The sequence below is a fragment of the Rhizobium sp. AC27/96 genome (assembly GCF_001692325.1).
In the GTDB taxonomy this organism is placed as follows: domain Bacteria; phylum Pseudomonadota; class Alphaproteobacteria; order Rhizobiales; family Rhizobiaceae; genus Rhizobium.
In genome coordinates this window covers 1-81,464 of the sequence record NZ_LXKN01000022.1, presented here as the reverse complement: position 1 = coordinate 81,464, position 81,464 = coordinate 1, and the positions used below count along the sequence as shown (strand labels likewise).

Below are 81,464 nucleotides of genomic sequence, written 5' to 3'. Positions count from 1 at the left end.
CAAGAACTTGACCACACCAACAGAACCGAAACATACATAAAAGGCGGGTCAAATCTCGGTGGAAATACCGGGTCAGTTCCTACCGGAAATCAACATGCCAACTTCGTGGTGGCCTTCCCATATTCGTTTCTTGCAATGCTCGTATTGGGCATGCCGCTCTTTCTGATCGGCATTTGCCTAGATCTGGTCAGATGGTGGTCGGGTCTCGTCGCAGGGACCTTTGTCGGAATAGTGGCTGCGGTCTTGCTGCCATATCCAGGTGTGATCGATCTGAGTGGCCTCTTGTTCCTTGTGTCTGTCGGTGCTCTAGCGGGGTTAATCGCCTGGATCGTGTGGCATATATCGATGATACGCTCGTCATTGGCCAAGCGATAGGCGGCAGGGCATCCTTCATCTGCAATCCCCCGCAACAGAACTCCCGAATGGCGGCATGAGGAATGTTTGCGGATCGATAACAGAGCTGGCCTAAATCCAGAACAAGGTCGACTTCTGAACCAAAGCATTTCAAGTATCGATAGTGGTGGTTTTCAGGTAGCCAAAACTGGTTGTCGATGTTGCTTGATCTTTGGATTCGCCCGGAAATATGGGCTTCTGGGATGCTTTTAACCTTGATTCAGTGGACTCATCAGCCTGATTGAATGAGACGATGTTCGCCGAAGCGGTCAGGCCGGCGCCCGCACTTACCGTCTGTGCAGTCGGCTCATAATTGCATTGAATCACCGATCCGCCATGCTGAAGAGTGATTTCAGAGACGTTCGAACTCTATAGGCAAAGCTCCAAGTGTGCCAATAATTACAAATACAGCTTCTGAAAAACCCCGTCGTTTGGCTACTATATTGTAATTGCAATTATATTGTCCGCTCTTTGTGCCTGGGCGCAGGGTGCGGATACAAAAGTCGAGCCACCAGAGCAAATCGACCTTATGATCGCAGCGTTTATGATGAGCACGTTGGTAGGTACCTTTTGCATGAAGGTGCGCTCGCTGGATCTCTTGTCGGCTTCAAAATTGAGCAGATTCGCATCGGCTCAAGCCGAGATCTCCTCAACACGCATGTTGCAGGCATACATCTTCGCATAGCCACGGCGTGTTGGATCGATGCACAGAAGAAGTCAATCGCTTTCGGTTGGCTATATCGTGAACCCATATACCTTGCTAAACCGCGCCATGAGACGCTGTTCCAGATACAAGAACCAGCACCGCTGACAGAAACTGTCAGTAGGTCGCTGCTAGAAGATCGGATCTCCAACTATCAGGGTTCCGAGCACCGCCATGGATGTCGATTTCAGCAAAGTTCAGGCGTTTCCGAATGCCGCGGCCTTCGATGCCTGGCTGGTCGGCAACCACGCGCAATCATCCGAGGTCTGGGTGAGGCTTTTCAAGAAGGGTTCCGGGACGGCATCGATGTCCTGGTCGGAAGCCGTCGTCGCGGCACTGGCGTGGGGATGGATCGATGGGATCAAGAAGAGCCATGATGAGACATCGTGGCTTCAACGGTTCACACCGCGCCACGCCAAATCCGGTTGGTCGAAGATCAATTGTGCGCATGCCGAGAAACTCATCCTCGAAGGAAAGATGCGTGAGCCTGGGCTTCGAGCCGTCCTTGCCGCCAAGTCCGACGGCCGCTGGGATGCCGCCTATGCCAGTGGAGCAACCATGCAATTTCCCGAAGCATTCTTGTCCATGCTGGCTGAGAACGCCGCGGCGAAGAGCGTCTTCGACAAACTCGGCCGCGGCCGCCTCTTTTCGATCTACCATCGCATCCAGACTGCGAGACGGGAGGAGACCCGCCAGCGGATCATGACCGACTTCGTCCGGATGCTGGCGGAAGAAGAGCAATCAGGCTGAATCGGATCGTCAGGCCTGGGTTCCGCCCGGGAGGGCGGCCCGATAAAATCGGGCGCCTGCCCTTTCTTGCGGACATCCGCGAAGGATCACGACATCGCATGGGCCCGCATTGCTGGCGGCCTTTCGGTCACCACGGAAGAATGCCGCTCGGGCCGGTGAAGGTCCCGGTCGGGCTCTCAGTGTCGAGCGCGGCGCGGACGAGGTTGCGTGCCCCGACTTCCACCGTATCCGTGCCCTGAAAGTTGTTCAGCGCCGTGGCCGTGAAGCCCGGGCTTGCGGCATAGACCTTGATTCCCTCGGGCTCGAGATCAATGGCGAGGGAAAGCGTGATGGCGTTAAGAGCGGTCTTCGAGGCTGCATAGATGACACCGAACCCGGCCCGGTACTGGAAGCTCGGATCCGCATTCAGCGTCAGCGACCCCACGCCGCTCGAGACATTGAGGATGCGAGCCGACGGTGCCGCGCGAAGGAGCGGCAGCATTGCCTGAGTAAGGGCCAGAACCGCAAAGACATTCGTCTCCCAGACCGTCCGCATTTGGTCGATCGATGCGACGCTGGCCCGGCTCGCCGCCATATTCTCCTCAAGCGACCGGCCCGGTATTCCGGCATTGGAGATTGCGGCATTGTTGACGAGAAGGTCGAGATGGCCGAACTCGGACCGGATGCGGTCGACGGCGGCGGCAATGCTTGCGCCATCCGTCACGTCGAGTTGGATGGCATGAGCGTCAGCGCCGATGCTTTCGGCTGCTTCCCTGCCCTTTTCGAAATCACGCGAGCCGACGAGAACAATATAACCGTTGGCGACAAGCTCGCTGGCGATCTGCCGACCAAGACCCTGATTTGCTCCGGTAACCAGAGCGAGCATCTTTTCCTGCATGAAAAGCATCCTTTGTGATGAAGCAACTTGTTGGGTTGCACGGAACTAGGTAATGAATTAAACGGATCAACGATCCATATACAGCCATATACGGAACAATGATCCACTTATCAAGGGGCATGTGTACTTTCGATGGACTCGCGGGACGACAGGGAAAAGAGTGGCGGCACCAAGCGTCGCCTGCGGGCGGACGCCAGGCAGAACGAGGACATTCTTCTGCAGGCGGCCAAGGAGGTGTTCGTGAATTCGGGTGCGGATGCTCCGGTGCGGGAGATCGCGTCGAGGGCGGGCGTGGGGATTGCAACGCTCTACCGTCGTTTCCCGAAACGGTCCGACTTGATCTTGGCCGTCTTCCGTCGGGAAGTCGACGCCTGTACCGAACAGGCTGCCATCCTTGCGGCGGCGCATCCACCTGGCGAGGCTCTGGCACGCTGGTTGAAGCGATTTACAGGGTTCCTGGCCGCCAAGAAGGGGCTTGTCGCAGCCCTGCATTCCGGTGATCCCGCCTACGACGCTCTGCCTGCATATTTCCGCTCCAATTTCGAGCCCGCGCTTGCCTCCCTGTTGAAAGCGGCAGCTGCGCACGGAGATATTCGAGGGGATGTCGAGCCGGGCGACCTGCTGCGCACGATCGCTTACCTCTCCATGGCCGTGTCGGACCCAGCCGGCGAGGCGTATCTCGATAGAATGCTGAGCCTGCTTGTCGACGGACTGAAGTTCGGCGGCGCCTCGGCCGAGGGATGAGGCCCCTGATCTTTGGTCCGCTTGCCATGTCGGGCAGTGATCACGAAAGGATAGTCGGCTACGGCATGGCCTTCATACAATCTACTGCGATCATTCTGGGTTGCTGCTGTAAAGGCTGGGCGAGACATCTTCGTCGGCAAGCTCGGGAAAGAGCTTTCGTCGCATCCGCGCCAGGGCTTCAGCTTCCTGGCTGCTTCGCTGCAGCTGGATTGCAGTCACGTCCTCGAATGGCAACCCGTCCGCCTGTGCGATCCGAACCACTCCGCCATTGGCCAGGAAATCACAGAACGACCGCAACGATCTGAGACGCGTTGTCATTTCCACATAGCGATGGTCGTCTTCGGGCAATTCGACCTCCTTTTGCTACGGCAATTCCGAAGGTCAACGAATGTCGCCTGCAAGCTGTTGCAGCATAGCGACAAGTTTCGTGTCGTCCACCGGATCGAAAAAAGCCGCATCCGCAGTCTCGACGGCGACAATGGCACGCTGTGCCGAGGCCGCTCCGGCCTCGGTGATGCGAATGACCTTGGCGCGGGAATCCCTGGGATCGGCCTCGCGTGCGATCAGCCCCTTGGCCTGAAGCCGGGCAATCACATCCGAGGTCATCTTCACGTCAGTGCCTGCCTGGGCGGCAAGTTGCACCTGATTGGGAGGCTCGCCATGACGACCGAGCCACATCGCCGAGGCCAACAGCACGAACTGAACATGTGTCAGGTCAAGCGGGGCCAGCGCCGCCGTCATGGCGCGCTGCCAGCGCATGGTCGTTCGCCACAGCAACAGTCCAGGGCTGTGGGATGGTCCCTCTTTAAAACGCGTATTCAAATGCTCTCCATCAACCAAGATGCTCAAACTCCTTTGCCTTTTCGAACAGCCTGGCCATCGTGACGTCGAAATCCCCGCTGATCTGCGGTCCGAGTTCCGGTCCTACTTCGCCAGCCGAGGGGCCGGAGATCTCAAGGCGGTGGGTCACTTGCGTGCCACCTTCAACCGGCGTCAACGTATGCCGGAACAGCAATGTCGTATCGCCGAAGGACGTCTCGTCGGCATAGGTCACATTCTCTATGAGGTCGACAATGGTGGCTTCGAACGTGTCCTGCCCCATGGGAGTGACCGAGACCCGCGTGCCCTTGGCAAATGGCCCGTGCAACAAGAAGGTATCGGCGCCTTCATAGGTGAGACGGCCTTCGTGCACTGCCTTGAGGGCATTCCAGATAGCTCTTGCCGGGAGGGGGGAAATGGCGGTGTATTCATTGGTCCACATTGCCTTGGCTCCGTTCTTCCTGCTCGATGAGCGATTTAATCTATGCACAGATTATCTGTGCGCAGACTATATTGCAAGAAGAATCTTCGAGCCGCATTGGACACCCTTCCCGGCGCCCTTGCAGGTGCGGAGTCCGGCATTTCTTACCGTTGGCGGTAGCCATCACACCTCAATTGTCAAAAGGCGGCTCATAGGTCTGGCAATTGGAGAGACGGCAACTTCCATCTTTCGCCGGCACCCAATCGTCAGTCGCGACATCGCCGGAGTCGCAATAGTCACTGTCACGCACATAACGGTCATAGAGCGTGCCGGACTGCCGCGTTCCCGGATGCGTCACGATAACAGCTCCCTCGCGGCTGATCGTCTGACGCAGCGCCGCACAGGTTTGCGTGGTCGAACTGATGCGCGAAATCGCTGAAGCGGGATAGGCAGACGCGACGGTAACACCAAACAGCAGGATTGCGCTGGCGGCGTATGATAGTGAACTTGGCATGACGGTCCTCCCTTGAGTCCATTGGTAATATAACCAATTCCACAGGGACCGGTTCCAAACAGCGCACGGCTCGATATCAAAGATTTGTGACTATTCGGCCTGCATCGAGACGCCGATGGGGAGTGCCGATCTCATATGCGCGCCGGCATTGGCTCACACACGCAGCGACGAAGCGCGATCCGGTATCAGGCGCGCGGGATCGTGACGGTGACTTTCGTACCACCCCCGGTTCGCCGCTCGATCGCGGCCCGCCCGCCATGCGCTTCGGCTATGGCTTCGACGACGGAAAGTCCGAGACCCGATCCGCCGGTCTTTCGCGTGCGCGCATCGTCGGCCCGCCAGAAGCGCTCGAACGCATATTCACGCTCCACGCCCGTCATTCCCGGGCCATTGTCGGAAATCGATATCAGACATGCGTCGCCCGCCACTTTCACCACCGCCTCCAGCTTCGATCCGGGAGCATAGCGACCGACATTGTCGATGAGAGCTAGGACCGCCTGTCGGATGCGAGCCCGGTCTGCGCTCAGGATGACGCGCTCGAGACTGGTTTCGACCTCGATCCTGCAATCGGCAAGAGTTGGTGCCGCCGAGCTTATGACGTCGGCGACCTCGGCGGCCAGATCGAACCGCGTGCAATCGAGCTCCATCCGCCCGGCATTCATCAGCGACAGCGTCTTCAGATCATCAACAATCCGCGTCAGCGCGTCGATGTGTCCGATCAATCCGCGGAAGACGTCCTGGCTCGGCTCATAGACGCCATCCGCAAGACCCTGCATGCGACCGCGCAGGATGGTGAGAGGTGTCCGCAATTCGTGGGCGATGGCCGAATTCGAGTATTGCAGTTCCTTTTCGGCCTTTTGCAGCTTCTCCGCCATCTGGTTGAAATCCTCGATCAGGCGGTCCGCTTCACCGAAGGTTCCCTGCCCGGTCGCACGGCCGGTGAAGTCACCTTCGGCGATCGTGCGGGCGGCCTGCGTCACCGCGACGAGCGGTTTGACCAGCCGCCGGGCAAGCCGCCAGCCGACATAGGCACCCACAGCCTGGCCGATCGCGACATTGATGGCCAGGACCACAAAGTCGGTCGGCGCCCAATCTTCCGACGCGCTGGGGTCGGGAAAAAGCCAATCCCAGACCCAGCCATAGATCAGGAACCCGAAGAACATCACCGAAAGCGACACGAACGCGACGATCGTGGTCGACCAGACGATCTGCCGGTTGAGACTGTTCCTAACCAAACTCGCCAAGGCGGTAGCCTATCCCTCTGACACCGTTCAGAAGATTGCCGACGCCGGCCGCCTCCAGCTTTTTGCGCAGCTTGCTGATATGGCTGTCGACCGTGCGGTCCAATGCGTCTCCTTCGGGAAGACAGGCATCGACGATCTCGCCGCGCTCGAAAGCCCGGTTCGGGGAGCCCGCCATATATTCGAGAATGCGGAATTCGGTAAGGGTCAAGGGCAGCGCCGCGCGGCCGTCCTGAAGGTCGACATAGGCGACATGAGCCATCGGATCGACGGAAAGCCGGCCGACGCGCAAAACCTTGTTCGTAAGGCCGCTTCCCGTGGCACGCCTGAGGATGGCGCGCGCCCGCGCAACGACCTCGGCCGGGTTGAACGGCTTGACGACATAGTCGTCCGCGCCTGAGCGCAGGCCGTGAAGCTTGTCAAAATCTTCGGCCAGAGCCGTCACCATGATGACGGGCGTGTCTCCGCGCTGACGGATCGTCGCAAGGACGGCGTAACCATCGACTTTCGGCAATTTGACGTCGAGAACCACGAGATCCGGCCTCAGACGCTGATGATGAGCAAGACCGATCTCGCCATCGGAGGCCGTCAGAATCCGGAAGCCTTCGCGCGCGAAATAGCGCTCCAGAATATCGGAGATCTCCGGCTCGTCTTCGATGATCAAAATAAGCGCATTTTCCATTCGCATCCCCTTTCCATCAGGAAAGGCTGAGCCGGCCCGGCAGTCAATATTCAATCGTCCGCCTCCACACAACCTCCACATATAGCAAACAGAAGCGCAACAATCTGCAGGTCATATCGTATGCGGCAACAAGCATGGGCTGTATCCCGGCAAGCTCCGGCTGCGCCCATGCTTTTCCCTTCTTTTCGATCTCGCCATGACGGCGGGTAACCAGGACATGCATCCATGCGGACCACCCTTAGACCGACACGCCCGAGGGCCTATCTCCTCGCCTGGCTTCTTCTCGCCTCGACGGCCGGAATTGCCCATGCGCAGGAAAGCGCGGAAGTGCCAGCACCTGCGGTCGGTGTCATCAGGCTTGTCGCCCATCCAATTCCCGTCGCAAGCGAGCTTCCGGGCCGCATCGCCGCCACGCGCGTGTCCGAAGTCCGGGCCCGGGTCTCGGGAATCCTGCAGGAGCGGGTCTTCGAGCAGGGCAGCCTGGTGAAGCAGGGGGACGTTCTCTATCGCATCGATCCCCGCCTCTTCCGGGTCAGAGTTCAAAGCGCCGAGGCCTCCCTGCAGCGCGCAAAGGCAACGCAGGCGAACGCTCGTCAGCAGCTCGAACGGCAGCGTGCGCTTCGCAAGCAGAATGCCGCGACAGGCGTCGATTTCGATACGGCGAGCGTCAATCTGGCCCAGGCCGATGCGGACGTAGCACTGGCGGAGGCGACGCTCGAAGAAGCAAGGATCAATCTCGACTATACCGAGGTTCGTGCTCCGATAACCGGGGTTATCGGCGCCGCACTTGTGACTGAGGGGTCGCTGGTCACGGCGGACGGAACCTCCAATCTGGCACTGATCCAGCAGATCGATCCGGTCTACGCCGATTTTACCCAGTCGGCACAGGATCTCCTCGCACTGAAGAGAGCCGTTTCCGAAGGCAAACTGGAGAGCTCCGGCCGGAGCCAGGCACGGGTCGAACTGGTCTTCGACGGCGGCGACGTCTATCCGCTACCCGGCAAGCTTCTCTTCTCCAATGCCGGCGTCGATCCGAATACAGGCCAAGTCACCTTAAGGGCAGAATTTCCGAATGCCGGCGGTGACCTGCTGCCCGGAATGTATGTCCGCGTACGCATCGAGCAGGCGATCCGCAAAGACGGGATCACTATTCCGCAACGTGCCGTCACCCGGACGGCGGACGGCAGGCCGCAGGTCTTCGTCATCGGTGCAGACGGCAAAGCCGAAGCCCGCGATGTCGTCCTCGGCCAGGCGCTCGATGCCGAATGGAGCGTCGATTCCGGGCTGAAGAATGGCGAGACGGTCGTTGTGGACGGTGTCCACAAGATCCAGCCGGGCAGCAAGGTCGTGGCCGAACCATGGGTCGCCACACAAAAGGAACAAGGCCCCGAGCAGGCGGCAAACTAGGTATCCAATGGCACAGTTCTTCATCAGGCGCCCCGTCCTCGCATGGGTTTTCGCCCTATTCATCATGATCGCTGGCATCATCGCGATCCCGTTCCTGCCGGTCGCCCAATATCCGAACGTCGCGCCGCCGCAGATTTCGATCTCGACTTCATACCCTGGCGCCTCGCCGCAGGAGATCTATCAGGGCGTCACACGACAGATCGAGGAGGAGCTGAATGGCGTCGCCGGCCTGAAATATTTCGAGTCCACATCCGACAACTCGGGGTCGGTCAGCATCAGCGCTACCTTCGCGACGGGCACCGATATCGCCAAGGCGACCGTTGATGTGCAAAACGCCATCCGCCGGGTCGAGGCCCGCCTCCCCGCGACCGTCAGGACACAGGGTATCGATGTCGACGAGGCGGGCTCGGGCTTCCTCTTGATCGCCGCGCTGACCTCGACCGACGGCAAGATGGATGAGATCGCGCTTGGCGACTACATCAACCGCAACATCCTGGGTGAGCTTCGACGCTTGCCGGGCGTCGGCCGCGCGCAGCTCTTCGCCTCCCAGCGGGCGCTGCGCATCTGGATCGACCCCAACAAGATGGTCGGATTCAAGCTCACGACAGAGGATGTCAACGCCGCCATCACGGCACAAAACGCCCAGGTCGCGGCCGGGCAGATCGGTGCTTCGCCCAATCCCGTTTCCCAGGACATCACGGCCAGCGTCATCGTTCAGGGTCAGCTTTCCAGCCCCGAAGCCTTCGGCGACGTGATCCTGAGGGCCAATGCCGACGGCTCGACCGTGAGGCTTCGCGATATCGCCCGCATCGAAAACGGAGCCGAAGCCTATTCGTTCGCGACGCGCCTGAACGGGCAGCCGAGCGCCGGCCTTGCGATCCAGCTATCGACGACGGGCAACGCCGTGGCGGTGTCGAACGCCGTCAAGGCAAAGATGGACGAACTGGCCCGGTTCTTCCCCCAGGGGGTGAAGTATTCCATTCCCTACGACACGAGCCCCTTCGTCACCGCCTCCATCGAAAAGGTCGTTCACACCCTGATCGAGGCGATGGTGCTTGTCTTCATCGTCATGTTCGTCTTCCTGCAGAATTTCCGCTACACGGTCATACCGACCCTGGTCGTGCCGGTCGCGCTGCTCGGAACATGCGCGGTCATGTACGCCACCGGCTTCTCCATTAACGTGCTGACCATGTTTGCCATGGTGCTCGCGATCGGCATCCTCGTCGACGACGCCATCGTCGTGGTCGAGAACGTAGAGCGCATCATGGTGGAGGAAGGGTTGCCACCGAAGGCAGCCACCCAAAAGGCGATGGGCCAGATCACCGGCGCAATCCTCGGCATCACCCTCGTCCTGTCCTGCGTCTTCGTGCCCATGGCCTTCTTTCCCGGCGCCACCGGCGTGATCTATCGGCAGTTCAGCCTGACAATGGTGGTCTCGATCATCTTCTCGGCCTTCCTGGCCCTGTCGCTGACACCGGCACTTTGCGCCACCTTCCTCAGACCCGTCTCCGCGAACCATCACGAGAAGAAAGGCCCCGGCGGCTGGTTCAATCGCAAGTTCGAGCAACTGACATCAGCCTATTCGGCATCCATCGCGGGTGCTGCAAAGCGCTCGCTGCGGATGATGGTGATCTACCTCGCGCTGTTCGTCGGCGTCGGCTACCTGTTCGTCAACCTTCCGACAGCGTTCGTTCCGGATGAAGACCAGGGCACGCTGATTGCCGACGTGCAGGGGCCAGCCGAAGCCAGCGCCAACCGGACGGTCGCTTCGCTGAAGCAGGTCGAGACGATCTTCAGGCAGGAGCCGGCGGTCGAAAACATCTTCACGATCCAGGGATACAGCTTTTCCGGCAGCGGCCCTAATGCCGCCATCGCCTTCGTAACGCTCAAGGACTGGAGCGCACGCGGTGACGGCAACAGTGCCCAGGAAATCGCTGATCGGGTCAATCAGAAGCTGTTTGCGATGAAGGATGCGACAGCCTTTGCGCTCTCGCCACCGGCCATTGACGGTTTCGGAACGACCAACGGCTTCTCATTCCGTCTTCAGGACAGGGCCGGAAAGGGCCAGCAGGCGCTCAAGGCTGCGAGCGATCAACTGATGAGCAGCGCTGCTGCCAGCAGTGTGGTGACTAATGTCCGAACCGAGGGAATGGCCGAGGCAGCACAGGTCGTGCTGGTCATCGACCGCGACAAGGCCAATGCCTTCGGTGTCTCGTTCGCCGATATCAACAACGCAATCAGCGCCAATCTCGGATCGTCCTATATCAACGACTATCCGAATGCGGGCCGTATGCAGCGGGTGATCGTCCAGGCCGAGGGACGCAGCCGCATGCAGTCCGAAGACCTGATGAAGCTCAATGTCCGCAATTCAAGCGGCGGCATGGTGCCGCTGTCCTCCTTCGCTATTGCCCGCTGGCAGAAAGGCCCTCCGCAGATCGTCGCCTATAATGGCTATCCCGCCATGCGCATTACCGGCGAAGCCGCACATGGTCAGTCATCGGGTGCGGCCATCAAGGAGATGGAACGCTTGGCGGCGACGCTTCCGGAGGGATTCGGTTTCGAATGGTCCGGCCAGTCGCTTGAGGAGATCGCGTCGGGATCGCAGGCTCCGATCCTGTTCGGCCTTTCCATCCTCTTCGTCTTCCTGCTGCTGGCGGGTCTTTACGAAAGCTGGTCGATCCCCTTGTCGGTCATGCTGGTGGTGCCTCTTGGCATCGGCGGCTGCGTCCTTGCCATGTCCTTGCGCGGGCTTCCGAACGACATCTATTTCAAGGTCGGCCTGATTGCGATCATCGGCCTGTCGGCGAAGAACGCCATTCTGATCATCGAGTTTGCCAGGGATTACTATGCCCAGGGCAAGTCGCTGCTGGAATCGGCCGTCGAGGCCGCACGCGTCCGCTTCCGGCCGATCATCATGACCTCGCTTGCCTTCACGCTGGGCGTGGTGCCGCTGGCGATCGCGACCGGTCCCAGCGCGGCGAGCCAGAATGCCATCGGAACCGGCGTCCTCGGGGGAATGATCTCGGGAACGATCCTCGCGATCTTCTTCGTTCCAGCCTTCTTCGTCTTCGTGCTGAAGCTGATGAGGACGAAGCGACCGATCGCGGACCCCGGCGCAAGCGAAGCCGCCCAGTCCGTCTCAGAGGCCGCGCAGTGATGTCGTCGGCCCGTCCGTCAAACCTTCCAACAGGTGTCCAATGCGCTCCAATCCGTGGCTAGTGCTTTCATCCGTCATCCTGGCGTTCACGCCTGTCGTCGTCGACATGACGGTTCTCCACGTCGCCATTCCCACCCTCACCCTCGCTTTGGGCGCATCGGGGACCGAGGTGTTGTGGATCATCGACGTCTATCCGCTTGTCATGGCGGGCATGCTTGTCCCGATGGGCACGCTTGCCGACAGAATCGGTTATCGGCGCATGCTGCTGGTCGGGCTTGCAGTCTTTGGCGTCGCTTCCATCGTCGCGGCATTCTCGACCACCGCAGCCATGCTGATTGCCGCGCGGGCGGCACTCGGCATCGGCTCGTCGATGATCATGCCATGCATTCTTGCCGTCATCCGGCAGACATTCGAAGACGACGCTCAGCGCGCAAATGCGCTCGGCGTCTGGAGCGTGGTCGGCATGGCGGGTGCAGCGATCGGCCCCCTCGTCGGAGGCCTGCTGCTGGAGCATTTCTGGTGGGGCTCGGTCTTCCTCATCAACGTTCCCATCATGATGATCGTCATCCCCCTGGTCTGGCTTCTCGTTCCCGCCACACCGGGCAATAGCGAGGCCGTCTGGAGGCCCTGGCAGGCGGTGCTGCTCATCGCAGGACTTATCCTGACCGTCTACGGCGTGAAGTCCGGGTTCAAAATGATGCCGAGCATCTTCTGCCTCATCCCGCTTCTCGCGGGCCTGGGCTTCCTCACATGGTTCGCCAGCATACAGATGGCCTCCGACAACCCGATGCTGGATCTTTCGCTATTATCCAAGCCGGTGATCGGCATCGGCCTGCTGATGGCCTTCGTTGCAAGCGCCTCGCTTGCCGGGTTCGAACTCGTTCTGGCGCAGGAGCTTCAGTTCGTCCTTGGCAAGACACCGCTCGAGGCGGGCATCTTCATGCTGCCGCTGGTGATTGCCGCGGCCGTCGGCGGCCCCTTGGGAAGCAGGCTCGCCACGCGTTTCGGTTTGCGCATCGTCGCCTCGCTGTCGATGGCATCGGCGGCATTCTCTCTGCTGGCGATCGCGTTCTGCGACTTGGCGCAGGACACCTATATTGTCGCCGGCTTTCTGGCCATTCTCGGCCTCGCGCTCGGAATTGGTCTTTTGGCATCGTCCATCGCAATCATGGGCGGCGCGCCGAAGGAGAAGGCCGGAGCAGCGGGCGCGCTGGAGAGCAGCGGCTATGAGCTCGGCGGCGGCCTGGGTGTGACCCTGTTCGGCGTCCTGGTCAATTCGATCTACAGATCGTCGTTTTCGGATCCATCCATGGCCAAGGACGGGGCCTGGAATTCCATCGGCGAGGCGATGACCGTCGCGCGTGCGGTCGGCGGCGCTCGAGGCGTAGAGATCGCGGCTGCCGCACAGGCGGCCTTCGGCACGGCGCATGGATCAGTTCTGATGCTGGCTGGCATCATGATCGCCCTGCTCTCCGTCGCCATCTTCATCTCGCTTCGCGACACATCCCCGGAGCACGAACATCCATAAGGCGTGCGCTCGCAGGATTTATCGGCTGTTGAGAGGGAGCGTGGTTGGCCACGCGCAGGAACGTTCGTGAGCAAGTCTCACTCCCGACCATCGATCACCGACGATTTCTCCACGCGACCTCCACAGTCGTCTGCTTTGAAGTCGATCACCAATCTCGCAAGAGACCTGTCTTACCGGGCATGCGAACCACCGCGTTCGGGCTCCCAAGAAGCCGAGGCTTGGAAAGCAATGGAATCAATGATGCTCTTTCGTCTGCTGCCGGCAATCTGCTTCATCGCAATGCTTTGCGGCATCGTGCTGTCCATAGCCGTGGTGCGGATCGGCGATGTCCATATCCGAGCGGCTGTCCAATATTCCGGGGTAGACCCGATTAATGGACCGCCCGGCTTCATCCGCGTCCACGCAATGCGGCGCTGATATGGCCGGGCGGCCTTAGCAGATGATGCCGAGCAAACCGCCGCGGCGACCACAGCGGATGTTGGCTCTTGCGCTCTATTTGCTCTGAGCCGCCTTGCGTTCCGACAGGTCGATTGCGCTCAGGGATGCTGCGTAGAGGTTAAGGCGCGAATAGACGCCGAACGAAGAACCATCATCCAGAAAGCCGCCACCAGGGCCTTCGGTCTCGGTCAGGATCTGGTTGGCTTCATCGAGCGTCAGCGAGGGAAACGCCGCCGTCAGGAGATGGCCGGCTTCCGGTGCCAGCGTGTTGACGTCTTCCTTCACGCCGAAGTTCTTCGGGTAGACGACAGGCAGGCCATAGGTCTGCGTCGCATCATAGGCTGCCTGGTTCATGGCCGGGTTGCTGAGCCGGCCGATATCGTCCTGAGCGCAGGCCTTGATCTCCGCACCGCAGATCGTCTTCAAAGTCTCAGTCAGATCGGCTCGCGCGGCGGTTACGGCTGCCTGATAGTCCTTGATCACAGGCGCGCCCTTCAGGGTCTGCCCGACATAGGCGGGATCGTTGGCGAGCAGGTGCGCCAGATCGTAGGTCGCGAGGGTACGGCCACCGAGGACGTCCATCGCATAATGCGCGCCCATGAGAATGCGGTCGTTGCCATATTCCGACGCCCGCGTGATCATTTGCGGATATCGTTCAGGCACAAGCACCGCCAGCAAGATGGATCCCATAAAGCCGTAGGTCGTGTGCCCACTCGGGAAGGATGGGCTGTCGATCAGGTTCATGACCGGCCCGCGATTGTAGACCGTATTATTCGCTGGCACGCCGAAGTAATCGCGTCCGACAATGGGGAGGATCTGCGGTTCGGTCTGGAAGGGGCGCGAGTCGCCAAAAGCGTCTGCACCTGACGTGCCGGCAGGCCGGCCGTAATTGGCGCCGAACATATCCGTGGTGCCGCCAATCTGTTTCAGAATGTCGGCTGCCTCCGCCGAAACGGGTGTCTTGCCATCCGTGGTGCCGTTGGCAAAGAAGTACTTCCCGGCATTGGAGTCAGAACCCGTGGTCGAGTTGGTATAGGCGATCAGGTCGGCGACAGCCTGCGATATGCTCGTGAAATGCTCGCGATCCTGATAATGAGCCCGCGCGACATAGGCGCTTCCAAGCGTCGTCCCGAGACCGTCAGCCAATTCCGCCAGATTGCCGTCGGTGATATAGGCATCCCTGAGCGCTTGCTGCTGCTGCTCGGTAAAGGGCAGCAGGGTCGACTGACGGATATCGCCCGTCTGGATACCGCCGGTGACGGCGTAGTTCGAAGACAGGGCCGCCTTCCCGCTTTGCGTTTTGCCGAGCACCGTCAAAGGGCCCAACCCTTTGAGCACGGCGAGGTTGGCGACGGTCTGCGCCTCCCCGGGGGCAGCATAACTCAGGCTGAGACCAAGAGCGACCGCAGCACATTGCAAAATCCGCATCGTTTAACTCCATGGCAAGGCGATTGATGGCCGCAACAATTCCCCGCCATTTTCGGTTTGGCAACCCGTTTTTGCACCGCATCAATCAAGCCTCTCAGATCACTAGTCAATTTAATGATCGGCCCGGCAGAGAAGAGTGGTCTTGCATCCGATCACGATAATCGGCCGCCATCGCCAATCCCTTTCTGGTTGTCTGGAAGGCTTCCACACAGCGATGGCGCCGCGAGACCAAAGACAGATCCACCCTGATCTGCATGGCGATCGGCTTCATATGGCCCTGCTTACGGCAAACCCGTCATTGATCGTTCATTGCACCGGGCCCTGATTGCATGAGGCAAAGCGCGACCTTTTCAAGCATTTGAAGGGGGAGTTTTTGCGACTGATTTGCATATGCATTTGCAACTGCGAAATACTCTGCAAATATTTGGAAAATAATGATAATTTCGATGCTGTCGGCGCGACTTTTGGTTGACAGGAAACCTTCGATGAACTAGGTCCTGCGGCCATCGGGGAGTAGCCACCGCTGACCCAGCGGGAGCGTGTCAACACACTCGTGCGCATTGCACGTGGCACGTTCAGTCGATTGATCGGCTCGGCAAGACCGTGGCGAAGACCGCCTGGCTCGGACAAGGCGGAGGACGCCCGGTTTGCATGTCCGCGAGGCTTTCGAGATGTCATTCTTTGCAATCGTCGTACTGGCGTTCAGCATGTCCATGGACGCATTTGCCGTTTCTATCGGCCGGGGTGCAGCAATGAGCCGGCCCCGCTTTTCGGAAACCATTCGCACCGGCATCGTCTTTGGTGCCGTGGAGGCGATCACGCCTGTCATCGGCTGGGCAGCCGGCGTTGCGGCAGCAAGATATGTCAGCGCCGTCGATCACTGGATCGCGTTCGGATTGCTTGCTGCCGTTGGTGCGAACATGCTCTACGCAGCGATCCGAAACAGGGCGGATAGCGAAGCACGCCCGGCCATGTCCTTTGCGGTATTGATGGCGACCGCCATCGGCACCAGCCTCGACGCGATGGCCGTCGGCGTATCGCTGGCATTCCTTCAGGTCAACATCATCGTCATCGCCGCGGCCATCGGTGCTGCAACATTCCTGATGTCGTCGGGTGGCATGTTCGTTGGGCGCCTGATCGGCGAACGTTTCGGCAGGATTGCCGAAGGTATCGCAGGCGCGGCGCTGATCGGGCTTGGCAGCTCCATTCTGTACGAACATCTGCTCGCCTGACGGCGCGCGATAGCAGACTGTGGTTTTGACGATAGGCTTGCAGCGGCCTTTGCTTATAATGGGACCGATATGGAACGATCTCTGAAAATTGCCCTGGGAAGTTTCGGCGTCAGCCTCGTCGTCCTGGCAATCAAGTATGCAGCCTATTGGGTAACCGGGAGTGTCGCGCTCTTATCGGATGCGCTGGAAAGCATCATCAATGTCGTGTCCGCAGTGGCGGTTATCGTCTCGGTGAAGATCGCATCCCAGCCGCCGGACGAAGAGCACCCTTACGGGCACCACAAGGCGGAGTATCTTTCCGCCGTGCTCGTTGGCGCCCTGATCATCGCGGCTGCCGTTGCCATCATGCATGAAGCCTATAACGGCTTTCTTGCTCCCAAGCCGATCGATGCGGCTTGGACCGGCCTTGCCGTCAGCTCATTTGCGACGATGATAAATGTGGTATGGGCCAACCTGTTGATGAGACAGGGGCGTATTCAACGCTCGGCGTCCCTCGTCGCCGATGGCAAGCACCTGATGGCCGATGTCATTACCTCCCTCGGTGTCGTCGTCGGTGTCGCTCTTGTCGTCTGGACCGGGATCACCCAACTCGACGCGGCCATCGCAGCGCTTGTTGCAGTCCATGTTCTCTGGAGCGGCTGGGGCGTCCTGAAGGAAAGCGCAAGCGGCCTGCTCGACGAGGCAGCTCCGCCCGAAGAGCTGGCGCATATCCGGGAGATCATCTCCCTCAATGCCGATGATGCGCTCGAAGCGCATGCCTTGCGGACGCGCCACGCCGGCAAGGCCACCTTTATCGACTTTCATCTTGTCGTCTCGGCGACAATGACCGTCGGACAATCCCACGATATCTGCGATCGTATCGAGGACGCTCTGCGTGCAGCAATTTCAGGCGCCATCGTCACGATCCATGTGGAGCCCGAACACAAGGCCAAGCATAAGGGAATCGTGGTGGTGTGAAGGGGTGGCGTTTTTGCTCCCCGTACAGGAGACCTGTCTTTCAAATCACTTTATGCGCCTGCAGACCCGACTAGGTGCTCCGTGAGCCATTGGCCGCTCCCTGCAGCAACGGCTGATAGAACCGTGCCCCACAGGAGATCGGCGATGGTCAGGGTCGTCGACCAGTTCCTGAGGGTCGACTGGTTGGTCAGGTCATAGGTTGCATAGGCGGCAAAGCCGAAAACCGCCCCATAGAGCACGGCCGTGCCGAGCGAACCAGATGTCAATCCGGGCCGTACCGCCAGGAAGGTCAGGGCCGCGGCATAGATCAGATAGAAGGCAACGGCCGGCGCCAACTGGAAGCTGGGCGCCAACAGGTCTCCAAGCAAGGGGCGATAGAGCCGGTCCGCCATGCTACTCAACCAGATAAAATCAATCGCGACGAAGACGATCAATGTCGAGAGATAAGCGACGATATGGGTTTTCACCGGATGCTCCTTCGCGGGTGGCTGCCAGTCAGTGGATACGTGTCCAGTCAACGCCCTTGCATATCAGGCCCGCGATGACGCAGCCCCGTGTCGTCATTTGGTCGCCGTTCACCGTCACGGTGATCCTGTAAGTCAAATCCCGTTGCGGATCGAAAGCACTGCCGGAGTAGACCCCATCCGCACCCGGCTTTATCGTCATGACCAGCTTGTCGCCGGCCTTCTCCGTCGGCGTACCCGGTTTTATCCAGGTGTTTACGGCGCAGATGTTCTTGCCGCAGGGCGCAATCCTGACCTTGGCGTTGCCGTCGCCGCGCGCCCATTGCCCATCGATGGCAGCGGCATGCGCGCTTGTCGCGCAGGCAAGGACGAGGAATGCCGAAGCTCCGATTATCGATCTCATGCGCAGGCTTCCTTATGCTTCCAGCCCTCAGGCATGCTCGATCGTGTAGAGCCCGACATCTATGCTCCCCTCATCGAATCCGGCCTCGCAGTAGCAGAGGTAGTAGTGCCAGAGCCGCCGGAACCGCTCGTCGAAACCGAGCGCGGCGATCGCCGGCCAGCGGGCATGAAAACGGGCACGCCATTCGGCGAGTGTCCGGGCATAGGACTTGCCAAAGAGTTCCTTGTCCCTGAGCACGAAGCCTGCCTTTGAGACTGCAGCTTCGAGCGCGGAATCGGACGGCAGGAAACCGCCAGGAAAAATGTATTTCTGGATGAAATCGGTGTCGCGGCGATAGCTGTCGAACCGGCTCTCTTCGATCGAGATGATCTGCAGCACGACGCGGCCGCCCGGCTTGAGGCAGCGTTTCAGCGTCGCGAAATAGTTCGGCCAATAGGCTTCGCCGACCGCCTCGAACATCTCAATCGAGACGATCCGGTCGAACTGGCCGGTAAGGTCGCGGTAGTCCTGCAGGCGCAGATCGACTTGATGGGATTGTCCGGCCTTATCGACGGCATCCTTCGCCCAGGCGAGCTGCGAGGGTGACAATGTGACACCCGTCACCCTCGCTTTTGCCCGGTCCGCCAGGAATATGGCAAGTGCGCCCCAACCACAGCCGATCTCCAGCACGTTTTTGCGGTCATCGAGATCAAGCGTTTCCAGGATACGCTCAAGTTTCTTCTGCTGCGACGCTTCAAGCGTTTGACCCGATCGGTCAAAGATCCCCGAGGAGTAGAGCATCGAAGGGTCGAGCCATTCCTTGTAGAAATCATTGCCGAGATCGTAATGCGCCTCGATATTGCGTCGGCTGCCATGCTTGGTATTCGCATTCAGCAAATGTTTCGCGCGATTGATGAACCGCATGAGGGGGCTGCCGGTAACCGTCGGCGCGAGCGCCTCGGTGTTTCTGGCAGCAAACCGGATGACGGCAGTCAGATCCGGCGTCGTCCAATCCTCGTCGAGATAGGCTTCAGCGAAACCGATATCCCCCGCGACGAGAACGCGACGCAGCATGCGCCATCGGCGGATGACGATCATTGCCTCCGGCCCTGACTCACTGCCAATTTTCTCGATCAGGGCGCCGGACGGCAGCTCTATCCTGAGGCGCCCATGGCGAACGTTCCGCAACAGCCGCAGCAGCAAACGGCCAGCAAAGCCAAGCCCATCGGTATCCTTGGAGGCATCGAGCGACATGCGGGAAAAATCGTCAAACGGGCTCATGAACATCGACCTTTCGATGGGATGCCTTGCCGTCTGCGTATGATGGGCGGACGAATGAAACAGGCTCTTGTGGTGGAGTTGGATGCACGCGCAGGCGGATGCCCTTCAGCCAGATCTTCAGCGCTTCCCAATGGATGCCGCCAACGACCCGGAGCGTCAGGAAGGGGATCGCGAAGAATGCCTTGAGAAGGGCTGCGTCCGTGAGCGCGGTGCGGCGTGCCAAATGCCGGGCGGTCATCACAATCCCGTCGCGATCGAACGTCTCGATCCGGATCGAAAGCAGCTCGTCCGGTGGCGACACGCGGAATTTGTAGCGCAGATCCATGTCCATGAAGGGCGAGACATAGAAGGCCTTGTCGCAATGCTGGACAATTTCGGGCCCGGCGCCTGCTTCGACGGGGATCATGTAGCCATGGCGTTCGCCGAATGTGTTGTCGACTTCCCAGAGGATAGCTTTCAGCGATTCATCCCGCGCATGGCAGAAGAAGACGCTGAGCGGATTGAAGGCCCAGCCGAGCAGCCGCGGCATGGTAAGCAGCCGGATCGCCCCGCCATCCGGTTCGATGCCGGCTTCAAGCATGCGTTGCTCCACCTGCGTCTTGAGATCGGAGCCGGAGCGATCACCACGATCCTTGCGATAGAAGGAGAAAAGATTGAAGCGGTCGATCGACAGCAGGCGCAGCCGCCGATCGATTCCATCGAGCTCGTCCAGATCGATCAACAGGGAATAGATGCGATAGGAAAGCCTATGCTGTTTCGGCTTCAGCCTCGCATGTGTGACATGGCCGGGAAACAATGCCGAGCGAAGATCCACGCTCATGCGGTCACCTCCACTTCGACTGGCAGCTCGATCGGCTTCATGATCGGCTTGCGGACGATGCGGGCACTTTCCTGCGCGACCTGCCACGGCCGACGCAGACCGCCGAGATCTTCCGCAACCGCAAGCCCGGCCTGAATGCCGTCCTCGTGGAAGCCGGACCCGAAATGAGCGCCGCAGAACCAGGTGTTTCGCACACCCTGGAGCGACCAGATTTCTTTCTGCGCGCGATCCGTGCCGAGATCGAAGACCGGGTGTTCATAGACCTCGCGGCTGATCACGGTTTCTTCCCGTGGAGCACGGCGGGGATTGAGCGTCACGAAGGTCGGTGCTGCGGCTCCGAGCGGCTGCAGCCTGTTCATCCAGTAGGTGATTGCAGGCTGGCTCGGTTCGCCGTTCGTATCGGCGACATAGTTCCAGCTCGACCAGGCAGCCCGCCGTTTCGGCATCAGGCTGGTGTCGCCGTGCAGCACGGCTTCGTTGCGGGAATAGCGGAACGCGCCGAGAATACGCTTCTCCTCGGCGCTCGCATCGACGAGCATGCGAAGAGCCTGATCGGCATGCGTGGCGATGACGACGTCATCGAACACATGCCGGCCACCATGGGCATCGGCGAGTTCGACGCCATGCGAGTTGCGGCGCACGGCCGACACCGGCGTCGATAACAGGATGCGATCAGCGAAATGGCGGGTCATGCGCGCCACATATTCGCGGCTGCCGCCCTTGACCGTGCGCCAGACCGGCCGGTTCCACAATTCCAGCAGCCCGTGATTGCGGCAGAACCGCACAAAGCTTGCTGCCGGATAGGCACCGACCTGCATGGCGGGCGTCGACCAGATGGCCGCTGCCATGGGATAGAGATGATCGTCACGAAACGGACGCCCATAGCCATTGCGGGAAAGGTAATCATCGAGCGAAATACCGCCCATCACCGCGAGGTCGCGAGGCGCGTTGCGATAAAACCGCACGAGATCGCGCATCATCGACCAGAAGCGCGCACTGACGAGATTGGACTTTTGCGCCAGGAGACCGAAGCCTGTGCCGCCGGAATATTCATAGCCGCCATTGTCGAGCGAGACGGCAAAAGACATGTCGGAAGCCGTCGTGGGCACATCGAGCATGCGGAAAAGAGCCGTCAGATTGGGATAGGTGACTTCGTTATAGACGATGAAGCCGGTATCGACGGCGACCGGACCGGTGGCACCTTCGAATTCTACAGTGTTGCTGTGGCCGCCAACGCGATTACCCGCCTCGAAGACAGTCACGTCGTGCCGCTGCGACAAGAGCCAGGCGGCCGAGAGCCCAGAAATGCCGCTGCCGATAACAGCAATCTTCAGGCGCCGTCCGCCTCCGTTTCGATCGTAATCACCCGTCAAAACCCTGCTCTCCCAATGACCGTTTCCTGGTTCACAAGATAGATACGCAGGGGAAAGCAGTCTGGTTTCGCGCATCGCGAGATTTTTTTGCGCGGGCGCGAAACCGGTTCGGTGCGATCACCGTAAATCCAATAGCAGCGCGATGATGCGCATGAATGCGAGTGAATGAATGGATTGGTTTCTTCTCGTTGCTATAGCGATAGGCCTGTCGCTAGCCATGGCCGGGTCCTGGTTCGTGCAGCGCATAACCGGACTTAGCGGCTGGATCGATACCATATGGTCCCTGTCCGTCGGCCTCGGCGGCATTGTTGCAGCCCTTTTCGCCCACGGCGTTTTCGAACGCCGCATGACCGTCCTGATCATCATTGCGGCCTGGGCGCTACGCCTTGGCAGCCATATCGGAGCGCGCACCATGGGCAGCGGAGAAGATCCTCGCTACGCGAAAATCATCGAGGGCTGGGGCGATAGCGCCGCGTGGCGACTGTTCATCTTCCTGCAGGTTCAGGCACTGGCGGCTTTCATTCTCGTCCTTGCCGTCTATCTCGCGGCGGCAAATGGCGCCGGCTATCCTCGCGTGCTGGATTTTCTTGCCGTCCTCGTCGCGGTGGTCGCGCTTGCCGGGGAAAGCATTTCGGACGCACAGCTCTCGCGGTTCCGTAAGTCACCGCAGGCAAAGAGCGAGATCTGCGAGACAGGCCTGTGGCGATATTCCCGCCACCCCAACTATTTCTTCGAATGGCTGTTCTGGTGCTCCTGGCCGCTGTTCGCGGTTTCAAACTCATTCATGAGTTTCATGTCGCTGCTCGCACCCGCGCTGATGTACTGGCTGCTGGTGCACGTCTCCGGAATCCCGCCGCTGGAAGAACACATGCTGCGCTCGCGCGGCGATCAATTCCGTGCGCTGCAACGGCGCGTCAATGCCTTCTTTCCCGGACCTCGCAAACAAGAATCCCGCAATCACGGAGATCGAACATGAATATGCTGGCCTTTGCTATCAACGCTGCCGAGCGCGCGCCGCTCACCGATGGCATAACGCTTGCCGGCATCGATTTCCTCTGCGGACGCACGAAACGGCGATTGGCGGCAATACCGGACGATGCAGAACGGGCCTTCGTCGAAACGATGGGCAATTTTCCGGTAGCGATTCATACGGAGGAGGCAAATCGCCAACATTATGAGGTGCCCGCCGAATTCTTCGCATTGGTCCTCGGGCCGCAGCGTAAATATTCGTCCTGCCTCTATCCGAGCGCCGATACGACGCTGGCGGAAGCGGAAACCCTGGCTCTTGCCGAGACGGTCAGGCACGCGGATATCAGGGATGGCATGAGCATTCTCGAACTCGGCTGCGGCTGGGGCTCCCTGTCGCTTTACCTGGCGCAGCAATTTCCGCATTCTCGCATCACCTCCGTATCGAACTCGGCTTCGCAACGCGAATATATCGTCAATATTGCCGGTAAGCGTGGCCTGACCAATCTCACGGTCGTGACCGCCGACATGAATGATTTCGCCACTGACGAACGCCATGATCGTGTGATCTCGGTTGAGATGTTCGAGCACATGTCGAACTGGCGCACGCTGCTGGAACGGGTTCGCGGCTGGATGAAACCCGAGGGCAGACTTTTCCTGCACATCTTCACCCATAGATACCGCTCCTATCGCTTCGATCATGATGATCCCGCCGACTGGATCGCTCATCATTTCTTCACCGGCGGCATCATGCCGGCCCACGACCTGCCATGCCGGTTCGGCGACCTCTTCACGCTCGAACGCAAATGGCGATGGTCCGGCATGCATTACCGCCGCACGGCGCTCGACTGGCTTGCCAATTTCGATCGCGAAATCGGCCGTATCCAGCCGATCTTCGCTGAGGTCTACGGCAAGGATAGTGCACTCTGGCAAAGACGCTGGCGGCTCTTCTTCCTGGCGACCGCCGGTCTGTTCGGCCATGATAGTGGCGATGTCTGGGGCGTCGGCCATTATCTTCTGAAGCCTGCGGGATGAGCCGGCAAACGCTCGATCCGCTGACCCGGGCCACTGTGACGATCGCCTGGGTCATCATCGCCAACAAGCCCTTCTACCCGCTTTATGTGTGGTGGCTGGTCGGCCAGGGCGTCGGAATATCCGCGCTAACGCTTGTCTCCATTCCCTTCTTTCTTGCGATCCCGTTGGCAGCCGGACGATCCCCGTTTTTCGCTCGGCTGGCCCTACCACTCATCGGTACGCTCGATACCGTCTTCGAAACGGCCATTTTCGGAAAAGCGTCGGCGACGCTGCTGTTTCTCGCTCCCTGCATGGCGTTGGTGATGGTATCTTTTCACGCAGCTGAGAAGTGGTGGCAGCGTGGGCTTGCCTGTTTCATCTTCATCTGTTTTGCCACGTCGTGGTGGGCGATCAGGGATCCCGTTTTTCCCTGGAACAGCGATCAGCTCGCAACATTGTTGAGCATCAACGCCTTTGCGGTCGCAAGCCTGATGGCATTTATCGCCCTGCGCTATGCCGGCCTCAAGGCCGACACTTCCATCTAACGGCAGCCGTTGCAGCCATCTTCGCCGTCAGCCAGACGGCGGAGAACGTGGCCGCCTGCGGCAGTCCCCGCCTTCGCTATCCCGTCTCAAAACAAGTCTGGAATCGGAATTATGAAGCGAAACTGAAACGCATTAAGTTTTCGTTTGACATTCCTTTTGCTTCATTTATCGTCCTTCCAGTTTCGGTTTTCGCGTGAGGGGTAGAAATCGAAACGGGGGAGAAATCATTGTCCAAAGGTCATTTCGACAGCATAGACGTCCTTGATTGCGGTGTGAGGCACAGCTCCGCCAGCCGCTCTTATCGTATCCATTCAAAAGAGAAGCAGGCATCGGTCTCGTGCGGACCGAACCGTTTCCGCGATGGAGCATTTCCACGCGTTTGCTTTACATCCAATTTGACGCAATCCCCCTCCTCGCAAGGGTTCCGCAGGCCCGAGCCTGTGGGAAAGAAGCAGCATTGGGCACCGATGACCGCGGCGGCCTCGTCAATTGAAATTGCCAGATGAATTCAGAAGCGATCCCACCGGGAGATACTCTTCCGGACACTATTCAATAGGCAGCAAACGGCCCTTACGGCCAAAAATCCGTCGCAGCATCGCTATTGTGCGGTGCACAGAGGGGAGCAAATCGTGCTTGAACTGAGAAGCGTGTCAAAGTCGGTTAGCGGCGAGACGCATATTGCGGAAACGAACCTGACGTTGCAGCGCGGCACTTTGAATGTGCTGCTTGGGCCGACGCTTTCGGGAAAGACGTCGCTGATGCGGCTGATGGCTGGCCTCGATAAGCCGACCACGGGCACGATCCATGTCGATGGCACGGATGTCACGGGCGTCCCGGTACAGCGGCGCAATGTCGCCATGGTCTACCAGCAGTTCATCAACTATCCCGCCATGACCGTCTACGACAACATCGCCTCGCCGATGCGCCTGAGCGGCGCAAATGCTGAAACCATTGACCGGGAAGTGAAGAAGGCCGCCGACATCCTGCGGCTCGGCCCCTTCCTCGATCGCCTGCCGCTCAGCCTTTCCGGCGGCCAGCAGCAGCGCACCGCCCTTGCCCGCGCCATCGTCAAAAAGGCGGGTCTTGTGCTGCTCGATGAGCCGCTCGCCAATCTCGACTATAAGCTGCGCGAGGAGCTGCGCGCCGAACTGCCGAAGATCTTCGCCGAATCCGGCGCGATCTTCGTTTATGCCACCACCGAGCCATCCGAGGCGCTGCTTCTGGGTGGCAATACCGCAACGCTCTCGAAGGGCCGCATCACGCAATTCGGATCGACGATCGAGGTCTTCCGCAATCCGAAGGACCTGATCACCGCGACAACCTTCGCCGATCCACCGCTGAACACCATCATGCCAGACAAGCGCGGTAAAGAATTCGTGCTCGACGGCAATATCCGCCTGCCCGTGCCGCAAGGCTTCGAAGATCGGCCGGATGGCCGCTACACCATCGCCTTCCAGCCGCATCATCTGGCACTTGCGCCGCAAACCCCGGAAGCCGTCGCTGCACCGGCGAAAGTCACCGTCACCGAGATCACCGGCTCGGAAAGCTTCATCCATCTCGATTTTTCCGGCCGCCGCTGGGTGATGCTGACCCAGGGCGTCCAGCACCTCGATGTCGATGATGCGATCAATGTCTATATCGACCCCCGCCATATCATGGTCTTCGACACCGATGGCGCCGCCGTCGTGCCGGACCTGCAACACGCCGCCTGAGGAGAGACATCGCCAATGGCACGCATCGACCTCGACCACATCAGGCACGCCTATAACGACCATCCCAGATCGGATGCGGATTACGCGCTGAAGGAAGTCAACCATAGCTGGGAAGATGGCAGCGCCTATGCGCTGCTTGGCCCTTCCGGCTGCGGCAAGACCACGCTGCTCAACATCGTCTCTGGGCTGGTGCAGGCCTCCGAGGGGCGGATCCTGTTCGATGGCAAGGACGTCACCCGGCTGTCGACCCAGGAGCGCAATATCGCCCAGGTCTTCCAGTTTCCGGTCGTCTACGACACGATGACCGTCTACGACAACCTCGCCTTCCCGCTGCGCAACCGGCATGTTCCGGAAGCAGACGTGAAGCGCAAGGTCGATGAGATCATCGAAATGATCGGCCTTTCCGATAGCGCCCACCGCAAGGCGCGTGGCCTGACGGCCGATGCCAAGCAGAAGATCTCGCTCGGCCGGGGCCTCGTGCGCTCCGACGTCAACGCCATCCTGTTCGACGAGCCGCTGACGGTCATCGACCCGCATATGAAATGGGTGCTGCGCTCGCAGCTGAAACAGCTCCATCGCCGCTTCGGCTTCACCATGGTCTACGTCACCCATGACCAAACGGAGGCGCTGACCTTCGCCGATAAGGTGGTTGTCATGTACAATGGCGAGGTGGTGCAGATCGGCACGCCGAACGATCTGTTCGAACGCCCGCGCCACACTTTCGTCGGCTATTTTATCGGCTCGCCCGGCATGAACGTCATGCCGGTGGAAATCGAAGGCCGCAATGCGCATATCGGCAACCGCGCGATCGCGCTGCCCGGCACACCATTGGAAAAGCGCACCGGCCGCTCCGAACTCGGCATCCGTCCCGAATTTGTCCGCATCGGCCGCGAGGGCATTCCCGCCACCGTCACCAAGGTCGAAGACCTCGGCCGCCGCAAGGTGGTGCGCGCCAAGATCGATGGTCAGGATATCGTCGCCGTCATCGGCGAGGACCAGATCGTACCGGCCGAGCCGCATATCGCCTTCGATCCGGCTGGCATCAATATCTATGCCGACTCCTGGCGCATCGAGATGGGAGCCTGAGCATGGACAAGACCTGGAACAACAAAGCCTGGTTCATGCTCATCCCCGTGCTGCTGCTTGTCGGCTTTTCCGCCGTTATCCCGCTGATGACGGTGGTGAACTATTCCGTGCAGGATACTTTCGGCAACAACGTCTTCTTCTGGGCGGGGACGCAGTGGTTCGAGCAGATCCTGCAGTCCGGACGCTTCTGGGATGCGATGTTCCGCAACCTGATCTTCTCCTTCGTCATCCTGGCGATCGAAGTGCCGCTCGGCATCTTCATCGCGCTCAACATGCCGAAGAAGGGCGTCGGCGTACCGATATGCCTGGTGCTGATGGCACTCCCCTTGCTGATCCCGTGGAACGTCGTCGGCACGATCTGGCAGGTCTTCGGCCGCAGCGATATCGGATTGATGGGCTACGTCCTCGTCAATATCGGCATCGACTATAACTACGTGTCCGATCCGGCCGACGCATGGGCGACGATCATCATCATGGACGTCTGGCATTGGACCAGTCTCGTCGTGCTGCTCTGCTATGCCGGCCTTGCCTCCATCCCCGACGCCTTCTACCAGGCCGCCAAGATCGACGGCGCCTCCCGCTGGTCGGTCTTCCGCTACATCCAGCTGCCGAAGATGAACCGGGTGCTTTTGATCGCCGTGCTGCTGCGCTTCATGGATAGTTTCATGATCTATACCGAACCCTTCGTCGTCACCGGCGGCGGCCCCGGCAACTCGACGACCTTCCTGTCGATCGACCTTGTGAAGATGGCGCTCGGCCAGTTCGACCTTGGCCCGGCGGCAGCCATGTCGCTCGTCTACTTCCTGATCGTGCTGCTTCTGTCCTGGGTCTTCTATACCGTCATGACCAATTACGATGCGGGGGCGAGCCGATGAGCGGCAAATCGATGTCCACCACGGCCGGAGATGCCGCGATGCAGACAATGACGGCGCCCGGCACCTCAGCCGCGAATACAGCCGGTACCCAGGTTGCCCGCAGGCAAAGCGAAAAGGGGCGCTGGTCCTGGCTGGTGCCGGCGATCTACATCATCTTCCTGTTGCTGCCGATCTACTGGCTCATCAACATGAGCTTCAAGACGAACGAAGAGATCGTCAACGGGCTGACGCTTTATCCGCATGCGCCGACGCTGCGCAATTACGCGATCATCTTCACCGATCCGTCCTGGTACAAGGGCTATATCAACTCGATCACCTATGTCGTCATGAACATGGTGATCTCGGTTGCCTGCGCCCTTCCCGCGGCCTACGCCTTCTCGCGCTACCGCTTCCTCGGCGACAAGCATGTGTTCTTCTGGCTATTGACGAACCGCATGGCGCCGCCGGCAGTCTTCGCGCTCCCTTTCTTCCAGCTCTATTCCGCCTTCGGCCTGATCGACACCCATATCGCCGTGGCGCTGGCGCATTGCCTGTTCAACGTGCCGCTGGCGGTCTGGATCCTCGAAGGCTTTATGTCCGGCGTGCCGAAGGAGATCGACGAGACGGCCTATATCGACGGCTATTCGTTCCCGCGCTTCTTCATCAAGATCTTCATTCCGCTGATCGCCAGCGGCATCGGCGTCGCCGCCTTCTTCTGCTTCATGTTCTCCTGGGTCGAGCTGCTGATCGCCCGCACGCTGACGGTGACGGACGCCAAGCCGATCGCCGCCATCATGACGCGAACTGTCTCGGCCTCGGGCATGGACTGGGGCCTGCTTGCCGCCGCCGGCGTGTTGACCTTGGTTCCCGGCGCGCTCGTCATCTATTTCGTCCGCAACTACATCGCCAAGGGCTTCGCGCTCGGCCGCGTCTGAAGGGAGACCGCCATGAACACCGATTTCTCTTGGATGGCCTGGACGCTGCCGACGGCTCTCTTTTTCGCAACGATCCTGGTGCTTTTGATCGGCATGGCGGTCTGGGAATATGTTTCGCCCGGCGGCAATCCGCGCGTCGGCATCCTGCATTTCGAAACCACACGCGGCGACCGGCTGTTCATTTCACTGCTTGGTGCCGCTTTCATCCACATCGCCTGGCTGGGCCTGGGAGGCCCCAGCCTGTGGTGGGCTCTTGCTCTTTCCGTGGTCTACGCCGTCGGCGTCTTCCGTCTGGTCTGAAGCAAACTGGTACGGAGGCCGGGGGTCTGGCCGCCTGAATGATATTCGCAACCTGTAGGGAGGAATTTATGCGAAGACATCTCTTAACGACGACGGCTGTCGCTCTGCTGGCCTTGGCCGGCACGGCTCATGCCGGCATGAACGAGGCCAAGACATTCCTGGACAAGGAGATCGGCGATCTCTCGACGCTCTCGCGCGCCGACCAGGAAAAGGAAATGCAGTGGTTCGTCGACGCGGCCAAGCCTTTCCAGGGCATGGAAATCAAGGTCGTTTCGGAGACCCTGACGACCCACCAGTATGAATCTCAGGTTCTGGCACCGGCCTTCACCGCCATCACCGGCATCAAGGTCACCCACGACGTCATCCAGGAAGGCGACGTTGTCGAAAAGATCCAGACCCAGATGCAGACCGGCCAGAACCTCTATGACGGCTGGGTCAACGATTCCGACCTTATCGGCACCCATTGGCGCTACAAGCAGGTGCGCAACCTGACCGACTGGATGGCGGGTGAAGGCAAGGATGTTACCAATCCGGGCCTCGACATCGCCGACTACATCGGCACCAGCTTTACGACCGCGCCTGACAAGAAGCTCTACCAGCTTCCCGACCAGCAGTTCGCCAACCTCTACTGGTTCCGCTACGACTGGTTCAACGACGAGAAGAACAAGGCCGATTTCAAGGCCAAGTACGGCTATGAGCTCGGCGTGCCGGTCAACTGGTCGGCCTATGAGGATATCGCCGAATTCTTCACCGGCCGCGACGTCAACGGCAAGAAGGTCTACGGCCATATGGATTATGGCAAGAAGGACCCGTCGCTCGGCTGGCGCTTTACCGATGCCTGGCTCTCCATGGCCGGCAATGGCGACAAGGGCCTGCCGAACGGCCTCCCGGTCGACGAATGGGGCATCAAGGTCGATGCCAACTCCCGTCCGGTCGGCTCCTGCGTTGCCCGCGGCGGCGATACCAACGGCCCGGCTGCCGTCTATTCCATCCAGAAGTATCTCGACTGGTTGAAGGCCTATGCACCGCCGGAAGCCCAGGGCATGACCTTCTCTGAATCCGGTCCGGTTCCGGCACAGGGCAATGTCGCCCAGCAGATCTTCTGGTACACGGCCTTCACCGCCGACATGGTCAAGCCCGGCCTGCCGGTCATGAATGCCGACGGCAAGCCGAAATGGCGCATGGCACCCTCGCCGCACGGTGTCTACTGGAAGGAAGGCATGAAGCTCGGTTATCAGGACGTCGGGTCCTGGACGCTGATGAAATCGACGCCGGTCGACCGCGCCAAGGCCGCATGGCTCTACGCGCAGTTCGTGACCTCGAAGACGGTGGACGTGAAGAAGAGCCATGTCGGCCTCACCTTCATCCGCGAATCCACCATCCGCGACAAGAGCTTCACCAAGCGTGCGCCGGAACTTGGCGGTCTGATCGAGTTCTACCGCTCGCCGGCTCGCGTGCAATGGTCGCCGACCGGCACCAACGTTCCGGACTATCCGAAGCTGGCACAGCTCTGGTGGCAGGCGATCGGCGATGCCGCATCGGGTGCCAAGACTGCCCAAGGCGCCATGGATGCGCTTTGCGCTGACCAGGAAAAGGTCATGCAGCGCCTGGAACGCGCCGGCGTTCAGGGTGACATCGGTCCGAAGCTCGCCGAAGAGCATGATCTCGCCTACTGGAACGCCGATGCCGTCAAGAACGGCCATCTCGCTCCGCAGCTGAAGATCGCGACCGAGAAGGAAAAGCCCGTAACCATCAACTACGATGAGCTGGTCAAGAGCTGGGCCGACGCGAAGAAATAGTCGAGCTTCTCGGCTTTTCTCAACAACCGCATGCCCTCCCCGATTTGAACCGTCGGGGAGGGCATCATGTTTACCGGACCGCTGATGAACAGGGACGGCTTCACTCTGCCTAAGGCTGATCAATCGCCTGCGCAGAAGCCTTCCGATCTGCCGCTCCGGAAAACTTTACGGACGAAATGCGTCCTTCCGGTTGCCAAAAAACCATAATTGTTCCACCAACATCAGACATAAAAAGCTCAATGTTGAGAATCGGATCAAAGCTCAATGCGTATACAACATGGTTTCCTCTTTGCGTTTCTGGCAATTGCTCCGTCGGCATATGCCCTGGAAGCCGGTTCACCGCCCGTTTTGACGCCGCTGCCACAGCAGGGGCAAGCCGCCCATCTGAGTGCACAATTTCTCACGCGTTTCCACTATAGGCCGGTGCCACTTGATGATGCCCTGTCGGTCAGGGTCATGAACCGGTTTATCAAGTCTCTGGATCCGGATCGCGTCCTCTTCGTGCAGGCCGATATCGACAAGTTCATGACTGTCAGCACCAAGATTGACGACGCGATCAACCAGGAAGACCTGCAGATCCCGTTTTCCATCTTCAACCTGTATGAGCAGCGCGTCGTCGACCGTATGACCTACGCCCGCAGCCTGCTCAAAAAGGGCTTCGATTTCAGCGTGAAGGAAGATTATTCCCTGCAGCGCGACAAGCAGCCCTGGCCGCAATCCGAGGCGGAGAGCAATGATCTCTGGCGCAAACGCGTCAAGAGCGACTGGCTGCGCCTGAAACTGGCTGGCAAGGCCGACGACGCCATTCGCGATACGCTCGACAAGCGCTACCAGAATTCCCTCGAGCGCGCCTACAAGTACAAGAGCGACGATGTGTTCCAGTCATTCATGGACGCCTACACGACGTCGGTCGACCCGCACACCGACTATTTCGGCGCGACCGCCTCGGCTGAATTCGACATCTCCATGAAGTTGTCGCTGGTCGGCATCGGCGCGGTATTGCAGGAGCGGGACGACTACACGACCATCCGCGAGCTCGTGTCAGGCGGCCCGGCGCAATTGTCCGGCAAGCTTGCTGTCGGTGATCGCATCACCGGTGTTGGTCAGGGTGAGACCGGCCCCATCAAGGAAGTCGTGGGAACGCGCCTCGATGAAATCGTGCAGATGATACGCGGCGCAAAAGATTCTGTCGTGCGTCTCGACATCTTGCCGGCGGATGCCGGGCCGGACGCCAAGCACCGCATCATCAGCCTGGTGCGCGACAAGATCAGCCTTGAAAAGCAGGCTGCCCAGAAGACCATCCTGTCGGTAAAGGATGGCGACACCACACGCAAAGTCGGGGTGATTACCCTGCCGGCGTTTTATGAAGACTTCGAAGCGCGCCGAAAAGGCGACAAGGACTATAGAAGCGCAAGCCGCGATGTCGCCAAGCTTCTGACGGAGCTCAAGCAGGACAATGTCGACAGCGTTCTGGTCGACTTGCGAAACAATGGCGGCGGCTCGCTTTCCGAAGCCATCGATCTGACGGGCCTCTTCGTCGGCAAGGGCCCGATCGTCCAGCAACGCGATGCGAGCGGCAAGGTCGATGTCGAGAGCGACGATCTCGCCGCGCCGGCCTGGACCGGCCCGATGGGCGTGTTGATCAATCGCGGCTCGGCCTCGGCTTCCGAGATTTTTGCCGCAGCGATACAGGACTATGGCCGCGGCGTGATTGTCGGAGAGCCCAGTTTCGGCAAGGGCACCGTGCAGACCGTGGTCAATCTCGACCAGGTGGCTCATAACGCCAAGCCGAAATTCGGCGAGCTGAAATTGACCGTTGCCCAGTTCTTCCGCGTCAATGGCGGAACGACACAACTGCGCGGCGTGACGCCTGATATCAGCTTCCCGGCGCTTTCGGACCCCAAGACCTTTGGCGAATCGAGCTACGATAATGCGTTGCCGTGGACTCAGGTCAAACCGGCAAACTATGTGCCTGACGGCGATATAAAGGCAGTGCTGCCGCAGTTGCAGAGCCGCCACGATGCCCGCGTGCAAAGTGACCCGGATTTTCAGCGCTTCGTGCAGGATGTTGCTGAACTGAAGGCCCAGCGCGAAAAAGGGGTGATCTCCCTTAATGAAACCGAGCGTCGCAATGAAATGGCCGCTCAGGCAAAACGGCTGAAGTCGCGCGAGCAGATAAACGATGGCGTTGACACCACTGAAGACGACGGCCTGCAGGCCAACGAACGTAGCCTGAGCGCCGATATTGCCATTGAAAAAGCCCGCAAGAGTGCAAAGGACGTCCTCCTGAACGAGGCAGCCGCCATTCTCGCTGATGAAGCGGATCTGCAGACAACAGGACCGAAGACCGCCGCACAACGACTGGGAAGCACTGACGGAAAATAGCCGCTTCCGAGCGAGCACAATCGCGGCGGCCGGATCGGCCGTTCCGGCCCGCAGCTTTGTCTGGCGTGAAGCAGGATAGTCGCGCTGGGTGGCGCATCTGGACCAATACGGATGTATCCGGCCGCCACGCTCTTGCACGGTGGAGTCGATATGGCCTATGTCGGGTTTTAAATCGACGATGCCGGCAACGGTGTTTCAGGCTCGCTCGCAAAATCCTTGAGGTTGAGGGGCCGATGGAACGACGACGGATGGAGGCCGCATGATTGCCTCCATTGTCTTGCCTTGGCATCGAAAGAAACACCGGCGCGATCCCATAGCGAGGGAGGAACAAGAGCGATGGCCAAGATTTCCGACATGATCAAATATCGCGGTTTCCCGTCAGGCATGCCGGGGACAGGCGTCCAATTCACCATTCGCCGCGCGAACCACAAGGGCGTGACGCCGATCAAGAGCCTGCCGCGCCGCGCGCGACAGGGATCGCTGGAACATCGGATCGATGCGGCATTTCTGCACGCACTCTGGCACTATTTCGGCGCCGAGCCCTTTGCGCGCGGCAATCTGGATGCCGCTCGCCTGAACCTGTTCTTTGGACGCGAGGTCATGGCGGCAGACAAGGATTTCGACCCGACCTCTTATGAGGCAATGCTCGTCATCAACGAGAAAGTGGCGCGCGAGACTTTTCCCGAATCCTTCGAAGAGATCATGGAAGTCTGACGAAGTACTGCGTCAAACCGGGATCGGGCATAAGAGCGTAAGCCGCGCCAGAACTTCAGCTTGACTTCTCCCCGATCAAGAACATAATAGGAACAAATCAGGGAAAATGCCATGGCAACCGCCGAAAAATTCATCATCCTGCCCTACAAGAAAAACCGCGGAAATCTCGTTCCCGGCGAAATGCGGCAGGCATCCAATGCCGTGAGCGCCGAGAAGATTGCTTCGGCCATGTCGGAACGCTTTATCGGCGTGGCCGCCTATGCGGTCATGGTGGATGACGAGACCGGCGACATGACGGCCCCTCGCCTGCTGGCGAAGCACGGCGAAATCGCCGATCTGAACGCCGCCTGAGATCGACCGACAGCTTGACGATGAGTACCGCCATCGGTCGGCGGAATGGAGATGTGCGTCCTATGAGTGCCGAAACTGCTCAAGCCGTTGAAGACGTGGAGTTCGATCCGATCGAGGCGATCCTGGCTGCCCATGATGGAGACGCGCGCGCTGCGATCGGCGACCTTGTGGAGCGCATTCAGCATCTTCGCTACCAGCTTTCGCTTGCCTCCGCATGCATGAGCAGAGGCATGACCCGCGGCTGGGAACCGAGCATGGATCAAAGCTGAGAGGGAATGATCTTTGCGGGGACAGGCTAGAGCCGCTGGATGACCGAGACGCAGAAATCCAGAAAGGCCTGAACCTTGGCAGGCGGATGCTTGCGTGACGGATGGTAAGCATAGAGAGGGAAGCGTTCCCCATGCCAGTCCGGAAACAGATCGATCAATTCGCCGCTATCAAGCAGATGGCGAACACCCCAGCCGATGATCTGCCCAATGCCGGTGCCGGCGACACATTCCTCCAGCATTGTCTTCGGGTCGGTGAAAGTCAGCGGGCCGGAGGTGGCGACCAATAGCGTCTCATGCACGCCGACAAACTCCCATTCGAACGGTTGGCCGCTATGCGGATCGAGAAATTGCAGGCAACGATGCGCGCTGAGTTCGGAGGGATGCCCCGGCCTTCCATGGCGCGCCAGATAGGCCGGCGCTGCTACGGTCAGGATCGGCGCCTCGATCAGCTTGCGGGAGACGAGGCTCGAATGGCGCGGCTGGCCGAACCGGACGGCAAGGTCGATCCCCTCGGAAACCAGATCGGCGACATGTTCCCGCGACACGAATTCGACAGTGAGGTCCGGGTAGCGATCGCAGAAGCTGCCAAGCTTGCCGGCCAGCACCAGCGGCAGGAAGAAAGGGTCGATATCCACCCTCAGCCTGCCGCGCACCGCGGACGAGGCGCCTGAGGCGACAGCCGCAGCATTCTCGATCGCGTCGAGATGCGGTTTTACCTCCTCGTAGAAGCGGCGCCCCTCGTCCGTCAGCATGACAGAGCGGGTGGTCCGGTCCAGAAGCCGGATGCCAAGTCGCGCTTCCAGCCTTCCGATCGCGCGGCTCACGCCGGAGTCGGTAATGCCGATAAGGCCTGCGGCCTTGACGAAGCTGCCGCCTTCGATCACGGCGGCCAACACGCTCACGCCCGACAAAATTCTCCCATCGAATGGCATCGAAGTTTCCTGATTTATAGTCAGGAAGCATCTGACATAATCGCACTTAATTCAAGAGTGTTCCGGAGCGATAGTCCCACCCGAGGCCACCGAGCCTTTCCCGACCATAGACGAAAGGGCATGGGACCATGACCACGCAAAATGCAAGACGCACGCTTTTCAAGGGCGGCACCATCCTCACGATGGACGCCAAGACCGAAAACCTGCCTGTGGGCGACATCCTGGTAGAGGGCGATCGCATTGCCGCGATCGGCGCCGACATCAAGGCGGATGGTGCCGAAATCATCGATGCCCGCGGCACCATTGTCATGCCCGGCCTGGTGGACGCCCATCACCACGCATGGCTTGGCGTCATGCGGCGACTGATGCCCGATGTCGACGACCTCTTCGCCTATATCGGCGTTGTCGCCGAAACATTGGGCAGCCACTATCGACCTCTGGATATGTATCTGAGCACCCGACTGACGGCAGTAGCCTCGCTTGATGCCGGCATCACCACGATCATCGATGCCTGCCACAGCTCCCGCAGCCCGGAACACACGGACGCAGCGTTGGATGCATTGGACGGCGCCGGCATCCGGGCGCTACACATGGTCGGTCCGGCCATGGACAAGAAGGCCTCTTCCGCCCACCTGCCTGATGATCTGGAACGCCTTGCATCGAACTGGAACCATGATGACGGACTGGTAAAGGTCGGGCTCTTCGGCCAGCTCAATCTCGACTGGTGGAAGGTCGCCCGCAGCCTGGACATGCGCATCCTCACGGAATTCATCGGCGATCTCGCAAAGCTCGGTCCGGAATTTGCCGAGAAAGGCGTGCTCGGTCCGCACAACATCTTCAACCACTGCACGCGCATCCCGCAGGAAACCTGGAGGCTGTTCGCCGAGGCCGGCGTCAACGTCACCATAAATCCACGCTCTGACGCGCTCTTCGGGTTCGATGACGAAAGCTTCGCCTATCAGCAGGCGATCGATCACGGTCTCACGCCTGCGATCGGCATCGATCTCGATACCGCATTCGGCAGCGACATGTTCGGGGAAATGCATGCCCTATTCGGCCAACAGCGTTCGGCCATGCGCTATCGCCGTTTCCGCGGCGAAACGGATGCGCCGGCGCCGATTACTGTCGAGGCGGTCCTGAAGGCCGCAACTATCCACGGCGCCCGCGCCGCCGGACTTGAAGGTTCGATCGGCACGCTTGCCGCCGGCAAGCAAGCCGACATCATCATGGTCCGCACCGACGGTGTGGCCGTCTTCCCGGTCAACAACGCCATCGGCACTATCGTTCAGGCTGTTGAACGCTCGGACGTCGATACCGTCATGGTCGCCGGCCAGTTGCGCAAGCGTGGAGGCAAGCTCCTTGATGTCGATCTCGACAAGCTGACCACCGAGATTGGCGCATCGCGCGATCATCTGCTCCGGGCCAGCGGTTATCGGCCGGAGCTCTTCGCTGACTCCGTCGCGGCCTAAACGGGCCAGGCGTACCGCCCATCGTCGGCACGCCACCACCCAAAATTCATCCAGGCATGAAAGGAGACCGTCATGTCACCACCGGTCCTCGACGGTGCGAATCCGACAGACAGCGCGCCCATCCATCTCTCCCGTCCCGCGCCGGGCATCATCGCCGCGCTGTTTTGCGGCTATCTGGCCGTCGGCCTGCCGCTGCCCGTCATTCCGCTGTTCGTCCATGACAAGCTTCGCTTCGGCAACCTGGTCGTCGGCATTGCCATTGGCATCCAGTTCCTGGCAACCGTGCTGACCCGTGGTTATTCGGGCCGGTTGACCGACAGCCATGGCGGCAGGCGCGCGGCGCTGCAGGGTGCGTTCACCTGCGCCTTCGGCGGCTTGCTCTATCTCATCGCGGCCATGCCGCCCTGAGCCCGCAATTGAGCCTCGCAACCATTATTCTCGGCCGGCTGGTTGCAGGTTTCGGCGAGAGCCAGTTCGTCACCGGCTGTGTCTCCTGGTCGATCGCCTCGGTCGGGCCGCAACGCGCCGGCATGTCGATGTCCTGGACAGGGATCGCCATGTTCGCCGCCCTTGCCATTGGCGCACCGATCGGCATGGCCCTCTATCAGACCTATGGTCTTGAGGTTTCCATGGTTGCCTGCATTGTCGCACCGATCATCGCAGCCGCCATCGCCTTGGGTGCCTCGTCCTACACGACGCCAACAGGAACACGTCTGCCCTTCTACCGCGTCATCGGGCAGATCTGGAAAGAAGGCCTCGGCCTGATGTTGTCGGGCGTCGGCCTGTCGGGCCTTACGGCGTTCGCGTCACTGTATTTCGCGGAGCGAGGCTGGGCGCATGCCGGCCTCGTCATGACCGCCTTTGGCACAGGCTTCATCTTCATGCGCGCGGTATTCGGTCACCTGCCGGACAGGATCGGCGGCTACCGAGTTGCCTTCTGGTCGCTGGCGATCGAGGCTATTGGGCAGGCTCTGCTGTGGGCGGCACCGATCGAGATGGTCGCGCTTGCCGGCGCGCTCGTCACGGGCCTTGGCTGCGCGCTGGTCTTTCCGGCACTCGGCGTCGAAGCCCTGAAGCGCGTATTGCCCGCCAATCGCGGCAGCGCCATGGGTGCCTTCGTTGCCTTTCTCGACATCGCTTACGGTGTTGCCGGCCCTTTGGCTGGCGTCATCGCCGGCCAGTTCGGCTATGCTGCGGTCTATATCCTCGGTGCAGCGGCGGCCATCCTTGGCGCCTTGCTCGTGCTCGGCCGCCGCGGCGCCAAGGTCTGACCCTTCACTTTCCAACCGGCGGCATCCCGGTCGCCGGCACTACTGAACAACGGAGCATTCCCATGTCACGTATCTTCATTTCCGGATCGTCCACAGGCCTCGGCCTGATGGCAGGCGAACTTCTCGCGGAACAGGGCCATCAGGTCGTTCTGCATGCCCGCAACGCCGCCCGTGCCGAAGAGACCAGGCGAGCACTGCCCACAGCGGAGGCCGTCGTCATCGGCGACCTTGAAACCATCGCCGGCGCCAAGAATGTCGCCGCCGACGTCAACGCGCTCGGCCGGTTCGACGCGGTCATTCACAATGCCGCGGTTGGCTACAGGGAGGCCCATCGCCTGACTGCCGACGGTCTTCCGCATGTCTTCGCGATCAATACATTGTCGGCCTATATCCTCACGGCGCTGATCGAACGGCCGAAGCGTCTCGTCTATCTGAGCTCCGGCATGCATCACCATGCCGATGCCAATCTGGATGACATTCTCTGGAAGACGCGCCGCTGGAACGGTTCCTCAGCCTATGCGGAAAGCAAGCTCCACGACACTATCGTCGCCTTCGCGATGGCCCGTTTATGGCCGGATGTCTATGCGAATGCACTGGAGCCCGGTTGGGTGCCGACAAAGATGGGCGGTTCGGCGGCACCAGACGATATGGATCAGGCCCATCGCACGCAGGCATGGCTTGCGGCAGGAGACAAGCCAGACGCCGATGTGACTGGGCAGTATTTCTACCACCTGAAACGCATGCCGGCGAACCCGCAGGCATCCGATCCGGCCCTGCAGAACCGGCTTTTGTCGATATGCGCCGATATTTCCGGGGTCAGCTTGCCGGCCTGAGCGAACGCGGCGCTCTTCACCCATCTCGAAGGAAGCCACCAGTGGGCTTCTTACTTCTCTTTGTCGCCAGTGATCTCATCAGGCCAAACCTGCGCTCCATGCAGAATACGCAGGATCCTGATGCGATCAGGCAAGATAACATATGCCGCGATATAAGAGGTTCGCGGGACAACGAGCTCCCGCGTTCCAGCGACACGCACCATGCGGCCGCTTTCGGGAAATTCAATCAATCGTCTGGCTGCACTTTCAATCGCCACATCGATATGGACGGCACGGCCCTTGGGTTTTCCGCCTCGATGTAGCTGAATATCTGTTCGCGGTCGTCAAGGGCATATTGCGCCCAGACAAGCCTCATTGTCCGTCAGGCTTTCGCATGGAAGCTGCCCGACGTTCGCGAAAGCGTGCTTCAGCGGCATCATCCTCGACGTCAGGCCGAGTATCCGCAAGCGCCTGAAGGACCTTGGTCCTGAACCAGGCATCATAGGTCTCGTCGTTGCTGACCATTTCCAACGGCAGAGCACCCTCGTTCGCGGTCCGCGTCAAGAGAATGCGAACCGCATCGGAGACCGTAAGGCCCATGCTCTCGAGAACAGCGGTCGCCCGCTCTTTGACGTCAGCATCGATCCGCGTCTGGACAAGCGCTTTTGAAGCCATGCGAAAATTTCCTGTGCCACCACGCATATGTAATGCGATTGAATGACAAAAGCCAGTGCCTCGACTTTCCATCCCGTCAAATGCTTTGGGTCGAAACGGCAGGCCTTCTCACGCAAGCGAGGGGAATGGAAAGGCCTGGGATTAGTCTCTTGTTAACCATCTTGACCCTATAAATTCGTGTTCGAAAGGCGCCCCCGCTTTTCCCTTTTCGCGAATGAAGTCGGTAATGTCGATCATCCACGCTTTAAGCGTAAATAGCGGTCGCCTGGTCAGGCTTACCTTCGGCCCAGGCTCGCAACGGCGCCCTCCCGTGAATGCTGCAGGTCACAGCAAGCTTGCAAAGGCGCGCATTGTGATGCTCGGCGGCGTGCTGGTCATGGTCTATATCGTGGTCTTTGCAAGGCTCACCTTTTTCGGGATGGAACCAAGGGACGAGACCTCCTCGATTCCGCCCGAACATGTAACCGCCGCCCGCCCCGATATCGTCGACCGAAACGGCGAATTGCTTGCGACCGACATCCGCACCGTCTCGATGTTCGCCGAACCCAATCGCGTGGTCGATGCGGACGAGGCGGTGGAAAAGATAGCCCAGGTCTTTCCCGATATAGACCGCAAATCCCTTTACAAGAAGCTTGCCGACCACCGCTCGCATTTCGCATGGCTGCGCCGCCAGTTGACGCCGAAGCAGCAGAGCGAAATCCTGGCGCTCGGCATTCCGGCGATCGGCTTCCGGCCGGAGGTCAAGCGCTTCTACCCCGGCGGCCGTACGGCCGCTCACATCCTTGGCTATGTCGATATCGACAATCACGGCGTGGCCGGAATGGAGAAGTATCTCGACACGCAGGGCCTGTCGGACCTCGATTCCACGGGCCTGACGAGCCAGGATACGCTGCAGCCGGTCCGGCTTTCAGTCGACCTGCGCGTTCAGAACATCGTCCACGACGTGGTATCGGATGCGATCGGTCGATACGAAAGCCAGGCGGCCGGCGCCGTCATTCTCGACATCCATACCGGCGAAGTGCTGGCCATGGCCTCGGCCCCCGATTTCGATCCGAACGATCCACAGGAGGACGGCGACAAGGGTTGGCTGAACCGCATGTCGAACGGCACCGACGAGATGGGTTCGGTGTTCAAGACCTTCTCGATCGCGCTGGCCATCGATACGGGCACGGTCAAGCTATCGGACACTTTCGACGCCAGCGCACCGTTGCATTATGGCGGCTTCATCATCCATGACGACCGTGACGTGCCGCGGCGTGTGCTGTCGATCCCGGAAATCTTCCGCTATTCGTCCAACATCGGCACGGCCAAGATGATGGACAAGGTGGGGATGGTCAGCCAGAAGGCCTATCTGACGCGCTTCGGCCTGTTATCGAAGATGCAGACGGAACTGCCTGAGGTGAAAACGCCAAGCCAACCAAAGGTTTGGAAGAAGCTCAACTCCATAACCATAGCGTTCGGCCACGGTGTCGCCACCACACCGATGCAGACTGCCGTCGCCGGTGCGGCCCTCATTGACGGCGGCAAGCTGATCGAGCCCACCTTCCTTCCGCGCACGCAGGAAGAGGCGGAAAAGACCGAAACGATCGTCGTAAAGAAGAGCACCAGCGACACCATCCGATATCTGTTCAAGCTGAATGGCGAGCAGGGCACCGGTCGGTCCGCCGACGTCCCCGGCTATCATGTCGGCGGAAAGACGGGCACCGCAAACAAGGTGATCCACGGCGTCTATTCGCACAAGCTCAGCTTCAATTCGTTTCTGGCCGCCTTTCCCATGTCAGACCCGAAATATGTGGTCCTGGCCTTCATCGACCAGCCGCTGACAGGGGTGAACCACCTGAACCTCGCCGCTGAAACCGCCGCGCCGATGGTTCATGACATCATCAGCCGCGCAGCACCGATCCTTGGCGTCGAACCGGATTTCGGGACAAGCGAGATCGCGTCCTATTGAGGGCGCGACGTCATTCCAAAAATGACGCAGCGTAAGCCGGAGGCCTTTGCGGCGCATAGTTTTGCCTGATTGCCGCTATCTCTTGTTGCTTCCATGCCGCCCTGATGGTGTCTGAGCAAGGCACGCCGGATGGATCGGGCAACAGCCTCACCATCCGGCTATTGCCGAGGATTACCAACTGGGCCTTGTCTCATACACCGGAGAGGCAGGACGCCGGGAATAATCATCATAATAATACCGGCGGCCACGGTCCGGATAATGGCGATCGCGGTCCTTCCTGTCCTTCTTTTTCGAAGCTTCGGAAATCGCATAAGCCCCAACTGCACCGGCCGCGACGCCAACCGCAACGGCTGCTGCGGCCTGATCTGCCTTCTGGCGGTTTTCGGCATATATGTTCTGCGTGCACCGCCGATATTCCATCGTTCCGGGGCGCAACCCGATGCGATCGCAGCTGGCATAGGCGCTATCCAGCGACTGCTGGGGCGATTGGCAGCCGGATAGCAGGACGGCGGTTACGAGTAGGGAAACGAGCACTGGTTTCATTTGCTTTTGTCAGTCCTGAACGAGTTGAAATTGGGATGCTTTGTCTGATGCGGGGTTCAATGCCCAAGTGGTCCGAACCCCGGGGTTTCGTGGATGCCGGATGGAAGACGCAGGTATCCGGTCGCACTGGCAGTGCGTCGAGGCCGCCGATGATCCGTTCCTGTTGATGTGCGTGATCGCTTGCCTATGGCAGCCAAATTGAGCGCGCAGAAAGCCAATCCTACAGGGCGTTTGAGGCCACGGCGGTTAGTTCTCACGGGAACTCAATGAACCGACCATCAGGCAGATGGCGTTTTGTAGAAAGCTACAGTGAAGACACGGAGGGAGTTGCGCGAGATTTCACGTGTTTTCCTTCGGATAATGACAATCGGCCCCAGCCACCCCACCATGAAGCGGCGACATGAAAGAGGATATAGACCAATTCGGTCGTAAATCAACCGATATGTTTTATATCTGACACCATTTACCGTTCGCTCTTGCCGTGCCACTGCCCGAGCGGTCTAGCCTGTTCAGACCGCTCGGCGAGAATGCCGGTTTCAGCTTCGTCGCCATGAAGCAACTGGCCTATGCATTTGCCCGCGTTCAGGCAGCCTTGGTAACGGCAGCGATCGCGTCCGACATGATCGCTATTCCAAGGTCGATCTCCGCGTCCGAAACCGTCAGCGGCGGGGCGATGCGGAACACACCACCCATGCCCGGAAGCTTGACAATGTTCATGCTGAGACCCCGTAGCATGGCCTCTTCCATGACCCTGGCCCCGAGTTCGAAGCCCGGCGCTTTCGTCTGCCTGTCGGCGACGATCTCAAGCCCCAGGAGAAGGCCGCGGCCGCGCACGTCTCCAACGCATTCGAACCGCTGCTGCAGCGACGAAAGGCCATTTCGCAGGCGCTCGCCTCGCGTGATCGCCTGTCCGACAAGGCCATCCCGCTCGACCACGTCAAGCACCGTCAAACCGACCGCCGCCGGCAGCGGATCGGACACATGGGTCGTATAGAACAGGAAGCCCCTTTCATGCGCCTTCTCTTCGATGTCCCCGGTCGTCATGACGGCGGAAAGCGGCAGCCCCGCCCCCAATGTCTTCGACAAGGTGAGAATATCCGGCGTCACGCCGTCGCGCTGGAATGCGAACATGTGCCCGGTTCGCCCGATCCCCGTCTGGGCCTCATCGAGGATCAGCAACATGCCGCGTTCTTCGCACTTGCGCTTGAGAGCCGCCAGATAACCCGGCGGTAGCTCAAGAATGCCGCCGCTCGACAGGATCGGTTCGGCGATGAAGGCCGCGAGATTGCCCGTCGACTGGCGGTCGATCAACGAGAAGGCATCGTCGAGTTCCGTCTGCCAGTCATTGCTTCCATCCGGATGCGTGAAACGCGGACGATAAGAGTTGGGTGCCGGGATCACCAGCGAGCCGACAGCGGCAGGGCCGTAACCGCGACGGCCGGCACTATAGGTCGCCGAGGCCGCCGCCCCTGTCATGCCGTGCCAGCTCTGTGCGAAGGCGACGATCTCGTAGCCGCCGGTAACCAGTTTTGCCATGCGGATGGCAGCTTCATTTGCTTCAGCGCCGGTCGTCAGGAGCTGAACCCGATCGAGCCCCGGCGCCAGCGCCGCGAGGCGCGTTGCCAGATCGACAACCGGCCGGGACAGCATGCCACTGAAGAGATGGGCCACTGTCCGCATCTGCCGGTCGACGGTTGCCACGATGTCGGGATGCGTGTGGCCTAGAACGCCACTCATCTGACCGGAGGTGAAATCGAGGATGGCACGCCCGTCCGCATCATAGACGAAGCTGCCCTCCGCCCTCTCGACGATAATGGTTTCGAAGCTGGGGCCATATCGCGTGAGATGTTTGTTGGCGGACGCCCAGAATGCGGGATCGGAATTCAGCGACATCATGCGGCTCCTCGTTAGCGGTCATCCTATGGCTAGCGAGACTTGCCATTTCAGGCAAATTGATATTCTTCTATTCGGATATTGAGAAAATTGATAACATGCGTGATCTCGATCTCACCCTGCTCAGAAACTTCGCCATCATTGCCCGAACGGGTTCGATCAGCCTTGCCTCCTTGCAGGTAGGGCGAACCCAATCGACGCTGAGCATGCAGATGCAAAGGCTCGAAGATCAAATCGGACAGGCGCTCCTCCATCGCAGCGGATCGGGCGTGCGCCTGACGGCAGCGGGTGAAAAGCTGCTGGCACACGCGGAATTTCTCCTTGCGAGGCACGATGAGGTCCTCGCCGATATGGATGGAACGGCTCTCAGGGGTTCGGTCAGCCTCGGCTGCCCCGAGGACTACTCGATCGCGTTTCTGCCCGGTGTTCTCAAGAGCTTTTTCGCCCGCCACCCGGATGTCGAATTGCGCATGGTCTGCGCACCGACTACGGAATTGCGCCCATTGCTCCTTCGCCGGCAGATCGACGTGGCGCTGATATCCATCGCTGACGGGGCCAACAGCGAGGTGCTGCGAAGGGAGGACTTCGTATGGGTCGGCAATGCGCCGCAACCGGATATTCTTGACCACCCCAATCTGCCTCTGGCGCTATCGGCGCCTACGACGCTGGACTATCGGGCGGCATGCGATGCGATGGAGGCAATCAACCGGCGCTACAGGGTCGCCTTTGCCAGCAACAGCCTGGCCGGGCTCATCGCCATCGCGCGATCCGGCCATGCGATCAGCGCGCTGACGAGAACCGCCGTGCCGCCGGATCTCCACATCATCACGGCCGGCCTGCCGCCGCTCCCGACGATCGGGATAGCGCTCGAATATGCCGAGGCTCGGCCGTCCTCGGCCGCGAAGGCCCTGGGCAATCACATAAGGACGGTTCTGCCCGAGCTTTGATCATGTTCCCAAAGCCGGGGACACGCTGTGCCACCTCCTCTCCCGGCCATCAATTCGCAGGAAATTTCGGCGACCAAAGGACGGTTTCAGCCGTCTTTTCATAGGCCATGCCGTCGGGATAGCTGATCACTTCCAGCTGCATGCCCCAAGGCGACTGGAAATAGAGGATGCTCTGCCCGGCATTCGGCCCCTCGGTGATGGGGAGTGGGCCGAGGCGGGTCACAATGCCCTCGGCGTCAAGATAGGCTTTGGCTGCGTGAATATCCTCGACATAGAGCCCGATATGGAAGGCGCCGATATCACTGTTCTTCTGGTCAAGGCGGCGCTGGTCTGGCGCCTCATATTCGAAAAGTTCGAGATTGGAGCCGTGGCCGATGCGAATGAGAGCGGCACGCCGGATGCGGGCGCGGGGATGGGTGCCCAGCGCTTGTTGCATGAAGTCGCCCTCCTCGTCGCCGATCGGGCCGAACGTATAGGCATGTTTGCAGCCGAGGATGCGCCCAAAGAAGTCCAGCGCCTCATCGAGATCGGGAACGGTAATCCCGGTATGCTCCTGTCCGAGAAGGCCGGGTAGTCCCGAAGGTGCTGTCTTTGTCATGCAAATCTCCCATTGAGGAACTCAAGGCCAAAGCCGTTTTTTGCGAGGCTCTGCCCGGGCTCGATTGCGTTTCGATTGTTGTCTCCATCAATGGCCGCAGCGCTCACGCTCTATCGATTTCCTTGAGAGCCATTATCCACCATGTTAGCACCACGCGATCCAATACAGCATTTGGGAGAATCCTGATGAGATTGCAGGACAAGGTTGCGATCGTTACCGGCGGCCAAAGAGGCATAGGTTTTGCCATTGCAGAAAAGTTCGCACGCGAAGGCGCACATGTGATCATTGCCGACATCGGCGATGCGACACAGGAAGCTGCCTCACTGTCCGCGATAGGACCAAACAAAGCGCGCTTTTGCAAGACGGATGTCGGCTCCGAGCACGAGGTCAGTAGCATGGTCGATGCGGTGTTGAGCGAGCACGGGCGGATCGACGTGCTCGTCAACAATGCCGGTATCGAGTTTTACAAGCCGGTGACCACGACGACGGAGGATGAATGGGATCGGCTGATGAGGGTAAACCTCAAGGGCGTCTTCTTGTGCTCGAAGGCGGCCATCCCGGCGATGAGGCAATCGGGCGGCGTCATAGTCAACGTCGCCTCCGAACTCGGCCTCGTCGGAGAAGCCAATGTGGCCGCCTATTGCGCCTCCAAGGGCGGCGTGGTGATGCTGAGCAAGGCCATGGCCATCGATCACGGCCCCGAAGGCATTCGTGTCAATTGCCTATGCCCCGGCCCGGTCTCGACGCAGCTGCTGGAGGATGTGTTCCTGGCCAGCGACGACCCCGAAGGGATGCGGCAAAGCTTCGAGCAGCGAATGATATTGAACCGGCTTGGCACTCCCGAAGAATGCGCGAATGCCGCGCTGTTTCTGGCCAGCAGCGAATCCTCCTTCATGGCCGGCGCCAATCTGGTTCTGGACGGCGGCTGGACGACGCGATAGCAGACTGGCGGCTCATGCAGGCTTGGTGAGCAGGCCCGCAGCCATGGCGTGGAATGCCTCGACAGCTCTCGGCAGAACCTTCTGCGGATCGTCACTTGCGGCGATCCAGAGAGCGGCATTGAGGGCAGCCCCGCCGAGAAGCCGGGCAGCGGCTTCCGCATCGACCGGTTTGAGAACTCCCCGCGCAATCAGGCCTTCCACCGTTCGCCTGGTTGCCTGAAGACAGCTGCTCTGGCTCGGCCATTGCGACGGATCACCCAGCACCGCGGGGCCATCGAGCAAAACGATGCGCTGGACCTCGGGATCAAGCGCCATCTCGATATAGGCTGCGCCCTCGGCGAGCAGGCCCTGCCAATCGTCGCCCGCCCTGGCGCCGATCTCCTGGGCGCGTGAAGCCATCTCCGAGTCGATCTGTTCCACGACGACGGCGAGAAGCCCGCGCTTGTCTCCGAAGTTGTGGTAGAGAGCGCCCCGCGTCAGGCCGGCATCGGCTGTTATCTCGTCCATCGAGGCTGCCGAATATCCCTTTTCGGCAAAGGCTTTTCGCGCAGCCGCAATCAACTTCACGCGGTTCTTTTCCATCGTATCGACGCGACGTTCCGGCATTTTATCCTCATTTTCACATACAAGCCGTATATGAACTTGACATACGGCTCGTATCTGAATAATTCCACATACGCACCGTATATCAAATTATGCCGCAGCTTGTGAAGCCCTCGACTGGTCTCACCGGCTCCAGCCAACGACGATGAAGAAAGATCCAGCATGACCCAACGCGAAGCAATTTTTCCTGCAAACAGACACGCACTTTACGAAGAACATGGCTATTCGGCCGCCATCCGGTCCGGTGACCTGCTTTTCGTATCCGGACAGGTCGGCAGCCGCTCCGACGGCACGCCAGAGCCGGATTTCGAACGCCAGGTGCAGCTCGCTTTCGCAAACCTCAAGGCGACGCTGGATGCAGCAGGCTGCACCTTTGACGATATCGTCGATGTGACGACGTTCCACACCGACCCCGAAAACCAGTTCCCAACCATCATGGGCGTCAAACAGACGATTTTCGGCCAGCCGCCCTACCCGAACTGGACCGCGATCGGCGTCAACTGGCTCGCCGGCTTCGATTTCGAGATCAAGGTCATCGCCCGCATCCCCTCGAAAGCCTGATCCTCGCTGCGAAACCGATCATCTCCCGGATTGAAATCCGGGAGACCATGGTGGACGGGCTGTCAGGGATGCCGTTGTGGGGCGTAGAAGTTAGACGTCGGTCCATCTGGAAAAGGTCGCAGCCTGGCCGCGCCGATTGCCATCCTTGTCGATGAGCTGCCAAACAATGCCGTCTTCGATCCAGAAGCGCCGCCCGGATTTGGCGATCCGCACTCCGCGATAATCGGAAATAAAGCCATTGCGCGTCACCGCATCCAAGAGCCGCTGACGTTCCTCGCGATTGGGAAGCTCCGCCGAAAGGCGCGAGGGCAAGGTTATGAATTCGTCCCAGGGATATTCGAAGCAGTTCTGGCCGGCCTTGTTGGCATAGACGAAGCGCGGATCGGCGTCCGTATTGTGGGCCAGAACAACAAAAGGAGCGTCGTGATAGAGCCACTCCGCTCCAACCCCCTCATGGACGAGCGTGGTCCCGACGATGCGATGAAAGCTGCCCGTCAGCAGTTCGAAAAACGCGTGATCGACCGACAAATCCACGGCGTTGGCTTCAGGCAGGCGAGTCATTGATTTCCTTCCAGTCACCATGGGCACCGACCGTGAATACACCGCTCTCCCACCCTGTTGGCAAGCGAGATTGCGGGCGGCGGCAGAAGGCCGCACTGCTCAGCTCATCCATTTGCGATGTTCGGCAAAACGCTCCACCAGGAGATCGATGAACAGCCGCACCTTGGTCGGCAGATGGCTGCGGTTGGGGTAGATTGCGTTGATGGTGAACTCCACAGGGCGGTAGTCCGGCAGCATGCGGACGAGGCGGCCGGCGGCAACCTCCTCGAAAACGATGAAGCTCGGGGCAAGAAAGATGCCCTGAGCGTTCGCCAGCAGATAGCGAAGCATCTCGGGGCTGTTGGAGACGACATTGCCGGAGATCTTGACGCTTTGCTGCCTGCCCTCCGCATCCTCGAAGCGCCATTCGTCGCCATAGGGATAATAGGAATATTGCAGGCAATTGTGCTCGGCGAGCTCGGCCGGTGTCTTCGGCATGGGGTGCGCATCGCGATAGGCCGGCGAACAGACCAGCATGTGACGCCAGGGTGTCAGCTTGCGCACGACCAGTGTCGAATCCGGCGGCGATACCGTGCGGATGGCGAGATCGTATCCCTCTTCGACCATGTCGATCATGCGCTCGTTGACGCCGAAATCGATCGAGATCAGCGGGTAAAGGGCCATGAACTCGCTGATGACAGGCACGAGGAAGCGCACGATCGCCGTGTTGGAATGGATCTTCAGCGTGCCGCGCGGCGTGGTCGAGAGCGCACCGGCCGCCTGGTCGGCCTCCTCGAGATCGGCAAGGATCTGTGCGGAGCGTTCATAATAATATTTGCCGGTCTCCGTCAGGCTCACCTTGCGCGTGGTGCGGTTCAAAAGCCGCACACCGAGGCGGTCCTCGAGCGATTGTACGTGATTGCCCACCATGGTGACGGACATGTTGAGCCGGCGGGCGGCGGCGGAAAAACCGCCGCATTCCACCACCCGGCCAAAGACTGTGAGGCTGGTCAGCCGATCCATGTGATCCTCGGATTATCCGCTGTGAGTTGATGATCCTTCCCGATTTGAGGAGATTATCAGAAGGACCGTTCGGACGCATCTTCATGGCATCAAAAAGGCCCTCATGAAAGGGCTGCGATGTTTAAGGAGACGGACACATGGTCGAACTACCCCGCAACGAGGCTTTCAAAAACGCGAGCCAGGCCGAGGCTGTTCCTGCGGGCGAGGTGGCAAAATCCCCCGCTGCCGAAGCGCCGCAGGCACCACACGCCGAGGCGACAACCCCTGCGGCCACGAAGGCTCCCGGGACGGGCCGCAAGCTGGTGAAGCGCGGATTGCTCGTTGCCGCTTTGCTGGCCGGCGTCGCTCTGGGCGCCGATTACGGCTATCACTACTGGACGGTCGGCCGCTTCATCGAGTCCACTGACGACGCGTATGTGAAGGCCGATTACACCGCCATCGCCCCAAAGGTCGCCGGCTATATCAAGGATGTGCTGGTCAACGACAATGATACGGTCAAGGCCGGCCAGGTGCTTGCCCGCATCGACGATCGCGACTTCCAGGCCGCGCTTTCGCAAGCGAAGGCGGATCTCAAGGCCGCGGACGCGGCCATCGCCAATATCGATGCGCAGATCCTTCTGCAGCAGTCGCTGATCGGGCAGGCCAAGGCAACGATCGACGCCTCGCAGGCTTCCCTCGACTACGCACAGTCCGACGCCGCCCGCCAGGCGCGCCTGATCAGCAATGGTGCCGGCACGCAATCGCGCGCAGAAGAAACACAATCGGCCAGCAAGCAGGCCGCTGCCGCAGTCGAACGCGATCAGGCAGCACTTGTCGCGGCCCAGAACAAGGTGCCGGTGCTGCAGACACAGCGCGATCAGGCAGCCGCCCAGCGTGATCGTGCCGCGGCAGCATTGCAGCAGGCCGAACTCAACCTCTCCTACACGGATATCGTCGCCGCAGTTGATGGCACGGTGGGTGCCCGCTCGATCCGTGTCGGCCAGTACGTCACCTCGGGCACGCAGCTGATGGCGGTGGTACCGCTGCACTCGGTTTATGTCGTCGCCAATTTCAAGGAAACGCAGCTGACCTATGTACGCCCCGGCCAGTCGGTCGAGATCAAGGTCGACAGCTTCCCCGACGTCGCCATCAAGGGCCATGTCGACAGCCTCTCGCCGGCAAGCGGCCTGGAGTTCTCACTGTTGCCGCCGGATAATGCGACGGGCAACTTTACCAAGATCGTTCAGCGCATCCCGGTGAAGATCGTCATCGACGACGAACATCTTGCCGGCCTGCTGCGGTCGGGCATGTCGGTCGAGCCTGAAATCGATACCAAGGCTGCCCAGACATCGACTGCCAAATCGGAGGGATTATCCGGCCAGGCTGGATGATCCTTCCCTTCCTTCGTCGATTATCACCTCAACACTGTCATGAGATTATTTCGGCATGAGCCGGAAGGAGAAGCGTCATGGCCACTCTTCAGATTGCCGCAAACAACAATTCGGTCGCGCCCGCGGCCAGACCTGCGATGACGCCGTTGCGCATGTGGACCGCCGTGATCGGCTCGACGCTCGGCGCCTTCATGGCGGTCTTGAACATCCAGATCGTCAACGCTTCGCTTGCCGACATCCAGGGCGCCATCGGCGCCGGAACGGATGACGGCGGCTGGATCTCGACCTCCTATCTGATCGCCGAGATCGTCGTCATCCCGCTCAGCGCCTGGCTTGCCCGCGTCTTTTCGGTCCGCATTTATCTGCTGACCAATGCCATCCTCTTTCTGCTCTTCTCGGTCGCCTGCGCCTTTGCCGCAAACCTGCAGCAGATGATCATCCTGCGCGCAATCCAGGGCTTCTCCGGCGGCGTGCTCATTCCGATGGCATTCACCATCATCATCACGATGCTGCCGAAGCCGAAACAGCCGATGGGCCTAGCGCTTTTTGCCCTGTCGGCAACATTTGCCCCGGCGATTGGTCCCACCATCGGCGGTTACCTCACCGAAAGCTGGGGCTGGGAATACATCTTCTATGTCAATCTGGTGCCCGGCATCCTGATGGTCGGCATGCTGTGGGCCTCGCTCGACCGTGCGCCGATGAACCTTTCGCTGCTCGCCAAGGGCGACTGGCCAGGGATCATCACCATGGCGGTCGGCCTTGCCGCACTGCAGACCGTACTGGAAGAGGGCAACAAGGACGACTGGTTCGGTTCGCCGTTCATCGTCCGCCTGTCGGTCATCGCCGTCGTGTCGCTGACGCTCTTCCTCATCATCGAGTTGCGGGCCGCCCATCCGTTGCTGAACCTGCGCCTGCTGGTGCGGCGCAATTTCGGCTTCGGCATCGTCGCCAATTTCCTGATGGGTATCGCGCTCTATGGTTCGGTCTTCATCCTGCCGATCTACCTGACCCGCATTCAGGGCTATAATTCCGAGCAGATCGGTATGGTGCTCGCCTGGACCGGCATTCCGCAGCTGATCCTGATCCCGCTGGTGCCGCGGCTTATGAAGCGTTTCGACGCCCGCCTGCTGATCATCGTCGGCTTCGCGCTCTTTTCTGCCTCGAACTTCATGAACATCTACATGACGGGCGATTATGCCAGCGATCAGCTCTTCTGGCCGAACATCGTTCGCGCCGTCGGTCAGGCACTGGCCTTCACCCCGCTCACTGCGATTGCCACAGCCGGCATCGAGCAGGAAAATGCAGGCTCGGCCTCCGCGCTCTTCAACATGATGCGCAACCTCGGCGGCGCAGTCGGCATCGCGGCACTGCAGACCTTTCTCACCAAGCGCGAACAGTTCCACTCGAACATCCTGACGAACTCGGTCTCAATGTTTGAAGATGCCACGCGCGACCGGGTCGCCAGGCTGACCACCTATTTCATGAACCATGGCGTCAGTGACCAGGCGCTTGCTACCCACAAGGCAATTGTCGCCATCGCCTCCAGCCTGCGCAAGCAGGCCAATATCATGGCCTTCAGCGACACGTTCTTCCTGCTGGGCGTCGCTCTCGGGGTCGCTCTGCTTGCCAGTCTGTTCCTCAAGAAATCCGGTCATCTCTCGGGTGCCGGCGCGCACTAGGCGCGGCACCCAAAACAGGAGGAGATAGTCATGACCATGCTGTTGGACGTGCCTGAAGCTGCAACACCGAATCCCAAGGCCCCCCATGTCGGCATCAACACCGCAGCAACCCTTACCCTTGTCGAATGGCTGACCGGCGACGAATGCCACGCCCTCGACGAAGCCGGCCTCGTCTTCGGGCTTGGACGCCGTCTTCGGGCACTCGGCCTTCCCGTCGACCGGTTGACCCTGCATCTGACGACGCTGCATCCGGATTTTATTGGCCGCACCTTTGCCTGGGCGCCGGGTGAGCCGATCGAGGTTCATGATCGGGAACATGGCTCGCGCCTGGCTTTCGCCAACACGCCGCTGCTCAAAGTGCAGGGAATGCGCGAGCCGTTGATCGTCGGCCCCGGCGAAAGCCCCTATGGCCCCTGGCAACATATCGACATTTTTTCCGGCCGCGGACTGGTGCAGCTGATCATCGCGCCGCTATGCAATGCAGACGGGCCGATCAGCACCGCCGTCTTCGGCACGCGACGCCAGGGTGGTTTCACACCCATCGAGCAGCAGGTGATCGAGCGCATTCTGCCGGCGCTGCGCAATACCTGCGAACTGCGTGTCCTGCGGCAATGCGAGCTCAGCCTGCTCGACACCTATATCGGCCCGATGACCGCGAGCCGGATCCTTGCCGGACATATCCGCCGCGGCGAGATCGAATCCATGGAGGCGGCACTTCTTCTCTGCGACCTGCGGGGGTTCACCGAATTGTCCAACCGGCTACCCGGCAACACCGTTCTTGGCCTGTTGAACGCCTATTTCGACAAGGTCGTGCCCGCGATCACGCGGGAAGGCGGCGAAGTGCTGAAGTTCATGGGCGATGCCGTTCTCGCCTTCTTCCCGGGGATCGATCCGCCCGGAGCCTGCCATGCCGCGCTGACATCGGCACAGGCTATCCTCAGCGAAGTCGACCGCTTCGACTATGACGGCATTCGCGTCAAGACAGGCATCGCCCTGCATTATGGAGAAGTCAGCTACGGCAATGTCGGCTCGGGCAGTCGCCTGGACTTCACGCTGATCGGCCCCGACGTCAATGTCGTCAGCCGTATCCAGGGCATCTGCAGCGAAAGGGGCGAGGCGCTCCTGATGTCCGCCCCCTTCCGCGAGAAGGCACAGATCGCAAACGCGATGTCGATCGGTCCGCAGCGGCTGAAAGGTTTTGCCGATGCGATGGAGCTGTTTACCTTCGCGCATTGAGCAATTGATGCCCGCAGGACACAATACCGCAGGACTCCCCGATTTTCCTTATAGGGTCGGGATTGCAGTGCTGTTATAAGCACAGGCCGATGCCATTGAGAAAAGCCAGCGCTCAACAGGGTGTCATAGAATGGCTACACACCCTGTCGATTTGGGTGGTTTCCGGGCATGCCGCCCTGGAAAAATTCCGCAGACAGCCAAAACGTCATGGTAACGTCTTCCTTGGAAGCGTAGACCACCATTTGGCATGAACGAAATGACAGGACGCTGACAAGATATTGACAGCGGTACGGAGAATTGAATGAAAGCTCTCGCGCAGAACAATCTTTCGCAAATGTTTGACCGAATTAAGTCGGCAACGAGCGAGCGGCTGTTCTCCGATTTCCGTTGGGTGGGTTGGATATTCGCCGTATATTTCTGTGTGCAGGCCGCCATTCGCATCTCCATTTCGAGTTCCGTGCGGATCGACGAGGCTCAGCAATTCGTGGTCGGACAATGGCTGGCCTGGGGATATGATGCCCAGCCACCGCTTTACAATTGGCTCCAGTATGGCGTGTTCGAGATCTTCGGCACTAGCGTCGCGTCGCTTGCCATATTGAAGAATCTCCTGCTTTTCCTGGTCTACCTGGCCTACCACGCGCTGGCGAAACAACTCCTCAACGACAAGAGACTGGCGGCGCTCGCCACCTTGTCTCTGCTGACCATGCCCCAGATGTTCTGGCAGGCGCAGAGGGACCTGACGCATACGGTCGGCACGCTGCTCGCCGTCGTCCTGTTCATCTACTTCGTGGTGACGACCATCCGTCGGCCAACACTGGGTTCCTACGCCATGATCGGCCTTTGGGCCGGGCTCGGAATGCTCACCAAGTACAATTTTGCCCTCATCATCATCAGCGTCTTCGTGGCCGTTCTCTGTCATCCAGAGGGTCGCAAGAGACTGCTGGACAGGCGCTTCCTTCTGGCTCCGGTGATCGCGATTCTGGTGTTCCTGCCGCACGCGCTATGGATGATATCCAACATAGACCGGGTTTTGGCTACCACCGTGCAGACCATGTCGGAGCGGGGAGCGGGCGGCAAGCTTTCCGATATCGCCAATGGCGTCATCGAGTTGATCAAGACCAGCGTGGCAATCGTTGCTCCGACAACCGTGGTCTTTTTCCTGACTTTTCGCCGGTCGTTTGTGCGATCGCTGCGCGCGAGAAGTCAATGGAGCAACTTCGTCGGAACCATATTCCTGAGCACGGCGGTGATATTGCTGGCGTTGATCGTCGTCACGACACTCACGGAATTTCGCGACCGATGGCTGCTGCCGTTTCTGTTTCTGCTGCCGCTCTATTTCTGCCTGAAGCTCGAAGCCGCGGGAGAACAGAATCCAGCGGCTCTGAAGAGGTCTTTCTACCTGCCCCTGGTCATGATCGTCGCGCTGCCGATGATCATAGCCGGCGGCGTTCTCTTCGCGAAGCTCTTCAAGTCTTATGAGCATCTGAACACGCCCTATGCGAGTTTCGTGAACACGGTGGCCCTTGCGGACGGCAAGCGGCCGGTTGCCGTGGTGGCGACGAGTTGGCTCAAAGCTGGCAATATCCGCGTGAACATGCCACATACAGCGGTGATCTCGGCGGAATATCCGGGATCGGATCTTAGCCGCCAGGCCATCGGAAACGGGCCGGTCCTGCTGGTCTGGAACGAGCGCGATGGACGCCAGTCGGCCATGCCCGACAGCCTGAAAGATTGGCTTACGGCAAAATTCGGCGCCACCGTGCAAATGCCCGCTCAAAACGATATCGCCCTTCCCTTCTATTACGGAAGCGACCCGGATCGGTATCATTTCGGCTATGCGTGGTTCTACCCGAAGGCCGGCTAGCCCTTAGCCGGTCTTCGAGGAAAAGTCGGCTCGTTGCCTGGGCTCATTGAGCCGGCAAGGGTTCTCCGAGCGACAGCATCAACCGGTTTGCCCAATTGAAGAAGGCGGCGCCGTGGATGACGTCGGCGATCTCGAGGTCGCTTAGTCCTTCGTCCCGCAATTTGCCGATATCATCGGCGCCGAATAGCGACGGTGTTTCCGTCAGCGCGACCGAAGACGATACGATCGCATTCCAGCGGCTGCCGAGATCGGTGCCAGTACCCTCGTCGAGCAGGCGTTGCACATCTTCCGTCCGCTTAGAATGATGGGAGGCAAAGCGAGAATGGACGGAGGCGCAGAATATGCAGCCATTCGTGCGCGATGCCGCGGTCGCGGCAAGCTCGCGTTCGGCGCGGGGCAGCCCTGCCTCGACATTGTAGAAAATGTCCTTGTCGGTCTTGGTACGCGCTTCGAGGATTTCCGGATCTCGCGCCAGCAGCATGAAGTATGGCGACTTGGCGCGCGATGCGTCGACAAGCCCGCGCCAATGCCGGTCGGTCAATTCGTCTTCGGCAAGCGGATTGAGCCACGGCGTCCAGCCGATCTCTTTCTGCGTGAAGGCATTGGGACGATCTTCGATGGTGGGATGGATGACAGTATCGGTCATAAGAAACGATCCTTTTTGCGATTAGGCGGAGACGGCCTGCCTGGCGCCGGCGGCAGCCAATGCACTCAGCCCGGCCACGACCCTGATTTGAAACGAGAGAAACGCTGCGATTTGTGACAGCGTCACCACACCCGTCGTCGTCCAGCCGGCATCCAGAAGCCGCTGCAACGCCTCGGCGCTCGCCTCGCGCGGGCGATAGACAAGGAGATGCGCATGTTCCAGGGCGGCCGAGAGCTTGGCCCCGAGAACCGAGCGCCCCGCTTCCGACACATGGAAAATCAGCCCAGTACGATCTTCGGCGGAAAGAGGCCCGGCCGGATAATGCCCATAGGGTCCGACCGTGCGGCCGCCCTCTACCTCTGCCGTGACGGCCGCGACCAGTGACGCAGATTTGGCAACCTCCTCCAATGCGGTCTGATAGAACTTCTCAACATTGCCAGCGCCGTGCAGGCCGGCGATGAAAACAGCCAGGGCAAAGCGCTCCGTGCGGCTCACATCACCCTCATGCACCGGCTCGAAAAGCGCCTCATAGCTTCTTTGAGCGTTGTCGCGCGTTTGCGGTCTGGCCGTTCTCAAGGCGTAGAGCGAGGAACCCTCGCGGATACCAGCCAGAAGATCGATGACGTCAGTTGTCGACGAGGTCATGGACATACCTTCTCTTTATCAATTGCGTTTCATGCGGAGGCCGCAAGTTGCGGCCCCTTGCTTGCAGCTGGTTGCGGCGCCCAGCCGAGCGCCGGCGCGACCTTCTGCGCGATCAGCTCAAGGGACCGCAGAATATGGGCGTGCGGCGGATCGACGGAATGCACCTGGAAGACAAGGTCCGTCACACGCGCCAGCGCTGTATCCGCACTCAAGGACGCGATTACATCGTCAGGCGTGCCGACATGCACATCGAAAGCCTTGATCAGATCGGCGGTCGTATCGCCACGAACGGTGAAGCCACTTGCGGCAAAGCGTTCGGCACTCCGCCGCAGGCCGATATCGGCAAACCGGAGTGCCTCCTTGCGATCGTCGGCGACGAAGAGGCTGCGCGAGCCGAGAATCCGTGGCGCACGGCCCTTTGGCAGAGCAGCGAAATAGGCATCGATAATCGGATTTTGCAGATCCCAAAGTTCGGTATCGGGCGCATCGTCGGGTCGTGGCTGTGTGCGTGACAGCATCAGGCCATCACCGTCGCGGCCAGCCCGTTCACCGCCGCCGACGGAGAAGGTTGCCTGCCAGACCCTTTCGGCAAGATGAGGCGCGGTCGGATAGAGCCGATTGCCGCCGGCAAGCTCCTGTCCGGCCCATGCATCGCGCACGAGAGCCAGATATTTGCCATAGACCGGGCCTCGCTCGGCGCTCTCGATCCCAAACGGCAGGAAAGCTTGCGGCGTGCCGCCTGTGCCGAAACCGACCTCCAGGCGCCCACCGAGCATAAGGTCGAGTACAGCCGTATCTTCCGCGACACGAACGGGATTTTCCATCGGCAGCGTGATGACGCCCGTCCCCAGCCGGATGCGCGAGGTGCGCGAGGCAAGCCCCGCCAGAAAGACCAGCGGCGCCGGCAGACCGCCTTCGTCGCCATTGAAATGGTGCTGTGCCACCCAGGCGCTGTCAAAACCCTGCGCCTCGGCATGGATGATCTGCTCGGTGACGAGGCGGTAGCGCTCAGCCGCATCCGCCTGGTCGAGAATACGGCTGAAGAAGCCCAGTCGTTTTGGTAAAGCCGACGTGCTCATGGAATTATCCTGCATTGCTTGGGGGCTGGCGAAGAGCGATCGAATATTTTTTGCCCGGAATGGCCTCGATCAGCTCACGGGTATAGGCGCTGCGCGGATTGCCGAAGACCTCGTCGACAAGGCCGTCCTCCACCAGCTTGCCGTTCTGCAGAACGGAGACGGTATCGGCAATCTGGCGCACTACGGCAAGATCATGGGAGACGAAGATATAGGTCAGGCCAAGCTCGCGCTGGAGACCGTCAAGCAGCGAAAGGATCTGCGCCTGAACCGTCACGTCGAGTGCGGAGACGGCTTCGTCGAGAACCAGGATCTGCGGATCAAGAACGAGCGCCCGGGCAATGGCAACGCGCTGGCGCTGTCCGCCCGAAAGCGCATGCGGACGCCTTTGCAGGACATCGGCGGGCAACCCGACCTTCTCGATGACGGCCGTAACCCGTTCCAATCTGTGCGTCCGTGGCTGCGGATCGAAGTTCAGCAGTGGCTCTTCCACGATCGCCGATATGGTCTGGCGTGGATCGAGCGAGCCGAAGGGGTTTTGATAGACCAGCTGAATCTTCTTGCGGAAGAGCCGCAGCGTTTCGCCACGCAAGGATGCAAGATCTAGCCCGTCGATGACGACCCTTCCCGCCGTTGGACGCTGGAACGCGGAGACGATGCGGATGGCAGTCGTCTTGCCGGAACCGGATTCGCCGACAATCGCATGCGTCGTGCCCCGCTTGACGCGAAAGGACACGTCGTCGAGAGCCCTGAAACCGGCATCCTTGCCGCCAATGTCAAACTCCTGCACCAGCCCTTCGACGACGACGATATCGTCCTCCTGTGCAGGTGCTGTTTCGAACGGATGCGCCGAAGACCGTTGCGGCGCGGCGTTCAACGACGGAGCATCAGCAAGCAGCCGGCACGTATAGGCGCTTTGCGGGTTTCTCAGTAGCTCCACGGTGCGCCCCTGCTCCTGGATGCGTCCATTTTGCAGAACAACGAGCCTGTCGGACCGATCGGCCGCGACGCCGAGATCATGCGTGACCAGAAGAACCGCCGCCCCATATTCCCGGCGCAGATCGTCGATCAGATCGAGAATATGGCGCTGCACGGTGACATCAAGCGCGCTGGTCGGCTCATCGGCGATGATCAGTGACGGCTTGAGGGCAATGGCGATGGCGATCAGGACGCGCTGACGCATGCCGCCGGAGAGTTCATGCGGATACTGCCTGGCGCGAAGTGCGGGCTGGCTGAGGCCGACGCGCTCCAGCAATTCGATCGCCTGAACATAGGCGGCCGCACGCGGCGCGCGGTGATGAATGGTCAAGACTTCGGCCACCTGTTCGCCGATCGTCCTCACCGGATTAAGGGAATTGCCTGGATCCTGCGGCACGAGGCTGATGACGGAACCGCGGATCGAATCGAGCCGCTTTTGTGGCCAGCGGGCAATGTCCTGACCATTGAGCCTGATCCGGCCGCTTTCCAGATGCCCATTCTGCGGCAGGAGGCCGATGATTGCTTGCGCCGTCGAACTCTTGCCGGAGCCGGATTCGCCGACCAGCGCCACGACTTCACCGGGATTGACGGTGAAGTCGATACCGTGAACGGCCGTGCGTGAACCGCTGCGGTCACGATAGGCAATCGTCAGGCCGGAAATATCCAGAACCGGCGTGCCAAGATCATTCGTTCCTTCCGATGCGAAATAGGTCATTTGCCCACCTCCGCAAGCGAACGGCTGATGCGATTGATCGAGATCACCACAAGCACGACGACGAGGCCGGGTGCGGTCGTCAGCCACCAGGCGGTGGCGATATAGTTTCGCCCCTCCGCAATCAGCAGACCCCATTCCGGCGTGGGCGGCGGCGCGCCGTAACCGAGGAAACCGAGCGTCGACAGCTGAAGAATGGCCCAGCCGGATTGCAGCGCGGCAAAAGCGATCACCGAGGTCAGCGAATTCGGCAGGATATGGCGCCACAGCACCCTGGAAAAAGTGCCGCCGCTGCCAAAGGCCGCCTCGACATATTCGCTCCTGCGGACCGTCACGACCTCCGATCGGACCAGCCGCGCGAATTTGGCAATCAGCGTGCAGCCGACGGCAATCGCGGCATTGACGGTGCCGAAACCAAGCAGAACGATGATGCTGAGCGACAGCAACAGATCGGGGATCGACAGCAGCACGTCGACGATCCGCATGATGACCGTCTCGGTCAAGCCACCGAGCGAACCTGCCAGCACACCCAGTATCGTGCCGATCACGAGCGCGATGCCGACGGCGGCAAGCGCTCCCGACAGCGAATGAATGGAGCCGTAAATGATGCGTGCGTAGAGATCGCGCCCAAGCGAATCGGTGCCGAGAAGATGAGCGGCGCTTGGGGCCTTCAGATGCTGGCCGGGCAGGCCTTCGACCGGATTGTAGCTCGTAAATGCGCCGGGAATGAGCGCCCACAGGACGACCACGGCGACGATGAGGATCGCGAGAAGCAGGCCCGGCCGAACGCGAAAGGGAAATCCGCGGGCAAGCCGCTTGCCTTCCCCGCGAGGCTGCTGCACCGGCAGCGCATCGCTCGTGTCCGCATGATTGGCTGAGTCGTGATAGTGCGCTGCATCAAAACTTGTCATTATCTGGCTCCAAGCTTTGCTTTCAGGCGCGGATCGAGGATCGGATAGAGCAGGTCGACGATCAGGTTGATGGTGACGAAGGCCGCCGCCGAGATGACGACGATCGCCTGCAGGACGGCGACATCCTCACTGTCGACCGCCTGCTTCGTCAGGCTGCCGATCCCGTTCAACCCGAATACCGTCTCGGTAATGACAGCGCCGGCGATCAATTCCCCGAAGAGCAGGCCCGCCACCGTCAGCACCGGCAAAAGCGTGTTCTTGGCAACGTGGCGCCAGAGCACTTGTCCACGCGAAGCGCCTTTGGCACGCGCCACGGAAATGAAGGGACGCGTCAGGACTTCATCGATGTTTCGAAGCAGTATCTGCGCAAGTGGGGCGGAGATCGGAATGGCGACGGTCAGGATGGGCAGGATCAATCCCTGCCACGGACCGGGATCGATCACCGGGACCAACCGCAGGCGGAATGAGAAGATCTGGATGAACATGATGCCGAGCCAGAAAGTCGGCACGGATATGAACAGCGACGGCAACGATTGAACGAGGCCGCGCAGCCAGCCGAAGCCGGAGACATTGGCCAGGATGGCGATGACGACCGCCAGGATGACCGCAAGCAGGAAGCTGAAGCCGGCTAACAGCAGCGTCGACGGGAGACTGACTGCAAGCTGCGAACTCACGGCGACACCCGCCTGCAGCGAATAACCGAAATTGCCCGACAGGAAATTCCATATCGAATGGCCATACTGCTGCAGCAGAGACCCGTCGGCACCATAGGCAGCCCTGATATCGGCAAGCTGCTCCGGGCTCAGGCCGAAATCCGGGCTCTGAAACTTGATGAGCACGGCGTCGCCCGGCATCGATTGCAGCAGCACGAACGAAACGGTAAATGCCGCCCACAGGACGAGCAAAGCCTGTCCGATCCTCGATAAGATGTATTTCGTCATGGCGATTGCCTGTCGTTATGAAGATGCAGCCCGTCCAACGGCCGGGCTGCAGACATGCTCAGTGCGCGGCGAGCCAAACACTGTAGAAGGAAGGCCGACCCACAGCCTCGAAGGCAACGCCCTTGACGTAAGGTGCGCCCGCAAAGACCTGCGGCTCCTCGAAGAACGGGATGACATAGGCCGCATCCAGCAGATATTCTTGCGCTGCCTTTGCCGCGGCCAAGCGCTTGTCGCTATCCGTTTCCGAGGCTATTGCTTCCAGCAGTCCGTTCAGCTTGTCGTCGGTGAAAACTGCCTTCGGGTTGAGGCCACCCTTCTGAAGAAGAGCATCGCGGTTCTTCGCGTAGAACTGGCTCTTGATGACGTCCGGATCAGCGCGGCCCACTTCGGCGACCACAAGCGGCGTCTTGGCCGGGTCGACATTGTCCGTGACCAGATTTCCTGAGGTCCCGGCGAGCACCTGGAGCTTGACGCCGATCTTCGCCCATTGCTGGGCGACGAGCTGCAGCACGCCCTTGTTCTGCGGCTGCGGCAGGGATTCATAGACGGCCAGCGACAGCGGCTTTCCGTCCTTCTGGCGCAGACCGTCGGCACCCTTCTTCCAGTCCGCCTCGTCGAGCAGCTTTTCGGCAAGCGCCTGATCGTGCGTAAGCTTCGACGACAGATCCTGATAGCCGGCAGCAGCCGACGAGATCACCGACTTTGCCTGCGGATAGTTGGCGGAAAACAGAGTGTCGACGATTTCCTTGCTGTCGGTCGCGTGCAAGAGCGCCTGACGCACCTTGATATCCGCGACGAGCGGATTGTCCGGCCGGAAGACGACGCTGTCGTTCACCCCACGCGTCGGCGCGGCATAGATTGCGAAGCTCTGATCGCTGACCTGCTTTTCGTCATAGGCCTGAAGCTGGCGAATGAAATCGGCCTGACCGGAAAGCAGCGCGCCGATGCGCACGCTGTCTTCGCCGGTGATGATGTATTTGATGCCGTCGAGATAGGCTCTGCCCTGATGCTCGAGCTTGGCTGGACCCCAATTATAGTCCGCGCGCGCCTTCAGCGAGAGCTGCTTGCCGAGCGTTTCGCTTTCGACGACGAAAGGCCCCGAACCGACGATCTTCGTCGCATCGCCAAGCTGATCGAAAGGCAGCGCCAGCGTCTTCAAGGAGACGAGACCGGAACCGATGACCGAGGTGCCCTGCAGGAAGCCGGGCGAGGGTTTCTTGAAATAGAATTTGACCGTGTAGGGATCGACGACTTCGCTGTGATCGTAATTGTTGAGCACCTCGGAGACCGGCAGCTTCAGGTCCTTGTTGCCGAGGCCGAACGTATCGTAGTTCTTGGCAACGGCATTGGCATCGACGGGCGTTCCGTCGGAGAAGCTCACGCCCTTGCGGATCTTGAAGGTGTATTCCGTCCCCTTGTCGTTGACGGTCCAGGATTCGGCGATCCATGGCTCGATCTGCAGCGTCTTCGGGTTCTGATAGGTCAGCTTGTCGGTGATCTGGTTCAGGATACCGCCATTCGGATAGAAACCGCCGGCTGGCGGATAGAGATTGGTATGGGCCTGCTGCTCCAGATAAATCAGCGTGCCGCCCTGTACGGGCTTGCCGTCGTCGGCCGAAAACGCGACCGATGAAGCAAGCAACGACAGGCCGACGGCGAGAGTGAACGCCTTGAAATTGGCTGCGATCGTCATTGAAATTCCTCGAAAACCGAATGCTTATCGAGGGTATCGGAGCGCTCCAGCCATTCCAATATAGCCTATGGAATTAGTGTTCTATTTTTCGCAACGGCGTTGAAATAACCATCTGTAAAGCCTGCCATCGGCGGCAATTTACTGTCTCCTCCTTCTGCCGGTCGCCCCGGTTACCACAAGCATTTCATCGGAATGGCGCAGGCCAGACCTTGTTGTCACCTCACCAATTCCCAGGTTGGGCAAGCGCTCTACATGAACAGCAAAATACCATTCTGCACAGATGCTTCGGACATGAGGTACTCTGTCACAACCATGTCATGAAATGCGTCGACACCTCGTGCCGGATCAGGAGCGGATACCCAGATGGATTATTTCAGACGTTTCAACTTTCTATTCGCAACGCCGGCCTTCGACAGCGAGGATCTGGAGGGCGCCCGCTACAATCAGATCGTCGAGGAAATCGAACGCTCCGGCTTTGAAGTGGTGCGCGCGCGCAATCTCGAAGATGCGGAAATTGCCGTGCAGACGGACGCCGCCATCGGCTGCATGCTGGTCGACTGGGGCAAGAAGGGGCTTGAGGGCAAGACGGCCTCGCTCATCAACCTCATGCGCCGACGTGGTCTTGAATTCCCGATTATCCTGCTGATCCGCCGCAAGCGCTTCGAGGATGTGCCGGTAGAGGTGCTCGATTTCATTGACGGCTATGTCTTCCTGTCCGAGGAAACGCCTGCCTTCATCGCCAAGAGCCTCATCAGCCGGCTCAAGCAATATGCCGAGACGCTGAAAACGCCGTTTTTCGGCGCGCTGGTGGATTATGCCGAGGAAGGCAACCATCTCTGGACCTGCCCGGGACACAATGGCGGCATCTTCTACAGCCGCAGCCCCATCGGCCGGGTGTTCATGGAGCATCTGGGCGAAGCGGTGTTCCGCGACGACCTCGACAATTCCGTGCTCGACCTCGGCGATCTTCTGACCCACGAGGGGCCCGCACTGGCTGCGCAGAAGGAAGCGGCGAAGATCTTCGGCGCGGAAAAGACCTATTTCGTGCTGAACGGCACCTCCACCTCCAACAAGGTTGCGCTTTCCGCGCTGGTGACCGACGGCGATCTCGTGCTGTTCGACCGCAACAATCACAAGGCCGCCCATCATGGCGCCCTGATGATCTCCGGCGGCATTCCCGTTTACCTGCCGACCATCCGCAACGTCCACGGACTGATCGGACCCATGGATTTCGCGGCGATGGACGAAGAGGCCTTACGGGAACGCATCCGCACGCACCCGCTGGTGAAGGACCCCGAGGCCTATAAGAAGCCGCGCCCGTTCCGCGTCGCGGTGGTGGAACAATGCACCTATGACGGCACGATCCACAATGCCGAGATGATCCTGAAGCGCATCGGACATCTGTGCGACTATATCCTCTTCGACGAGGCCTGGGCCGGCTTCATGAAGTTTCATCCGCTCTATGCCGGGCGCTTTGCCATGGGTCTTGCCGATCTCGGCCCCGATGCGCCTGGTATCATCGCCACGCAATCCACCCACAAGCAGCTGGCGAGCTTTTCGCAGGCTTCCCAGATCCACATGAAGGACCGGCATATCACCGGTCAGAAGCGCCGCGTCGAGCATCGCCGCTTCAACGAAAGCTTCATGCAGCACGCCTCGACCTCGCCCTTCTATCCGCTGTTTGCCTCGCTCGACGTCGGCGCGCAGATGATGAAGGGGCGTTCCGGCGAAGTGCTCTGGGACGACACGATCCGCCTCGGCATCGAGCTGCGCAAGAAGATCCGCGCCGTGCGCCGCGAGTTCGAGGAGAAGGAACACCGCCCGGAGCGTCGTTGGTTCTTCGAACCTTTCGTGCCGGACCGCGTGGCGATCCCGGATGTATCGAGCCCCGGCGCAGTACATAACGTGCCCTGGGAGAGCGTCGCCACCGACCAGCTCGCCACCAATCCGGCTTTCTGGCACCTGACGCCCGGCGCGGCATGGCACGGCTTTTCAGGCATGGAGCCGGGCTTTGCCATGACCGATCCGAACAAGCTCACGCTCCTCACCCCCGGCTTTGACCGGGCAACCGGCCAATACACCGAGCATGGCATTCCCGCGCCCGTCGTCGCGCAGTATCTGCGCGAAAACCGAATCGTGGCGGAAAAGAACGACCTCAATTCGCTGCTGTTCCTGCTGACCCCAGGCGTCGAGGCCAGCAAGGCCGGCACCCTGATCAGCGGCCTCGTCGCCTTCAAGAAGCTCTATGACGACAATGCGCTTCTGGAGGAGGTAATCCCGGAATTCTATCGCCGCCGGCCAAGCCGCTATGCGGGTGTGCGCTTGCGTGATCTGTGCACGGAAATGCATGGTTTCTTCCGCCAGGCCAATGTCAGCGCGCTTCAGACGATGCAGTTTTCCGCCGCTCACCTGCCACCCATCGCGCTGTCGCCGCATGACGCGGCACGCTGCCTGGTGCGTAACGATGTCGACTATCTGCCGATCGACTCCATCGCCGGCCGTATCGCGACGACGCCCTTCGTGGTCTATCCGCCTGGTATTGCCACCATCGTGCCGGGCGAACGCCTGACGGATGAAGCCAAGCCCATGCTCGACTATCTCAAGATGTTCGAAACCTGCTTCAATCTCTTCCCCGGCTTCGAAGTCGAGATTCAGGGACTCTATCGCGAGATTGATTCATCCGGCCGCATCCGGCTTTATACCTATGTCGTTGCGGAATAGGCCGGGAATTCAGGTTCGATCATGGAGCAGGACAAAGCAATCATCATTCGCCCGTCGCGCGAAGGCGACGTCGATGCCATGCTGGCGATCTATCGTCGCCACATTCGCCGCGGTGTCGAGGACGGGGTGGACGACAACGACACCCCCCAGCCCGACGATCTCAGGGACCGGCGCAAGAATCTGAAGAACCGCCGGTTCCCGCATGTCGTCGCGGTCGTTGGTGAAAAGGTCGTGGGCTATGCCTATGTCGTCCTGTTCCGCAAACGCCCGGCCTATCGCTACACCGTCAAGCACTCGATCTATGTGCATCACGACCATGTCGGCCAGGGTGTCGGCAGCCTGCTCATGCGCGGGCTGATCGACGCCTGCGCCGCGGCCGGCTTCAGGCAGATGATCGGTTATATCGACGCCGACAACGCCGCTTCGCTCGCGCTGCACAAGCGCTTCGGCTTCACTCGCGTCGGCCTGTTGCCGGGCGTGGCCTATCGTTACGGCCACTGGGCGGACAGCGTCATGGTACAGCGCTCGCTCGGCTCCGGCTCCACCACCCCACCGCCGCCGCCGGCCCTTTCCACTCGCTGAAGCGAAAGGACTGGCGAGATCTGATCACGCCAGCCGGCGGAACAGGCTCGGATATATCTCGGCTATCAGGATAGGCCAACTCTTGGCGCAACCCTCCCTCATGCGCCCGGCGAGCCGATGGTCATCGATCCCTGTGCTCGAACGACGCAGCCGCGCGGCTTCCGCACACATATAATTAGTCTTATCTTTTTTAGTTGATACGAATCTTCACCTATGCTCTTAGATTGCAAGGGAGAAACTGAAATATCAGTTGGAAGCGTCTAGTGCAGTCGGGGGGCGATGCGCCGTATGACGAATTCAGTTCGGAAATTCCGCTACACCTGCCTTAAGGCCACGCTTTTAATGGGGGCAAGCATCGCATCCCCTGAAGTCGCGCAAGCAGCATGCAGTAGTTTCACTCCCACGAATGGCCAGACAGCCACCTGCGACTCGACCTCGCCCAATCCGGTCACCACCGGGGTCTATGGAGCCGCTGGTAGCTCCAATGTCACGATCAACATTCTCGGCGGCGCGATTGTGACTGTCGTTCGCTCGCCAACCGCCAATGCCGGCGCGCGCGTCGCCGATTCCAGCACCATCGTCAACGACGGCAATATTTCTCTTACCGGATCGGGCAGCAGCGGCCTCAATCGCGGCGCGGGTCTCGTCGGCACCGGCAGCAATAACACCATTACCAACAACGGTTCGATCAGCAACACTGGCCAATACAATGACGGCATGGCCGCCGACGGTGGCGGCAACACGCTCATCAACAACGGCTCGATTACGACAACGGGACCCAATGCCTATGGCATGACGGCCAGCTGGGGCCAAAGTGGCGGCGGCTCTCCCAACAACACCATTATCAACAATGGTTCGGTGTCGACCAGCGGCAGCAATGCGCGCGCCGTTTCCATTCTCGGCGCCAATGGCACGGTCACCAACACAGGTACGCTGACCACGAGCGGAAACAGCTCGCCGACGGTCTATATTCAGGGCGGCAACGGCACCTTGGTGAACAGCGGCATCATCCATGCAACCGGCGGCGCGGCCTCGGGCAGCCTGCCGTCGGACGGGGTCTTCTCCAACACGCTCGGCTCGTCTTTCACCGCTACGATCATCAATCTTGCTGGCGGCCAGATCATCAGCGACCAGGGTCCCGCCATTCGCACGCTGAACGGACAAACCGCCATTACCAATGCGGGGCTTCTCAGCGGCGGCAACGGCTTTGCCATCAGCGGCGGAAACGGCAATATAGACCTGACGCTGCAAACCGGCTCGAAGATGATCGGAACCGCCAATGGCGGCGGCGGAAGCAACAAGGTCACGCTTCAGGGCCAGGGCATGATCGACAACGCTTTTACCAACTTCCAGACACTCTACATGACCGGCACGGATTGGACATGGGCCGGCACCGGCGACTTCCGCGACAGCTTCATCCAGAACGGCACATTTCAGCTGCAGAAGGATCTGACAGGCAATGTGACAGTTTCGTCCGGTGCCAGTCTGCTCGCCGGCGGCGGTTTCAATCCTTCGATTACACCCTACCCGGGCGGCCCTGCCGTGACACTGACCAATTCAGGCGTTATCGACCTGACCAATGGCGGCTCGCAAGCGACGAACAGCCTCACCGTCGTTGGGAACTATGTCGGCTCTGGCGGCTCCCTCCTCCTCAACACCGTACTCGGCGGCGATGCGTCCGCCTCCGATAGGCTGGTGATCGACGGCGGGACCGCATCGGGTACGACAGCCATCACAGTCAATAATTTCGGCGGCGGCGGTGCAGCCACGATGGTCGACGGCATCAACCTTGTGCAGGCATTGAACGGCGCCACGGCCAGCAGCAACGCCTTTTATCTGAACGGCCGGGCTGCTGCCGGCGCCTACGAATATTACCTCTTTAAGGGTGGCATCAGCACCGGTACGAGCAATAACTGGTATCTGCGCTCCGCCTATGTCGCTCCAGAGCCAACCCCGACCGACCCCGACCCTGAAACCCCCATTCTGGTCACGCCGCCTGGAGGTGAAACCTCTGTTATCGAGCCACCACTCGTGACACCCGACAATCCAACGCCGAAACCACCGAATCCGGGAGCAACCCCCATCTCCCCCAAAATCATAAATATCGGCGGCGTCGACGTCGAGGTCATCCCACTGATCCGCCCGGAGGTGGCAACCTACACGGCGCTCCCGCCGGCAGCGCAGATCGCCACGCTCACGACACTGGGTACGTTTCACGAGCGCCGCGACGAACAAAGCGCCTTGACGCCGGGTGACAACGCCTCGGCAGCCTGGGGTCGCGCTTTCGGCGAACATGTCGATCAGGGCTGGGCGGGTTCCGTGTCACCATCGATCGAAGGATCGCTTTGGGGCCTGCAAACCGGCCTGGATATTCTCAGCCATGAGAGCAACGATGGCAACCGCGACATTGCCGGTCTGTTCTACGGCTATGCCAATCTCAGCGCCGATGTCACCGGCCAGGCAGTTGGCTGGAACAATGTAAAGACCGGCAAATTCAACCTCGATGCAAACAGCTTTGGCGCCTATTGGACCCATATCGGCCCGTCCGGCTGGTATCTCGATGGCGTGCTGATGGGCACCTGGTTCGGTGGCGATGCCAACTCGATCGGCGGAACCGGAATCGATATTGGAGGAAGCGGGTTCACCGCATCGCTGGAAGGCGGTTATCCGATCGCACTCGCCAGCAATTGGTCTCTCGAGCCGCAGGCACAGCTGATTTGGCAGGACATCTCGCTCGACGACAAGAGTGATGCCTATTCAACCGTCTCATTCGGCTCGGATAAAAGCTGGACCGGCCGGCTGGGCGCGCGCCTGCAAGGCAACTTCCAAACCCCCAACGGTCTGCTTCAACCCTATCTGAAGGCCAATCTCTGGCACAACTTCGACACCACCGACACGGTACAATTTGGTGCCGATCCGATGAATACCTCGACAAAGGGCACGTCGGTTGAGCTTGGCGGCGGCCTGGTCTATGCCTTCAACACATCGTGGAGCGCCTTTGCAACGGCGGATTATAAATTCGACGTCAGCGGCGAGCATCAACGCCTGTTCGAAGGCAATGTCGGGCTACGTTTGAAGTGGTAGACCGGGGCACGACCGAGATCCAGGTCCCAACAAGCGCGGCCGCCTGATCACCATGTGGCTATAGTGGCGGCGCGCCAATGACGGCGCCGATTCATCTATCCGTCGCCCCCATGAACCCTCACCCAAGGTGATGCTTATCAACGGCCCGATAACTTGCTATGCCGGATTGGGCAACCCCGCCTGAGCCAGCCTGTTCAATTGCTCGGACGTTGAATGGCCAAATCATTCGTCGGCGAAATGGATCGTTAAAATGCTGAATAAGCTTAACAAAGATGATCGTGTTCTCATTCTGTCACCTCATCTCGACGATGCCGTGCTGAGTGCCGGCGGCTTCATGGACAGAGCTGTAAAAAACGGTGTTTCCGTTGTGGCGGCCACTATTTTCACCGCCGATGCTCAGTTTGACGGCGAGCCATCTCCCTTTGTGCAGGAACTGCATGAATGGTGGGCCCTGGGCCCAAAGCCCTACGAGTGGCGTTGCAAGGAAGATGTCGCCTCCGTGCAGTCGCTGGGCGCTGATTATCTTCACGGTGGCTTGCTGGATGCCATCTATCGCCGGGACGGCAATGGCGACTTCCTCTATGTCAACCGGAAGGCCGTCTTTTCGCCCCCGAACCCCAAGGACATTGTTTGGGAGCCACTGCGCGCATTGCTCGCCGATTGGGTTCGGACGGTTCGCCCAAACATGATTCTATGCCCGCTGACGGTCGGCCGCCATGTTGACCATATCGTTACGTCGCAAGCGTTCAAGGACGGGTATCCGGGATGGAATGCGGATGTCTATCTATACGAAGACATTCCCTATTCCGCAGGACTATTTCCCCGGGATTTTCCCGACAACGTTCCTGCGGCGCTTGAAAGAACCACCTGGAAGCTCAAGGACCCGGTGGATGTCGAAGTCGACTTCGAACCCAAATTCGCGGCAATCATGAAATACGCTTCACAGATTGCCGAGATTTTTCCCGGCCTCGACGCAGAAGCGGAACTGCGACGCTATATGGGCGCCGACACGAAGAGCGGTTTCAAGGAACGCTTCTGGCCGGTTGAAGGCGTGAAGGCCTGATCCGTGCCGATGAATCTGCAGCTTCGCGCGCCTGCATGATCGAGAGGTTGGCTCAGATGTGCAGGGCATGGCCCAGCGCTTTCAATGCCGCTTCCTGCAAGGCTTCGCTGCGAGTGGGATGAGCGTGGATAGTGCCGGCGATGTCCTCCAGTCGCGCGCCCATTTCGAGCGCCAGGGAAAAGTCGCTCGACAATTCGGAGACCCCGACACCGACCGCCTGCAGACCAAGCACCAGATTGGTATCGGCCCGCGCCACGGCACGCACGAACCCGTCTTCCGACTGGGTCGTCATCGCGCGGCCATTGGCGCTGAAGGGGAAGACGCCGACGCGGATTTCATAGCCCTGGGCACGAGCCTCTTCCGGTGAAAGCCCCGCGGTGACGATCTCCGGGTCGGTGAAGCAGACCGCCGGTATGGCGCGCTTGTCCCAGACGCGCTTGCGGCCGGCAACGATCTCGGCCACCATCTCGCCCTGCGCCATGGCGCGGTGGGCGAGCATCGGTTCACCGGTGACGTCACCGATCGCGTAGACGCCGCGCATGGATGTGCGGCAGCGCTCGTCGATGCGAATAAAGCGGCCGGCGCGATCGAGTTCCAGTTCTTCGAGACCAGATCCTTCGGTGCGCGGCTTGCGGCCGACTGTCACGAGCACCTTGTCCGCAGCAATCCGCTCCTCCTCACCGGCGGCGGTCTCGATCAGCAACGCCTCTCCGGAATAACCCCTAGCCTTTGCGCCGGTCAGCACGCGTACGCCAAGTTCATTCAGCCGTTTGACAACCGGCTTGACGAGTTCGGCGTCATATTGCGGCAGGATCTGTGCCATCGCCTCGACCACCGTGACCTGCGACCCCAGCTTGGCGAAGGCAGTGCCGAGCTCCAGGCCAATATAGCCGCCGCCGACGACCGCGAGCGTGGCCGGAACGCTCGTCAGCGCCAGCGCTTCGGTGGACGAGAGGATCGCTCCGCCAAAAGGTAGCGACGGCAATTCGACCGGTTCGGAGCCCGTGGCGATGACAACTGTTTCGGCACGGATGACCTGGATTCCGGTCTCGGTGTCGACCTCGACGGTCTTGCCATCGCGGAACTTCGCCTGCCCGTGCACGATCTTGACCTTGGCCTTGCGCAGCAAGCCGAGCACGCCGCTATTCAGCCGGCCGACGATGCCATCCTTCCAGCGGATCGTCTGGGCAAGATCGAGTTTCGGCGCCTCGACGGTGATGCCGAGCGCGTTGGGACCTGTCATGTGGCGGACCTTGTCAAATTCCTCGGCCGCATGGATGAGCGCCTTGGAGGGGATGCAGCCGACATTCAGGCAGGTACCACCGGCCTTCGTCGATTCGACGATGACAGTATCGACACCCAGTTGGCCGGCGCGAATGGCGCAGATATAGCCGCCAGGGCCGGCGCCGATGACGAGGAGCTTGCAGACGATCTCTTTCATGCCATCAGCCTTCAATAAAAATCAGCGCGGGGGTTTCGAGCAACGCCTTGATCCGTTGGACGAAGACTGCCGCATCCCAGCCGTCGACGATCCGATGGTCGAAGCTCGACGACAGGTTCATCATCTTGCGCGGGATGAACTGGGTGCCGTCCCAGACGGGCCGGGTCATGATCTTGTTGACCCCGACAATCGCCACTTCCGGATGGTTGATGATCGGCGTGGTCACGATGCCGCCGAGCGCGCCGAGCGAGGAGATGGTGATCGTGGAACCGGACAGCTCCTCGCGGGCAGCGGTGCCATTGCGGGCAGCATCTGCAAGACGCGCGAGTTCGGCGGCCGTATCCCAGATCGACCGGGCCTCGGCATGTCGGACAACGGGTACGGTCAAGCCGGATGGTGTCTGCGTGGCAATGCCGATATGGACAGCGCCGTAGCGGGTGACGATACCCGCGTCATCATCGAATGTGGCGTTGACACCCGGCTGCTCGCCAATCGTCTTCACCAGCGCCCGCATCAGGAAGGGCAGGATCGTCAGCTTCGGCTGATCGGGCTTGCGGCCGGCATTCATCGTCGCGCGCAGATCCTCGAGGTCACTGACATCGACCTCCTCGACATAGGTGATGTGGGGAATGCGCGAGCTTGCAAGACGCATCTTCTCGGCGATGCGGCGGCGGAGGCCCGTGAGCTTGATCTCCTCGACATCGGTCTTGCGGGCGGGGCCGGTCTGAACAATAGCGGGCTGGATGCCACGCGCTATGAACTGGTCGAGATTGTCATGGGTGATGCGGCCGGCCGGGCCGGTGCCGGGCACCTGGCGCAAATCGACACCAGCCTCCTGGGCACGCAGCCGGACGGCGGGAGACGCAAGCGGCCGCTCCGTCGGCTCGCGAGCGATGGGGCGCTCCGCGATTTTTTCCGGCTGAATGACTTTGGTCTCAGCCGCAGGTCTGACCTGCAGCGGATCTGCCGGCTTAGCCTCTGTGGGCTTGTCTTTGGCCGGCTCGACCGTCGCTGACGGTTCAGCCGTAGTGGAGGGCGCCGCTTCTGCTGCACTCCCATCCTCGCCGGCGACCTGGATACGCAAGAGCGGCGCCTTGACGGCGACCGTATCACCGACGTCAGCGCCGAGCCAGAGCACGACCCCTTCGACCGGCGAGGGTATTTCCACCGTCGCCTTGTCGGTCATGACAGCCGCGAGCACCATGTCCTCACGAACGGGGTCACCCGGCTTGACGTGCCATTCGACCAGTTCGGCCTCGGCCACGCCTTCACCCACATCGGGCATCTTGATGACGAATTCACCCATCTTCAGCCCTCCATCACTTCTTTGAGCGCCCGGCCGACACGGGCGGGGCCGGGGAAATAGTCCCATTCCTGTGCATGCGGATAGGGCGTGTCCCAACCGGTCACGCGCACGATCGGCGCCTCGAGACTGTAGAAGCAGTGCTCCTGGACCAGCGAAGCGATTTCGCCGCCGAAGCCGGAGGTGAGTGTCGCCTCATGCACGACGACGCAGCGGCCTGTCTTCTTCACCGACTGGACAATCGTATCGAGGTCGAGCGGCAGCAGGCTGCGCAGGTCTATCACCTCGGCATCGATCCCCGTCTCCTCCGCGGCCGCGAGCGCCACGTGCACCATCGTGCCATAAGCGACGACGGTGACGGCATTGCCTGGGCGGCGAATTTCCGCCTTGCCGATCGGGATCGTGTAGTGTCCTTCCGGAACCTCGCCAAGGTCATGTTTCGACCATGGAGTGACCGGACGCTCGTGATGGCCGTCGAAGGGGCCGTTATAGAGCCGCTTGGGTTCGAGAAACATCACCGGGTCCGGATCCTCGATCGCAGCGATCAGCAGGCCCTTGGCGTCGTAGGGATTGGAGGGCACGATCACCTTCAGGCCGCAGACATGGGTAAACAGCGCTTCGGGGCTCTGGCTGTGTGTCTGTCCGCCGAAGATGCCGCCGCCGGTCGGCATGCGCACGACGATCGGGCAGGTGAAATCGCCGTTGGAACGGTAGCGGATGCGCGCCGCCTCCTGAGTGATCTGGTCATAGGCCGGGTACATGTAGTCGGCGAACTGGATCTCGACGCAGGGCTTCAAGCCATAGGCGGCCATGCCGATCGCCGTGCCTAGAATGCCGGATTCGTTGATCGGCGCGTCGAAGCAGCGGGTCTTGCCATACTTGGCCTGCAGCCCCTGCGTGGCGCGGAAAACGCCGCCGAAATAACCGACATCCTCGCCGAAAACGACGACATCGTCATCCCGTCCCATCGAGACATCCATGGCGCTGCGCACGGCCTCGATCATTGTCATTCTTGCCATGTCAGTATCCTGCCTTCTGTCGCTGGCGACGGATATGCGGGGGCATTTCCGCATAGACGCCCTCGAAGATATCCCGCACGGATGGCTTGCCGCCGGCATGAAGCGTACCGTGGCTTTCGGCCTGCTTCTGTGCCTCGATGACCTCGTCCAGGATCTCGGCCTCCGCCTGGGCGTGGCGCTCTTCCGACCAGGCGCCGCGCACGATCAAATGCTTCTTCAGCCGCAACACCGGATCGCCGAGCGGCCATGCCTCGGATTCGGTTTTCGGCCGATAGGCGCTCGGATCATCCGAGGTGGAATGGGCGCCGACGCGGTAGGTGACATATTCGATCAGCGTCGGACCGAGATTGCGACGGGCGCGCTCGGCCGCCCATTTGGCGACGGCATAAACAGCCAGGTAATCATTGCCATCGACACGCAGTGCCGGAATGCCGAAGCCGAGACCACGGGCGGCAAACGTGCCGGAGCCGCCGCGCGCGATACCCTGGAAGGTCGAAATGGCCCACTGATTGTTGACGATATTGAGGATGACGGGCGCCTTGTAGGTGGAGGCGAAGACCAGCGCGGAATGAAAGTCGGACTCGGCGGTCGAACCATCGCCGATCCAGGCGGCGGCGATCTTGCCATCATTCTTGATGGCCGACGCCATGGCCCAGCCGACAGCCTGCACATATTGGGTGGCAAGGTTGCCGGAGATGGTGAAGAAGCCATGCTCCTTCGATGAATACATGATCGGCAACTGCCGCCCGCGCAGGGGATCGGCCTCGTTCGAGTAGATCTGGTTCATCATCTCGACCATCGGATAATCGTCGGCGATCAAGAGCCCCGCCTGCCGATAGGTCGGGAAGTTCATGTCGCCCTTGTTCAGCGCCTTGCGGAAGGCGGAACTGACCGCCTCCTCGCCGAGATGCTGCATGTAGAAGGAGGTCTTTCCCTGACGCTGCGCCATCAGCATGCGGGCATCGAAGGCCCTGAGCTTCATCATGTTGCGCAGGCCCGTCAGCAGCTCCTCGTCGGAGAGCAGGCCAGCCCAGGGACCGACCGCCTCGCCGTCGCGGTTGAGCACGCGGATGATGGAATAGGCGAGGTCGCGGATCTCTTCCGGCGCCACGTCGACCTCTGGCCGTGGTACTGCGCCAGCCTTGGCGATCTTGACGTTGGAGAAATCCGGTTGGCCACCGGGCCGAACCGCCGGCTCGGGGACGTGCAGGCTGAGACTTGGAACTTCGTTCATGTGCTGCGATACCTCCCATGTGGACCGCCCTGCCCGTTGCTCCCCACGGCAGGCACGGCCACAAATATTCTATAAATTGCGTGCGATAACGATGCGCTGGACGTCGCTTGTTCCCTCATAGATCTGGCAGATACGGACGTCGCGATAGATGCGCTCGACCGGATAATCCGACATGTATCCGTAGCCGCCATGGATCTGGATCGCGTCGGAGCAGACCTTTTCGGCCATTTCCGAGGCAAAGAGCTTGGCCATCGACGCCTCGGTGAGGCAGGGCTGCCCCTCCTCCTTCAGCTGCGCCGCATGCAGTACCATCTGGCGCGCCACCTCGATCTGAGTCGCCATGTCAGCAAGCCGGAAGGCAACCGCCTGGTGATCGATAATCGGCACACCGAACGTCTTGCGCTCGCGGGCATAATCGCGCGCCGCCTCGAAAGCCGAACGCGCCATGCCGACGGACTGCGAGGCGATGCCGATGCGCCCACCCTCAAGGTTCGACAGGGCAATCCTGTAGCCGTCACCTTCTTCGCCGAGCCGATTGTCGGCTGGGATGCGCATATTGGTAAAGGCGATCTGGCATGTATCGGACGAGTGCAGACCCAGCTTGTGCTCGACGCGCACGACCTCGTAGCCGGGCGTGTCGGTCGGCACGATGAAGGCTGAAATGCCCTTCTTGCCCGCATCGGGATCGGTGACGGCAAAGACGATGATGACATTGCCGTTCTTACCCGAGGTAATGAACTGCTTGGCACCGTCGATCACATAATGATCGCCGTCGCGACGAGCGCGGGTCTTGAGATTCGAGGCGTCGGAGCCGGCCTGCGGCTCGGTCAAGGCAAAGCCACCGATCCACTCACCGCTCGCGAGTTTCGGCAGGAACCGCTGCCTCTGCTCTTCAGTGCCGTATTTCAGGATCGGCACGCAGCCGACGGAGCTGTGCACGCTCATGATGGTGGAGCAAGGGCCATCACCGGCGGCGATTTCCTCCAGCGCCACGGCATAGGCAATCACGCCGGTTTCGGAGCCGCCGTAGGCTTCCGGCACGAGCATGCCGAGAAAGCCCAGCTCGCCCATCTCCTTCAATTCCTCGCGGGGGAAACGGCTGTTCACGTCACGCTCAGCAGCACCCGGTGCCAGCCGCTCGCGGGCAAAATCGCGCGCCATGTCGCGGATCTGGATCTGGTCTTCGCTCAGGATCATATCCGGCCTCCTCCTCGAAACCGTTCAATTCAGTTCGATAGCCATCGCAGTCGCTTCGCCGCCACCGATGCAAAGCGTCGCCATACCGCGCTTCATGCCATAGCGCTTGAGCGCGGAAAGCAAGGTGACAAGCACGCGGGCGCCGGATGCGCCGATCGGATGGCCGAGCGCGCAGGCGCCACCGTGAACATTGACCTTTTCGTGCGGCAAGTCGAGATCACGCATCGCCGCCATGGCCACGACGGCAAAGGCTTCGTTGACCTCGAACAGATCTACATCCCGAAGGTTCCAGCCGGTGCGTTCGGCAAGCTTGCGCAACGCGCCGATCGGCGCGGTCGCAAACAGATTGGGGGCTTGCGAATGCGTTGAATGGCCGATGATGGTGGCAAGCGGAGCAATTCCCTCACGCTCGGCCTGGGAGCGCCGCATAAGCACCAGCGCGGCCGCGCCATCGGAGATGGACGATGCGTTCGCAGCGGTCACCGTGCCGTTTTCGCGGAAAGCGGGCTTCAGCGTCGGGATCTTCTCCGGCTTCGCCTTGCCGGGCTGCTCGTCGCGGCTGACGACCAGTTCAGCTCGCGCGGCCTTGACCGTGACGGGCACGATCTCGGCGTCGAATGCCCCTTCCTCGATCGCATTGCGGGCACGGGTCAAGGATGTGATGGCATACTCGTCCTGCGCGGCGCGGGTAAACTGGTAGGCCTCGGCGCAATCCTCGGCAAAGGTGCCCATGAGCCGCCCCTTGTCATAGGCATCTTCGAGCCCATCCAGGAACATGTGGTCGATGACGCGGCCGTGCCCGAGCCGGTAGCCGCCGCGCGCCCGGTCGAGCAGGTAAGGCGCATTCGTCATGCTCTCCATGCCCCCGGCAACCGCAATCGAGGCGCTGCCGGCAGCAATGAGATCATGCGCCAGCATGGCTGCCTTCATTCCGGAGCCGCACATCTTGTTGACGGTGGTTGCGCCTGCTGCAAACGGCAAGCCGGCGCCAATCGCTGCCTGCCTGGCCGGTGCCTGGCCCTGGCCGGCCGGAAGAACACAACCAAACACCGCTTCCTCAACGGCATCCGGGCTAATGCCGCTGCGCTCGAGTGCGGCGCGGATCGCGGCGGCGGCGAGTTCCGGCGCGGTGCAGTCCTTAAGATCTCCCTGGAAGCCGCCCATTGGCGTCCGGGCCGCACCAACGATGACGATCGGATCCTCTGGCCTCATATCAAACCTCCCATAACGAGCCTGCCTCAGTGCGCTGCCATGCGCAACGCGCCATCGAGACGAATGACTTCGCCATTCAGCATGACGTTCTCACAGATGTGGCGTACCAGCGCGGCAAATTCCACCGGCTTTCCGAAGCGCTGCGGAAAGGGCACGCTCTTGCTCAGCGAATCCTGCACCTCCTGCGGCATGCCGGCCATCATCGGCGTCTCGAAGATGCCTGGCGCGATGGCAACGACCCGAATTCCGCTGCGGGCCAATTCGCGCGCGATCGGCAACGTCATGGCAGCAACGCCGCCCTTGGAAGCTGCATAGGCCGCCTGGCCAATCTGTCCGTCGAAGGCAGCGACCGAAGCCGTGTTGACGATGACACCGCGCTCGCCTTCGGCATCAGGCTCTTCTTTGGCGATGGCGGCCGCAGCGAGCCGGATCATATTGAAAGTGCCGATGAGATTGATGCCGATCGTGCGGGAAAAGCTGTCGAGCCTATGCGGGCCGTTGCGGCCGATCACCTTCTCACCGGGCGCAACGCCGGCGCAATTGACCAGCCCATTCAGATGACCGAAGCGCTCCAGCGCCAGATCGATCGCGGCCTGGCCGTCCTCTTCCTGCGTGACATCAGTCCTGATGAAGGTGGCACTGGCGCCGAGTTCGCCGACAATGGCGGCTCCGGCATCCGCGTTGACATCGGCAATCACGACGTTCGCACCCTCGCCTGCCAGCATGCGCGCGACGGCCGCCCCAAGGCCCGAACCGCCACCGGTGATGACGAAGGTCTTCCCGTGGATCAACATGGTCGCTCTCCTCCAGCGCGGTCGATTTCAACCGAGGCCTCCACGCGCCATGCAGTCGCCTGCAGCATCGCATCTCCCGGCAGGACGCGATTTGCCTTGCGCCTTCGGCTGACTCTATCTCCGGACGATATTGCATTCGATGACAAAAGCGTCTCAAATCATCGGCCAGTTTTACCATGTTTCAGAAAGCATGACGATGACCGAAGCCGGACGGCGGATGATATCACCTTTCTTCGTCAGGGAGGCGATCGACAGCGTTCGGCGGCAAGGAAAATCCCCTGAACAGATACTGACGGCGCTAGGTCTGTCCTCTCAGATCGATGCGCCGGTTTCCGCCGAAAGCTATGGCGCGCTCTGGCTTGCGATCGCGGCCGAGATAGACGACGAATTCTTCGGCATGGGCGCCAGACCCATGCGGCGCGGCAGCTTCACGCTGCTCTGCCACTGTATCCTCCACGCGAAAACCCTCGAACAGGCGCTACGCCGCGCGCTGCGATTCTTGAACATCGTGCTGGAAGACCCGAAAGGGCATATCGAGGTGGCCGACGGGCTGGCGCATGTCGTGCTGACGGACTTGACGAATGCGCGCTCCGCCTTTGCCTACCGGACCTACTGGATTCTCCTGCACGGCATTACCTGCTGGCTCATCGGTCGCCGTATTCCCTTGCGAATGGTCGATTTTCGCTGTGCCGAGCCGGATCATGGCGCCGACTATCGGCAGTTTTTCGGGGCATCGGTGCGCTTCTCCCAGCCCGTCAGCAGGCTCGCATTCGATGCTTCCCTGCTCAAACTGCCGGTGACGCGCAACGAGCAGGCTCTGAAGCAGTTTCTGCGCAACGCGCCGGCCAATATCCTTGTGCGCTATCGCTATGATGCCGGCCTTGCGGCAAATGTGCGCCAGCGCCTTAGGCAGATGCCTCCCGCCTCGTGGAAGGCATTCGATGATCTGGCCGCGCAAATGCGCATGTCGCCATCGACGCTTCGGCATCGCCTGCATGCCGAAGGGCAGAATTATGCCGCCATCAGAGATGAAATCCGCCGTGATCTTGCAATCGAGATGCTGCAGACGACCGAGTTCGGCGTCGGGGAGATCGCCACACGCCTCGGCTTTTCCGAACCCAGCGCCTTCCATCGCGCCTTTCGGAAATGGACTGCAAGAAGTCCCGCTGCTTTTCGAAAGGAGACGGCCGCACGAAACCGCTGAATGTGCCCGAAGGCATTGCGAAGGAAATGGCAGGGCAAGCTGATGTTGGCGATCACCAGCCCGGATAATCGCCAGCCGTTTTAGTTAGCCGACATTCGAAAGCATCGAGAAGCTGACTTCAGGTTTCAGCAAGACCTGCTTTTCAGCGGTCTGATCGCCGGCGATGCAGGCGAGCAGGACGTGCCCCATCCGCTCGCCCGTATCGGTCAGATCTTCGTAGATGGTCTCGACCTTCGGCTGGATCTGGCTCAGCAGCTTCGAGGTGCGCTTTGCCACCACATCATATTCCACCCCGAGCGTGAGGCCGTTGTCGCCCATGCCGGTAATGGTCGCCAGGGCCGAGACCTCGCCGCCACAGGCAAAACCATCGGGAGAGCCGGGCTGCGACGCGCGACGGCTCATATAGTCGCGGATTTGCTCCACCGGACAGTCCAGGTCGATCTCCTCGGGAATCTCGTAATCGACTCCCGCCTCGCGAACAGCTGTCATGAAGCCGTGCAGCAGATGCTGCGAGAAGGTCAGCCGCCTCGGCGGCAGGATGATCATCGGCTTGCGTCGACCCCGCTCCACCAGCCGCTTCGTCGCCTCATAGGCAAAGCTGAAATTGTCATAGTCGACGAAGGGATGATCAACCGTGAACTCCGTCCGTCCATGCGTGACAAACGGAAAACCACTTTCGAGCAGAAGGCGAACGCGGGGATCGAAAGGTTCCGTTCGGGAAAACAGCAGCCCGTCGACCATGCCGTTGCGCACCAGGTAACGCACGGCGTCGACATTGCTGCCATTGATGAAATTCGGCGTCACGATCAGGTGGTAGGCGGTATTCCGCAGCGCCTTGGCAAGGCCGTGCATGATGGAGATACCGTAGCCGAGAATTTCCTCGTGAGGATCGAGCAGGATGCCGATGACGTTGGTCTTGCCGGTCTTCAGGCGCTGCGCGGCGCGATCGGGCAGATAACCGATCTGGGCCGCGACTGCGTGGACACGCTCGCGCGTCTCGATCGAAATCTGCGGCGCATTGCCCAGTGCCCGGGACACGGTCGTGACGGCAAAGCCGGTCATTTCGGAAATCGTGCGCAGGGTCGGCTTGCCGCTTTTGCGTACGGGCGTCGCAAGGGACGCGGATTTTCCGGAAGTGTCTTTCAAGGGAATACTCAGCCTGCCTCGGAGTGACCGCCTTGTACGCTGTTTCGAAACGAAGTGCAAATGCGCTTCTGAAAACGTTTGCGGCGCGAATACCTGAGAAAATTGATGGGAAAACTCGTCGAATTTTCCCACAAAATCAAGCTTATTCAGCCTGTTATTGCGAATATGCAATTCGGAATCGGGATCTTGACTTGAGTTTATTTATAACGTTTTAAATGCTTCGCGGCGAACAGGGTCGCCAGCAGAATAGCTTCTGCTTGACGGTGGAGGCTTCGAGGGGCGGAGGACGACCTTCGCTCGGACGATTTGCAACATTGGGAGGAAGACCATGCGTAGACTGATGACGACGAGTGCTCTGGTAGCGCTGGCGGTTGCCGGTGCAGCGGCTGGAGCGCGTGCGGCGGATGTTAAGG

The 81,464-nt window shown here is 60.4% G+C and carries 74 protein-coding genes, 1 pseudogene and 1 riboswitch; of the genes and pseudogenes, 39 read left to right on the top strand and 36 right to left on the bottom strand.

Translation table 11 applies throughout. The features are described 5' to 3' along the window. The coding region (locus tag A6U86_RS35765; RefSeq protein WP_206744087.1) for a hypothetical protein at positions 1–375 on the top strand (375 nt) is incomplete at its 5' end. An 895-nt stretch (positions 376–1,270) separates the two neighbouring features. Beyond that, positions 1,271–1,846, top strand: coding sequence for a YdeI family protein (locus tag A6U86_RS19940; RefSeq protein WP_068394702.1), 576 nt, complete (start codon positions 1,271–1,273; stop codon positions 1,844–1,846). A gap of 127 nt (positions 1,847–1,973) precedes the next feature. Here the strand turns inward: A6U86_RS19940 and A6U86_RS19935 are convergent, their stop codons facing one another. Continuing rightward, positions 1,974–2,723, bottom strand: a complete 750-nt coding sequence (locus A6U86_RS19935; RefSeq protein WP_068394712.1) for an SDR family NAD(P)-dependent oxidoreductase — start codon at positions 2,721–2,723, stop codon at positions 1,974–1,976. Positions 2,724–2,855: 132 nt separating this feature from the next. Here A6U86_RS19935 and A6U86_RS19930 point away from each other — a divergent pair, with 132 nt between their 5' ends. Continuing rightward, a complete protein-coding gene (locus tag A6U86_RS19930) occupies positions 2,856–3,467 on the top strand; it encodes a TetR/AcrR family transcriptional regulator (RefSeq protein ID WP_068394701.1) in 612 nt (203 codons plus the stop codon). Positions 3,468–3,557: 90 nt separating this feature from the next. On the opposite strand, the gene A6U86_RS19925 is transcribed toward A6U86_RS19930, so the two are convergent. The 6 genes from A6U86_RS19925 to A6U86_RS19900 form a co-directional block, all read right to left on the bottom strand. Continuing rightward, positions 3,558–3,815 (bottom strand): hypothetical protein, encoded by a 258-nt coding sequence (locus A6U86_RS19925; protein WP_068394700.1) that lies wholly within the window; start codon positions 3,813–3,815, stop codon positions 3,558–3,560. A gap of 33 nt (positions 3,816–3,848) precedes the next feature. Next, positions 3,849–4,226: a MarR family winged helix-turn-helix transcriptional regulator gene (locus A6U86_RS19920; protein WP_244510015.1), complete on the bottom strand. Its 378-nt coding sequence runs from the start codon at positions 4,224–4,226 to the stop codon at positions 3,849–3,851. A 73-nt stretch (positions 4,227–4,299) separates the two neighbouring features. Beyond that, a complete protein-coding gene (locus tag A6U86_RS19915; RefSeq protein ID WP_068394698.1) occupies positions 4,300–4,728 on the bottom strand; it encodes a polyketide cyclase in 429 nt (142 codons plus the stop codon). Positions 4,729–4,897: 169 nt separating this feature from the next. Beyond that, positions 4,898–5,221, bottom strand: a complete 324-nt coding sequence (locus A6U86_RS19910) for a hypothetical protein (protein ID WP_068394697.1) — start codon at positions 5,219–5,221, stop codon at positions 4,898–4,900. Between the two features lie 185 nt (positions 5,222–5,406). Beyond that, the gene (locus A6U86_RS19905; protein WP_068394696.1) at positions 5,407–6,465 is read right to left on the bottom strand and encodes a HAMP domain-containing sensor histidine kinase; all 1,059 of its coding nucleotides are present in this window, start codon (positions 6,463–6,465) and stop codon (positions 5,407–5,409) included. Next, the gene (locus A6U86_RS19900) at positions 6,449–7,144 is read right to left on the bottom strand and encodes a response regulator (protein WP_136686933.1); all 696 of its coding nucleotides are present in this window, start codon (positions 7,142–7,144) and stop codon (positions 6,449–6,451) included. The genes A6U86_RS19905 and A6U86_RS19900 overlap by 17 nt, the downstream gene beginning before the upstream one ends. Positions 7,145–7,369: 225 nt before the next feature. Between A6U86_RS19900 and A6U86_RS19895 the strand changes: the two genes are divergently transcribed. From A6U86_RS19895 to A6U86_RS35475, 4 genes are all read left to right on the top strand, one after another. Then, positions 7,370–8,551, top strand: a complete 1,182-nt coding sequence (locus A6U86_RS19895) for an efflux RND transporter periplasmic adaptor subunit (protein ID WP_068394694.1) — start codon at positions 7,370–7,372, stop codon at positions 8,549–8,551. 7 nt (positions 8,552–8,558) lie between these two features. After that, positions 8,559–11,708, top strand: coding sequence for an efflux RND transporter permease subunit (locus A6U86_RS19890; RefSeq protein ID WP_068394693.1), 3,150 nt, complete (start codon positions 8,559–8,561; stop codon positions 11,706–11,708). Between the two features lie 40 nt (positions 11,709–11,748). Continuing rightward, entirely contained in the window at positions 11,749–13,236 is a 1,488-nt protein-coding gene (locus A6U86_RS19885) for an MFS transporter (RefSeq protein WP_068394692.1), read from the top strand. A 237-nt stretch (positions 13,237–13,473) separates the two neighbouring features. Further along, on the top strand, positions 13,474–13,653 hold the full coding sequence (locus A6U86_RS35475) for a hypothetical protein (RefSeq protein ID WP_136686931.1): 180 nt from the start codon (positions 13,474–13,476) through the stop codon (positions 13,651–13,653). A 75-nt stretch (positions 13,654–13,728) separates the two neighbouring features. On the opposite strand, the gene A6U86_RS19880 is transcribed toward A6U86_RS35475, so the two are convergent. Continuing rightward, positions 13,729–15,102: a phosphatase PAP2 family protein gene (locus A6U86_RS19880; protein WP_068394691.1), complete on the bottom strand. Its 1,374-nt coding sequence runs from the start codon at positions 15,100–15,102 to the stop codon at positions 13,729–13,731. Between the two features lie 496 nt (positions 15,103–15,598). Then, positions 15,599–15,772, top strand: a riboswitch (yybP-ykoY riboswitch). A 1-nt stretch (position 15,773) separates the two neighbouring features. Here A6U86_RS19880 and A6U86_RS19875 point away from each other — a divergent pair. Together A6U86_RS19875 and A6U86_RS19870 are read left to right on the top strand one after the other, a co-directional pair. Next, a complete protein-coding gene (locus A6U86_RS19875) occupies positions 15,774–16,334 on the top strand; it encodes a manganese efflux pump (RefSeq protein ID WP_068394690.1) in 561 nt (186 codons plus the stop codon). Between the two features lie 69 nt (positions 16,335–16,403). Then, a complete protein-coding gene (locus tag A6U86_RS19870) occupies positions 16,404–17,291 on the top strand; it encodes a cation diffusion facilitator family transporter (protein ID WP_068394689.1) in 888 nt (295 codons plus the stop codon). Positions 17,292–17,341: 50 nt separating this feature from the next. Here the strand turns inward: A6U86_RS19870 and A6U86_RS19865 are convergent, their stop codons facing one another. The 5 genes from A6U86_RS19865 to A6U86_RS19845 are packed head-to-tail and all read right to left on the bottom strand — an operon-like array spanning position 17,342 to position 21,611. Then, positions 17,342–17,758: a DUF2177 family protein gene (locus A6U86_RS19865; RefSeq protein WP_068394688.1), complete on the bottom strand. Its 417-nt coding sequence runs from the start codon at positions 17,756–17,758 to the stop codon at positions 17,342–17,344. Between the two features lie 28 nt (positions 17,759–17,786). Then, on the bottom strand, positions 17,787–18,158 hold the full coding sequence (locus tag A6U86_RS19860) for a DUF2147 domain-containing protein (protein ID WP_141683756.1): 372 nt from the start codon (positions 18,156–18,158) through the stop codon (positions 17,787–17,789). Between the two features lie 27 nt (positions 18,159–18,185). Beyond that, positions 18,186–19,418, bottom strand: coding sequence for a cyclopropane-fatty-acyl-phospholipid synthase family protein (locus A6U86_RS19855; RefSeq protein ID WP_068394686.1), 1,233 nt, complete (start codon positions 19,416–19,418; stop codon positions 18,186–18,188). Next, complete coding sequence (locus A6U86_RS19850; protein WP_068394685.1) at positions 19,405–20,238, bottom strand: DUF1365 domain-containing protein; 834 nt, start codon at positions 20,236–20,238, stop codon at positions 19,405–19,407. Before A6U86_RS19850 ends, A6U86_RS19855 begins: the two co-directional genes overlap by 14 nt. Then, positions 20,235–21,611 (bottom strand): NAD(P)/FAD-dependent oxidoreductase, encoded by a 1,377-nt coding sequence (locus tag A6U86_RS19845; protein ID WP_068394684.1) that lies wholly within the window; start codon positions 21,609–21,611, stop codon positions 20,235–20,237. Before A6U86_RS19845 ends, A6U86_RS19850 begins: the two co-directional genes overlap by 4 nt. A 169-nt stretch (positions 21,612–21,780) precedes the next feature. Between A6U86_RS19845 and A6U86_RS19840 the strand changes: the two genes are divergently transcribed. The 13 genes from A6U86_RS19840 to A6U86_RS19780 all read left to right on the top strand — a co-directional run bounded on the left by A6U86_RS19840 (position 21,781) and on the right by A6U86_RS19780 (position 34,541). Then, positions 21,781–22,587, top strand: a complete 807-nt coding sequence (locus tag A6U86_RS19840) for a DUF1295 domain-containing protein (RefSeq protein ID WP_068394683.1) — start codon at positions 21,781–21,783, stop codon at positions 22,585–22,587. Beyond that, positions 22,584–23,612 (top strand): cyclopropane-fatty-acyl-phospholipid synthase family protein, encoded by a 1,029-nt coding sequence (locus A6U86_RS19835; RefSeq protein WP_068394682.1) that lies wholly within the window; start codon positions 22,584–22,586, stop codon positions 23,610–23,612. The genes A6U86_RS19840 and A6U86_RS19835 overlap by 4 nt, the downstream gene beginning before the upstream one ends. Further along, a complete protein-coding gene (locus tag A6U86_RS19830; protein ID WP_068394681.1) occupies positions 23,609–24,136 on the top strand; it encodes a hypothetical protein in 528 nt (175 codons plus the stop codon). The genes A6U86_RS19835 and A6U86_RS19830 overlap by 4 nt, the downstream gene beginning before the upstream one ends. Positions 24,137–24,765: 629 nt before the next feature. Further along, complete coding sequence (locus tag A6U86_RS19825) at positions 24,766–25,848, top strand: ABC transporter ATP-binding protein (RefSeq protein ID WP_068394680.1); 1,083 nt, start codon at positions 24,766–24,768, stop codon at positions 25,846–25,848. Between the two features lie 15 nt (positions 25,849–25,863). Continuing rightward, positions 25,864–26,934 carry an ABC transporter ATP-binding protein gene (locus A6U86_RS19820; protein WP_068394677.1) on the top strand — a complete coding sequence of 357 codons (1,071 nt, stop codon included), beginning with the start codon at positions 25,864–25,866 and terminating at the stop codon, positions 26,932–26,934. A gap of 2 nt (positions 26,935–26,936) precedes the next feature. Beyond that, entirely contained in the window at positions 26,937–27,809 is an 873-nt protein-coding gene (locus A6U86_RS19815) for a carbohydrate ABC transporter permease (RefSeq protein WP_068394675.1), read from the top strand. Positions 27,810–27,847: 38 nt separating this feature from the next. After that, positions 27,848–28,723 carry a carbohydrate ABC transporter permease gene (locus A6U86_RS19810; protein ID WP_244510016.1) on the top strand — a complete coding sequence of 292 codons (876 nt, stop codon included), beginning with the start codon at positions 27,848–27,850 and terminating at the stop codon, positions 28,721–28,723. A gap of 12 nt (positions 28,724–28,735) precedes the next feature. Then, positions 28,736–29,023, top strand: coding sequence for a DUF2160 domain-containing protein (locus tag A6U86_RS19805; protein WP_068394671.1), 288 nt, complete (start codon positions 28,736–28,738; stop codon positions 29,021–29,023). Positions 29,024–29,091: 68 nt separating this feature from the next. After that, positions 29,092–30,822, top strand: a complete 1,731-nt coding sequence (locus A6U86_RS19800) for an ABC transporter substrate-binding protein (protein ID WP_068394669.1) — start codon at positions 29,092–29,094, stop codon at positions 30,820–30,822. A gap of 264 nt (positions 30,823–31,086) precedes the next feature. Next, on the top strand, positions 31,087–33,207 hold the full coding sequence (locus A6U86_RS19795) for a carboxy terminal-processing peptidase (protein WP_068394667.1): 2,121 nt from the start codon (positions 31,087–31,089) through the stop codon (positions 33,205–33,207). A 336-nt stretch (positions 33,208–33,543) separates the two neighbouring features. After that, complete coding sequence (locus tag A6U86_RS19790; RefSeq protein ID WP_068394665.1) at positions 33,544–33,921, top strand: hypothetical protein; 378 nt, start codon at positions 33,544–33,546, stop codon at positions 33,919–33,921. Between the two features lie 111 nt (positions 33,922–34,032). Continuing rightward, complete coding sequence (locus A6U86_RS19785; protein ID WP_068394662.1) at positions 34,033–34,272, top strand: hypothetical protein; 240 nt, start codon at positions 34,033–34,035, stop codon at positions 34,270–34,272. 62 nt (positions 34,273–34,334) lie between these two features. Continuing rightward, positions 34,335–34,541, top strand: a complete 207-nt coding sequence (locus A6U86_RS19780; protein ID WP_068394660.1) for a dehydrogenase — start codon at positions 34,335–34,337, stop codon at positions 34,539–34,541. 26 nt (positions 34,542–34,567) lie between these two features. On the opposite strand, the gene A6U86_RS19775 is transcribed toward A6U86_RS19780, so the two are convergent. Beyond that, positions 34,568–35,473, bottom strand: a complete 906-nt coding sequence (locus tag A6U86_RS19775) for a LysR family transcriptional regulator (protein ID WP_068394659.1) — start codon at positions 35,471–35,473, stop codon at positions 34,568–34,570. A gap of 128 nt (positions 35,474–35,601) precedes the next feature. On the opposite strand from A6U86_RS19775, the gene A6U86_RS19770 reads away from it, so the two are divergent. The 4 genes from A6U86_RS19770 (at position 35,602) to A6U86_RS19760 (ending at position 39,046) form a co-directional block, all read left to right on the top strand. After that, a complete protein-coding gene (locus tag A6U86_RS19770; RefSeq protein WP_068394657.1) occupies positions 35,602–36,942 on the top strand; it encodes an amidohydrolase family protein in 1,341 nt (446 codons plus the stop codon). A 72-nt stretch (positions 36,943–37,014) separates the two neighbouring features. After that, complete coding sequence (locus A6U86_RS35240) at positions 37,015–37,350, top strand: hypothetical protein (RefSeq protein ID WP_141683755.1); 336 nt, start codon at positions 37,015–37,017, stop codon at positions 37,348–37,350. Positions 37,351–37,358: 8 nt separating this feature from the next. Continuing rightward, on the top strand, positions 37,359–38,213 hold the full coding sequence (locus tag A6U86_RS35235; protein ID WP_198929071.1) for an MFS transporter: 855 nt from the start codon (positions 37,359–37,361) through the stop codon (positions 38,211–38,213). Positions 38,214–38,275: 62 nt separating this feature from the next. After that, positions 38,276–39,046 carry an SDR family NAD(P)-dependent oxidoreductase gene (locus A6U86_RS19760; RefSeq protein ID WP_068394655.1) on the top strand — a complete coding sequence of 257 codons (771 nt, stop codon included), beginning with the start codon at positions 38,276–38,278 and terminating at the stop codon, positions 39,044–39,046. Between the two features lie 50 nt (positions 39,047–39,096). Here A6U86_RS19760 and A6U86_RS19755 read toward each other — a convergent pair. Both A6U86_RS19755 and A6U86_RS19750 read right to left on the bottom strand, forming a co-directional pair. Beyond that, positions 39,097–39,401, bottom strand: a pseudogene (locus tag A6U86_RS19755) (type II toxin-antitoxin system RelE/ParE family toxin). After that, complete coding sequence (locus A6U86_RS19750; protein WP_068394653.1) at positions 39,398–39,700, bottom strand: type II toxin-antitoxin system RelB/DinJ family antitoxin; 303 nt, start codon at positions 39,698–39,700, stop codon at positions 39,398–39,400. The pseudogene A6U86_RS19755 and the gene A6U86_RS19750 overlap by 4 nt, the downstream one beginning before the upstream one ends. Before the next feature lie 226 nt (positions 39,701–39,926). Here A6U86_RS19750 and A6U86_RS19745 point away from each other — a divergent pair, with 226 nt between their 5' ends. After that, on the top strand, positions 39,927–41,651 hold the full coding sequence (locus A6U86_RS19745) for a penicillin-binding protein 2 (protein WP_068394651.1): 1,725 nt from the start codon (positions 39,927–39,929) through the stop codon (positions 41,649–41,651). 1,125 nt (positions 41,652–42,776) lie between these two features. Here the strand turns inward: A6U86_RS19745 and A6U86_RS19735 are convergent. Continuing rightward, on the bottom strand, positions 42,777–44,087 hold the full coding sequence (locus A6U86_RS19735) for an aspartate aminotransferase family protein (protein WP_068394711.1): 1,311 nt from the start codon (positions 44,085–44,087) through the stop codon (positions 42,777–42,779). 98 nt (positions 44,088–44,185) lie between these two features. On the opposite strand from A6U86_RS19735, the gene A6U86_RS19730 reads away from it, so the two are divergent. After that, complete coding sequence (locus A6U86_RS19730) at positions 44,186–45,034, top strand: LysR substrate-binding domain-containing protein (RefSeq protein WP_068394710.1); 849 nt, start codon at positions 44,186–44,188, stop codon at positions 45,032–45,034. Positions 45,035–45,083: 49 nt separating this feature from the next. On the opposite strand, the gene A6U86_RS19725 is transcribed toward A6U86_RS19730, so the two are convergent. Continuing rightward, positions 45,084–45,632 carry a VOC family protein gene (locus A6U86_RS19725; RefSeq protein ID WP_068394647.1) on the bottom strand — a complete coding sequence of 183 codons (549 nt, stop codon included), beginning with the start codon at positions 45,630–45,632 and terminating at the stop codon, positions 45,084–45,086. A gap of 185 nt (positions 45,633–45,817) precedes the next feature. On the opposite strand from A6U86_RS19725, the gene A6U86_RS19720 reads away from it, so the two are divergent. Further along, the gene (locus A6U86_RS19720; protein ID WP_068394645.1) at positions 45,818–46,573 is read left to right on the top strand and encodes an SDR family NAD(P)-dependent oxidoreductase; all 756 of its coding nucleotides are present in this window, start codon (positions 45,818–45,820) and stop codon (positions 46,571–46,573) included. Between the two features lie 12 nt (positions 46,574–46,585). Here A6U86_RS19720 and A6U86_RS19715 read toward each other — a convergent pair whose 3' ends face one another. Beyond that, on the bottom strand, positions 46,586–47,179 hold the full coding sequence (locus A6U86_RS19715; RefSeq protein WP_068394643.1) for a TetR/AcrR family transcriptional regulator: 594 nt from the start codon (positions 47,177–47,179) through the stop codon (positions 46,586–46,588). Positions 47,180–47,338: 159 nt separating this feature from the next. Here A6U86_RS19715 and A6U86_RS19710 point away from each other — a divergent pair, with 159 nt between their 5' ends. Continuing rightward, positions 47,339–47,737 carry a RidA family protein gene (locus tag A6U86_RS19710; RefSeq protein ID WP_068394641.1) on the top strand — a complete coding sequence of 133 codons (399 nt, stop codon included), beginning with the start codon at positions 47,339–47,341 and terminating at the stop codon, positions 47,735–47,737. Positions 47,738–47,827: 90 nt separating this feature from the next. Here the strand turns inward: A6U86_RS19710 and A6U86_RS19705 are convergent, their stop codons facing one another. Both A6U86_RS19705 and A6U86_RS19700 read right to left on the bottom strand, forming a co-directional pair. Then, positions 47,828–48,298, bottom strand: a complete 471-nt coding sequence (locus tag A6U86_RS19705) for an MEKHLA domain-containing protein (protein WP_068394639.1) — start codon at positions 48,296–48,298, stop codon at positions 47,828–47,830. Positions 48,299–48,397: 99 nt separating this feature from the next. Further along, positions 48,398–49,300 (bottom strand): LysR family transcriptional regulator, encoded by a 903-nt coding sequence (locus A6U86_RS19700; protein ID WP_068394637.1) that lies wholly within the window; start codon positions 49,298–49,300, stop codon positions 48,398–48,400. A 137-nt stretch (positions 49,301–49,437) separates the two neighbouring features. Between A6U86_RS19700 and A6U86_RS19695 the strand changes: the two genes are divergently transcribed. From A6U86_RS19695 to A6U86_RS19680, 4 genes are all read left to right on the top strand, one after another. Then, positions 49,438–50,670 carry an HlyD family secretion protein gene (locus A6U86_RS19695; protein WP_068394635.1) on the top strand — a complete coding sequence of 411 codons (1,233 nt, stop codon included), beginning with the start codon at positions 49,438–49,440 and terminating at the stop codon, positions 50,668–50,670. 77 nt (positions 50,671–50,747) lie between these two features. Then, positions 50,748–52,349 (top strand): MDR family MFS transporter, encoded by a 1,602-nt coding sequence (locus tag A6U86_RS19690; RefSeq protein ID WP_068394634.1) that lies wholly within the window; start codon positions 50,748–50,750, stop codon positions 52,347–52,349. Between the two features lie 30 nt (positions 52,350–52,379). Next, positions 52,380–53,585, top strand: coding sequence for an adenylate/guanylate cyclase domain-containing protein (locus tag A6U86_RS19685; protein ID WP_068394632.1), 1,206 nt, complete (start codon positions 52,380–52,382; stop codon positions 53,583–53,585). 301 nt (positions 53,586–53,886) lie between these two features. Then, a complete protein-coding gene (locus A6U86_RS19680) occupies positions 53,887–55,449 on the top strand; it encodes a glycosyltransferase family 39 protein (RefSeq protein WP_083196913.1) in 1,563 nt (520 codons plus the stop codon). 43 nt (positions 55,450–55,492) lie between these two features. On the opposite strand, the gene A6U86_RS19675 is transcribed toward A6U86_RS19680, so the two are convergent. The 7 genes from A6U86_RS19675 to A6U86_RS19645 are packed head-to-tail and all read right to left on the bottom strand — an operon-like array spanning position 55,493 to position 63,051. Then, positions 55,493–56,095, bottom strand: coding sequence for an alkylhydroperoxidase domain protein (locus tag A6U86_RS19675; RefSeq protein WP_068394630.1), 603 nt, complete (start codon positions 56,093–56,095; stop codon positions 55,493–55,495). 21 nt (positions 56,096–56,116) lie between these two features. Next, positions 56,117–56,740, bottom strand: a complete 624-nt coding sequence (locus tag A6U86_RS19670; protein ID WP_068394708.1) for a CMD domain protein — start codon at positions 56,738–56,740, stop codon at positions 56,117–56,119. A 29-nt stretch (positions 56,741–56,769) separates the two neighbouring features. Beyond that, positions 56,770–57,819, bottom strand: coding sequence for a putative FMN-dependent luciferase-like monooxygenase (locus A6U86_RS19665; protein ID WP_068394707.1), 1,050 nt, complete (start codon positions 57,817–57,819; stop codon positions 56,770–56,772). 4 nt (positions 57,820–57,823) lie between these two features. Beyond that, a complete protein-coding gene (locus A6U86_RS19660; protein ID WP_068394628.1) occupies positions 57,824–59,509 on the bottom strand; it encodes an ABC transporter ATP-binding protein in 1,686 nt (561 codons plus the stop codon). Next, positions 59,506–60,417: an ABC transporter permease gene (locus tag A6U86_RS19655; protein ID WP_068394627.1), complete on the bottom strand. Its 912-nt coding sequence runs from the start codon at positions 60,415–60,417 to the stop codon at positions 59,506–59,508. The genes A6U86_RS19660 and A6U86_RS19655 overlap by 4 nt, the downstream gene beginning before the upstream one ends. Further along, positions 60,417–61,358 (bottom strand): ABC transporter permease, encoded by a 942-nt coding sequence (locus A6U86_RS19650; protein WP_068394625.1) that lies wholly within the window; start codon positions 61,356–61,358, stop codon positions 60,417–60,419. Before A6U86_RS19650 ends, A6U86_RS19655 begins: the two co-directional genes overlap by 1 nt. Positions 61,359–61,416: 58 nt before the next feature. Next, positions 61,417–63,051 (bottom strand): TIGR04028 family ABC transporter substrate-binding protein, encoded by a 1,635-nt coding sequence (locus tag A6U86_RS19645; protein WP_068394623.1) that lies wholly within the window; start codon positions 63,049–63,051, stop codon positions 61,417–61,419. Positions 63,052–63,414: 363 nt separating this feature from the next. On the opposite strand from A6U86_RS19645, the gene A6U86_RS19640 reads away from it, so the two are divergent. From A6U86_RS19640 to A6U86_RS19625, 4 genes are all read left to right on the top strand, one after another. Continuing rightward, positions 63,415–65,772: an Orn/Lys/Arg decarboxylase N-terminal domain-containing protein gene (locus A6U86_RS19640; protein ID WP_068394621.1), complete on the top strand. Its 2,358-nt coding sequence runs from the start codon at positions 63,415–63,417 to the stop codon at positions 65,770–65,772. Between the two features lie 21 nt (positions 65,773–65,793). Beyond that, complete coding sequence (locus A6U86_RS19635) at positions 65,794–66,354, top strand: GNAT family N-acetyltransferase (protein ID WP_068394617.1); 561 nt, start codon at positions 65,794–65,796, stop codon at positions 66,352–66,354. A gap of 288 nt (positions 66,355–66,642) precedes the next feature. After that, entirely contained in the window at positions 66,643–69,438 is a 2,796-nt protein-coding gene (locus A6U86_RS19630) for an autotransporter outer membrane beta-barrel domain-containing protein (RefSeq protein WP_158008768.1), read from the top strand. 250 nt (positions 69,439–69,688) lie between these two features. After that, on the top strand, positions 69,689–70,501 hold the full coding sequence (locus tag A6U86_RS19625; protein WP_068394614.1) for a PIG-L deacetylase family protein: 813 nt from the start codon (positions 69,689–69,691) through the stop codon (positions 70,499–70,501). A gap of 52 nt (positions 70,502–70,553) precedes the next feature. On the opposite strand, the gene lpdA is transcribed toward A6U86_RS19625, so the two are convergent. The 7 genes from lpdA to A6U86_RS19590 form a co-directional block, all read right to left on the bottom strand. Continuing rightward, entirely contained in the window at positions 70,554–71,942 is a 1,389-nt protein-coding gene (gene lpdA / locus A6U86_RS19620) for a dihydrolipoyl dehydrogenase (RefSeq protein WP_068394706.1), read from the bottom strand. A gap of 4 nt (positions 71,943–71,946) precedes the next feature. Continuing rightward, entirely contained in the window at positions 71,947–73,248 is a 1,302-nt protein-coding gene (locus tag A6U86_RS19615; RefSeq protein ID WP_068394613.1) for a dihydrolipoamide acetyltransferase family protein, read from the bottom strand. Between the two features lie 2 nt (positions 73,249–73,250). Further along, on the bottom strand, positions 73,251–74,264 hold the full coding sequence (locus A6U86_RS19610; protein ID WP_068394612.1) for an alpha-ketoacid dehydrogenase subunit beta: 1,014 nt from the start codon (positions 74,262–74,264) through the stop codon (positions 73,251–73,253). A 1-nt stretch (position 74,265) separates the two neighbouring features. Further along, on the bottom strand, positions 74,266–75,498 hold the full coding sequence (locus A6U86_RS19605; RefSeq protein WP_068394611.1) for a 3-methyl-2-oxobutanoate dehydrogenase (2-methylpropanoyl-transferring) subunit alpha: 1,233 nt from the start codon (positions 75,496–75,498) through the stop codon (positions 74,266–74,268). Positions 75,499–75,567: 69 nt separating this feature from the next. After that, a complete protein-coding gene (locus A6U86_RS19600; RefSeq protein ID WP_068394610.1) occupies positions 75,568–76,695 on the bottom strand; it encodes an acyl-CoA dehydrogenase family protein in 1,128 nt (375 codons plus the stop codon). 24 nt (positions 76,696–76,719) lie between these two features. Continuing rightward, positions 76,720–77,907, bottom strand: a complete 1,188-nt coding sequence (locus A6U86_RS19595; RefSeq protein ID WP_068394608.1) for an acetyl-CoA C-acyltransferase — start codon at positions 77,905–77,907, stop codon at positions 76,720–76,722. Between the two features lie 26 nt (positions 77,908–77,933). Continuing rightward, positions 77,934–78,701 carry a 3-hydroxyacyl-CoA dehydrogenase gene (locus tag A6U86_RS19590; RefSeq protein WP_068394606.1) on the bottom strand — a complete coding sequence of 256 codons (768 nt, stop codon included), beginning with the start codon at positions 78,699–78,701 and terminating at the stop codon, positions 77,934–77,936. Between the two features lie 196 nt (positions 78,702–78,897). Here A6U86_RS19590 and A6U86_RS19585 point away from each other — a divergent pair, with 196 nt between their 5' ends. After that, the gene (locus A6U86_RS19585; protein WP_083196915.1) at positions 78,898–79,905 is read left to right on the top strand and encodes an AraC family transcriptional regulator; all 1,008 of its coding nucleotides are present in this window, start codon (positions 78,898–78,900) and stop codon (positions 79,903–79,905) included. Between the two features lie 84 nt (positions 79,906–79,989). Here the strand turns inward: A6U86_RS19585 and A6U86_RS19580 are convergent, their stop codons facing one another. After that, entirely contained in the window at positions 79,990–81,051 is a 1,062-nt protein-coding gene (locus A6U86_RS19580; protein WP_234906500.1) for a LacI family transcriptional regulator, read from the bottom strand. Positions 81,052–81,464: the final 413 nt, after the last annotated feature.

Excerpts from the sequence above, each read along its gene's own strand:
- A6U86_RS19940 (WP_068394702.1), top strand. The coding sequence starts at position 1,271 with ATGGATGTCGATTTCAGCAAAGTTCAGGCGTTTCCGAATGCCGCGGCC.
- A6U86_RS19935 (WP_068394712.1), bottom strand. The coding sequence starts at position 2,723 with ATGCAGGAAAAGATGCTCGCTCTGGTTACCGGAGCAAATCAGGGTCTT.
- A6U86_RS19930 (WP_068394701.1), top strand. The coding sequence starts at position 2,856 with ATGGACTCGCGGGACGACAGGGAAAAGAGTGGCGGCACCAAGCGTCGC.
- A6U86_RS19920 (WP_244510015.1), bottom strand. The coding sequence starts at position 4,226 with ATGCGCTGGCAGCGCGCCATGACGGCGGCGCTGGCCCCGCTTGACCTG.
- A6U86_RS19915 (WP_068394698.1), bottom strand. The coding sequence starts at position 4,728 with ATGTGGACCAATGAATACACCGCCATTTCCCCCCTCCCGGCAAGAGCT.
- A6U86_RS19910 (WP_068394697.1), bottom strand. The coding sequence starts at position 5,221 with ATGCCAAGTTCACTATCATACGCCGCCAGCGCAATCCTGCTGTTTGGT.
- A6U86_RS19900 (WP_136686933.1), bottom strand. The coding sequence starts at position 7,144 with ATGGAAAATGCGCTTATTTTGATCATCGAAGACGAGCCGGAGATCTCC.
- A6U86_RS19895 (WP_068394694.1), top strand. The coding sequence starts at position 7,370 with ATGCGGACCACCCTTAGACCGACACGCCCGAGGGCCTATCTCCTCGCC.
- A6U86_RS19890 (WP_068394693.1), top strand. The coding sequence starts at position 8,559 with ATGGCACAGTTCTTCATCAGGCGCCCCGTCCTCGCATGGGTTTTCGCC.
- A6U86_RS19885 (WP_068394692.1), top strand. The coding sequence starts at position 11,749 with ATGCGCTCCAATCCGTGGCTAGTGCTTTCATCCGTCATCCTGGCGTTC.
- A6U86_RS35475 (WP_136686931.1), top strand. The coding sequence starts at position 13,474 with ATGATGCTCTTTCGTCTGCTGCCGGCAATCTGCTTCATCGCAATGCTT.
- A6U86_RS19880 (WP_068394691.1), bottom strand. The coding sequence starts at position 15,102 with ATGCGGATTTTGCAATGTGCTGCGGTCGCTCTTGGTCTCAGCCTGAGT.
- A6U86_RS19875 (WP_068394690.1), top strand. The coding sequence starts at position 15,774 with ATGTCATTCTTTGCAATCGTCGTACTGGCGTTCAGCATGTCCATGGAC.
- A6U86_RS19870 (WP_068394689.1), top strand. The coding sequence starts at position 16,404 with ATGGAACGATCTCTGAAAATTGCCCTGGGAAGTTTCGGCGTCAGCCTC.
- A6U86_RS19860 (WP_141683756.1), bottom strand. The coding sequence starts at position 18,158 with ATGAGATCGATAATCGGAGCTTCGGCATTCCTCGTCCTTGCCTGCGCG.
- A6U86_RS19855 (WP_068394686.1), bottom strand. The coding sequence starts at position 19,418 with ATGAGCCCGTTTGACGATTTTTCCCGCATGTCGCTCGATGCCTCCAAG.
- A6U86_RS19850 (WP_068394685.1), bottom strand. The coding sequence starts at position 20,238 with ATGAGCGTGGATCTTCGCTCGGCATTGTTTCCCGGCCATGTCACACAT.
- A6U86_RS19840 (WP_068394683.1), top strand. The coding sequence starts at position 21,781 with ATGGATTGGTTTCTTCTCGTTGCTATAGCGATAGGCCTGTCGCTAGCC.
- A6U86_RS19835 (WP_068394682.1), top strand. The coding sequence starts at position 22,584 with ATGAATATGCTGGCCTTTGCTATCAACGCTGCCGAGCGCGCGCCGCTC.
- A6U86_RS19830 (WP_068394681.1), top strand. The coding sequence starts at position 23,609 with ATGAGCCGGCAAACGCTCGATCCGCTGACCCGGGCCACTGTGACGATC.
- A6U86_RS19820 (WP_068394677.1), top strand. The coding sequence starts at position 25,864 with ATGGCACGCATCGACCTCGACCACATCAGGCACGCCTATAACGACCAT.
- A6U86_RS19815 (WP_068394675.1), top strand. The coding sequence starts at position 26,937 with ATGGACAAGACCTGGAACAACAAAGCCTGGTTCATGCTCATCCCCGTG.
- A6U86_RS19810 (WP_244510016.1), top strand. The coding sequence starts at position 27,848 with ATGCAGACAATGACGGCGCCCGGCACCTCAGCCGCGAATACAGCCGGT.
- A6U86_RS19805 (WP_068394671.1), top strand. The coding sequence starts at position 28,736 with ATGAACACCGATTTCTCTTGGATGGCCTGGACGCTGCCGACGGCTCTC.
- A6U86_RS19800 (WP_068394669.1), top strand. The coding sequence starts at position 29,092 with ATGCGAAGACATCTCTTAACGACGACGGCTGTCGCTCTGCTGGCCTTG.
- A6U86_RS19795 (WP_068394667.1), top strand. The coding sequence starts at position 31,087 with ATGCGTATACAACATGGTTTCCTCTTTGCGTTTCTGGCAATTGCTCCG.
- A6U86_RS19790 (WP_068394665.1), top strand. The coding sequence starts at position 33,544 with ATGGCCAAGATTTCCGACATGATCAAATATCGCGGTTTCCCGTCAGGC.
- A6U86_RS19785 (WP_068394662.1), top strand. The coding sequence starts at position 34,033 with ATGGCAACCGCCGAAAAATTCATCATCCTGCCCTACAAGAAAAACCGC.
- A6U86_RS19780 (WP_068394660.1), top strand. The coding sequence starts at position 34,335 with ATGAGTGCCGAAACTGCTCAAGCCGTTGAAGACGTGGAGTTCGATCCG.
- A6U86_RS19775 (WP_068394659.1), bottom strand. The coding sequence starts at position 35,473 with ATGCCATTCGATGGGAGAATTTTGTCGGGCGTGAGCGTGTTGGCCGCC.
- A6U86_RS19770 (WP_068394657.1), top strand. The coding sequence starts at position 35,602 with ATGACCACGCAAAATGCAAGACGCACGCTTTTCAAGGGCGGCACCATC.
- A6U86_RS35240 (WP_141683755.1), top strand. The coding sequence starts at position 37,015 with ATGTCACCACCGGTCCTCGACGGTGCGAATCCGACAGACAGCGCGCCC.
- A6U86_RS19760 (WP_068394655.1), top strand. The coding sequence starts at position 38,276 with ATGTCACGTATCTTCATTTCCGGATCGTCCACAGGCCTCGGCCTGATG.
- A6U86_RS19750 (WP_068394653.1), bottom strand. The coding sequence starts at position 39,700 with ATGGCTTCAAAAGCGCTTGTCCAGACGCGGATCGATGCTGACGTCAAA.
- A6U86_RS19745 (WP_068394651.1), top strand. The coding sequence starts at position 39,927 with ATGTCGATCATCCACGCTTTAAGCGTAAATAGCGGTCGCCTGGTCAGG.
- A6U86_RS19735 (WP_068394711.1), bottom strand. The coding sequence starts at position 44,087 with ATGTCGCTGAATTCCGATCCCGCATTCTGGGCGTCCGCCAACAAACAT.
- A6U86_RS19730 (WP_068394710.1), top strand. The coding sequence starts at position 44,186 with ATGCGTGATCTCGATCTCACCCTGCTCAGAAACTTCGCCATCATTGCC.
- A6U86_RS19725 (WP_068394647.1), bottom strand. The coding sequence starts at position 45,632 with ATGACAAAGACAGCACCTTCGGGACTACCCGGCCTTCTCGGACAGGAG.
- A6U86_RS19720 (WP_068394645.1), top strand. The coding sequence starts at position 45,818 with ATGAGATTGCAGGACAAGGTTGCGATCGTTACCGGCGGCCAAAGAGGC.
- A6U86_RS19715 (WP_068394643.1), bottom strand. The coding sequence starts at position 47,179 with ATGCCGGAACGTCGCGTCGATACGATGGAAAAGAACCGCGTGAAGTTG.
- A6U86_RS19710 (WP_068394641.1), top strand. The coding sequence starts at position 47,339 with ATGACCCAACGCGAAGCAATTTTTCCTGCAAACAGACACGCACTTTAC.
- A6U86_RS19705 (WP_068394639.1), bottom strand. The coding sequence starts at position 48,298 with ATGACTCGCCTGCCTGAAGCCAACGCCGTGGATTTGTCGGTCGATCAC.
- A6U86_RS19700 (WP_068394637.1), bottom strand. The coding sequence starts at position 49,300 with ATGGATCGGCTGACCAGCCTCACAGTCTTTGGCCGGGTGGTGGAATGC.
- A6U86_RS19695 (WP_068394635.1), top strand. The coding sequence starts at position 49,438 with ATGGTCGAACTACCCCGCAACGAGGCTTTCAAAAACGCGAGCCAGGCC.
- A6U86_RS19690 (WP_068394634.1), top strand. The coding sequence starts at position 50,748 with ATGGCCACTCTTCAGATTGCCGCAAACAACAATTCGGTCGCGCCCGCG.
- A6U86_RS19685 (WP_068394632.1), top strand. The coding sequence starts at position 52,380 with ATGACCATGCTGTTGGACGTGCCTGAAGCTGCAACACCGAATCCCAAG.
- A6U86_RS19680 (WP_083196913.1), top strand. The coding sequence starts at position 53,887 with ATGAAAGCTCTCGCGCAGAACAATCTTTCGCAAATGTTTGACCGAATT.
- A6U86_RS19675 (WP_068394630.1), bottom strand. The coding sequence starts at position 56,095 with ATGACCGATACTGTCATCCATCCCACCATCGAAGATCGTCCCAATGCC.
- A6U86_RS19670 (WP_068394708.1), bottom strand. The coding sequence starts at position 56,740 with ATGACCTCGTCGACAACTGACGTCATCGATCTTCTGGCTGGTATCCGC.
- A6U86_RS19665 (WP_068394707.1), bottom strand. The coding sequence starts at position 57,819 with ATGAGCACGTCGGCTTTACCAAAACGACTGGGCTTCTTCAGCCGTATT.
- A6U86_RS19660 (WP_068394628.1), bottom strand. The coding sequence starts at position 59,509 with ATGACCTATTTCGCATCGGAAGGAACGAATGATCTTGGCACGCCGGTT.
- A6U86_RS19655 (WP_068394627.1), bottom strand. The coding sequence starts at position 60,417 with ATGACAAGTTTTGATGCAGCGCACTATCACGACTCAGCCAATCATGCG.
- A6U86_RS19650 (WP_068394625.1), bottom strand. The coding sequence starts at position 61,358 with ATGACGAAATACATCTTATCGAGGATCGGACAGGCTTTGCTCGTCCTG.
- A6U86_RS19645 (WP_068394623.1), bottom strand. The coding sequence starts at position 63,051 with ATGACGATCGCAGCCAATTTCAAGGCGTTCACTCTCGCCGTCGGCCTG.
- A6U86_RS19640 (WP_068394621.1), top strand. The coding sequence starts at position 63,415 with ATGGATTATTTCAGACGTTTCAACTTTCTATTCGCAACGCCGGCCTTC.
- A6U86_RS19635 (WP_068394617.1), top strand. The coding sequence starts at position 65,794 with ATGGAGCAGGACAAAGCAATCATCATTCGCCCGTCGCGCGAAGGCGAC.
- A6U86_RS19630 (WP_158008768.1), top strand. The coding sequence starts at position 66,643 with ATGACGAATTCAGTTCGGAAATTCCGCTACACCTGCCTTAAGGCCACG.
- A6U86_RS19625 (WP_068394614.1), top strand. The coding sequence starts at position 69,689 with ATGCTGAATAAGCTTAACAAAGATGATCGTGTTCTCATTCTGTCACCT.
- lpdA (WP_068394706.1), bottom strand. The coding sequence starts at position 71,942 with ATGAAAGAGATCGTCTGCAAGCTCCTCGTCATCGGCGCCGGCCCTGGC.
- A6U86_RS19615 (WP_068394613.1), bottom strand. The coding sequence starts at position 73,248 with ATGGGTGAATTCGTCATCAAGATGCCCGATGTGGGTGAAGGCGTGGCC.
- A6U86_RS19610 (WP_068394612.1), bottom strand. The coding sequence starts at position 74,264 with ATGGCAAGAATGACAATGATCGAGGCCGTGCGCAGCGCCATGGATGTC.
- A6U86_RS19605 (WP_068394611.1), bottom strand. The coding sequence starts at position 75,498 with ATGAACGAAGTTCCAAGTCTCAGCCTGCACGTCCCCGAGCCGGCGGTT.
- A6U86_RS19600 (WP_068394610.1), bottom strand. The coding sequence starts at position 76,695 with ATGATCCTGAGCGAAGACCAGATCCAGATCCGCGACATGGCGCGCGAT.
- A6U86_RS19595 (WP_068394608.1), bottom strand. The coding sequence starts at position 77,907 with ATGAGGCCAGAGGATCCGATCGTCATCGTTGGTGCGGCCCGGACGCCA.
- A6U86_RS19590 (WP_068394606.1), bottom strand. The coding sequence starts at position 78,701 with ATGTTGATCCACGGGAAGACCTTCGTCATCACCGGTGGCGGTTCGGGC.
- A6U86_RS19585 (WP_083196915.1), top strand. The coding sequence starts at position 78,898 with ATGACCGAAGCCGGACGGCGGATGATATCACCTTTCTTCGTCAGGGAG.